Source organism: Glycomyces xiaoerkulensis, assembly GCF_002798405.1.
Classification (GTDB): Bacteria; Actinomycetota; Actinomycetes; order Mycobacteriales; family Micromonosporaceae; genus Glycomyces; species Glycomyces xiaoerkulensis.
On record NZ_PGGV01000029.1, the window covers coordinates 283,067 to 397,496 of the forward strand.

At 69.8% G+C, this 114,430-nt stretch carries 101 protein-coding genes and 3 pseudogenes (1 of these 104 only partly in view); 49 read left to right on the forward strand and 55 right to left on the reverse strand.

Annotated elements, in window-relative coordinates; genetic code table 11:
* Positions 1-2,596, forward strand: the 3' portion of a protein-coding gene (locus CUT39_RS11925) for a vitamin B12-dependent ribonucleotide reductase (RefSeq protein ID WP_100446798.1). The gene continues 1,448 nt to the left of window position 1, outside the view; the window shows 2,596 of its 4,044 coding nt (coding positions 1,449-4,044); its start codon lies off the left edge, out of view; it ends in the stop codon at positions 2,594-2,596.
* A gap of 44 nt (positions 2,597-2,640) precedes the next feature.
* Here CUT39_RS11925 and CUT39_RS11930 read toward each other — a convergent pair whose 3' ends face one another.
* Entirely contained in the window at positions 2,641-3,306 is a 666-nt protein-coding gene (locus CUT39_RS11930; protein ID WP_100446800.1) for a VOC family protein, read from the reverse strand.
* Positions 3,307-3,406: 100 nt separating this feature from the next.
* Between CUT39_RS11930 and CUT39_RS11935 the strand changes: the two genes are divergently transcribed.
* From CUT39_RS11935 to CUT39_RS20320, 3 genes are all read left to right on the forward strand, one after another.
* On the forward strand, positions 3,407-4,075 hold the full coding sequence (locus tag CUT39_RS11935) for a phosphotransferase (protein ID WP_157930635.1): 669 nt from the start codon (positions 3,407-3,409) through the stop codon (positions 4,073-4,075).
* A 140-nt stretch (positions 4,076-4,215) separates the two neighbouring features.
* Positions 4,216-5,457 carry an Hsp70 family protein gene (locus CUT39_RS11940; RefSeq protein ID WP_100446804.1) on the forward strand — a complete coding sequence of 414 codons (1,242 nt, stop codon included), beginning with the start codon at positions 4,216-4,218 and terminating at the stop codon, positions 5,455-5,457.
* Positions 5,458-5,511: 54 nt separating this feature from the next.
* Complete coding sequence (locus CUT39_RS20320) at positions 5,512-7,038, forward strand: alpha/beta fold hydrolase (RefSeq protein WP_100446806.1); 1,527 nt, start codon at positions 5,512-5,514, stop codon at positions 7,036-7,038.
* 44 nt (positions 7,039-7,082) lie between these two features.
* Here the strand turns inward: CUT39_RS20320 and CUT39_RS21490 are convergent, their stop codons facing one another.
* The 5 genes from CUT39_RS21490 to CUT39_RS11970 are packed head-to-tail and all read right to left on the reverse strand — an operon-like array spanning position 7,083 to position 13,963.
* Positions 7,083-8,222 (reverse strand): FHA domain-containing protein, encoded by a 1,140-nt coding sequence (locus CUT39_RS21490; RefSeq protein WP_100446808.1) that lies wholly within the window; start codon positions 8,220-8,222, stop codon positions 7,083-7,085.
* Complete coding sequence (locus CUT39_RS11955) at positions 8,219-9,289, reverse strand: PP2C family protein-serine/threonine phosphatase (RefSeq protein ID WP_100446810.1); 1,071 nt, start codon at positions 9,287-9,289, stop codon at positions 8,219-8,221. Before CUT39_RS11955 ends, CUT39_RS21490 begins: the two co-directional genes overlap by 4 nt.
* Before the next feature lie 14 nt (positions 9,290-9,303).
* Positions 9,304-11,646 carry a serine/threonine-protein kinase gene (locus CUT39_RS11960; protein WP_100446812.1) on the reverse strand — a complete coding sequence of 781 codons (2,343 nt, stop codon included), beginning with the start codon at positions 11,644-11,646 and terminating at the stop codon, positions 9,304-9,306.
* A gap of 5 nt (positions 11,647-11,651) precedes the next feature.
* Positions 11,652-12,611 (reverse strand): glutamate ABC transporter substrate-binding protein, encoded by a 960-nt coding sequence (locus tag CUT39_RS11965; RefSeq protein WP_100446814.1) that lies wholly within the window; start codon positions 12,609-12,611, stop codon positions 11,652-11,654.
* Positions 12,608-13,963, reverse strand: a complete 1,356-nt coding sequence (locus tag CUT39_RS11970; protein WP_100446816.1) for an MCP four helix bundle domain-containing protein — start codon at positions 13,961-13,963, stop codon at positions 12,608-12,610. The genes CUT39_RS11965 and CUT39_RS11970 overlap by 4 nt, the downstream gene beginning before the upstream one ends.
* Positions 13,964-14,054: 91 nt before the next feature.
* On the opposite strand from CUT39_RS11970, the gene CUT39_RS11975 reads away from it, so the two are divergent.
* From CUT39_RS11975 to CUT39_RS20325, 3 genes are read left to right on the forward strand one after another with little or no spacing between them, the layout of a single operon-like run.
* On the forward strand, positions 14,055-14,495 hold the full coding sequence (locus CUT39_RS11975; protein ID WP_198587074.1) for a deaminase: 441 nt from the start codon (positions 14,055-14,057) through the stop codon (positions 14,493-14,495).
* Positions 14,496-14,505: 10 nt separating this feature from the next.
* Complete coding sequence (locus CUT39_RS11980) at positions 14,506-15,315, forward strand: sulfurtransferase (protein WP_198587075.1); 810 nt, start codon at positions 14,506-14,508, stop codon at positions 15,313-15,315.
* On the forward strand, positions 15,312-15,947 hold the full coding sequence (locus CUT39_RS20325; protein WP_157930636.1) for a hypothetical protein: 636 nt from the start codon (positions 15,312-15,314) through the stop codon (positions 15,945-15,947). The genes CUT39_RS11980 and CUT39_RS20325 overlap by 4 nt, the downstream gene beginning before the upstream one ends.
* A 5-nt stretch (positions 15,948-15,952) precedes the next feature.
* Here the strand turns inward: CUT39_RS20325 and CUT39_RS11990 are convergent, their stop codons facing one another.
* The 4 genes from CUT39_RS11990 to CUT39_RS12005 form a co-directional block, all read right to left on the reverse strand.
* The gene (locus CUT39_RS11990; RefSeq protein ID WP_100446820.1) at positions 15,953-16,639 is read right to left on the reverse strand and encodes a metal-dependent transcriptional regulator; all 687 of its coding nucleotides are present in this window, start codon (positions 16,637-16,639) and stop codon (positions 15,953-15,955) included.
* Between the two features lie 89 nt (positions 16,640-16,728).
* Complete coding sequence (locus CUT39_RS11995; RefSeq protein WP_100446822.1) at positions 16,729-17,685, reverse strand: sigma-70 family RNA polymerase sigma factor; 957 nt, start codon at positions 17,683-17,685, stop codon at positions 16,729-16,731.
* Between the two features lie 409 nt (positions 17,686-18,094).
* A complete protein-coding gene (locus CUT39_RS12000; RefSeq protein WP_100446824.1) occupies positions 18,095-18,349 on the reverse strand; it encodes a DUF3039 domain-containing protein in 255 nt (84 codons plus the stop codon).
* Between the two features lie 58 nt (positions 18,350-18,407).
* Complete coding sequence (locus CUT39_RS12005; protein WP_157930637.1) at positions 18,408-18,734, reverse strand: DUF3099 domain-containing protein; 327 nt, start codon at positions 18,732-18,734, stop codon at positions 18,408-18,410.
* 41 nt (positions 18,735-18,775) lie between these two features.
* On the opposite strand from CUT39_RS12005, the gene dtd reads away from it, so the two are divergent.
* A complete protein-coding gene (gene dtd / locus CUT39_RS12010) occupies positions 18,776-19,198 on the forward strand; it encodes a D-aminoacyl-tRNA deacylase (protein ID WP_100447112.1) in 423 nt (140 codons plus the stop codon).
* A 64-nt stretch (positions 19,199-19,262) separates the two neighbouring features.
* On the forward strand, positions 19,263-20,975 hold the full coding sequence (locus CUT39_RS12015) for a DEAD/DEAH box helicase (protein ID WP_100446828.1): 1,713 nt from the start codon (positions 19,263-19,265) through the stop codon (positions 20,973-20,975).
* 127 nt (positions 20,976-21,102) lie between these two features.
* Here CUT39_RS12015 and CUT39_RS12020 read toward each other — a convergent pair whose 3' ends face one another.
* The 3 genes from CUT39_RS12020 to CUT39_RS12030 form a co-directional block, all read right to left on the reverse strand.
* Positions 21,103-21,342, reverse strand: coding sequence for a DUF7455 domain-containing protein (locus CUT39_RS12020; RefSeq protein ID WP_100446830.1), 240 nt, complete (start codon positions 21,340-21,342; stop codon positions 21,103-21,105).
* Positions 21,343-21,591: 249 nt separating this feature from the next.
* Positions 21,592-23,214: an RNA polymerase sigma factor gene (locus tag CUT39_RS12025; RefSeq protein ID WP_100446832.1), complete on the reverse strand. Its 1,623-nt coding sequence runs from the start codon at positions 23,212-23,214 to the stop codon at positions 21,592-21,594.
* Between the two features lie 212 nt (positions 23,215-23,426).
* Complete coding sequence (locus CUT39_RS12030; protein WP_100446834.1) at positions 23,427-23,939, reverse strand: LytR C-terminal domain-containing protein; 513 nt, start codon at positions 23,937-23,939, stop codon at positions 23,427-23,429.
* Positions 23,940-24,258: 319 nt separating this feature from the next.
* On the opposite strand from CUT39_RS12030, the gene CUT39_RS12035 reads away from it, so the two are divergent.
* Positions 24,259-24,555, forward strand: a complete 297-nt coding sequence (locus CUT39_RS12035; RefSeq protein WP_100446836.1) for a DUF4193 domain-containing protein — start codon at positions 24,259-24,261, stop codon at positions 24,553-24,555.
* A gap of 78 nt (positions 24,556-24,633) precedes the next feature.
* On the opposite strand, the gene CUT39_RS12040 is transcribed toward CUT39_RS12035, so the two are convergent.
* The gene (locus CUT39_RS12040) at positions 24,634-25,113 is read right to left on the reverse strand and encodes a DUF3093 domain-containing protein (RefSeq protein WP_198587076.1); all 480 of its coding nucleotides are present in this window, start codon (positions 25,111-25,113) and stop codon (positions 24,634-24,636) included.
* A 75-nt stretch (positions 25,114-25,188) separates the two neighbouring features.
* On the opposite strand from CUT39_RS12040, the gene dut reads away from it, so the two are divergent.
* The 4 genes from dut to CUT39_RS12060 are packed head-to-tail and all read left to right on the forward strand — an operon-like array spanning position 25,189 to position 27,500.
* Positions 25,189-25,665 carry a dUTP diphosphatase gene (gene dut / locus CUT39_RS12045; RefSeq protein WP_100446840.1) on the forward strand — a complete coding sequence of 159 codons (477 nt, stop codon included), beginning with the start codon at positions 25,189-25,191 and terminating at the stop codon, positions 25,663-25,665.
* Positions 25,658-26,404, forward strand: a complete 747-nt coding sequence (locus CUT39_RS12050) for a DUF3710 domain-containing protein (protein ID WP_100446842.1) — start codon at positions 25,658-25,660, stop codon at positions 26,402-26,404. The genes dut and CUT39_RS12050 overlap by 8 nt, the downstream gene beginning before the upstream one ends.
* 8 nt (positions 26,405-26,412) lie before the next feature.
* Positions 26,413-26,799 (forward strand): OB-fold nucleic acid binding domain-containing protein, encoded by a 387-nt coding sequence (locus CUT39_RS12055; protein ID WP_100446844.1) that lies wholly within the window; start codon positions 26,413-26,415, stop codon positions 26,797-26,799.
* An 11-nt stretch (positions 26,800-26,810) separates the two neighbouring features.
* Positions 26,811-27,500: a DUF3159 domain-containing protein gene (locus tag CUT39_RS12060; RefSeq protein ID WP_157930638.1), complete on the forward strand. Its 690-nt coding sequence runs from the start codon at positions 26,811-26,813 to the stop codon at positions 27,498-27,500.
* A 16-nt stretch (positions 27,501-27,516) separates the two neighbouring features.
* Here the strand turns inward: CUT39_RS12060 and CUT39_RS12065 are convergent, their stop codons facing one another.
* The 5 genes from CUT39_RS12065 to CUT39_RS12085 all read right to left on the reverse strand — a co-directional run bounded on the left by CUT39_RS12065 (position 27,517) and on the right by CUT39_RS12085 (position 31,595).
* Complete coding sequence (locus CUT39_RS12065) at positions 27,517-28,593, reverse strand: lytic polysaccharide monooxygenase auxiliary activity family 9 protein (protein ID WP_100446848.1); 1,077 nt, start codon at positions 28,591-28,593, stop codon at positions 27,517-27,519.
* A 94-nt stretch (positions 28,594-28,687) separates the two neighbouring features.
* Entirely contained in the window at positions 28,688-29,353 is a 666-nt protein-coding gene (locus CUT39_RS12070; protein WP_100446850.1) for a potassium channel family protein, read from the reverse strand.
* Positions 29,353-30,018 carry a potassium channel family protein gene (locus CUT39_RS12075; RefSeq protein ID WP_100446852.1) on the reverse strand — a complete coding sequence of 222 codons (666 nt, stop codon included), beginning with the start codon at positions 30,016-30,018 and terminating at the stop codon, positions 29,353-29,355. The genes CUT39_RS12070 and CUT39_RS12075 overlap by 1 nt, the downstream gene beginning before the upstream one ends.
* 222 nt (positions 30,019-30,240) lie before the next feature.
* A complete protein-coding gene (locus tag CUT39_RS12080) occupies positions 30,241-30,741 on the reverse strand; it encodes a DUF397 domain-containing protein (protein WP_100446854.1) in 501 nt (166 codons plus the stop codon).
* Entirely contained in the window at positions 30,738-31,595 is an 858-nt protein-coding gene (locus CUT39_RS12085) for a helix-turn-helix domain-containing protein (protein WP_100446856.1), read from the reverse strand. Before CUT39_RS12085 ends, CUT39_RS12080 begins: the two co-directional genes overlap by 4 nt.
* Before the next feature lie 459 nt (positions 31,596-32,054).
* Between CUT39_RS12085 and CUT39_RS20330 the strand changes: the two genes are divergently transcribed.
* The 10 genes from CUT39_RS20330 to CUT39_RS12130 all read left to right on the forward strand — a co-directional run bounded on the left by CUT39_RS20330 (position 32,055) and on the right by CUT39_RS12130 (position 41,321).
* Positions 32,055-32,426 (forward strand): hypothetical protein, encoded by a 372-nt coding sequence (locus CUT39_RS20330; protein WP_157930639.1) that lies wholly within the window; start codon positions 32,055-32,057, stop codon positions 32,424-32,426.
* Positions 32,423-32,698: a hypothetical protein gene (locus CUT39_RS12090; protein ID WP_100446858.1), complete on the forward strand. Its 276-nt coding sequence runs from the start codon at positions 32,423-32,425 to the stop codon at positions 32,696-32,698. Before CUT39_RS20330 ends, CUT39_RS12090 begins: the two co-directional genes overlap by 4 nt.
* On the forward strand, positions 32,695-33,252 hold the full coding sequence (locus CUT39_RS12095) for a hypothetical protein (protein WP_157930640.1): 558 nt from the start codon (positions 32,695-32,697) through the stop codon (positions 33,250-33,252). Before CUT39_RS12090 ends, CUT39_RS12095 begins: the two co-directional genes overlap by 4 nt.
* Complete coding sequence (locus CUT39_RS12100) at positions 33,246-33,539, forward strand: hypothetical protein (RefSeq protein WP_100446862.1); 294 nt, start codon at positions 33,246-33,248, stop codon at positions 33,537-33,539. The genes CUT39_RS12095 and CUT39_RS12100 overlap by 7 nt, the downstream gene beginning before the upstream one ends.
* A 154-nt stretch (positions 33,540-33,693) precedes the next feature.
* A complete protein-coding gene (locus CUT39_RS12105) occupies positions 33,694-34,662 on the forward strand; it encodes a hypothetical protein (protein ID WP_269799161.1) in 969 nt (322 codons plus the stop codon).
* Positions 34,662-35,237 (forward strand): O-methyltransferase, encoded by a 576-nt coding sequence (locus CUT39_RS12110; RefSeq protein WP_100446866.1) that lies wholly within the window; start codon positions 34,662-34,664, stop codon positions 35,235-35,237. Before CUT39_RS12105 ends, CUT39_RS12110 begins: the two co-directional genes overlap by 1 nt.
* Positions 35,238-35,241: 4 nt before the next feature.
* The gene (hemC, locus tag CUT39_RS12115) at positions 35,242-36,189 is read left to right on the forward strand and encodes a hydroxymethylbilane synthase (RefSeq protein WP_100446868.1); all 948 of its coding nucleotides are present in this window, start codon (positions 35,242-35,244) and stop codon (positions 36,187-36,189) included.
* A 117-nt stretch (positions 36,190-36,306) separates the two neighbouring features.
* Positions 36,307-38,298 (forward strand): APC family permease, encoded by a 1,992-nt coding sequence (locus CUT39_RS12120; protein ID WP_100446870.1) that lies wholly within the window; start codon positions 36,307-36,309, stop codon positions 38,296-38,298.
* 154 nt (positions 38,299-38,452) lie between these two features.
* The gene (locus CUT39_RS12125) at positions 38,453-40,039 is read left to right on the forward strand and encodes a BCCT family transporter (RefSeq protein WP_157930641.1); all 1,587 of its coding nucleotides are present in this window, start codon (positions 38,453-38,455) and stop codon (positions 40,037-40,039) included.
* 100 nt (positions 40,040-40,139) lie between these two features.
* Positions 40,140-41,321 (forward strand): class I SAM-dependent RNA methyltransferase, encoded by a 1,182-nt coding sequence (locus CUT39_RS12130; protein WP_100446874.1) that lies wholly within the window; start codon positions 40,140-40,142, stop codon positions 41,319-41,321.
* On the opposite strand, the gene CUT39_RS12135 is transcribed toward CUT39_RS12130, so the two are convergent.
* From CUT39_RS12135 to CUT39_RS12160, 6 genes are all read right to left on the reverse strand, one after another.
* Positions 41,312-42,676, reverse strand: coding sequence for a permease prefix domain 1-containing protein (locus tag CUT39_RS12135; RefSeq protein WP_100446876.1), 1,365 nt, complete (start codon positions 42,674-42,676; stop codon positions 41,312-41,314). The two genes, CUT39_RS12130 and CUT39_RS12135, sit on opposite strands and share 10 nt — an antisense overlap.
* Positions 42,677-42,679: 3 nt before the next feature.
* The gene (locus CUT39_RS12140; RefSeq protein ID WP_100446878.1) at positions 42,680-43,048 is read right to left on the reverse strand and encodes a PadR family transcriptional regulator; all 369 of its coding nucleotides are present in this window, start codon (positions 43,046-43,048) and stop codon (positions 42,680-42,682) included.
* A gap of 130 nt (positions 43,049-43,178) precedes the next feature.
* Positions 43,179-44,117, reverse strand: a complete 939-nt coding sequence (locus tag CUT39_RS12145; RefSeq protein WP_100446880.1) for a glycine betaine ABC transporter substrate-binding protein — start codon at positions 44,115-44,117, stop codon at positions 43,179-43,181.
* A gap of 41 nt (positions 44,118-44,158) precedes the next feature.
* A complete protein-coding gene (locus tag CUT39_RS12150; RefSeq protein WP_100446882.1) occupies positions 44,159-45,058 on the reverse strand; it encodes an ABC transporter permease in 900 nt (299 codons plus the stop codon).
* Positions 45,055-46,098 carry a quaternary amine ABC transporter ATP-binding protein gene (locus CUT39_RS12155; protein ID WP_100446884.1) on the reverse strand — a complete coding sequence of 348 codons (1,044 nt, stop codon included), beginning with the start codon at positions 46,096-46,098 and terminating at the stop codon, positions 45,055-45,057. The genes CUT39_RS12150 and CUT39_RS12155 overlap by 4 nt, the downstream gene beginning before the upstream one ends.
* Positions 46,099-46,323: 225 nt before the next feature.
* Positions 46,324-47,226: an amidohydrolase family protein gene (locus CUT39_RS12160; protein ID WP_100446886.1), complete on the reverse strand. Its 903-nt coding sequence runs from the start codon at positions 47,224-47,226 to the stop codon at positions 46,324-46,326.
* Positions 47,227-47,388: 162 nt separating this feature from the next.
* Here CUT39_RS12160 and dxs point away from each other — a divergent pair, with 162 nt between their 5' ends.
* Positions 47,389-49,293 (forward strand): 1-deoxy-D-xylulose-5-phosphate synthase, encoded by a 1,905-nt coding sequence (gene dxs, locus CUT39_RS12165; RefSeq protein WP_100446888.1) that lies wholly within the window; start codon positions 47,389-47,391, stop codon positions 49,291-49,293.
* A gap of 212 nt (positions 49,294-49,505) precedes the next feature.
* On the opposite strand, the gene CUT39_RS12170 is transcribed toward dxs, so the two are convergent.
* The 7 genes from CUT39_RS12170 to CUT39_RS12200 all read right to left on the reverse strand — a co-directional run bounded on the left by CUT39_RS12170 (position 49,506) and on the right by CUT39_RS12200 (position 59,374).
* On the reverse strand, positions 49,506-49,775 hold the full coding sequence (locus CUT39_RS12170) for a hypothetical protein (protein ID WP_198587077.1): 270 nt from the start codon (positions 49,773-49,775) through the stop codon (positions 49,506-49,508).
* A gap of 56 nt (positions 49,776-49,831) precedes the next feature.
* On the reverse strand, positions 49,832-52,363 hold the full coding sequence (locus tag CUT39_RS12175) for an SCO7613 C-terminal domain-containing membrane protein (protein ID WP_157930642.1): 2,532 nt from the start codon (positions 52,361-52,363) through the stop codon (positions 49,832-49,834).
* Positions 52,364-52,491: 128 nt separating this feature from the next.
* On the reverse strand, positions 52,492-53,391 hold the full coding sequence (locus CUT39_RS12180; RefSeq protein ID WP_100446894.1) for a hypothetical protein: 900 nt from the start codon (positions 53,389-53,391) through the stop codon (positions 52,492-52,494).
* 338 nt (positions 53,392-53,729) lie between these two features.
* Positions 53,730-54,485: a hypothetical protein gene (locus tag CUT39_RS21495; protein WP_100446896.1), complete on the reverse strand. Its 756-nt coding sequence runs from the start codon at positions 54,483-54,485 to the stop codon at positions 53,730-53,732.
* Positions 54,486-54,755: 270 nt separating this feature from the next.
* Positions 54,756-56,849 carry a 3-hydroxyacyl-CoA dehydrogenase NAD-binding domain-containing protein gene (locus CUT39_RS12190; protein ID WP_100446898.1) on the reverse strand — a complete coding sequence of 698 codons (2,094 nt, stop codon included), beginning with the start codon at positions 56,847-56,849 and terminating at the stop codon, positions 54,756-54,758.
* Positions 56,849-58,039, reverse strand: a complete 1,191-nt coding sequence (locus CUT39_RS12195) for a thiolase family protein (protein WP_100446900.1) — start codon at positions 58,037-58,039, stop codon at positions 56,849-56,851. Before CUT39_RS12195 ends, CUT39_RS12190 begins: the two co-directional genes overlap by 1 nt.
* A gap of 117 nt (positions 58,040-58,156) precedes the next feature.
* Positions 58,157-59,374 carry an HRDC domain-containing protein gene (locus tag CUT39_RS12200; RefSeq protein WP_232805723.1) on the reverse strand — a complete coding sequence of 406 codons (1,218 nt, stop codon included), beginning with the start codon at positions 59,372-59,374 and terminating at the stop codon, positions 58,157-58,159.
* A 160-nt stretch (positions 59,375-59,534) separates the two neighbouring features.
* Between CUT39_RS12200 and hemE the strand changes: the two genes are divergently transcribed.
* The 10 genes from hemE (at position 59,535) to ilvC (ending at position 71,900) form a co-directional block, all read left to right on the forward strand.
* A complete protein-coding gene (hemE, locus tag CUT39_RS12205) occupies positions 59,535-60,614 on the forward strand; it encodes a uroporphyrinogen decarboxylase (protein WP_100446904.1) in 1,080 nt (359 codons plus the stop codon).
* Positions 60,611-61,969: a protoporphyrinogen oxidase gene (gene hemG / locus CUT39_RS12210; protein WP_198587078.1), complete on the forward strand. Its 1,359-nt coding sequence runs from the start codon at positions 60,611-60,613 to the stop codon at positions 61,967-61,969. The genes hemE and hemG overlap by 4 nt, the downstream gene beginning before the upstream one ends.
* Positions 61,970-61,982: 13 nt before the next feature.
* Entirely contained in the window at positions 61,983-62,696 is a 714-nt protein-coding gene (gene hemQ / locus CUT39_RS12215) for a hydrogen peroxide-dependent heme synthase (RefSeq protein ID WP_100446906.1), read from the forward strand.
* The gene (locus CUT39_RS20335; RefSeq protein ID WP_157930643.1) at positions 62,696-62,854 is read left to right on the forward strand and encodes a hypothetical protein; all 159 of its coding nucleotides are present in this window, start codon (positions 62,696-62,698) and stop codon (positions 62,852-62,854) included. The genes hemQ and CUT39_RS20335 overlap by 1 nt, the downstream gene beginning before the upstream one ends.
* On the forward strand, positions 62,841-63,293 hold the full coding sequence (locus CUT39_RS12220) for a S24/S26 family peptidase (protein WP_100446908.1): 453 nt from the start codon (positions 62,841-62,843) through the stop codon (positions 63,291-63,293). Before CUT39_RS20335 ends, CUT39_RS12220 begins: the two co-directional genes overlap by 14 nt.
* A gap of 98 nt (positions 63,294-63,391) precedes the next feature.
* Positions 63,392-65,236, forward strand: a complete 1,845-nt coding sequence (gene ilvD, locus CUT39_RS12225) for a dihydroxy-acid dehydratase (protein WP_100446910.1) — start codon at positions 63,392-63,394, stop codon at positions 65,234-65,236.
* A gap of 328 nt (positions 65,237-65,564) precedes the next feature.
* Positions 65,565-68,216 carry a putative bifunctional diguanylate cyclase/phosphodiesterase gene (locus tag CUT39_RS12230; RefSeq protein ID WP_100446912.1) on the forward strand — a complete coding sequence of 884 codons (2,652 nt, stop codon included), beginning with the start codon at positions 65,565-65,567 and terminating at the stop codon, positions 68,214-68,216.
* A gap of 265 nt (positions 68,217-68,481) precedes the next feature.
* Positions 68,482-70,344, forward strand: a complete 1,863-nt coding sequence (locus CUT39_RS12235) for an acetolactate synthase large subunit (protein WP_100446914.1) — start codon at positions 68,482-68,484, stop codon at positions 70,342-70,344.
* Complete coding sequence (gene ilvN, locus CUT39_RS12240) at positions 70,344-70,871, forward strand: acetolactate synthase small subunit (RefSeq protein WP_100446916.1); 528 nt, start codon at positions 70,344-70,346, stop codon at positions 70,869-70,871. The genes CUT39_RS12235 and ilvN overlap by 1 nt, the downstream gene beginning before the upstream one ends.
* Positions 70,872-70,886: 15 nt before the next feature.
* Positions 70,887-71,900 (forward strand): ketol-acid reductoisomerase, encoded by a 1,014-nt coding sequence (gene ilvC, locus CUT39_RS12245; RefSeq protein WP_100446918.1) that lies wholly within the window; start codon positions 70,887-70,889, stop codon positions 71,898-71,900.
* A 93-nt stretch (positions 71,901-71,993) separates the two neighbouring features.
* Here ilvC and CUT39_RS12250 read toward each other — a convergent pair whose 3' ends face one another.
* Genes CUT39_RS12250 through CUT39_RS12275 form a run of 6 tightly spaced genes read right to left on the reverse strand, consistent with a single transcriptional unit; the run spans position 71,994 to position 79,416 of the window.
* Entirely contained in the window at positions 71,994-72,398 is a 405-nt protein-coding gene (locus CUT39_RS12250; protein ID WP_100446920.1) for a roadblock/LC7 domain-containing protein, read from the reverse strand.
* A gap of 10 nt (positions 72,399-72,408) precedes the next feature.
* A complete protein-coding gene (locus CUT39_RS12255) occupies positions 72,409-74,919 on the reverse strand; it encodes a sensor histidine kinase (RefSeq protein WP_157930644.1) in 2,511 nt (836 codons plus the stop codon).
* Positions 74,919-75,629 (reverse strand): ABC transporter ATP-binding protein, encoded by a 711-nt coding sequence (locus tag CUT39_RS12260; protein ID WP_100446924.1) that lies wholly within the window; start codon positions 75,627-75,629, stop codon positions 74,919-74,921. The genes CUT39_RS12255 and CUT39_RS12260 overlap by 1 nt, the downstream gene beginning before the upstream one ends.
* Positions 75,622-77,313: a branched-chain amino acid ABC transporter ATP-binding protein/permease gene (locus CUT39_RS12265; RefSeq protein ID WP_100446926.1), complete on the reverse strand. Its 1,692-nt coding sequence runs from the start codon at positions 77,311-77,313 to the stop codon at positions 75,622-75,624. Before CUT39_RS12265 ends, CUT39_RS12260 begins: the two co-directional genes overlap by 8 nt.
* Positions 77,313-78,191, reverse strand: a complete 879-nt coding sequence (locus CUT39_RS12270) for a branched-chain amino acid ABC transporter permease (RefSeq protein WP_198587079.1) — start codon at positions 78,189-78,191, stop codon at positions 77,313-77,315. The genes CUT39_RS12265 and CUT39_RS12270 overlap by 1 nt, the downstream gene beginning before the upstream one ends.
* Positions 78,192-78,234: 43 nt before the next feature.
* Complete coding sequence (locus CUT39_RS12275) at positions 78,235-79,416, reverse strand: ABC transporter substrate-binding protein (protein WP_100446928.1); 1,182 nt, start codon at positions 79,414-79,416, stop codon at positions 78,235-78,237.
* Positions 79,417-79,801: 385 nt separating this feature from the next.
* On the opposite strand from CUT39_RS12275, the gene miaB reads away from it, so the two are divergent.
* Entirely contained in the window at positions 79,802-81,307 is a 1,506-nt protein-coding gene (gene miaB / locus CUT39_RS12280) for a tRNA (N6-isopentenyl adenosine(37)-C2)-methylthiotransferase MiaB (RefSeq protein ID WP_408611140.1), read from the forward strand.
* A 152-nt stretch (positions 81,308-81,459) separates the two neighbouring features.
* Here miaB and CUT39_RS21810 read toward each other — a convergent pair.
* The 7 genes and pseudogenes from CUT39_RS21810 to CUT39_RS12315 form a co-directional block, all read right to left on the reverse strand.
* Positions 81,460-81,816: pseudogene (locus CUT39_RS21810) on the reverse strand (PIN domain-containing protein); the annotation flags it as partial.
* Positions 81,813-82,016, reverse strand: a complete 204-nt coding sequence (locus CUT39_RS12290) for a type II toxin-antitoxin system VapB family antitoxin (protein ID WP_100446932.1) — start codon at positions 82,014-82,016, stop codon at positions 81,813-81,815. The gene CUT39_RS12290 and the pseudogene CUT39_RS21810, both read right to left, overlap by 4 nt.
* A gap of 137 nt (positions 82,017-82,153) precedes the next feature.
* Positions 82,154-82,678: a DUF1707 and DUF4190 domain-containing protein gene (locus CUT39_RS12295; RefSeq protein WP_100446934.1), complete on the reverse strand. Its 525-nt coding sequence runs from the start codon at positions 82,676-82,678 to the stop codon at positions 82,154-82,156.
* Between the two features lie 90 nt (positions 82,679-82,768).
* Positions 82,769-84,619, reverse strand: coding sequence for an ABC transporter ATP-binding protein (locus CUT39_RS12300; RefSeq protein WP_100446936.1), 1,851 nt, complete (start codon positions 84,617-84,619; stop codon positions 82,769-82,771).
* A complete protein-coding gene (locus CUT39_RS12305; protein WP_100446938.1) occupies positions 84,616-86,280 on the reverse strand; it encodes an ABC transporter ATP-binding protein in 1,665 nt (554 codons plus the stop codon). Before CUT39_RS12305 ends, CUT39_RS12300 begins: the two co-directional genes overlap by 4 nt.
* A 238-nt stretch (positions 86,281-86,518) precedes the next feature.
* A complete protein-coding gene (locus CUT39_RS12310) occupies positions 86,519-87,262 on the reverse strand; it encodes a tyrosine-protein phosphatase (protein ID WP_100446940.1) in 744 nt (247 codons plus the stop codon).
* Between the two features lie 203 nt (positions 87,263-87,465).
* The gene (locus CUT39_RS12315) at positions 87,466-88,683 is read right to left on the reverse strand and encodes a DUF349 domain-containing protein (RefSeq protein ID WP_100446942.1); all 1,218 of its coding nucleotides are present in this window, start codon (positions 88,681-88,683) and stop codon (positions 87,466-87,468) included.
* On the opposite strand from CUT39_RS12315, the gene miaA reads away from it, so the two are divergent.
* Entirely contained in the window at positions 88,636-89,703 is a 1,068-nt protein-coding gene (gene miaA, locus CUT39_RS12320; RefSeq protein WP_408611141.1) for a tRNA (adenosine(37)-N6)-dimethylallyltransferase MiaA, read from the forward strand. The genes CUT39_RS12315 and miaA overlap by 48 nt on opposite strands.
* On the opposite strand, the gene CUT39_RS12325 is transcribed toward miaA, so the two are convergent.
* The 5 genes from CUT39_RS12325 to nadA form a co-directional block, all read right to left on the reverse strand.
* Positions 89,675-90,670 carry an aldo/keto reductase family protein gene (locus CUT39_RS12325; RefSeq protein ID WP_100446944.1) on the reverse strand — a complete coding sequence of 332 codons (996 nt, stop codon included), beginning with the start codon at positions 90,668-90,670 and terminating at the stop codon, positions 89,675-89,677. The two genes, miaA and CUT39_RS12325, sit on opposite strands and share 29 nt — an antisense overlap.
* Before the next feature lie 72 nt (positions 90,671-90,742).
* Positions 90,743-91,840, reverse strand: coding sequence for a WG repeat-containing protein (locus CUT39_RS12330; RefSeq protein ID WP_100446946.1), 1,098 nt, complete (start codon positions 91,838-91,840; stop codon positions 90,743-90,745).
* A gap of 82 nt (positions 91,841-91,922) precedes the next feature.
* Positions 91,923-92,588 carry a DUF3043 domain-containing protein gene (locus CUT39_RS12335; protein ID WP_157930645.1) on the reverse strand — a complete coding sequence of 222 codons (666 nt, stop codon included), beginning with the start codon at positions 92,586-92,588 and terminating at the stop codon, positions 91,923-91,925.
* A 59-nt stretch (positions 92,589-92,647) separates the two neighbouring features.
* On the reverse strand, positions 92,648-94,003 hold the full coding sequence (murA, locus tag CUT39_RS12340; RefSeq protein WP_100447120.1) for a UDP-N-acetylglucosamine 1-carboxyvinyltransferase: 1,356 nt from the start codon (positions 94,001-94,003) through the stop codon (positions 92,648-92,650).
* Between the two features lie 304 nt (positions 94,004-94,307).
* A complete protein-coding gene (gene nadA, locus CUT39_RS12345; RefSeq protein WP_100446950.1) occupies positions 94,308-95,474 on the reverse strand; it encodes a quinolinate synthase NadA in 1,167 nt (388 codons plus the stop codon).
* 91 nt (positions 95,475-95,565) lie between these two features.
* Here nadA and CUT39_RS12350 point away from each other — a divergent pair, with 91 nt between their 5' ends.
* The 8 genes from CUT39_RS12350 (at position 95,566) to CUT39_RS12385 (ending at position 103,864) form a co-directional block, all read left to right on the forward strand.
* On the forward strand, positions 95,566-96,666 hold the full coding sequence (locus CUT39_RS12350) for a glycerate kinase family protein (RefSeq protein ID WP_100446952.1): 1,101 nt from the start codon (positions 95,566-95,568) through the stop codon (positions 96,664-96,666).
* Positions 96,667-96,763: 97 nt separating this feature from the next.
* On the forward strand, positions 96,764-97,132 hold the full coding sequence (gene erpA / locus CUT39_RS12355) for an iron-sulfur cluster insertion protein ErpA (RefSeq protein ID WP_100446954.1): 369 nt from the start codon (positions 96,764-96,766) through the stop codon (positions 97,130-97,132).
* 126 nt (positions 97,133-97,258) lie between these two features.
* Positions 97,259-97,942 carry a carbohydrate kinase family protein gene (locus tag CUT39_RS12360; RefSeq protein WP_100446956.1) on the forward strand — a complete coding sequence of 228 codons (684 nt, stop codon included), beginning with the start codon at positions 97,259-97,261 and terminating at the stop codon, positions 97,940-97,942.
* A 205-nt stretch (positions 97,943-98,147) separates the two neighbouring features.
* Positions 98,148-99,815, forward strand: a complete 1,668-nt coding sequence (locus CUT39_RS12365) for a peptide ABC transporter substrate-binding protein (RefSeq protein ID WP_157930646.1) — start codon at positions 98,148-98,150, stop codon at positions 99,813-99,815.
* A 64-nt stretch (positions 99,816-99,879) separates the two neighbouring features.
* On the forward strand, positions 99,880-100,890 hold the full coding sequence (locus tag CUT39_RS12370; protein WP_100446960.1) for an ABC transporter permease: 1,011 nt from the start codon (positions 99,880-99,882) through the stop codon (positions 100,888-100,890).
* Positions 100,883-101,794, forward strand: coding sequence for an ABC transporter permease (locus CUT39_RS12375; RefSeq protein WP_100446962.1), 912 nt, complete (start codon positions 100,883-100,885; stop codon positions 101,792-101,794). The genes CUT39_RS12370 and CUT39_RS12375 overlap by 8 nt, the downstream gene beginning before the upstream one ends.
* 5 nt (positions 101,795-101,799) lie before the next feature.
* Complete coding sequence (locus tag CUT39_RS12380) at positions 101,800-102,837, forward strand: ABC transporter ATP-binding protein (RefSeq protein ID WP_232805728.1); 1,038 nt, start codon at positions 101,800-101,802, stop codon at positions 102,835-102,837.
* Positions 102,827-103,864, forward strand: a complete 1,038-nt coding sequence (locus CUT39_RS12385) for an ABC transporter ATP-binding protein (protein WP_100446964.1) — start codon at positions 102,827-102,829, stop codon at positions 103,862-103,864. Before CUT39_RS12380 ends, CUT39_RS12385 begins: the two co-directional genes overlap by 11 nt.
* 151 nt (positions 103,865-104,015) lie before the next feature.
* On the opposite strand, the gene CUT39_RS20340 is transcribed toward CUT39_RS12385, so the two are convergent.
* On the reverse strand, positions 104,016-105,290 hold the full coding sequence (locus tag CUT39_RS20340; RefSeq protein WP_157930647.1) for a hypothetical protein: 1,275 nt from the start codon (positions 105,288-105,290) through the stop codon (positions 104,016-104,018).
* A gap of 31 nt (positions 105,291-105,321) precedes the next feature.
* Positions 105,322-105,678 (reverse strand): hypothetical protein, encoded by a 357-nt coding sequence (locus CUT39_RS20345; RefSeq protein WP_157930648.1) that lies wholly within the window; start codon positions 105,676-105,678, stop codon positions 105,322-105,324.
* Positions 105,679-106,070: 392 nt separating this feature from the next.
* On the opposite strand from CUT39_RS20345, the gene CUT39_RS12390 reads away from it, so the two are divergent.
* Complete coding sequence (locus tag CUT39_RS12390; protein ID WP_100446966.1) at positions 106,071-106,292, forward strand: PI-PLC domain-containing protein; 222 nt, start codon at positions 106,071-106,073, stop codon at positions 106,290-106,292.
* Positions 106,293-106,423: 131 nt separating this feature from the next.
* On the opposite strand, the pseudogene CUT39_RS21225 reads toward CUT39_RS12390, so the two are convergent.
* Together CUT39_RS21225 and CUT39_RS12405 are read right to left on the reverse strand one after the other, a co-directional pair.
* Positions 106,424-107,063: pseudogene (locus CUT39_RS21225) on the reverse strand (IS256 family transposase); the annotation flags it as partial.
* Positions 107,064-107,145: 82 nt separating this feature from the next.
* Positions 107,146-110,097: an AfsR/SARP family transcriptional regulator gene (locus CUT39_RS12405; protein WP_100446972.1), complete on the reverse strand. Its 2,952-nt coding sequence runs from the start codon at positions 110,095-110,097 to the stop codon at positions 107,146-107,148.
* 302 nt (positions 110,098-110,399) lie between these two features.
* Between CUT39_RS12405 and CUT39_RS20800 the strand changes: the two genes are divergently transcribed.
* The 3 genes and pseudogenes from CUT39_RS20800 to CUT39_RS12420 all read left to right on the forward strand — a co-directional run.
* A complete protein-coding gene (locus tag CUT39_RS20800; protein WP_100446974.1) occupies positions 110,400-111,386 on the forward strand; it encodes a hypothetical protein in 987 nt (328 codons plus the stop codon).
* Positions 111,387-111,662: 276 nt separating this feature from the next.
* Entirely contained in the window at positions 111,663-112,871 is a 1,209-nt protein-coding gene (locus tag CUT39_RS12415) for a chymotrypsin family serine protease (RefSeq protein ID WP_100446976.1), read from the forward strand.
* A 94-nt stretch (positions 112,872-112,965) separates the two neighbouring features.
* A pseudogene (locus CUT39_RS12420) lies at positions 112,966-113,754 on the forward strand (inositol monophosphatase family protein); the annotation flags it as partial.
* Positions 113,755-113,825: 71 nt separating this feature from the next.
* On the opposite strand, the gene CUT39_RS12425 reads toward CUT39_RS12420, so the two are convergent.
* Complete coding sequence (locus CUT39_RS12425; RefSeq protein WP_100447124.1) at positions 113,826-114,428, reverse strand: CGNR zinc finger domain-containing protein; 603 nt, start codon at positions 114,426-114,428, stop codon at positions 113,826-113,828.
* Between the last annotated feature and the right edge of the window lie 2 nt (positions 114,429-114,430).

The following is a 114,430-nucleotide window of genomic DNA, read 5'->3' on the forward strand; positions in this document are numbered from 1 at the left end:
CCCGCGGGGGGCGATCGAGGCCGCGCATCGGGTGGCGGAAGCCGGCAACTCCGCGGTTCTCCTGCCTGAGAAGTGGGATGAGGATCCCGATCTCGCGCACTTCCTGGGCTGGGTCATCGGTGACGGTTGCGTGAAGCGGGACGGAGTCGTCACCGTCTACGGCACCGAAGAGGAGCAGCAAGAGGTCCTGCCGCGTCACCAGCGACTCCTCCAGCGGATCACCGGCCGGCTCAGCAAGCCGAGCCTGCAGTCCAACGGCACCGTTCAGCTTCGCTCGATGCGTTCGAGTCTCGCGGCCTTCTTCGGCGAGCTCGGATTCTCAACCGGTCGGGCCGGTGAGAAGACGTTGCCCGAAGCGCTCTTCGAAGCGGACGAGGACACCCTCGTCGACTTCCTCCAGGGCCTGTTCGACGCCGACGGCTGTGTGGTCGAGCAGAACAACGGAACCCGCTACATCGGCCTCAGCAGCAAGTCCGAAGAGCTGCTCCTCGGCGTGCAGGAGACGCTGGCGTCGCTGGGCGTCAGTGCCCGCATTCACCGCACCGACGAGAAGAAGGCAACGTTCAAGTACACGAGGAAGGACGGCTCTGAGGTCGAGTACGCCCCCGAGGGCCCCTTCTTCGATCTGCGGATCAGCGGGCCCTCGATGGTCGAGTTCGCCTCGTTGATCGGCTTCGGAATCCAGAGCAAGACGGACAGGCTCGCCTCGGTGCTCGATTACAAGGTCCGGTACAACACCGATCGGACCGTGCGCCTGGTCAGCCGCGAGAACGTCGGCTTCGAGACGACTTACAACCTGACAGAGCCGCGCAACCACTCCTACATCGTCGGCGGTGTCGTCGTCGCGAACTGCAGCGAGTACATGTCGCTCGACAACTCCTCGTGCAACCTCGCCAGCCTGAATCTGATGAAGTTCCTGGGCGAGGACGGCTCGTTCGACGTCGAGCGGTTCGTGAAGGCGGTCGAGTTCGTCATCACCGCCATGGAGATCTCGATCTCCTTCGCCGACTTCCCGACCGAGAAGATCGGCCGGACCACCCGCGATTACCGGCAATTGGGCATCGGGTACTCCAATCTCGGTGCGCTGCTGATGAACTCCGGCCAGGCCTACGACTCCGAGGAGGGCCGCGCCACGGCCGCGGCGATCACCGCGCTCATGACCGGCGCCTCCTACCGCCGCTCGGCCGAGATCGCCGGAGCGGTCGGGCCGTACGCCGGCTACGAGGTCAACGCCGAACCGCACCGGCGGGTCATGCGGAAGCACGCCGAGGCCTGCGAGGAGGTCCGCACCTTCGGGGACGTGGACGCCACGATCCTCCAGGCGGCCAAGGACGAGTGGGCCCGCGGCAACGAGATCGGCCGGACCAACGGCTGGCGCAACGCCCAGGCGAGTGTGATCGCTCCCACGGGCACTATCTCCTTCATGCTCGACTGCGACACCACGGGAATCGAGCCCGATCTCGCGTTGGTCAAGCACAAGAAGCTGGTCGGCGGCGGGTCGATGGAGATCGTCAACCAGTCGGTGCCCGGCGCCCTGTCCCGGCTCGGCTACGACGAGGAGGACGTCAAGGCGATCGTCGACCACATCGCCGAGCACGGCCACGTGATCGACGCCCCGGCCCTGGCCGAGGAGCACTACTCCGTGTTCGACTGCGCCATGGGCGAACGCGCCATCTCGCCGATGGGGCACGTCAACATGATGGCCGCGGTGCAGCCATTCCTAAGCGGATCCGTGAGCAAGACCGTCAACCTGCCGGAGTCGGCCACCGTCGAGGACATCGAGCAGGTCTACTTCGAGAGCTGGAAGCTCGGCCTGAAGGCCCTGGCGGTCTACCGCGACAACTGCAAGGTCGGCCAGCCGCTGTCGGCCAAGAAGAAGGAGATCGACACCGAGGTCGAAGAGGTCGTGGAGAAAGTCGTCGAGGAGATGTCGGTGCACTCGCCGGTGCGGCGCAAGCTGCCGAAGCGCCGCCCGTCGCACACGACCTCCTTCAGCGTCGGCGGCGCCGAAGGCTACATGACCGTCTCGACCTATCCGGACAACGGGCCCGGCGAGGTCTTCCTGAAGATGTCGAAGCAGGGCTCGACCCTCGCGGGGGTCATGGACGCGCTGTCGGTGGCGATCTCGATCGCGATGCAGTACGGCGTGCCGCTCGAGAAGTACGTCGAGAAGTTCACCAACATGCGGTTCGAGCCGGCGGGGATGACCGACGACCCGGACATCCGGATGGCGTCCTCGGTGGTCGACTACATCTTCCGCCGCCTGGCGCTCGACCACCTGCCGTACGAGGACCGGGCCGCACTGGGCATCCTGACCACGGCCGAGCGCACCGCCGAGATCAACGGCGAGGACCCGTCCAAGGTGGCGTCGGAGTCCCAGGTGGACCTCGACGAGCTCCGGTCCTCCGCCCCGGTCGCGGAGGCCGTCAAGGAGGAGCTGAAGCTCGAGCCCAAGCGCTCGCGGGCCGACGTCCTGCACTCGGCGCAGACCCGGAGCGCCGACGCGCCGCTGTGCGTCAACTGCGGCACGAAGATGCGCCCGGCCGGATCGTGCTACACCTGCGAGGGCTGCGGCGCCACCAGCGGCTGCAGCTAAGACCGACGGCGGGGGCCGGGCGCCGCCCGGCCCCCGCTCGCCTCTCAGCCTCGCCCGAGCGCGGTGCAGACGCATGCCTCGTTCCCCTCGGGGTCGGCCAGGACCCACCAGGAGGGCGCGAATTCGCGCGAGAGCATGCGGCCGCCGGCGGCCAGCGCCGCCTCGATGCGCGCCTCGGCCCGGTCGTGAGGCACCCACACGTCGACGTGGATCCGGTTGCGCTGCGGGCGCGGCCGGTCCATCTGCTGGAACCAGAAGAAGGCGCCCCGGCCCCGGGGATCGATGAGGTCCTCGTCGGGGCTGTCGGCTCTGGGCTCGTATCCGAGCACCGCGCGCCAGAACGGCATCACCTCGGCTCGGTCCAGGGCGTCGATGCTGACCTGGATCGTCTGGATGCCCTCCGGTTCGGCCTCCAGCCCCTGATCCCGGGCCACCGCCGAGATCGCCTCGGCCAGCGCGAGGTCGGTCTCGCCGGGGCCGTAGTGGTCCTCGGTGATGGTGACCAGGCGGACGGTGGCGCCGTCGGCGCGGAGGTCGATGGCCGGCGGGTGCCGGTCGGCGCCGTCGAGTCGGGCGACCGCCTCGGCGAACCGTATTCCGGCCGCGAGGGAACCGGTGCGGTAGTGGGCGCAGGCGCCTTCGCCGACCAGTCGCCAGTCTTGGAGGCCGTCGGCCTCGAGGAACGCTGTGATGGTGTTCTCTACTCCCATGCCGCGAGGCTATCGGCCGCCTCCGACGTTGGGGCTCGGTTTCCTCCTGCGCCGGTGTTCGTCGTCCGCGGGGGTCGGCCCGCCGCGTTAGGGTTCCGGTGTGGAATTGATCGGTGTCGGCCGCGCCTCGCGGGTGTTCGCCCTGGATGAGCGCAGGGTGCTGCGGCGCTGTGCGTTCGATGTGGGCGCGGAGGCGCGGGTGATGCGCCTGGTGCGCGAGGCGGGCTGTCCGGTGCCGGAGGTCCTGGAGGCGTCCGGCGGCGACCTGGTGCTGGAGCGGCTGCGCGGGCCCACGCTCGCGGCCGAGCTGCTGGCCGGCGCCGTCCGGGTGGAGGCGGCCGCGGAGATGCTGCTGGGGCTGCATGAGCGGCTGCACGGTGTCGAGGCGCCCGCATGGGTGCCGCGTTCGACGCGGGGGATCGATATGGGCGGCGGGGCGGCGGGGGCCCGGATGCTGCATCTGGACCTGCATCCGGAGAACGTCGTCCTCACCGATCGGGGCCCGTATCTGATCGACTGGACCAATGCCGCCGCCGGGGCTCCGGCGTTCGATTTCGCCGTCACGTGGGCGATTCTCGCCGGGGCGGACTTCGCCGGTTTCGGTTTGGGGCCGGAACTGGTCGAGGCGGTCCGGACGGGGCTGGTGGAGCGGTTCCGCCAGGCGGCGCCGGCGGCCGCCAGGGCGGTCGCGGTCGAGTACCGGGCGGCCGATGCCGCGCTGGAGGAGGCCGAGATCGAGCGGATCCGGGGCGAGCTCGGCCGGGGGTGACGGTCCGGATGGGAGCCTTGAGCGAGCTCAATGGATCCGGGTGTTCACATTCCGTGGTGAATCGGGGTCCTTTCCGCCCGAGCGGCGCAAAACCGCAATAGGGATCGAAGCGGCCCGATACGAGGTCATAGACTCTCTTCATGCAATCCGTCTCGCCATCCCCCGGCGCCGGAATCGACCCCGAAGCCGCCGCGGCCCGGTTCGCCGAGGTCGGCGGGCGCCCGCTGGATCCGGGAGCGGCGCTCGTGGTCTACCGGCTCGGCGAGGGTTGGTGCGAGGTCGCGGTGGTCCGCGAGGCCGGGGACCGGCACCTGGTGGCCGCCGGGCGGTCGGCGCCGATCGGGGGCCGGGATTTCGACGAGCTCCTGCTCGCCTACCTCTCCGGTCGCCACCACGACGCCTCGCCGAGGTTCTGGGACCGCCTCGGCGGTCCGTCCGGCGCCGCCGACGACGATCTGCGGGCGATGCTGCTGGGCGAGATCAGGCGGGCCCGCGAGCGTCTGTCGGAGGCCGAGGAGGCGATCGTGTCGGTCCCCCGGGTCGACCTCGAGCTGGGGCTGGGCCGGGTCGAGCTCGAGACTCGGCTGCGCGATCTGGTCGGGCAGACCGTCGACCTGGTGGAGGCGGTTCTGGGCGACACCGGTCTGGCGGCGAGCGAGCTGTCCGGGCTGCTGCTGGCCGGGGGCGCCGCCCGGACGCCGCTGGTGCGCGCCGAGCTGCATCGGCGGCTCGACCTCGAGCCGGTGTTCACCGCGGGGACGGTCGGTGCCGTCGGCGAGACCGCCTCGCCGTCGGCCGAGCCCGATGGTTCCGAGGGCGGGGTTCCGGACGGCCCGCCGCGGCGGCGGACGCCGCTGCGCGTGGGCGTGTTCGCCTCGGTGCTGCTGATGCTCCTCGTGGCCGGGGCGGCGTTCGGCACCAAGCTGGGCGACCACCCGCCGCCGGGGGCCGCCGACGTGAGCGATGGGGCGCCGGAGGGCCGGGATCCGAGCGGTACGCCCTCGGCCTCGCCCGGCGCCGGCGAGGCCGGCCAGGGCGGTGAGGAGTCCGAATCGCCGGGTTCCGGTGCCGGTGAGCCGGCCGACCCGCCCGCTTCGCCCGATGCCGACGCCGGTGAGGAGCCGACCACCGAGGCGGCCACGGCCGCGCCGGTCCCCGACGTGGTGGGCGGGTCGGCCGGACAGGCCCGCGACGACCTGGACGAGGCCGGATTCACCGAGGTGGAGTTCGAGGGGCGGTGGAGCTCGATCTTCGATTTCTCCCGCGCGGACTGCGAGGTCATCGAGCAGGACCCCGCCGCCGGCGCCGAGCACGGGTTCTCGGACCGGGTCACGGTCACCTTCGCCTACCACGGGAGCGATTCCTCCGACTGCTTCGATTGAGTCGTCCGCGGCACTGGGATTGAGAGTGCAGCACGGTCGTGCTATTTTTACGGGGTGCGCAAGGGCGAACTCACCAGGCAGGCGATCCTCGACGTCGCCGTCCGCATGGCCCGCTACAACGGGCTGTCCGGGCTGACGATCGGGTCGCTGGCCGCCGCCTGTGACATGTCGAAGTCGGGCGTCTACGCCCACTTCAAGTCCAAAGAGGCCCTGCAAATGGCCTGCATGGACCGCAACGCCGAGCAGTTCTCCGACGAGGTCGTCCGCCCCGCGCTCGCCAAGCCGCGGGGGCTCTCCCGGCTCCGGGCCCTGGTGGAGAACTGGATGTACTGGTACTCGCGGCCCGGCGGCTGCCTCTACATGGCCGCCGCCGCCGAATTCGACGACCTGGCGGGTCCCTTGCACGACAAGATGGTCGCCGACCAGCGCGACCTCATCGACGCCCTCGCCCGCATCGCCGACACCGCCGTCGCCGAAGGCGAGCTGCCCGAGACCACCGACGTCGCCCAGATGGCGCAGGAGGTCTTCGGCACCCTGTTGTCCTATAGCTGGATGCACCGCATCCTGGACGAACCCGACGCCGCCGATCGAGCCTGGCGGGCGTTCAACCGCGTGGTCGAGAGTCGTGCGGAATTACGTCTCCGCGGCCGGCCGCGCGACCCGCTACTGAACCAGAAAGGCGCACCCATGGCGCAAACCGCACCGGGCAACGGCTCCAAACAAAAAAGCACGACCGTTCGCGCCCCTTGGCACCTGCGGGCCGCGTTCACCGCCGCCGAGCGCTTCGCACCCGCACCCGCGGCCAAGATCCTCAGCCGCATGTGGTTCAAGGTGCCCGGCGGCCCGCAGCGCCGACTGCGCGGGCAGGCCCCCGCCGGCGCCGAGGTCTTCGGCGTCGACTGCCTCGGCGAGGAGATCTGGGGATACGACTGGGGCGAGGGCCCCCTGGTCTATCTCGTCCACGGCTGGGGCGGTTCCACCGGCGACTTCCGGTACCTCGCCGCCTCCCTGGCGGCCGCGGGCATGAGGGTGGTCGCCTTCGACTCGCCCAGCCACGGCAACTCCGGGCCGAGCCCGTACGGCGAGCGCCACACCGACGCCTTGCACATGGCCGAGGCCATGCGGGTCGTGATCGACAAGTTCGGCCCGCCCGAGGCGGTCGTCGCGCACTCGCTGGGCTGCCTGACGGCCGTGCTCGGCATGCGCGAGGCCGGCATCGACCTGTCCGCGCCGCGCCTGGCGCTCATCGCCCCGTTCATCGGCGGCGTCACCGGCTTCGCCGACACGCTCGGCTCGATCGTCCCGGTCGGCCCTCGCATACTCGGGCGGTTCGTCCCGCTGGTCGAGGCGCGCGCCGGAGTGGCCCTGGGCGACGTCACGCTCATGGACCCGGTGGTCGAGGCGCCCACGCTGATCGTCCACGACACCTGGGACCGGCCCAATCCCTTCCGGCACGGCAAGGCCCTGTCCGAGGCGTGGCCGAACGCCCGGCTGATGGCCACCGAGGGCCTGGGGCACCGCAAGGTCCTGGTCGGGCCCGAGGTCCACCGGCGGGTGACCGGCTTCGCCATGGGGGATTGAGCGAAAAGGCCCGGGCCGAGCCCGGGCCTTCTCCGTCTCGCGGTTCAGCCTTCGAAGTGGATGGTCAACCGCGTCCAGGCCCCGATGTTGAGGTAGAGGCCGTCGCCGATCTGGATCTCCACGTTCGGCGCCAGCGGCTCGTCGGATCCGTTGAGGAACGTCCCGTTCGAGGAGCCGACGTCCATGATCGTCCAGGAGCCGTCGGGCTTGGCGAACAGCTTCGCGTGCTGCGCGCTCACGCCCGGGTCGGCCACGTCGCCGGACAGGTCGATGTCGGGACTGACGCCGCGCTTGGAGCTGTAGCGGCCGATCGTCAGCTCGCCCCGGTCGAGCGGGATGCGGCGCGGCTTGGCGAACGAAGGGAACTGGAGCTGCGAGGCCCCGTCGGAGGCGGCCACCTTGTTGAAATAGCCCTGGTCGGCCGTTACCGCCACCACCCAGCGCGAGGTCGTCGCCGGCTGCCCGGGCGGGGCGTAGTTCGAGGCCAGGTCGCTCGGCTGCGCGTCCGGCATGCTGAACCCGCCGGTCTGGGGCGTCGCGGGCGGCGCGGAGGTCGGGGCGCCGAACGGCGCGGACGGCACCCCCGGGGGCGGTCCCCCGGAAGTCGGCGCCGGCGGCGCCGAGGCGGGCGCGCCGTACTGTTGCGCGTACGGGTCCTGTGGCTGGGGTTGCCCGTAGGGGTCCTGCCCGTATCCGGGCTGCTGTTGCGCGTACGGGTCCTGCTGTGGCGGTTGGCCGTAGGGGTCTTGTCCGTAGCCGGGTTGCTGGGCGTACGGGTCCTGGCCGTATCCGGGCTGCTGCTGGGCGTACGGGTCCTGCTGCGGCGGTTGGCCGTAGGGGTCCTGCCCGTAGCCCGGTTGCTGTTGCGCGTACGGGTCCTGTTGCGGCGGTTGGCCGTAGGGGTCTTGTCCGTAGCCGGGTTGCTGGGCGTACGGGTCCTGGCCGTATCCGGGCTGCTGCTGGGCGTACGGGTCCTGCTGCGGCTGCTGCCCGTACGGGTCGTTCGGCGCGTAGCCCTGGCCGAAGGCGGCCGGAGACTGCGGCGGCTGTCCCTGCTGCTGCCAGGCCGGATTCGGCGTCCCGCACTGCTCGCAGACCTGTCCCTGGGGGAACGCCCCGCAGGCACACTGGTAGCCGCCCGGCTGTGGGGCCCCGCCGCCGGGATAGGCTGGCTGGTAGGTCAAGGTCTTCCCCCTCCAAGCAGTTCCGTGTACTCGGCCTCTCTGGCGACACCGAGCAGCGAACTGGAGTCGTCCTCCTGCCGGGAATCCGGGTCGGCTTGCGCCTGCTCGGGCTTTTCGACCTGGTCCGAACCGGGGGATTCGAGCTCCAGCACCGCGACACTGATGTTGTCGTGCCCGCCGTGCGCGAGCGCTTGTCGTGTCAACGCTACAGCCTTGTCGCCAACGGTACCGTCCGGCAACGGCAGCAAGTCCGAGTCGTTCTCAAAGTAGCGTGACAGTCCGTCACTGCACACTACGACATGGCCGCCGCCCGGACGCACCCGGAGCAGGTTCGGATTCAGCGTCGGCGCGTCGGCCCCCAGCCACGCGAGCAGCGCTTTCGCATACGGATTCCTGTAGCGGTCGTCGGACGGATCGACCCCCTGGTACTCCAGGCGGGCCAGGATCGTGTCGTCGACTGTGAGGCACTTCGCCTCCTGGTCACCGGCCCAGTACACCCGCGAGTCGCCCACCCAGCACAGGACGGCCTCGTCGCCCTCGGCGATCACCGAGACGTAGGTGGACGACGGCGGCGACTGCGGGTACCGCTTGCCGACCGCGGCCACGGCCTGGTGCGCGGCCCCCACGCCCCGCCGGGCGGCCTCCTCGGCCGAAACGCCCTCGCCGAGCGCTTGTCGGATTTCGGTCACGGCGGCCTCGACCCCCGCCAGCGACGCCCGCTCCGAGTCGCTGGCGCCGGAGACGCCGTCGCAGACCACGGCGATCCTGCGGCCGTCTTCGGCCAGACCGATCGCCAGCGAGTCCTGGTTGTAGTGGTGGCGCCTGCCGACGTCGGTGGCGGCGCCGATCCCCGGCAGCGCGAACGCGGCGTGGTCGTCCGAGCCGCCCGGGTGGCTGGGGTTGTCCTCGGTCGCGGCCGAGGACTGCCAGGCGGGCGTCTCGGGCCGGCGCCGGTCCTCCTCGAGTTCGCCCCCGCAGGCCTCGCAGTAGCGCCCGACGTCGGCCGGGAGCCCGCAGGCGGTGCAGTGCTTGGCGGGGCCTTGCATGGCGGTCGGTGAAGGCGGCATTCGTGGCTCCTTCGCTACAGCATCGTGCGGGGGCGGTGCCGGTTGGCCTGGTCGAAGTAGTAGACCTGATCCTCGCGCCGGGTGCAGGTGTGGGCGAGCCTACGGTAGGCGGCCTCGAGCGCGAGACGAAGCTCCCGCTCCTCGGGCGCGGACCCGAACACGCGCGGCTCGGGTACCGGTCCGCCCCGCTCGACCAGGTCGAGCGCGGCGTGCAGGATCCGGGTCGACACCAGGTGGCGGCGCCGCGGCTCCAGCTTGAGTTCGTCCAGGCGGTCGGCCATGTGGTGCAGGTCCATCAGCGTCGGCGGGGCGGTGCGGCTGTGCAGCGAGGTCTGGATGGCCGCGGTCTGCGCGGTGCCGTACTGCGCGGCGGTCTTCGGCACCTGGTGCAGGGTGGTGATCGCCTCGGTCGAGTGCCCTTGGAGGTCGAGCAGCCGGGCCCGGCCGTACGCGGCCGAGACGAACCGGCGGTCGCACGCCCAGATGCGGGTGTAGTGCGGCAGCGCCAGGTCCCGGCGGTCGGCCAGCTCGGCGCACGCGGCCAGCGCCAGCCGCGGGGCGAGCTCGCCGGGCAGGTGCGAGTAGACCGCGTCGAAGTGCGCCGCGGCGGTGGGGAAGTCCGCCGCCAGGAGCGAGATGATGCCGCGCAGCCACGTCACCTGCCAGGTGTTGCCCTCCTGGGCGGCGAACGCCTCGAGCGTCGCGTGCGCCTGGTGCAGGTCGCCGGCGCTGACGAGGGTGCGCACGCGCCGCATCTGAACCTCCGGGCTCTGGACCGGCGCGGCGGCCAGCTCGGTGAGGATGCCGACCGCGTCGGTCGCCTGGAGCGTGGCCAGGAACGCCGCGGACGGGTCGGCGACGTCCACCATCGGCATCGGCAGGGCGTGGGCGACGTCGAAGTGGCCGCCGATCCAGGAGCGGTCGTACTCCACGTCCGGCTCGCCGAACACGGCCTGTTCGCCGGAGAACAGGGTCGAGGGCTCGAACCGCGGCTCGCCCTGCCGGATCGACTGCACCTCGTGGAGGACGCCGTGCACCTGGTTGCGCATCTCGTCGGCGTCCTGGAACCGCGAGCGCGGATCGGGGTGGCACGAGCGCAGCAGGAGCCGGTGGAACGAGCCGAACTCGGCGAACAGCGGCGTCTCGTCCGCCGGCGGGAAGGAGTCCTTGAACTCGCCGGTGAAGCCCTTGAAGTCCAGCGCCAGCACGGCCATCGACCGGCCGATGGTGTACAGGTCCGAGGTGACCGACGGGCCGACCGACAGGAGCTCGTCGTTGGGCACCGAGAAGCCGGGGGTGCCGTAGATCGCCGATTCCTCGTCGTCGAGGCGGCGCACCGCCCCCAGGTCGATGAGCTTGAGCCAGGTCTCCACGTGGATGACGTTGTCGGGCTTGAAGTCGCAGAACAGCAGGCCCCGGTCGTGCAGGTAGGAGAACGCCGGCAGCAGCTCGGCGGTGTAGGTCAGCACCTGGTCGAGCGGCAGCGGCCGGCGTTCGCCGTCTTCGCCGGCGGCGTCGCGGATGTCGCGCAGCGACTTCCCGGCGATGTACTCCATGACGATGTAGGACTGGAGGCGGCCCGAGCGCGGGTCGGCGGCGGTGATGAAGTCGTGGATGTTGACCACGTTCGGGTGGTCGATGCCCACCAGGAAGCGCCGCTCGTTGATCGCCGCCTCGATCGCGTCCTCGTCGGTGGTGTTGATGAGCCCCTTGATGACCACCCACCGCTGGGTCAGGTCGTCGGCGAAGTTCTTGTCGTTGGCCAGGTAGATCCAGCCCAGGCCGCCGTGCGCGATCGCGCCGAGGATCTCGTAGCGCTCGGAGAGCATGTCGCCCGGCTGCAGCGAAGGGGTGAACCAGTAGCGGCTCCGGCAGTAGGGGCAGTACCCGTCGACGCGTCCGGCGCGCCCGGCCTGCGGGCGCCCGACCGGCTTGCCGCAGGAGCCGCAGAACCGCTTGTGCTCGGGCACCTGCGGGTGCTCCATGATCGCCCCGGCCGGGTCGCGCGGCGGCACCGGCGGCATGTCCGACAGGCCGCCGCGCCGGCGGGCGCTGGAGGTCGCCGACCGGGTCACCGGGCCGGTGATCGGCTGCGGCTGCGGCGCGGCCGGCGCTCGGTGCGGGGCCGGCGGCGGCGAGGCCACCTGGGGGAGGGAGGCCGCCTGCGGGGACGCCGTGGCCGGGAGGGCCATGGTGCCGTCCTGACGCTCCGGAGCGAACCCCGGTGGGGGCGATGGCGGCGACGAGAGCTTCTTGCGCACCCGGAGCGTGTCCGAACCGTCCTCATCGGGCGGCGGCCGGTCCCGGTGGGCGCTCGGGTCGTACCGCAGGGTGTGGTCGGGCTGCTGATCGCTCATCGCGCTCACTCATCCTGGTACTTGGTCTGCAGGTCCGGGGGCTCCGCACCGAGGTGGGGGGCGAGCCAGCGGTCGTAGATCTCCTGCCAGGTGCCGTCGTCGATCATGTCCTCGAGCGCGCCGTTGACGAACCGGGCCAGGTCGGTGTCGCCCTTGGCGAAGGCCACCCCGTAGGGCTCCTCGGAGAACGCCTCGCCGACGACCTCGAGCGTCGGGTCCTGGATCGCCATCCCCGCCAGGATGGTGTCGTCGGTGGTGATCGCGTCGACCACTCCCTGCTGGAGCAGCACCAGGCAGTCGTTGAAGTCGGGCACGGTCACCGGCTGGGCCTCGGAGTCGTCGGCGATGTTGCGCGGGGAGGTCGAGCCCGCCCCGGTGCACACCAGGTGGTCGCCGGTCAGGTCCTGCAGGCCCTCGATGCCGGAGTCCGAGGCGACCAGCAGGCGCTGGCCGGCGTGGTAGTACTCGGTGGAGAACTCCACCTCCTCCCAGCGGCTGCAGTTCATCGTCATGGTGCGCACCACCATGTCGACCCGGCCGGAGTTGACCGCCTCCTCCCGCTCGCCGGAGGTCATCGGCACCCACTGGACGTCGTCGGCGCTGCCGACGAGCCGCTCGACCAGCTCCTTGGCGATGTCGACGTCGAAGCCGGAGAGGTCGCCCGAGACCGGGTCGCGGTAGCCCATGAGGTTGGTCGACTGGCTGATGCCCACGACCACGCGGTCGGGGTCGTCGAGCTGCTCGCGGGCCTCCGCGGCGCCGATCGAATCGGGCTCGTACGACGCCAGCGGGTCGCAGCCGGTGTCGGCCGGGTCGGAGCCGATGTCCGGATCGAAGTCGATCCCGTCGGGCAGGGGCACCGGCACCTCGACCTCCGGCGACGGGGGCGGCTCGGGGTTGGCGCAGGCGGTCAGGGCCAGGCAGCCGGTCAGCGCGGCGGCCCACAGGGTTCTGAATCGGATCATGCGTGGTACTCCGCCACTCGCATCTGGATGCCGATCGCGGAACTCACCAGCGCCAGCAGGCACAGGGCCGAGAGCCCGACCGCGGCTCCCGACAGGGACCGCTGCGCGTCGCCGGTGGCGCTGACGAACCGGTCGGCGCTGATCCGGGTCGCCTCGGTGAGCTTCCGGTCGAGCATGTCGAAGGAGGCGGCCAGGCTCTGGTCGTCGTCGCCGACGGCCAGGTCGACCGCCTCGGTGTAGGAGCCGTCCTTGGCGAGCTTGATGACCTCGTCGTGGCCCTGGCTCCAGGTGGCCGCCGATTCCCGGGCCTCGGCCAGCGGTTCCGACAGCGCCGGGTCGTCGCCGTAGGCCTCGCCGAGTCGGTCGAGCAGGCCGCCGTCGTCGATGAGCAGGGCCGTCTGCTCGGCGTAGCGTTCGGCGGCGGCGGCGTCCTCGCCGCGGGCGATGAGCAGCAGCGACTCCTCGGCGCGCGCCTGCTGGGCGGTGATGTGGGCCTCGGCCAGCAGCTCGAGCGGCTCCGCGCCGTCCTCATGGGACCGATCGGTGTGGCTCGCCGAGGCCAGCGCCACCAGCGTCAGCCACCCGGCGAAGCCGATGAGCGCCACCGTCGCACCCAGCAGTCCGAGGTTGAACACGCGGTTGGTCCTGCCGGTCAGCCAGAGCTGCGCCCAGATCAGCACGCCCAGGGCCAGGGCGGTGAGCACCACGGCGGGCCACGGGAACGCCGCCGCGGCGCTGCGGGCCTCGCTCAACTGGTTGATCGCGTTGTGCTGCAGCGTGTTCGCGGCCGGCAGCATCTCGCTCCGCATCACCGTGGAGGCCTGCCGCTGATAGGTGGCGCCGACCGGCTCGCCGAGCCGGTTGAACGTGCGCGCGGACTCGACCAGTCCGGTGTAGACCGGCAACCGGGCGTTGAGCTCGGCGATCAGTTGCGCGTCCTCGGCGGTCTCGACCTCGCCGGCGGCGGTGGTGAGCGCCACGGTGGCGTCCCGCAGCGCCTCCTGGTGGGCCGCGCGGGCCTCCTCGGAGGCCGTCCCGGCGGTCAGATACGAACTGGCCGCCGTCGAGTCGGCCTGCGACAGCGCCTGGTACAGCTCGAGGGCCGCCACCGACAGGCGACCCGACTGGGTGGTGGTCTCCTCGATCACGGCCGACTTGCCGAGGATCGCGGTCATGCCGGTGACGCCGGCGCCCAGGATCAGGACGACCAGGACCGCCAGCAGGCCCCGGAGCCGCCCGGGCGTGTACCGCAGGGCCGCCAGCGCGCGCGAGAAGCGCCGCCCGCCCGGGTCGGCGGCGGGCGCGGTCGGCGCCTGCGGCGGGGCGGGAGGGGACTGGACAGTCAACTTCACCTCACAGTTTCGGGGCCTGCATCATGGTATCGACACCGCACCACGCGCGGTGGCGGACGTCATCGGGCCGGACCCGATGTAGGTTGAGGCGGTGCTGATCTCCGAAGAAGACGCGCGCTGGATGGAGCGGGCCCTCGAGCAGGCCGAACGGTGCCCGCCCTCCGCGACCGCGTTCAGCGTGGGGGCGGTGATCGTGGTCGGGGGCCGGGCGGTCGCCGAGGGCCGCTCGCGCGCCGAACAGCCGGCCGACCACGCCGAGGAGGTCGCGCTGCGGCGCGCCGCCGCCCCGGTCGCGGGCGCCACCGTCTACTCGACGATGGAGCCGTGCGGCCGTCGCGCCTCCCGCCCCGAGCCTTGCGCCCGGCTGCTGATCGAGGCGCGGGTCGCCCGCGTCGTCTACGCCCTGGCCGAACCGGACCGCTTCGTCGGCGACCCCGGCGGCGCCCGCATGCTCCGCGAAGCGGGGATCGAGGTCGAGGCCATGACGGAGTTCGCAGCAGCGGCCGAACGGCCCAATGTGCACCTCCGATAGTCTGTTGCCCATGAGGCCACTAATCGGTGCCGGACAGGTCGCCGGACTCGCCCGGCCGGTCCTGCTGGACGTCCGCTGGACGCTCGGCGGCCCCTCCCGGGAGGCCGACTACCGCCGGGGCCACCTGCCGGACGCGGTCTGGATCGACTTCGAGCACCAGGTGTGCGGGCCGGTCGGCGAGACCGGCGGCCGGCACCCGCTGCCGGACCCCGCCGCGTTCCAGGAAGCCATGCGCGAGGCGGGCGTCGACCAGGACTCGAGCGTGGTCGTCTACGACGACGGCGACGGCATGGCCGCCGCCCGCACCTGGTGGACCCTCCGCTGGGCCGGCCACGACGACGTCCGCGTCCTCGACGGCGGCCTGCGCGCCTGGACCGAGGCCGGCCACCCCCTGGACCGCACCGAGCCCGCGCCCGAACGCGGCGACTTCACCGTCCGTCCCGGGCGGCTGGAGGTCCTCGACGCCGAATCGGCCGCCCGCTGGGCCGCCGAGCGCGAACTGGTCGATGTGCGAGCGCCCGAGCGATACCGGGGTGAGAATGAACCGGTGGACCCCGTCGCCGGACACATCCCCGGAGCGGTGAACCTGCCGATCAGCGGCGACGGCGCCCCCGAGGGCGGCTTCGCCGACGCCGACTCGCTCCGGGCACGATACGAGCCGCACCGCGAGGCGGCCTTCTACTGCGGTTCGGGGGTCGGCGCGGCGCGCGCGGCGCTGGCGGCCACGGCCGCCGGCCTGCCGACGCCGCCGGTCTACGTCGGGTCGTGGAGCGACTGGATCTCACGGGACCGCGCGATCGCCACTGGGGAGGAACATTGAGAAGACTCGTGATCGCCTCGGCGGCGCTGCTGGCGCTGGCCGGGTGCGGCGGCGACGACGAGAACGGCGAGCCCGAGCCCGAGGACCCGGTCGACACCGCCGTCAACGACGAATCGCCCACCGAACCGGCGAGCGAGCCGGTCGAACTTGACCTGACCGAGGCAGGCGGGGCCTGCACGCTGATCGACGGCCCGCGGCTCAACGAGCTGACCGGGTACGACTTCAGTTTCGCCTCGGGCGGGCCGAACCAGAACGGCGAAGACGGCGAGGAAGCGGAGGACGCTCCCGACCAGTCCACGTGCGCGGTCCAGACCGCCGAGGCCGCCTACCCCGACCTGACCCTGTTCGTCATCGGCACCGACGCCTCCGCCGAGGTCTACGAGGAAGAGCTGCCCGAGGACGCCGAGACCCTCGACGACCTGGGCGAGGCCGCCTACTGGATCGTGCACTCCGAGGACACCGGGGCGGGCCCGGCCCTGGAGATGGGCTGGTACGACGGCGGCGACATCTTCGAGCTGCGCTACACGACCCCCGAGGGCACCGAGAGCGACGCGGTCGGGGACCTGGTCGGCGGTTTCGCCGATCTGGCCGCGAGCATCAACGACGCGCACGACCGGGAGTCGGAGGACTGAGCGCTCTACTGCATCGGGGTGGCGAAGACCCTCGCGGCGTCGTCGACGACCAGCCGCAGCGTGTCGCCGCCGGTCGTGAGCACGATCTCGCCGTCGGAGCGGTCGACCATGACCTCGGCGCCGGGGTCGACCCCGGCCCCGTGCAGGTCCGACAGCAGGTCCGGGTGGGTCTGCACCGACTCGCACAGGCGCGTCACGCGGACCTTCGCGCCCGGCGAGACCACGCTCAGCGGCCGCTCGTCGGCCTCCGAGCCGGCGACCAGCGCTTTGGCGTCGAGCTCGGTGAGCCCGGGGATGGTGTTGCCGTAAGGCGAATGCGTGGGGTGCTGGAGCAGCTCGTAGACGCGCTTCTCGACCGAGTCGCTCATGACGTGCTCCCACTTGCACGCCTCCTCGTGGGCCTCGACGTAGGACATGCCGATCACGTCGACCAGGAGCCGCTCGGCCAGGCGGTGCTTGCGCATGACGGCCACCGCCTGCTTCCGGCCCTCCTCGGTCAACTCGAGATGTCGGTCGCTCTTGACGTTCAGCAGCCCGTGGCGCTGCATGCGCCCGACCGTCTGGGAGACCGTCGGGCCGCTCTGCTCGAGGCGTTCGGCGATCCGGGCCCTGAGTGCCGGGACGCCCTCCTCCTCCAGCTCGAGGATGGTGCGCAGGTACATCTCGGTGGTGTCGACGAGGTCTGTGGTCACAGCTTCGTTCCTTCTTTAGGTCCGCCCGCGGGGCGGGGGTGGGTCAGGTAGCCGCCAGACCCCCTGTCAACCCCAATGATATACGCCGGTCAGGCCACATAGTCAGCGAGCCGCCCCGCATAGTCGGGTTGGCGCAGGCGGTGGAGGGCGTTCTTCTCGATCTGGCGGACCCGCTCCCGGGAGAGCCCGAAGTCGGCCGAGACCTCCTCGAGGGTGCGCTGGCGGCCGTCGTCGATGCCGAACCGCAGCCGCAGGACCTTCTGCTCGCGCTCGGGCAGGCTCGCCAGCACCGACGCGATGTGGCGCCGCAGCAGTGCGTAGGTGACCGACTCCTCGGTGGCGGCCGCGCGGGGCATGTGCGCGATCAGGTCGCCCAGGGCGGTCGAGTCGTCCTCGCCGACGGTCTGGTCGAGGCTCACCGGTTCGCGGTCGTAGCTCATCAGCTCGAGGACCTTGCCCGGGGTCGTCTCCATCGACTCGGCGACCTCCTCGTACCGCGGCTCGCGGCCCAGCTCGGCCAGCAGCTCCTGCCGCACGCGGTTCATGCGCTTGATCTGGTCGACGGTGTGGGCCGGGACCCGGATGGTGCGGGACTGGTCGGTCACGGCCCGGTTGATGGCCTGCCGGATCCACCAGGTCGCGTAGGTGGAGAACTTGTAGCCCTTCTGGTAGTCGAACTTCTCCACCGCCCGGATCAGCCCCAGGTTGCCCTCCTGGATCAGGTCGAGCAGGCCCATCCCGTGCCCGGTGTAGCGCTTGGCGACGCTGACGACCAGGCGCAGGTTCGACTCCAGCATCCGCTGCTTGGCGGCCCGGCCCTCGGCGGCGATCTTGGCCAGTTCGCCGCGCAGGTCCGGATCGGTGGTTTCGCTGATGCGCCGGCCGGCCATCAGGCCCGCCTCGATCGCTTTGGCGCAGTCGACCTCTTCGGAGGCGGTGAGGAGGCGGTGCTTGCCGATGCCGTTGAGGTAGGCGCGGACCGGGTCCCCGGAGTATTCGGCCGCGGGCTGGGCCGGCCGCTGACGGATGCTGTCGACGGGTGCCATCGTTGTCGCCTTTCGCTGCAGTCGGACACTGGTGGGTGTTCCTCCCTGTCCGGCGATCGCCGGTGGGGTGGGATACCAGCTTGCAGCGGAAATCGGCTGATGAGATCCCTCAGCCGGAAGGGTGGCACGAACCCGGGATACAGCCTCGGAGGTTCCGATCGCGGTCATGCCGGCGACACCCGAAGGCCACCGGCCGTACGGCGAAGCACACCACGGCGGGGCGCGGGCGCCCGGCCGGAAGCCACCGCCCGCACCGGAGCGTACTCCGGCGGTGCAAGCGGCCGAGGCCGCGCGGCACCGCGGCGACGGCCGGTTCGGCCACCGGAGTGAGAACGAAGAGCTCCGCCCCAGGGGGTGCGGCGGGCGGAGCCGGGTCGGCTCGCCCCTCGGCCGGGAGGGGCGAGGCGGCCTACTTCTTCATGTGCTTGAAGATCTCTTTGCAGCTCGGGCAGATCGGGAAGCGGTCGGGGTCGCGCGAGGGCACCCACATCTTTCCGCAGAGGGCCTTGACCGGAACGCCGTCGACCATGGCGGCCATGAGCTTGTCCTTCGGCACGTAGTGCGAGAAGCGCTCCTCATCGCCGTCCTCGTAGGTGTAATCCGGCTGGATCTCGGTCTGCTCTTCGAGCGCTGTGGAACCACCAGTGGTAGGAAGCTCGCTCACGTCAACTCACTCCTCGTTCACGCTAAAGACCCGTCAAGTCTGCCACGTCCGGCGCGCTTTAGTCGGATTCGATCATGCGGTGTTCAGGGGCCGATAGCGTCCGGGCACGCCGCCGATGGGGTCGGAACAGGCTGCGGCCCCGCTTGGGCAGGCGATCGTTGGCCAGCAGCACCGCCAGCCAGGGCAGCGCCACCATGCCGACCAGCGTCGCCGGCAGCCACAGCCACAGCAGAGGGGCCCGGACCATGAGCAGGACACCGCACAGAACCACCAGGAAGGCGCGGATAGACATCATCCAGACATACCTGACGGTCCGGATGCGCCGCTCCTCGGCGGGGGACATGCCGGCATCGGTGATGAGCTGCGTCTGCTCTCGACGTCCCACCCTTCGAGCCTACTCCGGTCGGCTGCGGCATGATCGAGCACATGAAGGCAGTTGTGCAGACCGTGAGCGAAGCCGAAGTCACCGTCGAGGGGACCGCCGTGGGCGCCGTCCGCGACGGCTTGCTGGTGCTGCTCGGCGTCACCCATTCGGACGGTCCTGAACAGGCGCGCTGGATCGCCGACAAGATCTGGAGACTCAGGATCATCGGCGAGGAGCAGTCGGCATCCGATCTGGACGCCCCGATCCTCCTGGTCAGCCAGTTCACCCTCTACGCCGACACCCGCAAGGGCCGCCGCCCGTCCTGGAAGGACGCCGCTCCGGGGCCGGTGGCCGAGCCGCTGGTCGACGCCGTCGCCCAGGCCCTGCGCGACCTCGGCGCCCACGTCGAGACCGGCAAGTTCGGCGCCATGATGGACGTCCGCAGCACCAACGTCGGCCCCAACACCATCCTCCTGGAGCGCTGAACTCGGGCGGATCGGCACCCTAGAATCGAGCGGTCCGTCCGTCTCGAGACAGTGAGGAGTCCCGATGATCCCGGCCGCCCCGCCCGAGTCGCTTCCGTCGCTTCGGGTCTGGCAGCGCAAGGCGATGGTCGACTACCACCGGGGGCAGAGCCGGGACTTCCTGGCGGTGGCGACGCCGGGCGCGGGCAAGACCACCTTCGCCCTGCGCATCGCCTACGACCTGCTGGCCGACGGCACGGTCGACACCGTCACCGTCGTCTGCCCCACCGAGCACCTCAAGACCCAGTGGTCGATCGCCGCGGCCGGCTTCGGCATCCAACTCGACCCGGCCTTCCGCAACAGCGACGTCCACAGCGCCGCCGACTACCACGGCGTGGCCCTCACCTATGCGCAGGTCGGGGCCGACCCGGCGGTCCACCGCCGCCGGACCCTGGCCCGGCGCACCCTGGTGATCCTCGACGAGATCCACCACGCCGGCGACTCGCGCTCCTGGGGCGAGGGCGTCCAGACCGCCTTCGAAGAGGCCGAGCGCCGGCTGGCGCTGACCGGCACGCCCTTCCGCAGCGACGACAACCCGATCCCGTTCGTGGAGTACGAGGAGTATCCCGACGGCTCCAAACGCTCGAAGTCCGAGGCGCTCTACGGCTACCGGGACGCGCTGGCCGACGGCGTGGTCCGGCCGGTCATCTTCATGGCCTACTCCGGCGAGGCCAAGTGGCGCTCCAGCGCCGGCGACGAACTGGCGGTGCGGCTGGGCCAGCCGCTGACCAAGGACCTCACCAGCCAGGCCTGGCGCACCGCGCTGGACCCGGCGGGGGAGTGGATCAGGCAGGTCATCGCCGGGGCCGACCGGCGGCTGGAGTCGCTGCGGGCGGCCGGGATGCCCGACGCCGCCGGGCTCGTCATCGCCTCCGACCAGAACAGCGCCCGCGCCTACGCCGGCATCCTCAAGCGCGTCACCGGGAAGACCGCCACGGTGGTCCTCTCGGACGACGCCGGCTCCTCGGATCGGATCGCCAAGTTCGCCGAGTCCGACGACGAGTGGCTCGTCGCCGTCCGCATGGTCTCCGAGGGCGTCGACATCCCGCGCCTGGCCGTCGGGGTGTACGCCACCAACGCGCACACCCCGCTGTACTTCGCCCAGGTCATCGGGCGGTTCGTGCGCTCGCGCCGCCAGGGCGAGACCGCCTCGGTGTTCCTGCCGAGCGTGGTGCCGCTCCTGGAGCTCGCCGAGGGCCTCGAGGCCGACCGCGACCACGTGATCAAGGCGCGGAGCGAGGACGCCGATCCCGAGGCGCTCCTGGAGCGGGCGCAGCGGCAACTGAACGAGGGCACCGAGCTCGACGGTGCGCGCGAGACGCTCGAGAGCAGCGCCGAGCTCGATCAGGTGATCTTCGAGGGCGGCTCGTTCGGCATGCCGGTGCAGGCCGGCAGCGCCGAGGAGCAGGAGTACCTGGGCCTGCCGGGGCTGCTGACCTCCGAGCAGGTCCACCTGCTGCTGCAGAAGCGGCAGCGGGAGCAGTTGGCCAAGCAGCGCGGGAAATCCGCCGGCGAGGGCGCCGAGCGACCGCGGGCCGAGCCGCCGATGACGAACGCGCAGCGGCGGTTGAAACTGCGCAAGCAGTTGAACCAGCTCGTCGGCGCCCAGGCGTTCGCCACCGGCGAGCCCCACGGGAAGATCCACGCCAGGCTCCGCTCGAGCTGCGGCGGGCCGCCGAGCGCTCAGGCGACGATCGAGCAGTTGGAGGAGCGGATCGCGACCATCCGGTCGTGGTAGCGGAGCCGGACCCGAACACACGGGCACCGGCGGCGTTCGCCGGGAGCGAACAGCGCTCGCCCGAGACGAGTCGAGCCCGGACGGTTCCCCGTCCGGGCTCGCTCTCAAGCTGTCTCGGTCGTGCTCGTCAGTTCTCCGATGCCATAAGGTCCATGCCGCGCCACTCGAACTCGGGGGCGACATTGAAATCGATGGCGATCGGTACGAGCTTCTCGGCGTACTGGTTCGCGTGGTGTCCGCAGAAGACGAGATCGCTGCCTTCCGCGAGCGTCACGCGCAGCTTGGCCGCGGCGCTACACCGATCGCAGCGCTCGCCCGAGATCGGACGTTCCTCCGTCTGGGGCGGGGGCGTCAGGGTGGATGTCATACCAGGTCCTCCGCTGCGTTCGGTCGGTGGTTGTCTTTCGCCGTTGACCGGCTCATCCCGTTCAACGCCTGCACTGTACTACCTCTTCCCTAGTCGGGCTTGGTGAGACCGGGCTCACTGACCCCCTGGGGACGCGATAGTTGTTCCACACCGTAGCCGACGAACCGGCCGATCGGCAACCTGGCGCCTGGTGCGATCTCTCGCCCGTTCGGGTGATACGGGATCGGCCGAGGCGCGGTCTCCGGCGGCTCAGTCCAGATAGTCCCGCAGCACCTGCGAGCGCGACGGGTGGCGCAGTTTCGACATCGTCTTGGACTCGATCTGGCGGATCCGCTCGCGGGTGACGCCGTAGACCTGGCCGATCTCGTCGAGCGTGCGAGGCTGGCCGTCGGTGAGGCCGAACCGCAGCCGCACCACGCCGGCCTCGCGCTCGGAGAGGGTCTGGAGCACCTGCTGGAGCTGCCCCTGCAGGAGCGAGAACGAGACCGCGTCGACGGCGACGATCGCCTCGGAGTCCTCGATGAAGTCGCCGAGCTGGCTGTCGCCCTCGTCGCCGATCGTCTGGTCGAGGCTGATCGGCTCGCGCGCGTACTGCTGTATCTCCAGGACCTTCTCCGGGGAGATGTCCATCTCCTTGGCCAGCTCCTCGGGCGTGGGCTCGCGGCCCAGATCCTGCAGCAGCTCACGCTGTATGCGGCCGAGCTTGTTGATGACCTCGACCATGTGGACCGGTATACGGATGGTCCGGGCCTGGTCGGCCATGGCGCGGGTGATGGCCTGCCGGATCCACCAGGTGGCGTAGGTGGAGAACTTGTAGCCCTTGGTGTAGTCGAACTTCTCGACCGCGCGGATGAGGCCGAGGTTGCCCTCCTGGATCAGGTCGAGGAAGGCCATGCCGCGGCCGGTGTAGCGCTTGGCGAGGCTGACCACCAGCCGCAGGTTCGCCTCCAGGAGGTGGTCCTTGGCGCGGTCGCCGTCGCGGATGATCCACTCCAGGTCGCGCCGGAGCTGGGTGGGGATCTCCTCGCCGGAGGCCCGGAGCTGCTTGAGCCGCTCCACGGCGTACAGGCCGGCCTCTATGCGCTTGGCGAGCTCGACCTCCTGGGCCGCGTTCAGCAGCGGCACCTTGCCGATCTGCTTGAGGTAGGCGCGGACCGAGTCGGCCGAGGCGGTCATCTCGGCGTCCTTGCGGGCCTGCTTGAGGGCCTCGGAGTCCTCTTCGTCCCACTCGAAGTCGTTCTCGACGGGCTCGTCGGGGTCGAGCGGGTCCTGTTTGGACTTCTTCGCGGCCTTCTTGGCGGCCTTCTTGCGGGTGGTCTTCTTGGCGGGCTTGGGGGCCTTCTCCTCGTCGGCCGCGGCGGCCTCCTCGGCGGCCAGGGCCGCGAGCGCCTCGTCGTCGAGGTCCTCGACCGGCTTCTTCTTGGCGGCGGCCTTCTTGGTGCTCTTGCGGGCGGCCTTCTTGGCGGTCTTCTTGGCCGCGGCCTTCTTCGCCTTCTTCGGCGCCGGGGCCTCTTCGGACTCCTCCTCGGCGCCCTCGGCGGCGTCGGGCTTCTTCGCTGCGGTCTTCTTGGCCGCGGTCTTCTTGGTCGCCTTCTTGGCGGCCTTGGCGGTGGCGGCGGTGCGCGAAGATGTGGCGGTGCGGGCGGCGGGGACGCGCTTCCTGCCGGCGCTCGAGCCGTCGACCACAACGGTGACCTCGGCCTCGGCGAGCGCCTTGAGCACCAGTTTGCCGTCGGCGGGGGAGGCCTGAGCCGTCTCCAAGACCTGGGCGACCTTCGCGGACGTCAGCTGTCCGTCGCTCTCACGGGCCAGTTCGAGCAATGAGTCGGTCAGGGAGTTGACGTCAGTGCCGTTGGGACGTGCGTCAGTCACGAGCAACCTTCCGAGGCAATGGCGGGCACGGCGAAGCCGGGCTCCATGGCGGGTGAGCTGAATATTGGGTCGGCAGCCACGGCCGGAACACGACCGGGCAGGCGTGAATTGTAGCGCTGAAATGCGCGATCGGCCCGTCCGTGTAGCCGTTTCGAGCTGTGTTTCCGCATTATTGGTGGCGATGTCTTCGGTTCGAGGGGCGTGACGGCGGTCTATTCTACCGTGCAGGTGCCTTCGGGTGCGGTGATGCCGCCGCCGAGCGAGAACGACAGGCGTGCATCGGAGGTCGACCGGACCTCGACGAAGTCCTCGCCGATGACCACCGTGACCGGATCCTCCCACTCCAGGTCGAATTCATCGCGACCCTGGTAGAAGTAGGCATGGGTGTGGAGGCCGGCGGGGTAGTCGTCGGGCCCGTACCTGATGAGCGCCGAGCCCTCGTACTCCTCGTCGGTCTCGTCGACCTCGAGGACGTTGAAGCCGCGGTCCTCCAACTGCCGGCCGGCCTGCTCGGCCAGCCCGGAGTTGTCGGTGCCGTTGAGAACCACCACCTCGATCTCCTCCGGGGCCGGAATGGGAGCGGTTTTGATCTCCACCGCCCCGGGCTCGCAGTCGCTGCCGGCGGCGAGCTGCGAGTCGTTCTGGATCGCCCACAGGGTCACCACGCCCGCCACCAGCGCCAATACGCACAACACGATCAGAGCGCGAATACGAGCGATACGCACTGAGGCCTCCCCGAGTCTCGAAGTTGACCAAAGGCTATCGTGCGCTCCGCGTCCGCGTGGGGCAGAGGCGCTACACTCGCTGCACGTGCCACACGAGTGATTCTCGCCACATTAGGGATGAAAATGTGGGTCCCATGATGTATACGAATGGACTGCACGCGGTAAGGTACCCCGCCTGCAGGGACGGACAGAACCCGCCAGGAAACCGAAGTCGAAACCGAGCGTCACCGACAATGCCTCCAGCGGCACCGCCGCAGCCATCGGAGTCGCGCCGCTTCGACGCGCCTGTGCCAGAAGAAATCAATTGGAGTGGAAGACGATGGCAACCGACTATGACGCCCCGCGCCGGGACAAGGAAGAGGCCCCCGGCGCCGACAGCATCGAGGCGCTCGCCAAGAGCCGCAGCGATCAGTCGGGGTCGGTGGACGTCGACGAGGCCGAGGTGGCCGAGAACTTCGAGCTGCCCGGCGCCGATCTCGGCGACGAGGAGCTCTCGGTCAAGGTCCTGCCGATGCAGAACGACGAGTTCCGCTGCTCGAGCTGCTTCCTGGTCCACCACCGGAGCCAGTACGCCAAGGAGAAGAACGGGCAGCCGGTCTGCAAGGACTGCGTCTAGCCCGGCGAGGAGCGCACCCGGAACCAGGGGGACCACTTGCCCGTAGATCCCCCGGGAACGCCCCTCGGAGCGCCCGGCCTACGCCGCCTCGGCGGGCCGAGCGACCGCAAGCGCCTCCCGCAGCCTCTCGGGGTTGCGGGAGGAGACCACCCAGTACGGCGTCGGATCGTCCGGATCGTCCAGGACGACACGGATCCCGCGCCGGATCCACGGCCGCTGCACCACGAACGCGAGCGGATGCAGGGCCACCCCCAGCGAATCCGAGTAGGCCGTCGGCTCGAGCACCTCGACCCGGTCGATCGCCGAGACCGGCAGTCTCGCGTCGTCGACGTGGAGCCACCGCCCCTCGCCGTGCTCGACCACCCGCACCGGGAGCCGACCCAGCCACCACGCCCCGATCAGCGGCACGAGGAAGACGGCGACGCTGAGCGTCAGCCGCCACCAGCGCAGATCCCCGAAGTTCGACAGCCCCGCGGCCACGGCCGCGGCCGCGACGGTGCCGATCCACCCGGCCCACGGCATTCGCATCCGCTCGGCGTAGCGCACTCCGCTCTCCATGTCTGAGACCATAGCTCAGTCACGGCTGCGCCTTCGGAGCCGCGAGCGAGTGCCGTCGAGAGGAAGTTTGAGACTGTGAACGCCGATGTGCCGGTCGCCATCAGGCGGCTCGATCCCGACCTGCCGATCCCGGCCTACGCCAACCCCGGCGACGCCGGGGCCGACCTGTACGCCGCCGAGGGCGTCGAACTGGGCCCCGGGCGCCGCACCCTGGTGCCCACCGGCGTCGCGGTGGCCATCCCCGACGGCTACGTCGGGTTCATAACCCCGCGCTCGGGCCTGGCGCACCGGCTCGGCGTCACCGGCGTCAACGCCCCCGGCACGATCGACTCCGGCTACCGGGGCGAGATCAAGTGCAACCTCATCAATCTCGATCCGGAGCGGACCGCCGTCATCGAGCGCGGGGACCGTATCGCACAATTGGTTGTCCAACCGGTAGTACGAGCCCGATTCACCGAGGTCGACGACCTGGCCCCCACCCAGCGGGGCGAGAACGGCCACGGATCGACCGGCGGACACCGCCGACTCGCAGAGGAGAACGAACGTGTTTAGACGGCGACGGTCGTCGAAGAAGCAGCGCCCGGCCGAGGGCGCGGTCCTCGACTCGCTGGCCGAGTCCGGCGAGGAGCCCACCTGGGAGGCCACCGAGGGCCCCTTTGACATCGCCGACGCCCCCGAGGACGAGCTCCGGCGCCTGGACCTCGGTTCGATCCGGCTGCCGGTGCCCAAGGGGGTGGGCTTCCAGGCCCAGACCGACGCCAAGGGCAACATCAGCCAGGTCGTGCTCACCACCGGCTCCTCCGCGCTCCAGTTGCTGGCGCGCGCCGCGCCCCGCAGCGAGGGCATCTGGGAGGAGATGCAGGAGGAGCTCACCGGCCAGGTCACCGACCAGGGCGGCAAGGTGGAGCCGGTCGAGGGCCGGTGGGGCACCGAACTCATCGCCAAGGTCGCCGCCAAGAAGGGCACCAACTCGGTGCGCTTCGTCGGCATCGACGGGCCGCGCTGGTTCATCCAGGCCACCTTCCAGGGCGACCGCGCCCTCGACGAGGAGGCCGCGCCCGAACTGGACGAGGCGCTGCGCAACGTGGTCATCGACCGCGGCAACCTCGCCATGCCCGCGCGCGAGCCGCTGCCGCTCAAGCTCCCGCCGAAGATGGCCGAGGAGGCCGCCTCGCGCATCGCCCAGCGGAAGGCCGAGGGCGGCGACGGCTCCCGCGCGATCGTCGCGGCCGGCGACACCCCGAAGCCGAACGTACGGCGCAAGCCGTCCCCGCGTCCGCGCAAACGATAGGCCGCGCCGTGGCACGGCGCCGGGAGAACGGACGGACCGTCGGCCGACGGCTCCGCCGGCTGGCCGCGCCCTCGCAGGAGCTGTTCGCCGAGGACGTCCGGCGGGAGGCCGAGGTCGACTACACCCCGGTCGAGGAGCTGCGGGCCCGGCAGCGGGCCACGGTGGCCGGCCGCCTGCGCACGGTCGTGCTGCGCACCGAGGGCCGCTCGCCGTCGGTCGAGGCCGAACTGTTCGACGGCACCGGCCAGGTGGGCCTGGTCTGGATGGGCCGGCGGCGTATCGTGGGACTCGAGGCCGGGACCAGGCTCGTCGCCGAGGGCCGGGTGGCCCGGGGCGATGACGGCCGCCTCGTCATCTACAACCCGACCTACGAGCTCCGCCCCTCCGGGCAGTGAAAGGCCACGTTTTGAGCACCGAGACGCCGCCGCAGACCGACCCCGACCAACTGCCCCCCTTCACCGAGCAGCTCTCCCAGCAGCTCGGCGGCGTCCGAGGCGTGGTCGAGGCCGCCGTCCCGATCACGCTGTTCGTCATCCTGAACCCGATCCTCGGCGATCGCGTCCTCGGGCCGCTCAACGGTCTCCAATGGGCGATCGTGATATCGGCCTCCAGCGCGGTGGCCATCGCGATCTGGCGCGCGGTCCGCAAGGAGCCGATCCGCTACGCGCTCAACGGCCTGTTCGGCATCGCACTCGGCGCGTTCCTGGCCTGGCGCAGCGACGACGCCCGCGACTTCTATCTGCCCGGGATCATCCAGGGCGGGATCTACGGGTTCCTCCTGATCGGCTCGGCGCTCATCCGGCACCCCATCATCGGCTGGATCTACGCCGTGGTCGCCCAGGGCGGCAAGAAGGAGTGGCGCGACAACGAGCCGCTGGTGGACGTGCTCAGCAAGATCACCATCCTGTGGGGGGCGGTGTTCCTGGTCAAGAACGCCGGGCGGCTGTGGCTCTACTTCGCCGACATGGACCACGCACTGGGCTATGTGACCCTCTTCGGGGGCTGGCCGGTGACGATCGCGCTGACGGCCTTCACGATTTGGGCGGTGAGGCGCAAAATGAAGGCGGTCCAGGCCGCTGGGGCCGGGACCGCCTGACAACCTGAGTCGTCGGTCAGCCGATGCTGCAGGTCAGTTCGGGTACGTCGTTGGAACCGCTGTAATTGCCGTTGAACCCGAACGAGGTCGACCCTCCGTTGGAGAGGGTGCTGTTGTAGGACTCGCCGGTGGCGGTGACCGAGGAGCCGGACTGGTCGAGCGTGCCGGACCAGGAGTTGGTGATCTGCTGGTCGCCGTTCCAGTTCCAGCTCACCTCCCAGGTGCCGGAGCCGCCGGTGCTGGTGACCTCGACGTTGGCGGTGAAGCCCGAGCCCCAGTCGTTGGCGATCTGGTAGTCGGCCTCGCAGTCGCCCGATGCGGGCGGATCGGTCGGCTCGGTCGGCTCGGGGTCCGTCGGCTCGGGGTCCGTCGGTTCCGGCTCGGTCGGCTCGGGGTCGGTCGGTTCCGGGTCCGGAGGTGCGCCGTCGCCGAACCACACGTCCGAGCAGGAGTAGAAGCTCTGGTCGATGTGGCTGGCCTGCCAGACCACGTAGACCACGTGGTGGCCGGTGCGTCCGGGGGCGCTGACCGGGATGTCGACCGCCTCGCCGGGCTCGTAGACGCCGGTCTCCACGACCCGTTCCAGGTCGCCCCAGCCCAGGGGCTGGGTCTCGGCGTCGTAGCCCTGCCGGGTGACGTACACCCAGTAATAGTCGCCGCCGTGGGTGGCGGTGTCCTCGTAGTGGAGGGTGAAGTTGTTGTTCACCTGCGTGGTGTGCCACGGGCCCGGCTCGTCGAGCGAGGCGTAGCGGCCGCCCTCGGCGTTGCCGCCGGAGCAGAGCTGACCGTCGGGGATCCGCTGCTCGTGCTGCCCCTGCATGCCTTCGCGCAGGAGGCCGTTCCAGTTCCACATGGTGTTGGGGTTCTCCTGCCAGGCCTGCCAGCACATGGGGTCCTCGTCCGCCATGTCGGGGTTCTGGTGGTCGTCGCCCCACCGGTCCCAGCAGGAGTAGTGGCGGGCGGGCGGCGAGGTGGCGGTGCCGTGAGCCGACGCCGACTGCGTGGTGATGAAGAACGCGGACGTCCCGGCGATCACCACGGCGGCCGCCGCCATGATGAGGCCTCTGAGTCGGCCTCTTCTCGATTTGAGCATGGTATCGCTCCCAAGTAAAATGGAAACATTGACAAACATAAATTTATCCTACCCATGCCCGTTATGTCAAAGAACCCGCGTTGACCAGCGGTTTCTACCGGGATTTCCCGAGGATGACCGCTCGCGTCGCGTCCTCGGCATCCTCGTTGCAGACGAAAATGAGCTCGTCACCCGCCTCCAGGCTGTCCTCACCACTGGGAGCGATTACCCGCCGACCCCGGATGATCGCCACCAGCGCCACGTCGTGCGGCAGCGGCACCTCCGAGACGATCGCGCCCACGTGCGGGGCGTCCTGCGGCAGGGTGATCTCGACCAGGTTCGCCTGGGACTGCCGGAAACTCATCAAGCGCACCAGGTCGCCGACGCTCACGGCCTCCTCCACCAGCGCGGCCAGCAGCCGGGGCTTGGACACCGAGACGTCCACGCCCCAGTCCTCGTTGAACAGCCACTCGTTCTCGGCCCGGTTGACCCGCGCGACCACCCTCGGCACCGCGAACTCGGTCTTCGCCAGCAGGCTCACCACCAGGTTCACCTTGTCGTCCCCGGTGGCGGCGACGGCCACGTCGCAGGTCTCCATGTGGGCCTGCCGCAGGTTCTCCAGCTCGCAGGCGTCGGCCAGGAGCCACTCGGCCTCCTCCACCCGCTCGGGCCGCATCGCCTCGGGCTCGCGCTCGATCAGGAGCACTTGGTGGCCGTTGCCGACCAGCTCCGAGGCGATCGATCGGCCCACGTTGCCGGCCCCGGCTATCGCCACGCGCATCAGACACCTTCCTGCGGGGGACGCCCCGCGATCGCGGCGACCATGTCGGCCCCGTCGTCTGCCACCAGCATGTACACCTGGTCACCGTCCTGCAGCACCGTCGAATCCGTGGGGAGGGAGGCCCGCCCGAACCTGGTGATGTAGGCGGCCCGGTGGCCGGTCGCCGCCTCCAGCGAACCCAGCGGCATGCCGACCCAGCCCTCGTCGAACAGGACCTCGACCATCGACAGCGTCGCGGTCGGGTCGCGCCACAGCGGCGCCTGCTCCTCCGGCAGGAGGTGGCGCAGCAGCCGGTCGGCGGTCCACCGGACCGTCGCCACGGTAGGGATGCCCAGGCGTTCGTAGACGGTGGCCCGCTGAGGATCGTAGATGCGGGCGATGACGTTCTGGACCCCGTAGTGCTCGCGCGCCACCCGCGCGGCGATGATGTTCGAGTTGTCGCCCGAGGAGACCGACACGAACGCGTCGGCCCGCCGGATGCCGGCCTTGGACAGCACCTCGCGGTCGAAGCCGATGCCCTTGACGGTGGTCTCGTCGAAGTCCGGGCCGAGCCGGCGGAAGGCCTTGGGGTTCTGGTCGATCACCCCGACCGTGTGCTCCAGTTCCACCAGGCCGCGCGCCAGCGTCGCGCCGACGCGGCCGCAGCCCATGATCACCACGTGCACCCGGCTCACTCCCTTCCCGACGTCGAAGCGACCATACCGCGGCGCCCGCCCACCGCTACGGTCACGCTACCGGCTTTCCTGGAGAGCGCTCCGGCATTCGGGTCGGAAACGGGGACCTCGGGGTCGAGGGAGAATGCACCCGCCTGAGCACGTGAACGGTCTCGTCGTTGAACTCGACCGGCTCGGACTCTGGACGACCCGCTGGATGCTTGGGGATTGAGGTCAGGCGGCGGCGAACTCCCGCAGGGAAGCGATCGAGAACTCGCCGTCGATGGACGATTCTCTGAACGCCTTCCACTCGGCAGGGGTGTAGACGAGGACGTCGCCGCGGGGTTCGTCCGCTGTGCGGACGGCCACCAGGCCGGTGTCGGCGTAACCGATCTCCAGCGCCGCTCCGCCGCCGGTTCCCACCCACAGCGCCGCGGAGCCGTCGAACGAGCCCTTCAGCGGGTGGACCAGCGACGGTCCGTCGTGAGCGGGTTCCGTCCGCAGAGCCGGGACGCCTTCCCCCACGACTGTCTCCACGAACGCCTCGAAGCTCTGGAGCGAAGCGCTGAGGATCGGGCTCTCTTCTCCGAGCTTGCTGTCGCGAAGCTCGACCAAACCGGCGTGAAGTCGGACCTCGACACAGTTGCTGCTGCCATTGCCCGAGCTGCGGCTCGGCTTCCGCCAAGCCAAGCTGGTCGTGGGGGTCTCGCTGCCCAGCGGCGAACGAATCGTCATTTCTTCACGTCCTTCAATATCTCGCGGATGCACTCGACCGTCCTGGCCTTGTCAAGGGCTTCCTCGTTCCAGAGCGCATCAAAAGTCGCTGTAAATGAGTCTACGTCAGGGGCTTCGAGGAACTTTGTTACCGCCGATGAGTCGATGCAGACGACCTCGGGAAGCGGCTCTGGAAGTTGGAAGTGGGTGAACTCCACCGTGATGCCCGCAGCGATGTGCTTCCAGCACTCCTTCGGAAGGATGCGCAGCTCGACGTGCGGCCACTCGATCATATCCAGGAGGTGACTGAACTGGTCACGCATGAGCTGATCCTCCTCGAACCGCTGGAAGAGAACCGGCTCGTGGACCAGGAAACGGAGGGTCTTGGGCTCCTTGCCGGTGAACACCTGGTGGCGCATGAGTCGGGCTTCGACGGTCCGCTGGACCTGAAGATCGTCGCCGCTCTCGGGGCCGTGCGAGATGAGTGCTGTCATGTACTCCCTGGTCTGCGTCAATCCGGGGAGGGCCGTCAACGCGAGGACGTTGACAGTATGAGCGTTGTCCTCCAGCCACAGGTAGTCCGTGAAGTTTCGATTGATGTACGGCTCGTAGTTGTCCCACCAGCCTCGCTGCGTCACGTCCTTGGCGAGCCTGAGCATGTCCGCGCGTTGGGTCATGTCTGATACCCCGTAGAGGTCCAGCAATTTCAGAAGATCGTCACCAGGAATCGGGTTTTGACCGGATTCAAACTTGCTTACGACGCTCTTCACCCGCCGGAGGTACTCGCCCACCTCCTGGACGGACAAGCCGCTCTCATCCCTCAGCTCCTTGACGGTCTTGCCCAACCATCGAGCGCGCCATGTTGGCTCGGCCACGTTCGCTCCTACCTCTCTGGTCGCACACGAGCCATCCTACGGATCGGCTGCGGTCGACGACGGCAGCAACCCCTCGGCTTCAGCCAGAGTATCAATCAGCGGAATAGTTTCTCTAGTGAGAAACTTGACTCAATACTGAAACTAAGACATACTCCTCCTGTGCCGCGGATCATGCAGGGGTTTGCCGACAGGGACCTTCACTGTCCGAATCACGGCGCGTTAGAGGTCCGGGCGCTGCTCATGGGCGGCAGCCGGAAACTGGGGCTCGGCCATCGCCGCCCGGATCGCCCACTCTCCGGGTTCGAGGGGATCAGCGGAGTGCGGGCGCCCTCACAACTCAACAGGCCATTGACCAGCCGCCATGAGATAGACGGCGGCCCGCCGGGAGACCTGATGTTTGGCGACATGATCTCGGCGGGCCGCACTACCTCCGGCGCAGCATGAAAGGACCTGTCTCTCATGCATTACCTGGCTCATCCATTCTATGCGCCCGCAGTAGCGCGGGCCAAGACGATTCTCGCGCTCCACCGGCCCCGGCGTTCGGGCCTGTTCCGGCTCTGGCGATGCGACTGGTGCAACGAACGCTGCGGCCGCGACGGCTGCTCGGCCCGTCGTGCCGCGCTCGCCGTCTACGACGAACACGCCGGTGAAAACGAGCGAACCTGGGACCTTGCCTGCGGCCACCTGTTCACGCCCTCAGAGGCGCTGCACGTCACTCCGACAGAAGTGCTCCCGGCCCTGCCCTCCGAGGCATTCCAACCCCGATCGGCGGAGCCGGTCGGCCGATGGGGGCCGTCGTACCCGGCGGATGCGGAGGCGGTGATCGCTTGAGCCGCCGCACGATCACCATCGACATGACCGAGGTCGCCGGCACCGGACTGCGAGAGGTCCTGGCGCGGCAGACCGCTCCAAGCGAGCTGTACTGCATCGGCATCACCGCGCACGGATCGGTCGAACTCGGCCCGGCGTTGATCGGCCTCGACGGCGCGGTCTCAGCCCTCTTCGACGACGGCGAGACCGACCGCTGGCTCGACGACGCGAGTTTGGCCGACCTGCTTGCCAACCTGAGCGTGTTCGTATGCCCGGCAGGGGAGCGGCCGTGAGCGCACCGACCAACGATACGTGCCCGACCACGTCGCTGACAGTCGACACCGGCCCCGAACGGGGACTGCGCCTGGCGCTGACTGCCCACCTCGGTGACGGCGCAGTCAGCCTCCACACAGTCGCCGCCTGCCGACGAATGGTCGGCATGGTCACCGGCATCGGTGCTACCGCGCACCGCGCGCCGCGCATCACGTTCGAGGACCCCTTCGCGGTCCGCCTCGGCGACTACGGCGAAGCGCTGACGCGGGCCGCCGAAGCGTTCTACCTCGGTGTGGCCGCCATATCGGTCACACGGCACATGATCGGCGAGTTCGAGCTGCCCGGCGGTAGCCGGTACCGCCTCTATGCCGACGACCGGGTCCGTGCGGTGAGCATCTGCCGAATCGCACCGACCATGGAGACGCGAAAACGGTTCCTCGCCTCCGGCCTGCACTACCGGCGACCGAGGTTCTTCTTTCCGGCCAACTGGACCCGCGAGGACCGGCACCGTGCCCGGACCGCGGTCCGGGTCTCGCGTCGCGCGGCCCTCACACAGAGGACGCCCGGATGCTGACCGAGCGGGAATTCCTCGATGACTTCTTCATTAAGCACATCGAGGTCGTCTTCAGCGTCTTCGTTCTGCCGCAGCCGATCCGTGGGGGCGAGGGTCGGTTTCGAGTCACAGCCTACGAGGGCGCGACTCGAACCGCGTGCCACCGGGTGTGCGATTTCCGCATCGGCGACCCGAAAGCGGACTGGGCGGAAGGACTGCCCCGTCAGTGGGACCGGGACCTGATCCTCGAACCGGCCCAACGGATCGCGACCGAGCTGCGGAGCGGGACCCGCATCCCTGACGCCTGAGCCGGGCCGCCGCTGTATTGGCCCGCTGGCCTGCTGGAGCCGATCCGGCGGCGGCCGCTTCTGCAACTTGTCGGTTCTCCGATACCGATACCCAAGAAGACCTGTTGTGATCGATTGATAACACCGAGGAGGGCATCGTATGTCCGATAGATCGATGCAGACCATTCCCAACCGACGTTCCCCTGAAGGGGTCAACCCTGGTCGAGCGCGCCGGGCCGTCCGCCATCTCTACGACCATGACCATCTCGAACCTGGCCGGATGTCCATGCCGCTGCTCGTCCGCTCGAACGGCGAGGTCTCCGGTGAGCTGCCCGGTGAGATCGACCTCGGCGGACTCGCCGGAGAAGCGAGGCGCCTGGCCCGCCTCGGCCTCGGAGGGGTGAAGGTGTTCGTCACCGGACACGACCGCGACGCCATCGCCACCGGCGCCACAGCGGCGGACAACCGCATGGCGAGGGCCATCGGCGAAATCAAGGCGGCCGCACCCGACCTGGCCGTCACCACCGAGGTCTGCGGGTGCTCGTGGACGACCAGCCGCGAATGCGTCCTGCGCAAGGACGGGGGCCTGATCGACCTGGAGGCGACCTATGCCCTCATGGGTGAGATGGCCCTACTCCACGCCGAAGCGGGCGCCGACGCGGTCTCACCTACCGCCATGCTGGACGGCTCGATCCGGCAAGTGCGGGACGCGCTCGATGCCGAAGGGTGGCGTGATGTGTCGGTGTGCCCCAACATCGCGGTCGACGGCGAACTGTACGAGCCGTTCAAGACGATCATGGACACCGACCCCGGCACCGGCCGCCGCGCGGGCCTCCAGCTCAGCTCGGGACGATTGGTCTCCGGTGTCCTCCAGTGCGCCGAGGAATGGATCGTCGAAGGCGCGGACAGCCTCACCCTCCAACCGGTCCTGACCAATATCGATGGGCTGACCGCGTTGGCGGGGTATACCTTCAATCCGATCGTCGCCTACTCGACTTCGGGCGAGTGGGCCGCGCTCCGGCATCTCCCGTCCTCGGCGGTCCTGGATTATCACCGCATGTTCCTGCGTCTGGGCGCCGACCACGTCTTGACCTATGCGGCCGACGTCCTTGCCGACGCCCTCCGTGAAAGGGAAGGCCACTGATGCGCGCCGAGCCGTTCACCCAACCGGCCGTTCTGGAGCAGATCGGCTATCTCAGCGAGACTCTTGGGTTCGCGATGAGCTGCGACCGGCGAGTCGGGTCGCTCCTAGCGGTCCTGGCCGCTTCAAAGCCCGGCGGCAACCTCGTCGAGATCGGCACCGGGTTCGGTGCCGGAGCCGCATGGCTGCTCTCGGGCATGGACGACGAAGCCCGGCTGACCACGGTCGAGATCGACCGCTCCAACGTTGCTATCGCCCGGAGTCAGCTCGGCGGAGACGAACGAGTGCAGATCGTCGAGGCCGACGCACACGCCTGGCTGGAGCGCTACGACGGCATACCGATCGATCTGGCCTTCGTCGACTGGCGGGCGGGCAAATTCGCCCAACTCGACCGCGTCGTCGAGTTGCTCGCGCCCGGCGGCCTCTACGTGGTAGACGACCTCCTGCCGCAACCGACCTGGCCCGACGGCCACGAGAGGCGCATCGGCGAGTTCTTCGGCTCCTGGCCCCGCACCGACATGGCGGCCGTCCCGATCGAGTGGGCCTCCGGGCTCCTGATCGCCGCGAAGCTACCGTAGGACGATGACGTCGAACGTGCTGCGGATCGTGACCCGCTCGTCCCCGATGGCGCTCGCCCAGGTCGAGCGGGTCCGCACCCTCCTGGCCGATTCCGATTCCGATTCCGATTCCGATTCCGGCCTCGGCGTCGAGGTCGTGCCGATCACCACCACGGCGGACAAATGGACCGGGAGCCTGACCGACCTCGGCGGCAAAGCGCACTTCGTCAAGGAAGTCGACGCGGTCCTGGCGGCCGGGGCCGCCGACGTGGCGGTCCACTGCCTCAAGGACATGCCCGGTGAACGGCCGCTCCCCGAAGGCATGACCATCGCTGCCTACCTCGAACGAGACGACGTCCGCGACTGCCTCATCCACCCCGAAGGGCTGACGCTCACCGAACTGCCCGCCGGGGCCAGGATCGGGACCTCGTCGGTGCGACGCCGAGCCCAACTCGCCGCGATCCGGCCCGACCTCGAATTCAGGCTGTTCCGTGGCAACGCCAACCGCCGCCTGGAGAAGCTCTACGCCGGGGAGGTCGACGCGGCGATCCTCGCCGTCTCCGGGCTCGAACGCATAGGCCGGACCGATGTCGCCGCAGAGATCTTCGAGCCCGAGGTGCTCCTCCCGCCGGTCGGCGCCGGCATCCTCGCCCTCCAATGCCGCGAGGACGACCCGGCCACGCTGGAGGCGCTGGCGCCCCTGGGCGACCCGCAGACCTGGCGCGAGGCGGCCGCCGAACGCATGTTCCTCCACGTCCTCCAAGGCCATTGCAACTCACCGATAGCCGGATACGCCGCGCACGTCGACGGAGAGCTGACCCTGCGAGGTGAGGTCTACTCGCTCGACGGCAAGCAGGTCCTCACCGCCTCCGAGACGGCCGGAGCGCTCGACCCGACCGACCTCGGCATCGCCGTAGGACTGGCGATCGCCAGGCAGGGCGGGCGAGAGATCATTCAGGAGGCCGAGCAGTAGACAATCGGTCCCCGAGGGGCCGGTAGGACCCGGTCAAGTCCGGGCACAGCCCGTCGGCCGGGTCGGTGATGGCCGGACCCGGCCGCCCGGCGCGGGTTGGAGCGCTACGCTACGGCCGTGACCCGCTCCTTGTCCGTCTTCAAACGGCTGCTCGTCGGTGAGCCGTTCACCAGCGAGCGGCAGCGCGCCCTCGAGCTGTCCAAGCGCTACGCCATCCCCCTGCTCGCGGTCAACCCCATCTCCTCGCTGGCCTACGCGCCCGAACAGGTCTTCCTCATCATGGCCGCCGCGGGCACCGCCGCCTACGCCTACTCGGTGTGGACCGGTCTGGCCGTCGCGGTCGTGATGCTGACCGTCATCGCCTCCTACCGGTACACCGTCCAGGCCTACCCGGGCGGGGGCGGCGACTACCGGGTGGTGACGGCGAACTTCGGGCAGCGCGCGGGCATGCTGGCCGCCGCGGCGCTGCTGCTGGACTACATCCTCACCGTGGCGGTGTCGGTGGCCGCGGCGGTGACGAACCTGGCGGTGGTGCTGCCGGGCCTGCGCGAATGGCGCGAGTGGGTGTGCGTGCTGGTCATCGTGCTGCTGACGGCTTTCAACCTGCGCGGCGGACGCATCCCCGGCCGCATCGCGGCCGGGGTCGCGCTCCTGTTCGTCCTGTGCATGACCGCGGTGGTGCTGGTGGGCCTGTTCCGGATCGCCGCCGGCGACGAGCTGCACCCGCTCTCGGCCGACTTCAGCTCGGTCGGCGAGGCCGCCGAGTGGACCGGGGCCGCCCTGTTCCTGCTGTGCGCCCGCGCCTTCGCCGCCGGGTCGGTGGCGGTGACCGGGGTCGAGACGTTCACGACCCGGGTGCGGTTCTTCCGCCCGCCGCGCGGCCGCAACGCCGCGGCGGCGATCACCGTGGTCGGCGCCGTGACCGTGGCGCTCTTCGTCGGCATCATCATGCTGGCCTACCTGGTCGGCGCCCAGGCCAGCTCCGACCCGAGCCGGCAGTTGGCCGGGATTCCCGAGGACTACGTGCAGATCCCGCTGGTCGGGCAGTTGGCCGGGGCCGTGTTCGACTCGGTGGCGGTGCTGATGTGGCCGATCATGCTCGCCACCGCCGGCGTGCTCACCCTGGCGGCGAACACCGCGTTCGTGGGCTTTCCGCAGCTCGCCACCGTCTTCGCGCAGGACTCGCTGCTGCCGCGCCAGTTGCACAAGCGCGGCGACCGCCTGGTCTACTCCAACGGGATCATCATCCTGGCCGTCTCCGCGGCCGTGCTGGTGGTGGCCTTCGGCGGGGTGACCTTCCGGCTCATCGGCCTGTACATCGTGGGCGTGTTCCTGTCGATGGTCCTGGGGCACGCGGCGATGATGCGGCACTGGGGGCGCGTGCTCGCAGTCGAGCGCGATCCCTCCCGGCGCGGCCGGGCACGCCGCGCCAGGCGCACGGCGTCGGCGGCCGCGCTGATGTGCGCGGCCGTGCTCGGAATCGTCGCGGTCACCGACTACCGGCGCGGCGGCTGGATCGCGGTGGTCATCATCGGCCTGGGCTACGCGCTCATGTGGTACGTCTCGCGGCACTACACGGCCGTGGCCTCCGAGACCGAACTGCCACCGGGCAAGCCGCGTCTGCCCTCGCGCAACCACGCGATCGTGCTGGCATCGAGCGTGAACCGGCCGCTGATGCGGATGCTGGCCTACGCCAAGGCCACGCGCCCCGACAGCGTCACGGCGCTGACGGTCAACGTGGACGCGGCGGCATCGCGGGCACTGCTGGCCGAATGGGAGCGGCGCAAGATCGGCGTCCCGCTGACGGTGGTGGACTCGCCCTACCGGGAGATCACCGGCCCGATCGTCGACTACGTCAAGGCGCTGCGGCGGGACGCGCCGCGCGACGTGGTGACCGTATACCTGCCCGAGTTCGTCGTCGGCCACTGGTGGCAGCGGCGGCGATTCTCGCGCAACTACTTCCCCTGGTCGACGAATCTGCTGCACAATCAGACTACGAAGGCGATCCGTCGCCAACTCAGGTACGAGCCCGGCGTGATGATCTGCATCGTGCCGTGGATCCTGGGCGAGAACATGGAACCGCCGCCGCTGCGGCGAGTGCGCCGGTGAGCGCCCTCAAGGCGACGACCTGGCATTCCGATGGGCCTCACCGGCCGAGTCGGAAGCATATAGCATGAGGCTCACCCATGTGCCCAGCAACAACCCATTGGGGACACGAATGAGCTCGACCGATACTGAACATAGACCTTCGATAATCGCCCGCGTGCGCGAGTCGATCGCCCCCCGGGTCTTCTACCCGGCCTCCGCGATCATCCTTGCCTTCGTGCTCGTAGGCACCATCTGGCAGACGCCGGACCCCGCCGAGGGTGAGGAGAAGCAGACCGACTTCTCGGTCATCCTCAACAACGTCAACGAATGGATCACCCAGAACCTCGGGTGGTACTACATCTTCGTCGTGTTCGCGTTCGTACTGTTCGCCGCCGGCATCGGCGTCTCCCGGCTCGGGAGGATCCGGCTCGGACCCGACGACTCCAAACCCGAATTCTCCCGCACCTCGTGGTTCGCGATGCTCTTCAGCGCCGGCATGGGCATCGGCCTCGTCTTCTGGGGCGCGGCCGAACCCCTGGCGCACTACGCGACGCCCCCCTACGCCTCCCCGGAGACCGAAGCGGCCGCCCGCGACGCCATGCACGCCTCGTTCATGCACTGGGGCGTCCACGCCTGGGCCATCTACATCGTGGTCGGCCTCGCCCTCGCCTTTGCGGTGCACCGCAGGGGCCGCCCGCTGTCGCTGCGCTGGACCCTCGAGCCCCTGCTGGGGGAGCGGGTCCGCGGCGTCCTCGGCGACGTCATCGACGTCACCGCCGTAGTCGCCACCCTGTTCGGCGTCGCGACCTCGCTGGGCCTGGGCGCCCAGCAGATCAACGCGGGCCTCGAGGCGCTCAACATCGTCGGCGCCCCCGCCGACGCCACCCAGACGAACGCGGCCCAGATCATCACCATCCTGGTGATCACCGGCATCGCGATCTGGTCGGTCATCACCGGTGTCAAGAAGGGCATCAAGTGGCTGTCGAACATCAACATGGTGCTGGCCGCCGTGCTCCTGGTGTTCGTGTTCGTCTTCGGCCCGACCCTGTTCCAGCTCCGCGAGCTGTTCACCTCGATCGGCTACTACTTCCAGAACATCCTCCAGACCTCGCTCGACGCCGGCGCCTACCCGGCCGCCGAGAGCGGCTACCCGAACGCGGGCGGCTTCCAGGCGGCCTGGACCGCCTTCTACTGGGGCTGGTGGATCAGCTGGGCGCCCTTCGTGGGCGTGTTCATCGCCCGCATCTCGCGCGGCCGGACCGTGCGCGAGTTCTGCCTCGGCGTCCTGCTGGTGCCGACGGCCATCTCGTTCGTGTGGTTCGCCGTCATGGGCGGCACCGCGCTGCACCAGGCGATGGGCGGCGCCGACATCCTCGGCCTGAGCGAGGCCGCGGCCCTGTTCAGCATGCTCGAGGGCCTGCCGGTCACCCCGCTGCTGGCGGGACTGGCGACGCTGCTGGTCGTGACCTTCTTCGTCACCTCCTCGGACTCCGGTTCGCTGGTGATCGACACGCTGTCCTCGGGCGGCAACCTCGAGCCGCCCAAGCCGACCCGCGTGTTCTGGGCGAGCGCCGAGGGCGCCGTGGCCATCACCCTGCTGATCGTCGGCGGCATCGGCGCACTCCAGACGGTCTCGATCGTCACGGCGCTGCCGTTCTCGATCATCATGATCGCCATCTGCGTGGCGACCGTGAAGGCCCTGAGCGCCGACCCCACGGTGCGACTTCGCCGCACCCCCAAGAAGGCCGAAGCGAAGCAGTAGCACGACCCGCCGGGCACCGCCGAGGCGGTGCCCGGCCACCCCACCGCCACCCGACCGCGGGTAGCCTCTCCGAGATGGGAAAGGTGGGGGAAGCGAACTCATGATCGTCACGATCGACGACGTCGCCGCGGGCGGCCACTGCGTGGCCCGGGCCGACGGCGAGGTGTACTTCGTGCGCCACGCACTGCCCGGCGAGCGAGTGCGCATCGAGGTCACCCAGCGCAAGAAGCGCTTCGCCTTCGCCGACGCGGTGGAGATCCTCGAACCCTCGCCCGACCGCGTCGAGGCGCCCTGCCCGTGGGCCGGACCCGGCAAGTGCGGCGGCTGCGACTTCCAGCACGCCGCCCCCGAGGCCCAGCGCCGCCTCAAGACCCGCGTCCTGGCCGACCAGCTCACCCGCATCGGCGGCCTCGAGCCTTCCGCTCTCGAAGGCGTCGAGGTCGAAGAACTGCCCTGGAAGGAAGGCGCCCTCGGCTGGCGCACCCGGATGCAGTACGCGGTCGACCGCGACGGCCGGGCCGGGCTCCGCGAGCACAAATCCCACCGCGTCATCCACATCGATGAGTGCGCGATCGCCTCCGAACCCATCCGCGAGGCGCGCATCCTCGCACGGAACTGGAAGGGCCTGGGCGCGGTGGGCGTGGTCGACTCCGACGAGGACCGCCTCACCGTCTACACCCAGTTGCGCCGCACCTCCCGGCCCCATCACAAGAGCGGCCCCGCCACGATCCACCAGCGGGTCGGCCGGTTCGAGTTCGAGCTCGGCTTCGACGGCTTCTGGCAGGTCCACCCGCTCGCCGCCGAGACCTTCCTCGACTGCGTGCTGGAGTTCCTGGCCCCGCGCGAGGGCGAGGCCGCCTGGGACCTGTACGCCGGCGCCGGCCTGTTCGCCGCCGGACTGTCCGAAGCGGTCGGCCCGAACGGCCGCGTCGTCGCCGTCGAGAACGCGGCGGCCCCGCGCACGGCCGCCAACCTCGCGGACCTCCCGAACGCCGGTGCCCTCGGCGGCGAGGTGGCCGAGACGCTCCCCGCCCTGGGCCGGACCGACATCGTCGTGCTCGACCCGCCGCGGCACGGCGCCGGGCCCGAGGTGGTGGCCGCGATGACCGCGGCCGGTCCACGGGCGATCTGCTACGTCTCCTGCGACGCCGGCGCGCTGGCCCGCGACGTGAAGGCCTTCGCCGAGCACGGCTGGTCCCCGGCCCGCATGCGCGCGTTCGACGCGTTCCCGATGACGCAGCATTTCGAGACGATCGCGCTGTTCGAGCCGGTTCAGGCGTAGGCGAACAGCGGTGGGAACACCAGGACCACCGCCCACACCCAGGCCGCGTAGACGCCGACGTATCCGGTCTGCCAGCGCTCCAGGCGCGAGAAGGGCGACCGGTTCCGGACGAAGGAGAGCAGCAGCCACGCCGTCCCGGCGAGATTGGCGAAGAGGACGATGTTCTCGCCGAGGGCGGCGGTCTTGTTCGGGCTGAAGCCCCACTCGCCGATGCGGCCGGCGACGGCCAGCAGCACCAGCAGGTCGATGAGCAGCGCGCTCACGACCAGCCCGAGCTGGAGCCGGTCGAAACCGCCGGGCCGCGCTTCGGGGTCGCGGGCCGAGACCGAGTACAGCAGCAGGCCGAGGACGACCACCAGCAGCAGGTTGAACAGGATCAGCGCGTCGCGTTCGACGTCGATGAGGCTGCCGGTCAGGGCGATGGCGGCCAGGACCGCCAGGAGCGCGGCCGTGAACAGCGGGGTGAACACGCGGGTGAGCACCGGCGCCATGTTCTCGACGACGCTCTGTTTGGCCTCGACCAGCCAGGCGGCGACCACGACGGCGGCCGCGGCCCCGCACGGCAGCAGCCAGGATTCGACGAACGGCTCGGCGTCGAGGCCGATGGCGCCGAAGGTGCCCACGGTGAACAGGGTGAGCACGCCGCCTCCGAGCCCGATCAGGACCAGGTAGATGAACCACTCCCCGGTGAAGCGGATGAAGTCCATCCGGCGGCGCCCGGACCGCCACTCGCCGCCGACGTAGGCCGCACCGACGACGAACCAGAGCGCGATCGGCAGGTGGATGGAGGTCAGCACGATGCTCTGGGAGTCCGCGGCCAGCGGGTAGGCGTTGGCACCGACGGCCGCGAGGGCGACCAGCGCCGCCATGACCGCGAGGGTGCGCGGACCGGTGCGGCGGCGCCAGGCGAAGTAGGCCGCCAGGGGCGTCAGGGTCAGCGGGCCGAGGTTGCGCGCGTAGAAGCCCGCCTCGCCGCCGAGGCCGAGCCCGAACGCCGCGGGGGCCTTGACCGCGATCGCCGCGAGGGCGGCGAAGACGAGCATGGCCGCCAGGTCGTGCCGTCGGCCGGCGGCCGCGCCGTCCGGTTCGGGGGCCAGCACCAGTTGCTTCCACAGCCGGTCGGAGTGTTCGCGGGCGAACTCGCGGGAGATCTCGTCGAGGCGGCCCATGCGTTTGACGGCGATGAGGAAGGCTTCGTCGGAGCGCAGGCCGGCCTCGGTCAGGTCGGTGATCCGGCCGCGCAGGTGGTCCTCGAGCTCGTCGGCGTCGGAGTCGCGCATGGCCCGGCGGCGCAGCGTGTAGGAGCGCCACCGGGCGATCTGGGATTCCAGATCGGTGTCGGCGTCGGTGGTCACGGATCAGCCCTCCAGCGCCGGGCGGACGGTGGGGTCGAGCGACCGCGAGGCGGTCCAGACGCCCTGGAGGGCTTCGACGACCGCGTCCCATTGGCGGCGCTGTTCGACCAGTTCGGCGCGGCCCCGGTCGGTGATGCGGTAGTACTTGCGCCGCCGGCCGCCGCCGGGGCTGCGCCAGTGGGACTCGATGTGGCCGAGCCGTTCGAGGCGGTGCAGCAGGGGGTAGAGCAGGCCTTCGGTCCACTCCAGGCGTCCGCCGGACCGCTCGCCGACCTGCTTGAGGATGGCGTACCCGTAGCTTTCCTCCTCGGCGAGGATGCCGAGCACCAGCGGTGCGGCCGAGGCGGCGACCAGATCCTTGGCGATGTGCATGCGCACGCTCCTAACCCTAGAACTGCGATGCATAGTAGCTCTAGGGTTAAGAGCGCGTCAAGCCGCGGTGCGCCCGCACGACGAAGGGAGGGGCCGGGCGAAGCCCGGCCCCTCCCTTGGAGCGTCTCCTTTAGGAGATCAGGTCCGAGAAGGGGTTCTCCTCGAGCCATGCGCTGACACCGGCCTCGACGTCGCCGTCGTGCTCGGTGAAGACCGTGTTCTCCAGCCCGGCGAGCTGCTCGTCGCTCAGCGCGAACGAGCCCATCGCGTCGGCGATGTCGGAGTGCTCCTCCGAGAAGCCCGGGCGCGCCACGGTGTTGATCGTCTCGACGTCGCCCAGCGTGCCCTCGGGGTCCTCGAGGTTCTTCAGGTCGTACTCGGCGTAGGCCCAGTGCGGCTGCCACAGGGTGACGACGATCGGCTCCTCGGCGGCGATCGCCGAGTCCAGCTCGGCGAGCATGGTCGCGGTCGAGGAGGTCTGCAGTTCCAGGTCGTCCATGCCGTAGGTGGGCATGGAGTTGTCCTGCACGGCCTCGGTCAGGCCCGCGCTCGGCTCGATGCCGACGATCTGGCCGCCGAACAGGTCGGCGTTGTCGTTCAGCTCGGTGAGCGAGTCGACCTCGTCGACGTAGGACGGGACGGCCACCGTCAGCGCGGCGTTCTCGTTCCAGGTGCCGATCTGCTCGAGCTGGTCGCCGTACTCGTCCATGTAGGTGGCGTGCGTGACCGGCAGCCAGGCGTCGAGGAAGAGGTCGACGTCGCCGGAGGCGACGCCCTCGTAGAGCACGCCCGCCTCGCCGATCTCCTCGACGGTGACGTCGTAGCCGGACGCGGTGAGCGCCTGGTTCCACAGCTCGGTGGCGACCACGCCCTCGTCCCAGCCCGGGATCAGGCCGATCGTGATGTCGCCTTCGCCTTCAGGAAGGCCGAAGTCGGTGCCGGTGTCGCCGTTGCCCCCGTTGTCGCCGCTGTCGCCGTCCTCGCTCTCGACGCTGCAGGCGGACAGCCCGATACCGAGCGCGGCGGCCGCGCTCGCGGCGACGGCACCCTTGATGAATGTTCGACGCATGTGTCGTGGTTCCTTTCCCTTGGGTGTGCGGTTGTTCCGTGTTACTTGGTAATTGCGGCCGCGCGTGCGACCGGGGTCCGGTCGGCCAGCCCGTGCATGATGCGGTCGAGGAAGACCGCCAGGAAGACCACCGAGATGCCGGCGTTGACGCCCATGGCGATGTCGACCCGTCCGAGTGAGGAGACGATGACGCCGCCGAGCCCGCCGCCGCCGACCATTCCGGCGATGACGACCATCGACAGCGCCAGCATGATGACCTGGTTGAGCCCGGCCACGATCGTGGGCAGGGCCAGCGGCAGTTTGATGCGGGCCAGGATCCGCGTCGGCGAGGCGCCGAAGGCCTGCCCGGCCTCGACGACCTCGTGGTCGACCTGGCGGAGGCCGAGTTCGGTGAGCCGCACGCCGGGCGGCATGGAGAAGACGATGGTGGCGATCATGCCGGGAACGGGGCCGATGCCGTAGAACATGACCACCGGCAGCAGGTAAACGAACGCCGGAAGCGTCTGCATGAAGTCGAGGATCGGCCGGACCACGGTGGAGGCGGCGCGGAACTCCGAGGCGATGATGCCGATCGGGATGGCCAGCAGCGTGGCCAGGGACGCGGCGACGACCACCATGGCGAGGGTCTCCATGGTCTCCTCCCAGTACGGGGACCAGCCGGCGATGAACATCCCGCCGCCGATCACCAGGGCGAGCTTCCAGCCCCGCGCCAGGAACGCGATGGCCGCGAACAGCACGATCATGACGCCCGAGGGCATCCACAGCAGTGCCTCGAGGAGGCCGTCGTTCATGGACCCGAGGAACGCCTCGGTCCCGTCGAACAGGGCCGTCCACTCGGACCGGAGCCACCGGACGCCCTCGTCGACCCATTCGCCGAGGGGCATGTCGGGCAGGGGGTTCCAGACATAGGTCCAGAACCAGTCGCGCAGGTATTGAATCATGCTCGCTGGGGCTCCTGGGCATCTGAGGCGGTCTCGGGGGCGAGGGACTTGATGATGGCGCGGGGCGTGACCACGCCGAGCGGCTCGTTCCACTCGTTGACGACCAGCAGCGGCTGGTCGGAGGCGACGACCGTGCCGTACAGGTCGTTGACGGTCACGCCGGACTCGACGGTCTCGAGCCCGCGGGTCTCGGTGTCGGAGCCGACCGGCTCCATGACCGCCTCGGCGGTGAGCACCCGGGACCGGTCGACGTCGGCGATGAAGTCGGCGACGTAGTCGTCGGCCGGGTGCTTGAGGATCTCCTCGGCGGTGCCCAACTGCTTCACCACGCCGTCGCAGATCGCGATCCGGTCGCCGATCTTCATGGCCTCGTTGAGGTCGTGGGTGATGAACACGATGGTCTTGGCGAGCTTCGCCTGGAGCTCGAGGAGCTGATCCTGCATCTCTTGGCGGATGAGCGGGTCGAGGGCGCTGAAGGCCTCGTCCATGAGCAGGAACTCGGTATCGGCGGCCAAGGCGCGGGCCAGGCCGACGCGCTGCCGCATGCCGCCGGAGAGCTGCGCGGGCAGTTTGTCCTGCTCGTCGCCAAGCCCGACCATCTCGACCGCCTCCCTGGCACGGTCCATGCGCTCGTCGCCGGGGAGCTTCCTGATCTCCAGCCCGAATGCGACGTTCTCGAGCACGTTGCGGTGCGGGAGGAGGGCGAAGTGCTGGAACACCATGCTCACCTTGTCGCGGCGCAGCTCGCGGACGCCCTTCTTCGACAGGGACCGGAGATCGACGCCGTCGATCCAGATCGAGCCGGCGGTGGGCTCGATGAGGCCGTTGAGCATCCGGATGAGGGTCGATTTGCCCGAGCCGGACAGACCCATGACCACGAACGTCTCACCGGTGGCGATCTCCCAGTTGTGGTCGATGACCGCGGCGGTCACTCGATTGGGGAGCTCTTCGCGGGGGACGCCGGCCTTCAGATCGTCGACGGCCTGGTGCGCTCCTTTTCCGAAGACCTTATAGAGAGATTCCACTGAGAGGGCAGACATCGTTTCCTTCCGGTTGACGGTCGGCAACCACTGCCAACCCTAGTCGTACTGCAGGACGATCAGCACGTGCGCGGGCCGTGAGAAACAAGACACGGCCCGTGTCGCCCGATTGTTCCGGCTGGGCAGAGCACGGTTGGTGAATCTCTACCGGTCATTCATCTGATTGTCTGCAATCCTACTTTGTCGAGACTGTTGCGAAACGGCAATCAATTCCCGGCGTCGTGATCAGATCAACCGCGCCGCCAGAGCCCGTTCGGACAGTGACGCCAAGTCGCGCTCGCCGAGTCCGAGCGAAGCGGCTTTGTCGTATTCGGCGGCGATGTCGGTTCCCATTCGCAGCGGCGAGTCGGTGCCGAGCACCACCTCGATCCCCGCCTCCAGGAACCGCGGCAGCGGGTGCTCCTCGAGGGAGCCGACCATGCCCAGCACCACCGCGGAGGTGAGGCACACCTCGACGGTCACGCCCCGGTCGGCCAGCAGGCGCATCACGCCGGGGTCGCTCGCGGCCCCGACGGCGTGGCCGATGCGGTCGACCTGCTCGATGTGGGCCAGTGCGGCCAGGTTGGAGGTGTTGAAGGCCCCGGCGGGCACGGTCACGCCCAGGCCCGCCGCGGCGGCGGCCTCGGCGACCATGCGGCCGCGGGTCCAGTCGGCCTCGGCCGCATAGGGGACGTAGACCAGTTCGACCCCGGCCAGGCCCGCCGCGGCGGTGTCGCCGAAGGCGTCGCAGATCTCCCGCACGGTCGGCTCCCACAGGTTCAGGCTCAGGACCGCGCCGGCGTCGAAGCCGGGGTGGGCCTCGGCGACGCGGTCGAGGGCGGCGTCGAAATGCGCCATGAAGCCGGGGTAGATGATCGATTCCTGCGGCAGCCGCAGCTCGGCGTAGGCCGCGCCGCCGGAGGCGGCCGCCTCGAGCGCGTTCTCCAGGATGCCCTCGTAGACCTCGCCGGCGACCGCGTCCAGGTCGAACCGGGGCACCGCCGACAGCCGCTGGAGCCGGGCCAGCCCCGGTGAGGCGCGGCTTTGCACCTCGGCTCTGCGCTCGGCCCAGTCGACCGGCGAGGAGCTCAACACCTGATCGAGGCGCGCGGGCCATTCGGTGTTCTGGTGCAGGTCAATCAGATCCATGTTGTGATGATCACACTGAGCATGCAGGTGCGGTGGACTTTCGTCCGGCGTGTCCCTTTCGTGGAGTGACGGGTATCCGACAGTCATTGAGTGTTACGTGTCACGTTTCGACGTGGGAGCGGCACGCCCACCGAGCCGACGCCACGGCTAGACTTCGGCCCTATGACCGCCACCGACGAACCCGAGATGGGCCCGATCCTCGCCTCCATCGGCAGGCTGGCCGATTTCAAGTCGCTCGACGAGGCCGAACTGCCGCTCCTGGCGTCCGAACTCAGAGAGTTCCTCATCGGAGCGGTGGCCCGCACCGGCGGGCACATCGGGCCCAACCTCGGTGTGGTGGAACTGACCATGGCGATCCACCGCGTCTTCGACTCCCCGCACGACCAGGTCGTCTTCGACACCGGGCACCAGTCGTACGTCCACAAGATCCTCACCGGACGGGCCGGCCGGTTCAGCGGCCTGCGCCGCCGCGGCGGCCTCACCGGCTACCCCAACCGCGCCGAATCCCCCCACGACCTGGTGGAGAACTCCCACGCCTCCACCGCGCTGTCCTACGCCGACGGCCTCGCCAAGGCCAACGCGCTCTCCGGCTCCGACCGGCACGTCGTGGCCGTGGTCGGCGACGGCGCCCTCACCGGCGGCATGTGCTGGGAGGCGCTCAACAACATCGCCGCCCGCGACGACCTCCGGCTCGTCATCGTCGTCAACGACAACGGCCGCTCCTACGCCCCGACCGTCGGCGGCATCGCCAAGCGGCTCGCCGGGCTGCGGCTGAGCCCCGGCTACGAGCCGGCCCTGGAGAAGATCAAGCACACCGTCGAGGGCATCCCGGTCGTCGGCCACGCCGCCTACTCGGCGCTGCACGCGGCCAAGACCGGCGTGAAGGACGCCCTGGCCCCGCAGGGCATGTTCTCCGACCTCGGCATCAAGTACGTCGGCCCCATCGACGGCCACGACTACGACGAGGTCGCCGAGGCCCTCGACCAGGCCAAGCGGTTCGGCGGGCCCGTGATCATCCACGCCCTCACCGAGAAGGGCCGCGGCTGGGCCCCCGCCCGCGAGGACGAGGCCGAGCAGATGCACTCCCCCTCGTCGGCGTTCGACCCGATCACCGGGCAGCCGGTCGCCGCCAAGAAGCGGCGCTGGACCGCCGTGTTCTCCGAGGAACTGATCACCCATGCGGAGACCCGGCCCGACCTGGTGGCGATCACCGCCGCCATGCCCGGCCCCACCGGCGTCGACAAGCTGATGAAGCGCCACCCCGACCGCGTGTTCGACGTCGGCATCGCCGAGCAGCACGCCGTCACCTCCGCGGCCGGGCTCGCGATGAACGGCCTCCACCCGGTCGTGGCCGTCTACTCCACGTTCATGAACCGCGCCTTCGACCAGACCGTGCTGGACGTGTCCATGCACCGCCTGCCGGTCACGTTCGTACTCGACCGCGCCGGCATCACCGGACCGGACGGGCCCAGCCACTTCGGCATCTGGGACACCTCGATCTTCCGCGTGGTGCCGGGCATGCGGATCGCCGCCCCGCGCGACGAGGCGACTCTGCGCGAGGAGTTCGCCGAGGCGCTCGCGATCGACGACGGCCCGACGATGCTGCGCTTCCCCACCGGGGCGATCCCGGCCGGGAACCTGGAGCCGGTCGACACCCGCGAGGGCCTGGACCTCCTGGTCGAGCCCGAGGGCGACGAGCTGCTCATCGTCGCCTGCGGCGCGCTCGCCGCCACCGCGGTCCAGGCCGCCGCCCGGCTGGCCGACGAGGGCGTCGCCGCGACGGTGGTCGACCCCAGGTGGATCTGTCCGGTCCCGGACGCGCTGGTGAAGCTCGCCGGGCAGTACCGGCTGGTAGCCACGGTCGAGGACGGCGTCCGCGCCGGAGGCTTCGGCGACGCGCTCGCCCAGGCCCTGCGCGACGCGGGCACCGAGGTGCCGCTGGTCGATTTCGCCGTCGCCCGCGACTGGCACCCGCACGGCGCCCGTCCCGAACTGCTGGCCGACCTCGGCCTCACCCCCGAGGCCATCGCCGAGCGCCTCGGGGCCGAGGCCGAGCGCCGCCGCTGACCCGAACGCGAAGAAGCGCGGCCGGCCCGATCGGGCCGGCCGCGCTTCTGGTGCTTGGAGTTAGGACGCCGCGAGGGCTCGAAAGGTTGCCTCCCGGCCGGAGGAATTCCGCTCAGGATGCGAGGCCGAGATACCGGATGACGGCATGCTCGACCTGTTCCATATCCTCCGGGCTGAGGAAGTCGATGAGTTCGCCGGTGACGTAACGCGTGTCAACGGGTGTCTTCCTTCCTGGCGGCGACGGTGATGTCCGCTCCGAGCACGCGGATATCGCCCGACTCGTCGTACTCCCAGTCGTCCGGCTCGTCGGACGGGTCCTCCAGCGCCAGGCGGGCCATGTCGGCGCGGGCTCGCTCCTCCCAGGCCGTGCGTTCGAGGCTGCGCAGGCCGCGACGAAGCACGTCGGAGGCGCTCTCCCCTTCGCGCTTGAAGCTCTGGATGATCTGCTCGTCCTCGTCGGTCGGACGGAATCCTATGGTCATGGTTCCAGCGTGCAGCATTTGTCTAACTCTGGGCTCGAGTGCCCGAGGCCGGCCGGTCAGCGCATCGAGCGGATCGAGCGCGACAGGCGGCGCAGGTCGCGGCGGCGCTGCTCCAGCGTGGCGCCGGCGAGGATCAGGATCGCGCCGCCCACCGCGGGCGGGATCCACTGCGGAATCAGGTGCCAGAGCAGGGCCAGCTCGTTGATCGTCAGTGCCGCCAGCGCGGCCGAGCCGAGGATCAGCGGCGCCTGCCAGCGCCGGGCCAGCCCGGCGATGACCACCGCGAGGGCGGCGGCACCGACCCCGACGCGCCGGGCGGCCTCGCCGTCCTCTCCGAGGGCCGCCAGCAGGCTGGGGGCGAGCCCGACCGCGACCGGCGCCGCCAGCGCCGTCCACGAACCGGATTCGGGCCTGCGCAGCAGGTGCCGCACCCCGATGCCGAACAGCAGCGCCGCCGGCGGCCCCGTGAAGGACTCCAGCGTGGTCACCGAGTAGGACGCCAGCAGCGTCCACCATGCGAGCGTGCCGGTGCACAGGGCCGCGATCGCGTAGGCCCGCCGCTTGGCCGGCGCCATCACCGACACCCCGGCCAGCGCGAGGGTGTACGCGCCGATCGCGGCTGGCAGCAGCCGCACCGAGCCGGAGGAGGCGATGAGCTCGGCGATCCACTCCGCACCGAGCATGACCGCGACCGTTGTCCCGGCCAGAACGTGGGCCAGGATCGCCCCCAGCACCCGGTCGGCGCGCGTGCGCCGCCGAGCTCCGGCCGCGATCATGAGCATCGCCGCCGCCGCGCCCGTCAGGGCGAACCCCAGTTGGAGCGCGTCCGCCCCGAGGTGCGGGCTGGAGCCGATCGCGGCGGCGGTCACCGGCAGCCAGACCGCCAGCATCACCCAGGAGGTGCACCGGCCGGTCATGGTCGCCGAGGCCAGTGCGGTCGCGAGGGCCACCGCCGCCGCGAACGTGAAGCCCAGCACCGGGACGGCCGCCTGCGGGGCCGAGACCTCGTGCCACAGCAGCCCGGCCGCGCCGACGGCCGCGAACGTGGCGGCGAAGGCGACCACGTCGATCCGCCAGACGCGCGGCACCAGTGCCGCGGCGAACGCGGTCAGGGCGAGCACGATCGGGACCTCCCAGGTGTAGGGCCCGAACGGATCCACGTCCCACCAGACGACCGGCAGCGCCTCGAGCGCGATGGCCGCGCCGGCGGCCGCGACGGCCACCAGGCCGATCCGGGCGGCCCGGCGCAGCGGCTCGTGCAGCGGTCCGCGCACGGCGAGCGCGATCGCCGCGGCCGCCGCGGACGCGCCGAGGTACGAGGTCAGGTCGGGCGCGTCGACGGCGACGATCGCGAGCGAGGCCAGTCCGGCGATCGCGGCGACGGCCCCGCCGAGCAGGCCCGGTTCGGATTCGGAGCGGTCGAGCTCGCCGACCAGGGCCGCGATGAGCGCGCCGAGCAGCGCGAGGGAGGGGACGGTCAGCTCGGCCTCGCCGGCGCGGATCGACAGCACCCAGGCGGCGACGGCCAGCGAGCCGGTGGCGGCCCAGGCGATGAGTGTGGTCAGGGTCGTCGCCCCGGCCCGGCGCGCGTAGACGGTCGCCAGCAGGTTCCCGGCGGCCAGCAGGGCCACCGCGGCCGCGACGACCGGCACGAGCGGGTCGCTGAGGCCGAAGGCCACGCGCAGGCCGGCCAGGAACGCCAGCACCACCGCCGCGCACAGCAGCAGCCGCGAGGCAACCGGTTCGGAGCGCCGGTAGTGGCTCGGGCGGTGCGCGGCGACCCATGCGGCCGAGGCCAGCACGGTGGCGGTGCCGAGCATGAGCAGCGCGGCGTTGATCGTCTCGCCGACGGCGGCGAAGGAGGCCCCGATCGCCGCCAGCGGGAGCATGGCCCAGCCGGTGGCGGCGACCGGCACGGCCGCCCGGTAGGCGGCGAGCGCGGCCAGTACGAGCATCGTCCAGGTGCCGACCGCTTCGGCGGTGAGCGAGGCCCCGCCGGGCAGGAGCAGGTAGTACCCGGCCAGGGCCGAGCACCAGAGCGCCAGTGAGGCGAGCGCGCCGAAGGTCTCGGCGGTGGCGCGCAGGCCGAACCGCAGCAGCGCGACGGGCGTGCCCAGCAGGAGTGCGGTGAATCCGGTCAGGATCGCCAGGCGCCCGGCGTCGCCGAGGTGGCGCCAGGCCACGGCGGTGAAGATGACTATCGCCGCGGCCACCAGCAGACCGCCGAGGCCCAGCAGCAGTGTCTGCACGGCCTTGGCGCCCATTTCGGGCCGGGCGCGCGGCGGAGGCGGCGGTGGGGGAGTGGCGGGACCGGGCGGGGCGGGCGTCGGCCCGGTGGTCGGAGCCGGTGCGCTCGGGGATGCCGCGGTCCGGTTCCGGTAGGACTCGGCCAGGCGGCCCAGAGCCTCGAGCACTTCGAGCCGCTCGGCCTCGACCGCGGCGCGGCTGCGGTTGTGGTGCGAGATCACGCGAAGGGCCGTGTCCAGCTCGTCGAGCCGCGCCAGGAGCGGCTCGGGTCCCCTGCCGCAGCTCGGACACTGGGCGGGTGTGCTGCGCTGTCCGCAGCGGGGGCAGGTGTACGTGTTCACCCCGTCAGTGTGCTGGGCATGTCAACACGGAGTTCGGACTGTCGGAACGTGTTTTGTGCGGCCCCGACAACTACCGGCCGGTATCGGCCCTTCCGAGGGGGATATCTTGGCGGATTCCTCCAAGCGGACTAGTTGACCCGCTCGTACTCCTCGATGATCTCCCAGGCGAGGTCCTCCCACTGCGCGTAGCGGCCGGGGTGGGCCGAGCGCTGGACGGTCTGTGCCGCCGCGGTGAGGGGCATGTTCCGCCAGCCGGGGACCTCCTCGAGACCGCCGTAGAACTTGTGGGCCGCGGTGGACACGTCCATGAGCTCGGCGACCGTTCCCCAGCCGGTCGAGGGCCGCTGCTGGAAGATCCCGACCGAGTCGTGGTCGGAGCCCTCGAGCTGCCAGTCGTGGTCGTAGGACTCGGGCACGCCGGTGTTGGCGGCGTTGTAGAGCTTGGCCTCCTGCATCGCGGTCGCCAGCGCCACCGCCCAGGCGCGCCGCTCCAGGCCCCGTTCCACGCCGACCTCGATGATGGTCACGGCGTTGTCCATCTGGGCCCGGTCGAGGCCGCCGACCGGTTCCGGGGGGCCGTCCGGCTCCGGGTCGGGCTCCTCGTCCTCGGCCGATTCGGTCTGGTCGGGCGTCTCCTCGGCCTCGTCGTCGGCTTCCTCGGCCGCCGCCGCGGGGTCGTCCTCGGCCAGTTCGGGCCGGGAGGCCGTGCCCGGGCTCGACCGGAGTTCCCGGCTCGGCCGGCGCTCGGTCGCTTGGCGTTCGTGGCCGATCCGGGTCTGCTCGGCGACGAAGCTCCCGGTCCGCAGGTCCTCGCCGGAGGCCAGGATGGCGCTCGCCGAACCGACGCAGATGATCGCGGCGACCGCGGCGGCCGCGATGTGGGCCAGCGCGGGGGCGGCGCGATGCCGTCCGCGCCCGCGCCGATGCCGGCCCGGACCGGCGCGATGGCGGCCGGGGGCGACACGGTGGCGGTCGCCGCGGTCTTCGGCGCTGGTCGCAGGATCTGGGGGGAGTGCCCGCTCTCGCACAGAGGAAAGGCTAGGGGCGTGTAGCGGCAGCTCAGGGCCGCTGCCGGCACCCTCGGCGGTAATTGAAGACCGTCGATTCCCTCTCGGTGCGCCTGAGGTTTTCGAGCGGAAGAGGCTCTATCGCGGCACCTGCGCGCGATCGGGGCGGTTCGGGCGGGTTCGTCTCCGCCGGACGGGCGGGGCCGCGTCGGGCGAACGGCGGTCCGGAATGCCGGAACCTCTGGTGTGACTTAAGTCATGTGCGCGGAGTCTCAGCTCGGTCACCAGGCGTTTTGAACGGGACCGGGCCCCGCGGCAGCGCCGCGGGGCCCGGTCGTGCGGGGAGGCACGGAGGAAAGCTAGTTGACCCGCTCGTACTCCTCGATGATCTCCCAGGCGAGGTCCTCCCACTGCGCGTAGGCGTCGGGGTAGGCCGAGATCTGCACGGCCTGCGCGGCGGCGGTGATGGACTTCTCCTCCCAGTCGGAGACCTTCTTGAGCGTGCCGTAGAACTTGCCGGCCGAGGTCTTCGGATCCATCAGCTCGCCGACGCTGCCCCAGCCGGTCGAGGGCCGCTGCTGGAACAGCCCCACCGAGTCGTGGTCGGAGCCTTCGGCCTGGTAGTCGTGGTCGTACGACTCGGGCACGTTGACGTTGGCGTAGTTGCGGAGTTTGGACTCCTGCATGGCGCAGGCCAGGGCCACGGCCCAGCCGTCGCGGTCGAGGTCGTTCTCGATGCCGGCCTCGATGATGTCGACGGCGTTGGCCATCTGGTCCTCGTCCAGGCCGCCGACCGGCTGGGGCTCCTCAGGATCCTCGGCCTCGGCGGTGGCGGCGGCGTCGTCGGAGACGATGCCGAGCATCTGAGCGGTGGTCCCGGCGAACCCGCCGTCCGGGTTCGAGCCGGTCTCGTCCGGGTCGTCCATGCCGGTGATCGTCCAGGCGGCGCCCGTGGTAGAGCCGATGAAGATCGCGGTGGCGGCCCCTGCGACGGTCAGGCGCGGCCCGAAGCGGTCGACCACGCGGGTCGCCGCCGACTTGATGCGGTCGGAAGTGATGAGTGTGGCGCTCCGAAGCGACTCGGTCGCGCGCTCGACATTCTCGCGAATCTGCACCGCGCAAACATAGAGGGAGAAACGCGCTGGTCAAAGAGGGTTACTTCACCGTAGGTCACTGGATGGGAGCGATTCCGTACACGCCTGGGACGGCCATCCGGATTTTCCGATAGCTCCGCTATTGCCGGACGTGGGAGGGTCCTGCTGGAACTGCTCCCATCCGCCCCCGGAATGAGACGAGCCCGGGTTCACCCTTTCGGGTAAACCCGGGCTCGGTTGAAAAACAAAGTGACCTTCACCACTTACGGGTTCGCAACGCGCGCGCGGCTCCTAATCCGAGGCCCGCATGGCGTCGAACACCTTGCCGACCGCTTCGGTCGAGATCCCGGCCCGGTCCAGATACGGGGTGAGTCCGCCCAGCCAGAACGGGAATCCCGCACCCAGGATCATCGCCAGGTCGATCTGCTGCGGCCCGGGCACCACGCCCTCGTCGAGCATGAGCCCCACCTCCTCGGCCAGGCCCCGCAGCGTCCGCTGCCTGACCTCCTCGGCCGTCGACGGCCGGTCCCCGAGCTCGACCAGCGCCTCGGCCTGCTCGGTGAGCCTGCCCTCGCCGGCCGCGTCGGGGTCGAACACCTGGAAGTCCGCCTCGGCCAGGCGCCGCAGGTTCTCCGACTTCGGGAACCGCGGCCCCAGGTCCTCGTTCAGGTGGCTGGTCAGGTGCCAGGCGACCTGAAGACCCACCAGCTCCAGCAGCGCGAACGGCCGCATCGGCAGGCCCAGCTCGTCGAGCGCCACGTCGGCCACCCCGGCCGGAGTGCCCTCGTCGACCGCGCCGGTCACCTCCGCGAGCATCCGGCCCAGCAACCGGTTCACGATGAACGCCGGACGGTCGGCCGAGCCGACCGCGGTCTTCTTCAGCTTCTTGGCCACCTCGTACGCCGTCGCCAGCGTCTCGGTGTCGGTCGAGTCGGTCCCGATGACCTCCACCAGCGGCATGACCGCCACCGGGTTGAAGAAGTGCATGCCCACCAGGCGCTCGGGCCGGGACAGCTTCGAGGCCATCGCCGTCACCGACAGGCCGGAGGTGTTGGTGACCAGCAGGCACTCGTCCGAGACGACCTGCTCGACCTCGGCGAAGACCGCCTGCTTGACCTTGAGCTCCTCGAACACGGCCTCGATCACCAGGTCGCAGTCGGCGTAGACGGCCTTGTCGGCGCTGGCCGAGATCAGCCCGCGCAGCCGCGCCGCCGCCAGCTTCGACACCCGGCCCTTGGACTCGAGTTTGTCGATCTCGCCGCGCACCTGCGCCAGGCCGCGGTCGGCCCGCTCCTGGTCGAGGTCGGTCATGACCACCGGGACCCCCAGGCGCCGGGCGAACATGAGCGCGATCTGCCCGGCCATGAGCCCGGCGCCGACCACGCCGACCTTGCCGATCTCCTTGGCCAGGCCCGAACTCGGCGCCCCCGCCGGCTTCTTGCCGAGCTGCCGCACCAGGTTGAACGCGTACAGGCTGGTCTTGAACTCCGGGGCCGTCTCCAGGTCGGCCAGGGCCTCGTCCTCGGCGAGCGAGCCCTCCTCGAACGAGGCGGTGCGCGCCAGGTCCAGCAGGTCCAGGGCCTTCATCGCCGCCGGCGAGGCGTTGTGGGTCTTCCGGTCGACCGTCTTCCGGACCTCGGCCATGACCGCCGGCCACGACTGCCGGTCGATCTCGGGCCGCTCCACGGCGATCTCGCCGCGCACGACCCCGACCGCCCAGGCGAGCGACTCCTCGAGGAAGTCGGCCGGCTCGAACGCGGCGTCGGCGATGCCCATGCCGGCCAGTTCGGGGCCGCGCAGCATCTTGTTCTGGTTGAGCGGATTGCCGATGATGACCTTCGCGGCCGCCTCCGGGCCGATCAGGTTCGGCAGGATCTGCGAGCCGCCCCAGCCGGGGATCAGGCCGATCGAGACCTCCGGCAGGCCCAGCCCCATCGCGCCGGTCGAGACGGTCCGGTAGTGGCAGTGCAGCGCCAGCTCCATGCCGCCGCCCAAGGCGGTGCCGTTGACGAACGCGAAGGTCGGTACCTCGGAGTCCTTGAGCCGCTTGTAGACCGCGTGCCCGGCGCGGGCCATCGCCAGACCCTGCTCGCGGGTCTCCAGCAGCGGCATCATCTTGATGTCCGCGCCGGCCAGGAAGATGAACGGCTTGCCGGTGACGGCGATGAGCCCCAGGTCATCGGCGGCCTCGACCTCGTCGAGCGCGTTCCACAGGCTCTTGAGCCCGCCGGGGCCGAACGAGTTCGGCTTGTTGTGGTCGAAGCCGTTGTCGAGCGTGATCAGCGCGGCCCTGCCGTCCAAACCGGGCACGTCGATATAGCGGACCAGCGACTCGGTGACCGCCTCGTCGGGGAAATCGGGGAATTCAACGGGGAACGTGCTCATTACTTGTCTCCCTCGAAGTGCGGGTTCTCCCAGATGACCGTGCCGCCCTGGCCGAGGCCGACGCACATGGTGGTGATGCCGTAGCGCACCTCGGGGTGCTCGGCGAACTCGCGGGAAAGCTGGGTCATCAGCCGGACCCCCGAGGAGGCCAGCGGGTGGCCCACGGCGATCGCCCCGCCCCACGGGTTGACCCGCGGGTCGTCGTCGGCGATCTTGAAGTGGTCGAGGAAGGCCAGCACCTGGACGGCGAAGGCCTCGTTGATCTCGATGATCCCGATGTCGTCGATCGACAGCCCGGCCCGGTCGAGGGCCTTCTCGGTGGCCGGGATCGGCCCGACCCCCATGGTCTCGGGGTCGACGCCGGCGAAGGCGAAACCGACCATCGTCATCGACACCGGCAGCTCCAGGGCCTCGGCGGTCCCGCGGTCGGCGACGAGGCAGGCGGTCGCGCCGTCGGTCAGCGGCGCCGAGGTCCCGGCGGTGACCTTGCCGTGCGGGCGGAACGGGGTGCGCAGGTCGGCCAGGCCCTCCACGGTCGTCTCCGGGCGCGGCAACTGGTCGGCCGTCGCCACGGTCCAGCCCTCGTCGGTCGATCGGGCGGCCATCGAGGTCATGTCGGCCTGGAGCTCGTCGAGCGCCGCGGCGTACCGCTGCTGGGTCGCGGCGGCGTACTCGTCGGCGCGCTCCTTGGTGATGGCCGGGAACAGGTCGTGGAGGTTCTCAGCGGTGTTGCCCATGACCAGTGCGTCGGTGTCGACCAGTTTCTCGGCGACGATGCGCGGGTTGGGGTCGGCGCCCTCGCCCATCGGGTGGTTGCTCATCGACTCCACGCCGCCGGCGATGGCGATCTCGTAGTTGCGCGAGGCGATCGCGGAGGCCACGGTCGTCACCGCGGTCATGGCCCCGGCGCACATGCGGTCGATGGAGAAGCCCGGCACCGAGCGGGGCAGGCCCGACAGCAGCGCCGCCGAGCGTCCCAGCGTGAGCCCCTGGTCGCCGATCTGGGTGGTGGCCGCCAGCGCCACCTCGTCGATCCTTTCAGGAGGCAGGGCCGGATTGCGGCGCAGCAGCGTCCTGATGCAGCGGATGATCATGTCGTCGGCGCGGGTCTCCTCGAAGAGTTTCCCCGCCTTGCCGAACGGAGTTCTCACTCCGTCGACGAAGACGACATCGCGGATGGTGTCGTTCACGCTTGCCCTCCCTTGGGTATGCGACGTCACAGCCGATGTTACTCGCTAGTAAGATCGGTGTCACGGCCCCCCGGCCGTGGTCTCAGGCTAGTACCGACGGCCCGTCCACGAGGACTTCTAGGAGTTGCTCAGCGCCTCCGACAGACTCGAAGCGAGCAGGTCGACCTGCCAGCGGCGGGCCCCGGCCTCCAGCAGCGCCGAGCGGACGTGCCGCTCGCTCGGCCGCTTCGGCGGATCCCAGGCCAGGCCGCGCACGATGGCCGGCGTCATGAGGTTCTCCGGCGGCAGATTGTGCTTCCCGGCCACTTCGGAGACCACTTCGCGGGCGGCGGTCAGGCGCACGGCGGCCTCCGGGTCGCGGTCGGCCCAGCGGTGCGTCGCCGGCGGGCCGTCCTGCGGGGGCGTGGTCGACGGCAGCTTCTCGCCCGGCAGCCGCCGGGCCTCGGCCAGGGCCGACAGCCACAGCCTGGCGTTGGCGCGCCCGCCCCGGCGGCGGAACCCCGGCAGGCTCATCAGCTCGGCGAAGTCGGTCGGGTCGCTCGTGGCCGCCTCGACGATCGCGGCGTCGGGCAGGACCTTGCCGGGGGCGCGGTCGAGCTTGCGGGCGAGGCCGTCGCGGGCCTCCCAGACCGCGCGCACCCGCCCCAGTGCCTTGGCGCCGCGGACCTTGTGGATGCCGCTGGTGCGCCGCCACGGCTCCTTGCGCGGCTTCGGCGGACCGGCGGTGCGCACGTGTTCGAACTCGGCCGCCGCCCAGCCCGTCTTGCCCTGGGCGGTCAGTTCGGCGGCGAGGCGCTCGCGCAGTTCGAGCAGCAGCTCGACGTCGAGGGCGGCGTAGGCGAGCCAATCGTGCGGCAGGGGCCGCTGCGACCAGTCGGCCGCCGAGTGCTGCTTCTCCAGCCGGAAGCCCAGCAACTGCTCGGTCAGCGAGGCCAGGCCCACCTTCTCGAAGTTGCACAGCCGGGCGGCCAGCTCGGTGTCGAACAGCGTCGCCGGGCGCAGTTCCAGCTCCTCCAGACACGGCAGGTCCTGGCTGGCGGCGTGCAGGATCCAGTCGAGGTCGGCCAGGGCGCGGCGCAGCGGGGTGAGGTCGTCGATGGGGATGGGGTCGACCAGCACCGTGCCCGCACCGGCGCGCCGAAGCTGGATAAGGTAAGCGCGACCCGAGTAGCGGAAACCGGAGGCGCGCTCGGTGTCGATCGCGACCGGGCCGGAGCCGGCCCGGAGGCACTCGGCGGCCTCGGCGAGTGCGTTCGGACCCTCGATGAGCGGGGGCATGCCTTCACGAGGCTCGGTCAACAGTTGTGGCTCTGGTTCGGGCTGGGGATCGGTCACCTGTTCAAGGTACGGCGGAGTAGCTTGCCGCCGCTACTGCCTCGCCGCCGCCGGGACCGATATACACCCGAACGTGGCCTTATAGCACTGTTTTCGGTCACCCGCAAGAGGCAGCCGCCTCCCGATCCGCGGGACGATGCGCGCCACATCGCGCCCGCTGATGCGGGCGGGCCCCCGTCCCGCATGCCAAGATGAACGGGTGCGAACCGATCCGGCCCCCAAGACGACCTCACCGTTCCTAGCGGCCTGCCGCGGGGCGGAGCCCGAACGAGTGCCGGTCTGGTTCATGCGCCAGGCCGGACGCAGCCTCCCCGAATACCGCAAGGCACGCGAGGGGACCACCATGCTGGAGGCCTGCCGCACGCCCGAACTGGTCTGCGAGATCACCCTGCAGCCGGTGCGGCGCTACGGGGTCGACGCGGCGGTCTTCTTCTCCGACATCGTCGTCCCGCTGGCGGCGATCGGAGTAGACATCGAGATCGTGCCCGGCGTCGGCCCGGTCGTGGCCGAGCCGTTCCGCACCGAGTCCGACGCCGACCGGCTCCGCAACCTCGACCCGTGCGACGTCGGCTACGTGACCGAGGCGACCGGCCTGCTGACCAAGGAACTCGGCGACACCCCGCTGATCGGCTTCGCCGGCGCCCCGTTCACCCTCGCCTCCTACCTCATCGAGGGCGGCCCCTCCCGCGACCACGCCAAGACCAAGGCGCTCATGCGCTCCCGCCCCGACCTGTGGCACGCCATCGCCTCCCGGCTGGCCGCGATCTGCGGCGAATTCCTCCGAGTCCAGGTCGAGGCCGGCGCGAGCGCCGTCCAATTGTTCGACTCCTGGGCCGGGGCGCTCTCGGAGGCCGACTACCGCCGCTACGCCCTGCCGCACTCGACCGCCGCGCTCATGAGCGTGGCCGACGCGGTCCCCCGCATCCACTTCGGCGTCGGCACCGGGCACCTGCTCGAGGCGATGGCCGAGACCGGAGCCGAAGTCAGCGGCGTCGACTTCCGCATCCCGCTCGACCAGGCCGCCGCCCGCCTGCCCGGCAAACCCCTCCAGGGCAACCTCGACCCGACCGCGATCCTGGCCGACCCGGCCGCGCTCCTGGCCGAGACCGACGAGGTCCTGCGCGCCGGCCGCGCCGCGGGCACCCACATCTTCAACCTCGGCCACGGCGTCCTGCCCGACTCCGACCCCGACCAGTTGGCGCGCGTCGTCGACCACGTGCACGAGGTGACCGGCCCGTGAGGATCCTGATCGTCGGTGGCGGCATCACCGGGCTCGCCGCCGCCCACCGCCTGCGCACACGGCTGGGGGAGGACGCCCGGATCATCATCACCGAGCGCTCCGGCCGACTCGGCGGCAAGATCCACACCGTCGGCTTCGTCGGCAGGCCGGTCGAGGCCGGCGCCGAATCGCTCCTGGCCGCCCGCCCCGAGGCGATGGAACTGGCCCGGGACGTCGGCCTCGGCGACGACCTGGTCCACCCGGTCGGCCTCAAACCCGCCCTCAGCCTCGAGGGCCGACTGCGGGACCTGCCCGCCGGCACCATGATGGGCCTGCCCGCCGACCCGGCCGACGTCGCCGCGGTCGCCGAGGTCAAAGAGGCCGGCGGCTCCCAGCGCCCCCTCCTGGCACCCGGCGCCGACATGTCGGTGGGGGAACTCGTGCGCGCCCAGCTCGGCTCCGAAGTGCTCGACCGGCTCGTCGCGCCCATGCTCTCGGGGGTGTACGCCGGCGACGTCGACCGGCTCTCGGTCAGAGCCGTCATGCCGCAGCTCGCCGCCGCCCTCGAACGCCACTCCCGCCTCACCGAAGCCGTCGCCGAAGTCAAGCGGCCCTCGACCGGCGCGCCCGTGTTCGCCTCGATCGAAGGGGGCCTCACCCGCCTGGTCACCGCCACCTCCGCGTGCGCGCGCGCCGACGTGCGCCTGGGCATGACCGTCCGCGAACTGCGCCAGACCCCCTACGGCTGGGAGGTCGTCGTCGGCCCGGTGCCCGACCCGATCCGGCTGCACGCCGACGCGGTCATCCTCGCCGTCCCGGCCGGACCGGCCGCCCGGCTCCTGCGCGGAGTCGAACCCGAGGCCGCCGCCGCGCTCAGCGGCGTCGGCTACGCCTCGGTCGCCCTGGCCACCTTCGCGTTCGACCACATCGACCTGCCCGAGACCTCGGGCTTCCTGACCCCCGCCGGCGGCGGCAAGACCGTCAAGGCCGCCACCTTCTCCAGCCGGAAGTGGCCGCACCTGGGGAAGCGCCGCTCCATCCTGCGCGTCTCGATGGGACGCCTCGGCGAGGAGGCCCTGCTCCAGCACGACGACGAGACCCTCGCCAGGACCGCGCTGCGAGAACTCGGCGAGCACCTGGGGCGGCGGACCCCCGAACCGGTCGCGCACCGCATCGACCGGTGGGGCGGCGCGCTCCCGCAGTACGCGCCAGGCCACCCCTCGCGCATGGCCGAGGCGAGGGAAGGGCTCCGCACCCACCACGGCATCGCGATCGCCGGCGCCGCCGTCGACGGAGTCGGCATCGCCGCCTGCATCGGCTCGGGCCGGGACGCCGCCGACCAGATAGCCGACCAACTGGCCTCCGGATCAGCATAGGAAGGGCCGCACCGTGACCGACCAGTCCAACAACCCGAACGCCCAGCGCATCAAGGAACTCAACGCGAGCATCCGCTACACCCTGTGGTCGGTGTTCCGCGCCGAGGCCCCGCTCCCGTCGATCCGCCAGGACCTCGCCTCCGACACCGAGGGGTTCTTCGAGAAGCACTGCGCCGACCTGGGCGTGACCGTGCGCGGCACCTACGACCTGACCGGTATGCGCGCCGACGCCGACCTGATGGTCTGGTGGCACGCAGAGAGCGCCGAAGCCCTCCAGAAGTCCTACGCCGACTTCCGGCGCAGCCCCTTCGGACGGCACCTGGCGCCGGTGTGGTCGAACATGGCCCTGCACCGCCCGGCCGAGTTCAACCGCAGCCACATCCCGGCGTTCCTGGCCGGCGAGCCCCCGCGCGAGTTCGTGTGCGTCTACCCGTTCGTCCGCTCCTACGACTGGTACCTCCTCCCCGACGAGGAGCGCCGCGACCTGCTGCGCGAACACGGCCAGATGGCGCGGGACTACCCCGACGTGCGCGCCAACACGGTCGCGTCCTTCGCGCTGGGCGACTACGAGTGGATCCTGGCCTTCGAGGCCGACGAGCTGCACCGGATCGTGGACCTGATGCGCGAACTGCGCGCCTCCAGGGCCAGGCTCTACGTGCGCGAGGAGATCCCGTTCTTCACCGGCAAGCGCCGCAGCATCACCGACATCATCAACGACCTGCCCTGATGCTCGGCGGCCTGATCTACGGCGGGACGCTCTGCCTCCTGCTGGGAGCCGGGTGCCTCATCGCGGTGCTGGTGGTCCTGGTCCTGGCGATCGTCTACCGCAGGACCCCGGGCCGCCCGACCGACGGCGACGAGGACGGCGGCGATGGGCGGATCTAGCTGGTGGCTGAGCGCGCTGGCGGTCATCGCGGCGGTGGCGCTCATGGTGGAGGCGGTCCTGTGGCTGCGGCGGCAGTGGCTGCTGGTGAACGTCGAGGGCCCCAGCATGGAGCCGACGCTGCGCGACGGGCAGGAGGTCCTCGCCAGGCGCACCCGCCGGATCGGGACCGGCCAGATCGTCGTGGTGCGCGCCCCCGACCCGGTCCTGGGCTGGGCCGAGGCGCCGCCGCGCCGCCGCCGGGGCCGCGGCGGACCGACGGGTCCGTGGTGGGTCAAGCGCGTGGCCGCCGGCCCCGGGGAGCCGATCCCCGACTCGTCCGAGGCGGTCCCGCCGGGCCACTACTTCCTGCTCAGCGACAATCCCGCAGGCGACGACTCCCGCCGCCACGGCCTCTGCCCGGCCGAATCGATCGCCGGCGTGATGATCCGCAAATTCTGATCCGGGCCGTGGAACCCTTCGGGGTCGGGACGACGAATAAGGGCTTCCTAAGTACCGGGCCCCTTTTCCCAGGATCCAGGACGTGGCAGACTTGCACCATGCCTGCGCTTCGTTCACGCACTTCCACCCACGGCCGGCAGATGGCCGGGGCCCGCGCGCTGTGGCGCGCGACCGGCATGACCGAGTCCGACTTCGGCAAGCCGATCGTGGCCGTAGCCAACTCCTACACCCAGTTCGTACCCGGCCACGTCCACCTGAAGGAACTCGGCGGCGTCGTCGCCGAAGGGGTCGAGGCCAACGGCGGGATCGCCCGCGAGTTCCACACCATCGCCGTCGACGACGGCATCGCCATGGGCCACGGCGGCATGCTCTACTCGCTGCCCAGCCGCGAGATCATCGCCGACTCGGTCGAGTACATGGCCAACGCCCACTGCGCCGACGCGCTGGTGTGCATCTCCAACTGTGACAAGATCACCCCCGGCATGTTCATGGCCGCTCTGCGCCTCAACATCCCGGTGGTGTTCGTATCCGGCGGTCCCATGGAGGCCGGCAAGACCGTCGACAAGGACGGCGTGGTGCAGCGCAAGCTGGACCTGATCGACCCGATGGTCGCCGCCGCCAACGACGACGTCTCCGACGCCGAGCTCGGTCGCATGGAGGCCGATGCCTGCCCCACCTGCGGCTCGTGTTCGGGCATGTTCACCGCCAACTCGATGAACTGCCTGACCGAGGCCATCGGCCTGTCGCTGCCCGGCAACGGCTCGACCCTCGCCACCCACGCCGCCCGGAGGGACCTGTTCAGCGGGGCCGGGAGCGTGGTCATGGACCTCTGCCGCCGCTATTACGGGGAGGACGACGAATCGGTCCTGCCCCGCAACATCGCCACTCACGACGCCTTCGAGAACGCCATGGCCCTCGACGTCGCCATGGGCGGTTCCACCAACACCGTCCTCCACCTGCTGGCCGCCGCGCGCGAGGCCGGCCTGAACTTCTCGGTGTCCGACATCGACGCCGTCTCCCGGCGCGTCGGCTGCATCTGCAAGGTCGCTCCGAACTCGCCGGACTTCCACATGGAGGACGTCCACCGGGCCGGCGGCATCCCCGCCATCCTCGGCGAGCTGTACCGCGCCGGCCTGCTCCACGACGACGTGCGCGCGGTCCACTCCGACTCGCTCGACCAGTGGCTCGGCAAGTGGGACATCCGCTCCGAGAGCCCCGACCCCGAGGCGATCGAGCTGTTCCACGCGGCGCCGGGCAACGTCCGCACCACCGAGGCGTTCTCCACCCGGAACCGCTGGGCCAGCCTGGACACCGACGCCGAGGACGGCTGCATCCGCTCGATCGAGCACGCCTACACCGCCGACGGCGGCCTCGCGGTCCTGTTCGGCAACCTCGCCGAGGACGGCTGCGTGGTCAAGACCGCCGGTGTCCCCGAGGAGAACCTGACCCACTCCGGTCCCGCCCGCGTCTTCGAGTCGCAGGAGGATGCCGTCCAGGGCATCCTCGACAAGTCGGTGCGGGAAGGCGAGGTCATCGTCATCCGCTACGAGGGCCCCAAGGGCGGCCCCGGGATGCAGGAGATGCTCTACCCGACCTCCTTCCTCAAGGGCCGCGGCATGGGGCGCAAGTGCGCGCTCATCACCGACGGCCGCTTCTCCGGAGGCACCTCCGGGCTCTCGATCGGCCACATCAGCCCCGAGGCGGCCGGCGGCGGCCTGATCGCCCTGGTCGAAGACGGCGACATCATCGAGATCGACATCCCGGCCCGCCGCATGGAGCTCAAGGTCGACGACGACACGCTCACCAAGCGCCGTGTCACCCAAGAGAAGCGCGAGCGCCCCTATACGCCTGCCGGACGCGAGCGGAGCGTGACGACCGCGCTGCGCGCCTACGCCTCGATGGCCACCCCGGCCAGCGACGGCGCCGTCCGCAAAGTGGACTGAAGAGGTCACCCGGACGCGGTCGGCCCTCCACGAGGAGGGCCGGCCGCGTCCGGTTCGGAAGATTGGCACATCGATTTTTCGAGGCGGGCGTCGTCATCGGGGGCTACCGCGCGACTACGCGCCGCGGTCCTTCGTGCGCTTCCGCAGGTGAAATGCCGTATTTGCGGATTGTGAAGTGACGCACCGTGGTTCGATGGCGACGGCGATCCGCGTCCGCGTTCACAAAGGATGCATGTGCAGACGGCATGTGCCTCGGGGCGCGGTTTTCATTCGACCCCGGATACGGCATCCTGTATGGCACGAGGGTTTCTAGGATTGGGCTCTGTGCATGTCGCCATCACCTCGCCGCGCGCGTAGATTCGTCTCGTGGATCGCGGCCACGGCCGTATGGGGCTCTGTATTCGCAGCGGCCATCGTTACCGGACTGCGATCGTCCCCCGACGGACTCCACGACGCCACCGCCCCGAGCCTCGGCAGCCTCGGCGCCGCCTGCGCCGGCCTGCTGCTGTGGCGCGTCGCGGGCGACTTCCCGCGCGCCCGCCGCCCCACCTACCGGCTGCTGGCCGCCGGCGTCCAGGCCACCGCCGCCAGCGTGGCCGCCGCGAGCTGGCTCCCCGCCGGCGCCGCCTCCCTGACCGCCGGGATAGGCTTCACCGCCGCGATCTGCCTGTTCGGCCTCGCGCTGCTGCGCCTTCCCGACGAAGGCTGGGACGCCCCGGCCGTCCAGCGCCGGCTCATCGACGGCGCCATCGTCGGCCTGAGCCTCCTGTTCGCCTTCTGGCTCTCGGTCGGCCGCCCCTGGATGGCCGACTTCCACGGCCACCTGGTCGGCACCGACCTGGCGATAGTCCTCCCCGGCATGCTCGGGCTCGTCCTGTTCGGCGTCGGACTGACCACCACCTTCCGCGTCAACCGCTGGCGCCGCTGCCTCGCCGCCGCCTACGTCCCGGTGCTCGGGGTCCACACCAGCTCGATGGCCATGTTCGCCGGCTGGCAGTGGGGACGACCGGACGTGGCGGTCCTGTGGTGGTCGTTCGGCTGGGTCGCTGCCTGCACCCTCCTGCTTGGCGTCAGCTACATGTCGCGCCGGCAGCAGGCCTCCGCCGACAAGCGCAACTACCCGACCGTCCACTACGCCGTCATGGCCGGAGCCGCCGCCCTCGCCACCGTCGTGTTCCTCCGCAACGGCGCCGTTGCGGGAGCGCTGCCGCTCGACGCGGCCCTGCTCGGCCTCGCCGCCGTCGCCGCGCTCGGCACCCGCCTCGTGCTCACCCACTTCGACGTCCGCCGCGTCACCGACGAGGCCGCCGACCGGCACCGCCGCCTCACCGCCATCGTCGGGGTCGCCTCCGACACCGTCCTGGTCCTCGACGCCGACCTCAAGGTCACCTGGCACCCCGAGGACGCCGCCTGGCGGCCGGCCACCGGCGCCGGCCAGTGCGTCGGCGCGGCCTTCCTCGACCTGGTCCACGCCGACGACCGGCGCAAAGCCGCCGAGAGCCTGGAGCAGCTCGTCGAAGGGGCCAACGCCACCGGCAAGGCCGAACTCAAGGTCCGCGTGCGCGACTCCCTGCGGCGCTGGCGGCACACCGAGACGATCGTGACCGACCTCCGCGGCCAGCCGCAGGTGCGCGGCCTGGTCGCCCGCGTCGAGGACGTCGGCGCCCGCCGGACCCTGGAGGCGGAGCTGGCGCGCATGGCCTACAGCGACCCGCTCACCGGCATGGCCAACCGCCGCGCGCTGCTGCAGAACCTGGAGGACGGCGTCGCCGCCGAGGAGAACGAGACGGCGCTGCTCCTGCTCGACCTCGACGGATTCAAGAACGTCAACGACACCCGCGGCCACGACTTCGGCGACGAGCTGCTGGTCGAGGTCTCCCGCCGCGTCAGGGACCTGCTGCGGCCCACCGACCTCGGAGCGCGCCTGGGCGGCGACGAGTTCGCGATCCTGCTGCGCGCCGACCGCGCCGAGGCCGTCTCGGTGGCGCGCGACCTGGTCCGCACGCTCTCGGAACCGTACGAGTTCCACGACGAGTCGACCGTCTACACCACCGGATCGGTCGGCATCGCGACCGCCTCGGGCGGGGTCGAGGACCCCGAGCTGCTGCTGCGCAACGCCGACCTGGCGCTGCGGGCGGCCAAGCAGGCCGGCCGGAACCGCTACGAGACCTACGACGCCGAGTTCGACCGCAGGGTCCGCCGCCGCAACGAGCTGATCCAGGAGCTGCGCGGCGCGATCGCCCGCAACGAACTCCACCTGGTGTACCAGCCGATCTTCAGGCTGGCCGACCGCTCGATCGTCGGCGCCGAGGCGCTGCTGCGCTGGAACAACCCGCGCCTGGGCCGGGTCAGCCCCGGCGAGTTCATCCCCGCGGCCACCGAGGCCGGGCTGACCCAGGAGCTGGCGGTCTGGGCGGTCAACCGCGCCGCCGAGCAGCTCGCGCAGTGGCAGTCGTCCGGCATCAAGGCCTGGATCTCGGTCAACGTCTCGGTCAAGGAGCTGCACACCCACAAGTTCGCCACCGAGGTCAACACCGCCCTGTTCGCCGTCGGCGTCCCGGCCTCGCGCCTGGTCCTGGAGGTCACCGAGCACGACTTCTCCCACCAGCTCAACACCCTGGTGGCCCAGCTCCAGGCCCTGCGCGGGGCGGGCGTGCGCACCGCCCTGGACGACTTCGGCTCCGGCTACTCCTCGCTCGGCCAGCTCGACCGGCTCCCGATCGACATCATCAAGATCGACCGCGACCTGATCGCCAAGGCCGACGGCGGGGTCGGCCCGCTCGCGCAGGTCGCCGTCGAACTCGGGCGCCGCCTGGGCATGGACGTCATCGCCGAGGGCGTCGAGACCGACACCCAGCTCGAGGCCATGGTCGAAGCGAAGGCCCCGCTCGTCCAGGGCTACCTGCTGGCCGAGCCGATGCCGGCCGAGCAGATCACCCGCTGGCTCTCGGAGAACCGGCCCGCCATCTCGGCCGCCTGAGACCACGACACGACTTCTCGGAGTGTGAGAAAAGTTGACTCACGGGCCGGAATGGTGCATGCTGGCATCGTGCCGAAGCAGGACTACATCAAGCCAGCCGCCGCGAACCCGCAGCGGCCGCTTGCCGTAGTACTTATTTAGCGCACCGTCGTCTCCTCGACGGTGCGCTCGCCCCGTGCGTCTTTGCACGCGGGCGATTTTTTCTGCCCGGGGAACGACGTCCCAGTGTCGACAGTCAGCAAATACTCCCTATTGGACGAAGGACATGAGCACACCAGTGAAGGCACCGAAGCCAGGGCCGCGCGCCGCCGGGGCGCAGCCGCCCCGGCCGAAGGCCCCCAAGCCCGGCCCGCCGCAGAACTCCCCCGCCGCCGCCCCGGTCCTCACCGGCGCGCAGGCCATCGTGCGAGCCCTCGAGCAGCTTGAGGTCGAAGCGGTCTTCGGCATCCCCGGCGGGGCCATCCTCCCCGCCTACGACCCGCTCCTCGACTCCACCAAGGTGCGCCACGTCCTCGTCAGGCACGAGCAGGGCGCCGGGCACGCCGCCGAAGGCTACGCGCTGGCCACCGGCAACGTCGGCGTCTGCATGGCCACCTCCGGACCCGGCGCGACCAACCTCGTCACGCCCCTGGCCGACGCCCACATGGACTCGGTCCCGGTCGTGGCCATCACCGGCCAGGTCGCCTCGGCGGCCATCGGCACCGACGCGTTCCAGGAGGCCGACATCCAGGGCATCACGATGCCCATCACCAAGCACTCGTACCTGGTGACCGACGCCGCCGACATCCCGCGCATCCTGGCCGAGGCCTTCCACGTCGCCTCCACCGGACGCCCCGGCCCGGTCCTGGTCGACATCCCCAAGGACATCCTCAACGCCAAGTCGCCGTTCGTGTGGCCGCCCAAGCAGGACCTGCCGGGCTACCGGCCCACGATCCAGCCCCACGGCAAGCAGATCCGCGAGGCCGCCTCGCTCATCGCCGACGCCAAGCGGCCGGTGCTGTACGTCGGCGGCGGCGTGGTCAAGTCCGGCGCCCACGCCGAGCTGCGCCGGCTCGCCGAGCTGACCGGCGCGCCGGTGGTCACGACGCTGATGGCGCGCGGGGCGTTCCCCGACACCCACGACCAGCACCTGGGCATGCCCGGCATGCACGGCACCGTGCCTGCCGTCCACGCGCTCCAGAAGTCCGACCTCCTGGTCGCCCTCGGCGCCCGCTTCGACGACCGGGTCACCGGCAAGCTGTCGACCTTCGCGCCCGGGGCCAAGATCGTCCACGTCGACATCGACCCGGCCGAGATCGGCAAGAACCGCGAGGCCGACGTGCCGATCGTCGGCGACTGCCAGGCCGCCATCGCCGCGATGGTCGAGGCCTACGAGGACCCGGGCCCGGAGCGCCTCAAGGGCTGGTGGGAGACCCTCAACGATCTGCGCGAGCGCTACCCGCTCGGCTACGAGGCCCACGACGCGGACGAGTCGCTGGCCCCGCAGCACGTGATCGAGCGGCTCGGCCGGCTCGCGCCCGACGACACCATCTGGACCGCCGGCGTCGGCCAGCACCAGATGTGGGCCAGCCAGTTCATCACCTACGAGACGCCGGGGACCTTCCTCAACTCCGGCGGCCTGGGCACCATGGGCTTCGCCGTTCCGGCCGCGATGGGCGCCAAGCTGGGCGAGCCCGACCGGACCGTGTGGGCCATCGACGGCGACGGCTGCTTCCAGATGACCAATCAGGAACTGGCCACCTGCGCGGTGGAGGGCATCCCGATCAAGGTCGCCGTCATCAACAACGGCAACCTCGGCATGGTCCGCCAGTGGCAGACCCTGTTCTACGACAAGCGCTACTCCAACACCAACCTGTCGACGCACCACAGCGACGAGTCGCCGCGGGTGCCCGACTTCGTCAAGCTCGCCGAGTCCCTCGGCTGCGTGGGCCTGCGATGCGAGCGCGCCGACCAGGTCGACGAGGTCATCGAGGAGGCCGGCGCCATCAACGACCGGCCCGTGGTCGTCGACTTCACCGTCGGCCGCGACGCCATGGTGTGGCCGATGGTCCCGGCGGGCGTGTCCAACGACGAGATCCTCTACGCCCGCGACGTGCGGCCCACCTTCGACGACGAGGAGGCGGTGTGATGACCAAGCACACCCTCTCGGTCCTCGTCGAGAACAAGCCGGGCGTCCTGGCCCGCGTGGCCGCCCTGTTCTCCCGGCGCGGCTTCAACATCGACTCGCTGGCCGTCGGGGAGACCGAGCACCCCGGCGTCAGCCGCATCACCATCGTGGTCGGCGTCGAGGTGGGCTCGCTCGAGCAGGTCACCAAGCAGCTCAACAAGCTCATCCACGTGCTCAAGATCGTGGAGCTGGAGCCGGACGCCTCCGTGCAGCGGGAACTGCTGCTGGTGAAGGTCCGCGCCGACGCCGCCACCCGCGGTCAGGTGATCGACGCCGCGAACCTGTTCAAGGCCCGCTCGGTCGACGTCACACCCGACACGGTCACCTTCGAGGTCACCGGGAACTCCGACAAGATCGAATCGTTCCTGGAAGTCCTCGAACCGTACGGGATCAAGGAGCTCGTCCAGTCGGGGACCGTCGCGCTCGGGCGCGGGGCCAAATCGATGGCCTCGCTGTCCCGGTACGTCTCACCGAGCCAAGTCAAGTAAGGAAGATTGGATTCAATGTCCGCTGAAGTGTTCTACGACGACGACGCCGACCTCGCCCTCATCCAGGGCAAGAAGGTCGCCGTCCTCGGCTACGGCTCCCAGGGCCACGCCCACTCGCTGAGCCTCCGCGACTCCGGCGTCGAGGTCGCCATCGGGCTCCAGGAAGGTTCGAAGTCCCGGCCGAAGGCCGAGGAGGCGGGCCTGAAGGTCCTGACTCCGGCCGAGGCGACCGAGTGGGCCGACATCGTCATGATCCTGGTCCCCGACACCGTCCAGGCCAAGCTGTACGCCTCCGAGATCGCGCCGAACCTGAGCTCCGGCATGAGCCTGTTCTTCGGCCACGGCTTCAACATCCGCTACGAGCTGATCCAGGCGCCCTCCGACGTCAACATCGCGATGGTCGCGCCCAAGGGACCGGGCCACATGGTCCGGCGCCAGTTCATCGACGGCAAGGGCGTTCCCGCTCTGGTCGCGGTCGAGCAGGACCCGAGCGGCGACACCCAGTCGGTGGCCCTGGCCTACGCCAAGGCCATCGGCGGCACCCGCGCCGGCGTCCTCAAGACCACCTTCAAGGAGGAGACCGAGACCGACCTGTTCGGCGAGCAGGTCGTGCTCTGCGGCGGGACCGCCGAGCTCATCCGCGCCGGCTTCGAGACCCTGGTGGAGGCCGGCTACGCGCCGGAGGCCGCCTACTTCGAGTGCCTGCACGAGCTCAAGCTCATCGTGGACATGGTCTACGAGGGCGGCCTGACCAACATGTGGTACTCGGTCTCGGACACCGCCGAGTACGGCGGCATCACCCGCGGCCCGCGGATCATCAACGACCAGGTCCGGGCCGAGATGAAGCGGGTCCTCACCGAGATCCAGGACGGCTCCTTCGCCAAGGAGTGGGTCGCCGAGTCCGAGAAGCGCGAGAACTTCAACAAGCTGCAGGCCGAGCAGACCGAGAGCCAGATCGAAGAGGTCGGCTCGAACATGCGGAGCCTGATGCCGTGGGTGCGCCACAAGTACGAGGCCGGCGCGTCTTAGTCCGGCCACCGCCGGGACGGCCCCTGCCCCTTGCGGGCGGGGGCGTTTTTCGTCGCCGGGCCCGTCCGGTCGGCCGCCGCGAGTCCGGCCGGGCTATTGCTGGCGGGCTGCGGCGACTTCGCGGGCGGCCGGGGACAGCGCCGGACCCACCTGGTTGATGAGGTTCGCCAACTCGTGGCCGACCTGCCCGATGTCGCAGTGGAGCCCGGCCAGCGCCAGCAGGCTGGCACCGCTGGAGACGGACATCGAGAACATGTATCCGCCGTTCATCTCGGTGAGGTTGCTGATGACCGGGTCTGCCTGCAAGGACCTCGCCGCTCCCGCCAGCAGGCTCGTCAGGCCCGAGGCGATGGCCGACAGCCGCTCGGCCTCGTCGCGGGGCAGTGAATCGTTGGAGGCGATCAGCAGTCCGTCGGCCGCCACCGCGATCACGTGCGTCACGTGGGGGACGCGGCCTACGAAATCGTTGAGCAGGAAATCCAATTGTGAGCTGGTCATAAGGTGTCCTTCAGTTCCTGGGGTTCGTTTGCGATCTGCTGCCCGAGAGGCCGCGGGCGTAGGCCGAGTACGTGGCACCGATGGTGCGGGGATCGCGGTGGATGGGCCCGTCGGAGCGCTCGTTGGTGGGGGCGACGGCTCCGGGGGCCAGGTTGGACATCGGCTGCCGCATCGGGAGGCCGTTCTCGGTGAGTGCGGGGGACTCCTGCCCGTTCGGCGGGAGTGGCGCGCCGGCCAGCAGCGACGGCTCGGCGTATCCGGCGTCCCCGACGTCGAACTTGACCTGCGGAAGCTGTGCCAGGGCCTCGGTCGGCTCGTCGAGCACCGACGCCGTCGGCCGGGAGCCGCCGACGGCCGCCACGCCCCGGGCGGGGGAGGGGGACGGCGGGGCCGACTGCGGCGTGGCGGACTTGTCGAACAAGGGGGCGTTGCGCCGCTGGTTGATCGGGTCCGGCGGCGGCGGTGCGGAGGCGCCGGCGGCGATCGCGGCGGTCCTGGTGGGGGGCTCCTCCGGCGGGGTGAACGACAGGATGCGGCCGGGGATGGCGACCTCGGCGATGGTGCCGCCGCCTATGGAGGGCCGCAGCTCCACCTCGATGCCGTAGCGGACCGCGAGGTGGCCGACCACGGTCAGCCCCATCGCCTGCATGGCCTCGAGGTCGACCGGGACGCGGCGGCGTATGCGGTCGTTGAGTTGGGCCATGCGTTCGGCGTCGATGCCGATGCCGTGGTCGCGGATTTGCACGAGGGCTCGTCCGGTCAGGACCCTCGCCGAGACCTCGGCGCTGGACTCGGAGTAGCGGGTGGCGTTGTCCATCAGTTCGGCCAGGAGTTGGACGAGGTCGTCGACGGCCTCGGCCTTGACCCAGGCGCCGTCCTCGGCGGCCAGGTCGATGCGGGTGTAGTACTCGATGCGGCTCTGGGCGGCGGTGAGGACGTCGCCCAGTTTCGCTTCGGTGGTGCGGACCTTCGCGGCCGAGGATCCGCCGAGGACCAGCAGGCTGTCGTTGGTGCGGCCGATCAGCGAGATGAGGTGGTCGAGCCGGAAGAGCCGCTGGAGGCGCTCGGGGTCCTGCTCGTTGCGTTCGGCGTCGTCGAGTTCGGAGGTGAGGCGGCCGGTGAGGGAGTGGCCGCGCCGCGCCAGGCGGACGAAGATCGCGCCGACGTGGTACCGCAGCAGCGCCTGCTGGGCGGAGATGCGGATGGCCTCGCGGTGGATGATGTTGAACGCCTCGCCGACCTCGGCGAGTTCGTCGGTGCCGCGCGTGCGCAGCGGGGGAGTGGTGCGGGCGGCGAATTCGAACGGCGTGAGCCCGTTGAGGCCCTCCTGCTCGTCGACGTGCTTGACCGCGCGCGGCAGGTCGACCATGGCGATCTGGCGGGCCGATCCGGACAGGTCCCGCAGCCCGCGGGTGACCGAGCGCCCGAGACCGAAGGCGATCAGGACCGCGATGGCCAGTGCCGCGACCGCGATCGCGCCCTCGATCATGAGCCGCTGGACCACCGATTCGCGGATGGCGGCGGCGAGGGCGTCGGTGTCCTCGAGTGAGTCGACGACCAGAGCCGCGGTGGCCGCGTGCCGGGAGTCGTAGGCGGTCATCAGGGACTCGTGGTCGATCTCCTGCACGTCGTCGGACCGGGACCCGGCGATCGCGCTTTCGAGCCGGTTGGCCGGGCGGGCGTCGCCCGCGCCGAGGCCGCCGACCTTGAACACCGCCGCGTCGGGGTCGACCTGGGCGGTGATGCGGCGGTATTCGCCGAGCGTCTCCTCGCGGGCGCCGGTGAGGCGCACGAACGGCCGGTACTTGTTCGCCAGCGCTTTGCCGTCCTCGAGGCTGAGCACGAGCAGGCGGAGCTGCTCGGACTGCTCGTCGATGTCGAGCAGGAGGCTGGCGGTGCGCAGTTCGCGGCTGAGGTCGGCGGTGCCGGCGACGTCGACCGCCCGCTCGAGCACCGCCGACATGCGGGCGATGGCCGAGTTGTACACCGTCAGGTGCACTTCGGCCACGGTGCCGTTGTGGACCGCGCGCCGCGCCAGGTCGAGTCGGCCGAGCGGCTTGTCGGCCAGGTCGAGCAGCTCGAAGACCTCGGCGTCGAGGTCCTGGTCGAGTTCGGTGCGGGTGGCGTCGAGGACTTCGAGTTCGGTGTCGGCGGCCGATTCGGCCGCTTCGAATCCGGCGGTGAGGTCGTCGTCCTCGCCGAGTCCGGCCCGGTCCTGGAAGATCAGTTTCGCCGCGGCGAGGCGCTCGGCCTGCATCGCCTGGATGACGCCGTTGACGTCGCCGACGAGGCTGACGACCTCGGCCGTGTCGCCGACGGCGGCGGCCTCGGCGGCCGACTCGGCCAGGCGCACCCCGACCATGCCGGTGAGGGTGAGCGCCGGGATCAGCAGCATGATCGCGAGCTTGGTGCGGATCCTGATCGACGACCACCACGGTCCCCGGTCGGGGACGGGGTCGGAGGGGGCGGCGGCGTCCTCCACCATGGCGGTGGCTCCTTCGGTTTCTCGGGGTGAAGTCATCAGTCGACTCCCAAGTAGGCCTTGACGACTCGGGGATCGGACAGCAGCTCCTCGGCCGGTCCGCTGTGGGCCGTCCCGCCGGTCTCCATGACGTGGGCCGTGTCGGCGGTGCGCAGCGCCCGGCGGGCGTTCTGCTCGACCAGCACGACGGTGACGCCGGCCCGGCGGATCTGCTCGATCGCCGCGAACACCTCGTCGACGACCTTGGGGGCCAGGCCCATCGACGGTTCGTCCAGGAGCATCACCCGGGGCCGGGCGATCATGGCGCGGGCGATGGCGAGCATCTGCTGCTCGCCGCCGGACAGGGACCCGGCCGGCAGGGAGCGGCGCTCGGCGAGCACGGGGAACAGGTCGTACATCTCCGCTTCGGGCGCCGCCTGCCTGCGGCGGCGGTAGGCGCCGAGGCGGAGGTTCTCGGCGACGGTGAGGGAGCCGAGGATCTGGCGCCCTTCGGGAACGAGCACCAGGCCGGCGGCGACGCGGCGGTGCGCCGGCCAGCGGGTGATGTCCCGTCCGTCGAGCCGGACGGCCCCGGACTTGGGGCGCACCAGCCCGGCGGCCGCGGCGAGCACCGAGCTCTTTCCGGCGCCGTTGGCGCCGATGAGGGCGACCAGGCCCCCCTCGGGGACCTCGATGGACACGTCGCGGACGGCCTGGACGCGCCCGTAGGAGACGTGGACGGATTCGATGGCGAGCAGCGGTTCAGACATATTCGTTCTCCCCGGTCTCGCCGGTGCCGAGGTAGGCATCGACGACCTTGGGGTCGGCGGCGACCTCGCGCGGTTCTCCGGCGGCGATGACCTCGCCGAAGTTCATGACCACCAGTCGCGTGCAGGTCTCCAGGACCATGCGGACGTTGTGCTCGATGAGCAGGACGGTGATCCCGTCGTCGGCGAGGGAGCGGATCAGTTCGGCCAGGTCGGCGGCCTCGACGTGGTTCATGCCGGCGGCCGGTTCGTCGAGGATCAGCAGCGCCGGGTGGGCGGCCAGCGCCCGGGCGATCTCGAGGCGCCGCTGGTCGCCGTAGGACAGCGCACCGGGCCGCAGCCCGGCCCGGTCGTCCAGGCCGACGCGGCGGAGCTGGGCCCAGGCCAGGGCGTGCGCGCGGCGCTCGTCGCGGCGGGCCGAGGGCAGCCACAGCAGCCGCCGCAGGAAGGTGGGGCGGGTGACCGGATGGGCGCCGACCAGGACGTTGTCGAGGGCGCTGAGCCGGTCGAACAGTTTGGAGTGCTGGAAGGTGCGGCTGAGGCCGGCCTGGGCGAACCGGTGGGCGCCGCCGGCCGGGCCGAGCGCGACGCCGAGGACGTCGCCGCCGCCGGTGGTCGGCGGTTCCAGGCCGCTGATCATGTTGATCAGGGTGGTCTTGCCGGCGCCGTTGGGGCCGATGACGCCGAGGATGTCGCCGGAGGCGATCTCGAGGTCGACCCCGTGGACGGCGCGGACGGCCCCGTAGTCCTTGCCGAGGTCGCGGAGCCGGACGAGCGCGGTGCCGGTTTCAGGCGGCGGCGGCAGGGCCGCGAGCGCGTCCAGGTCGGGTTCGGGCGGGCGCGGGCGGCGGCGCGCGCGGGTGACCAGGCTGGAGAGCCCGCCGGGCAGGAAGACGATGACCGCCAGCAGCAGCAGCCCGGTGACCAGCGGGTGGATCCATCCGGCCTCGAGTCCGAGGGACTCCTGGATTTCGGGGACGGCGGTGAGGAAGCCGCTGCCGAGGATGGGGCCGAAGTACACCAGGTAGCCGCCGACGACGGCGGTGACCAGCCCGTCGAGCATGAGTCCGAAGTCGAATGCGGCCGGGATGATGCGGCCGAAGAAGTAGGCGAACAGGACCCCGTAGACCCCGGCGATCGCGCCGGAGGCGACGAAGGAGGTCATGCGGGTGCGGACGACGTTGACGCCCATGGATCCGGCGGCGAGCTCGTCTTCGCGGACGGCGGCGAAGGCGCGTCCGGTGCGGGAGGGGCCGAGCCGCCAGAACAGGTAGGCCAGGACCGCCACGACCGCCCAGGCCAGGTCGACGGTCACCCATTTCTCGACCCGGATGCCGAGGGCGCCGTTGGTCCATTCGGCGTTGGTGATGACCACCCGCACCATCTCGCCGAACGCGATGGTGGCTATCGCCAGGAACACGCCTCGCAGCCGCAGCACCGGCAGCCCGAGCCCGAATGCCGCCAGGGCGCCGACGGCGGCGCCGACCGGGATCCCGACCAGGACCGGCGACAGCGAGCCGAACAGCGGCTCGGTCGGGACGATCAGGGTCGAGACGTAGGCGCCGAGAGCGGCGAATCCGGCCTGCCCGAGGCTGAGCTGTCCGGCCATGAGCACGACGTGGAAGGAGTAGGCGAGGATCGCGCCGAGCGCGATGGTGGTGATGAGTGTGTCGTAGCCGGCGAGCATCAGACCTCCCTGACCTTGACGTGCCCGAACAGGCCGCGGGGTCGCAGCACCAGGACGGCGAAGAGGACGGCGAAGGCGACCATGCCCTTCCAGGTGGAGTCGAGCCAGTGGACGGTGAGGGCCTCTGCGAGTCCGAGGACCAGCCCGGCGGCCATCGCGCCCCACAGGGACCCGAGTCCGCCGAGGATGATGACCGCGAATCCGATCAGTTCGATCGAGGCGCCCAGTCCGCGGCCGGCCTGGCCGAGGTTGAGCGCCAGGAGCGCGCCGGCGACCGCGCCGAGACCGGACGACAGCGCGTAGGTCCCGGCGGTCACGAGCCCGACGTTGACGCCGAGCACGCGCGCGGCGCCCGGGTTCTCGGCCACGGCCCGCATGGCCCGTCCCATCGGGGAGGAGGAGACGAGCCATGCGAGGCCGAGCATGAGCGCGAGCGCGAGGGCCAGCGTCACGATCTGCGTCAGGGTCACGCGCACTCCGGCGATCTCGTAGAGCCGGTTGGGAAAGTACTCCTGCGGGAAGCTCTTCGGCTCGGTGCCGTACCGGGCGTGGAGGACCGCGATGAGCACCCCGCCGAAGGCGATCGAGGAGATCAGCCCGGCGAAGTGCTCGTCGTCGCGGCCCGACAGCGGCCGGAACGCGGTGCGTTCGAGCACCACGCCGAGGACCGCGCCGATCGCGGCCACGGCCGGGAACATCGCCCACACCGGGAGGTCGAACCGCACGGCGAGTTCGATGCCGGCGAAGGCGCCGGCGGTGAAGATCGCGGCGTGGGCGAGGTTCAGGTGCCGGAGGATCCCGAACACCAGCGTGAATCCGATCGCGAAGAGCGCGTAGATCGAACCGGCGAAGACGCCGTTGGCCAGTTGCTGCACCATCGATGGTTCCCTGACGGAGGTTGAGAGGTGTGGACGGCCGCGATCAGCCCTCGAGGAGGGTGAACTCGCCGGAGCGGATGATCTGGACGAACGGCTCCTGGGTGACCTCGCCGTCCTCGGCGAGGGAGATGGGGCCGAGGATGGAGTCGAACTCCAGGATCTGGCCGAGGTTGTCCTTGATCGCCTCGCGGTTGGCGTCGCAGTCGGCGCGGACGGCCTCGTCGATCAGGTAGGCCGCGGTGTAGGCCTGGGCGGCGAACTGGTCGGGGGCCCGGTCGTACTGCTCGGTGTAGTCGGCGATGAAGTCGGCGTTGCCGGTGGTGTCGGCCGCGGCGCTCCAGGCGCCGCCGACGATGAGGCCCTCGGAGGCGTCCTCGAGGGCGCCGACCAGGACCGGCGAGTTGAAGGCGTTGCCGCCGACGATCGGCGACTCGATGCCGAGGTCGCGGGCCTGCTTGACCAGCGGGACGGTCTCGCCGGGCAGGGCCGAGAGGATCAGCGCGTCGACCTCGTTCTGCTGGACCTTGCTGAGCTGGGCGCTGAAGTCGGTGTCGCCGGTCTCGAAGCTCTCTTCGACGACCACCTCGACGCCTTCGTCGGCGAGGACGTCGGTCATGGTGTTGAACGCCGAGTCGGTGAACTCGTCGGCGCTGTCGTAGAGGACGGCGACGTTCTCGATGCCGAGGGTCTCCTTGGCCGCGGGGATGCTGGCCGCGAGCGCGACCTCTTCGGGCAGGGAGGCTCGGAAGATGTAGTCGCCGATCTCGGGGATGCCTTCGGCGGTGGTGGAGATGCCGACGGTGGGGACGCCGGCGCTCTGGGAGTCGGTGTAGGTGGTGAACGCCATGTTGGAGAGCGTCGGGCCGATGATGGCGCTGACCTCGTCGCGGTCGATGACCTTCTCGAAGGCGGCGACGGAGTCCTCGAGGCTGGTCTTGTCGTCCTCGTAGGTCACCTCGTACTCGACGCCGCCGGCGGCGTTGATCTCCTCGAAGGCCATTTCGATGCCTTCGCGCTGGTACTCCCCGGCGAACGCGGCCGCTTCGGTGAGGCTGAGGACGGCGCCGATCGGGACGGTCTCCTCGATCGTGCAGTCGGCGCCGGTTCCGGAGCCGACGAGGGTGTCGTCGGACTGTTCCGCCGCTCCCTCCTCGGAAACGCAGGCGGCCGAGGCGAGCAGTGCGGCGGCAGCCGCGAGGGCGCCGGAAGTTCTGTAGAAACGCATGTTCTTCCTTGAGAGTCACTGACGGGTGGGGGCGACAGCGGGGACCGTCCGCTTCGCGGAGTGTGGGGTCCCGCTGGCGGCACGACGCACACGATATCCGGACGGAACGTCAGACACAAGAGCGAACAGGCAGATCATTCAAAAAGGAGCTTGAACGGTATATCTCACCGGTGGAGCCCCAGCAAGGGTTTTATACCATCGGCACCAGTCGGCACGTGCGGGAACACCCGGACCAGGGATGCGGCGGATATTCGGGCTCCTATATAACAGACCGCCGAATCCTTTATGAATTCGGGTTATACCAGTTCGAATGCGGACGGGTCGTGGGCGGTTCCACCCGGGGGCCGCACCCGTTCGACACCGCGGACGAGGCCGTTATGCTGGTCTGGTGGTTGACGTCGACAGTGCGCGGACCTACCGGGTCCAGACGTTCGGGTGCCAGATGAACGTGCACGACTCCGAGCGGATCGGCGGTCTGCTCGAAGACGCCGGGTACGTGCCCGCCGACGACTCGCAGACCCCCGACCTGATGGTGTTCAACACCTGCGCCGTGCGCGAGAACGCCGACAACAAGCTCTACGGCAACCTCGGCCACCTGCGCCCGGTCAAGCGGAAGCACCCGGGCATGCAGATCGCGGTCGGCGGCTGCCTGGCCCAGAAGGACCGCGGCGAGATCGTCGAGCGCGCCCCCTGGGTCGACGCCGTCTTCGGCACCCACAACATCGGCGCGCTCCCGACCCTGCTGGAGCGCGCCCGGCACAACGAGGCCGCCGAGGTCGAGATCCTGGAGGCGCTCGAGACCTTCCCCTCGACGCTGCCCACCAAGCGCGAGTCGACCTACTCCGGCTGGGTCTCGATCTCCGTGGGCTGCAACAACACTTGCACGTTCTGCATCGTCCCGTCCCTGCGCGGCAAGGAGAAGGACCGCCGCCCCGGGGAGATCCTCTCCGAGGTCCGCGCGCTGGTCGACGAGGGCGTCTCGGAGGTGACCCTCCTGGGCCAGAACGTCAACACCTACGGCGTCGAGTTCGGCGACAAGTACGCCTTCGGCAAGCTGCTGCGCGCCTGCGGCGAGATCGACGGACTGGAGCGGGTCCGTTTCACCAGCCCGCACCCGCGCAACTTCACCGACGACGTGATCGCGGCGATGGCCGAGACACCGAACGTGTGCCATCAGCTCCACATGCCGCTGCAGTCGGGTTCGGACCGCGTCCTCAAGGAGATGCGCCGCTCCTACCGCTCGGCGAAGTTCCTCGGCATCATCGACAAGGTGCGCGAGGCCATGCCGGATGCGGCGATCACCACCGACATCATCGTGGGTTTCCCCGGCGAGACCGAGGAGGACTTCCAGGCCACGCTCGACGTGGTCGAGGCCGCGCGGTTCTCCAGCGCCTTCACCTTCCAGTACTCGATCCGGCCCGGCACCCCCGCCGCCGAGATGGCCGACCAGATCCCCAAGGCCGTGGTCCAGGAGCGCTACGAGCGGCTCGTCGAGCTCCAGGAGCGCATCTCCTGGGAGGAGAACCGGAAGCTCGAGGGCGCCGAGGTCGAGCTGCTGGTGACCGCCGGCGAGGGCCGCAAGGACGAGGCCACCGGGCGCCTGTCGGGCCGGGCCCGCGACGGCCGCCTGGTCCACTTCTCGGTCACCCCGCGCGAGGCCGACGCCTACGACAACGCCGAGGGCGTGCGCCCCGGCGACGTCATCACCACCACCGTCACCTACGGCGCCCCGCACCACCTGGTGGCCGACGCCGAGATCCGGAGCCACCGGCGCACCAGGGCCGGCGACGCCTGGGAGTCGGGCCGCAGCCCGAAGCTCCCCGGCGTGAGCCTCGGCATGCCGACCATCGGCCGAAAGAGCGAGGCCGAGACCCCCGGTTGCGCCTGCTGACCAGCCGCGTCGGCCATGGGCGGAGTCACTTCGCGTCCTGCCTGCCGAATGTCGACGCACTCCCTCAGCGCCCGGTTCGCAATGTTGGGTAAGTCGGCCTCGCCCGGTGGCACTACCCACTCCGTGCGCTGACCTGTCACCTTGGCGATCCGGTCGAAATCGCGGTCGTAGTGAAGGACTTTGACCGAATGCCGCTCGGCCGTTGCCGCGATGACGATGTCCGGCATCCGGACCGTTCGGTGTTCGGACTGCTTCACCAGGATCGCTTGGATCTCGACGGCGCGGTCCCAGACTTGATCGGGTATGAACAGCCGTTCGAAGCCTCTGCACCACTCGTGAATATTGTCGCAGTCCGCGGTGTTCCGGGCACCGTAGACCAGCTCCATCTCAATCGGGGGGCAGATGGCGACCAGCCCGCTTTGGATGAGCGGTGCGACGCGCTCCGCCACGGCCGGTTTTCTCTGACGAATGAGAACGCTGGTGTCGAGGAGATGGGTAGCCGTCGTCACCAGGCCCGGTCCCTCAGCTCGCGGTGGTCTTCGAATTCCATACCGCCGTCAGCGAGCCACTCCATGAGTCGCTCCCGCCTCCGCCGGTCGACCGCGTCCTTGAGGGCCGCGTTGACGGTACCGACCTTCGTGTTGGTTCCGTAGATCTCGGCCGCCAGGGTGATCAGTTCGTCGTCGAGGTTCATCACTGTTCTCGGCATTGTCTTCACCCCCCTCACCGTAGACTGCCGCAGAGCCCAAGCATACCGTCAGCGCACGCGTGTCGCGATCACTTCTGTCGCCTTCTTGACAGCGTCGATCGATTCAGGTGGATACCGCGACGACGCCAACCGGGATATCAGAAGATGAACCCCAGCGGGAATCGGATCACAATCAAGGCCACACCCACTATGCCCAGGACCAGGCCCGCCATGGCCATGCCGCGGTTGTCGGCCTCGCCCCGGTTGGCCTTGCCGAGACCGAGGGCGCCGAAGATGATCCCCAGGATCGCGCACGGCAGGCAGCACACCCCGATGATCCCGAGCACCAGGCCCGCGACCCCGAAGCCGTTCTCCGGCGGCCGGCCCGGCGGGTACGCCCCGTAGGGCGCCGGCACCGGCATCGGCGGAGGCGCCGTCGGATACTGCATGCCGTACGGGTCGTACCGGTACGGCCCCGGCGACCGCGCCGGGGACGAGCCGGGCAGATCGTCCAGCACCCGGTTGAGATCGCCGTACGACGCGGCCGCGTACGCCTCGCCCGAGCGCCGCTCGAACTCGGCCAGGGACAGCCGCCCCGCCTCCAGCGCCTCCCGGAGCTGGCCGATCACGTGCTCCCGCTCATCGTCGGACACGTTCATGCCGTAGGGGTCGGGGGCGTCCATGATGCTCCTCTGGGTCGGGCGGGGGCCGTGCCGCCGTCGAGCCGGCCGGGGGTCCCCAAAAGCGTACGCAATGGACGCCCCCGGCGCGGATCAGACGAGGCTGTCCTCCCACCGGCGGTGGAGCTCGGCGTAGTTCCCGCCGGACTCGACCAGGGCCGCCGGCGGGCCGTCCTCGGTGACGAGCCCCTCGCTCAGCACCACCACGCGATCGGCGATCTCGACCGTCGACAGGCGGTGCGCGATGATGATCGCCGTCCGGTCGGCCAGGATCGTGCGCAGCGCCCGCTGCACCAGCCGCTCCGAAGGGATGTCGAGCGAGGAGGTCGCCTCGTCGAGGATCAGCACCCGCGGGTCGGCCAGGAAGGCCCGGGCGAACACCACCAACTGGCGCTGGCCGGCCGACAGGCGCCCGCCGCGCTTGCGGACGTGCGTCCCGTAGCCCTCGGGGAGCGCCTCGATGAACTCGTGGGCGCCCACGACCTCGGCCGCCCGGACGATCTCCTCTCGGGAGGCCCCCGGCTTGCCCAGCTCGATGTTCTCGGCGATCGTGCCGTTGAACAGGAAGTTCTCCTGGGTGATCATCACGACGTTGTCGCGCAGGTCCGCCTCGGTCAGCTCGCGCAGGTCGACCCCGTCGAGCCTGATCGACCCGCCGCGCGGGTCGTAGAACCGGCTGACGAGCTTGGCCATCGTGGTCTTGCCCGCCCCGGTGGCGCCCACCAGCGCGATCGTCTGTCCCCCGGGGATGCGGAGGTCCAGGTTCGGCAGCACCACCTCGTCCTCGCGGTAGTAGAAGGTGACCTCGTCGAACCGCAGCTCGCCGCGCGGCCGCTCGATCCGCTCGGGTTCGCCGGGCTCGGGCACCTCGATCCGCTCGTCCAGGACGCCGGAGAGCTTCTCGAGCGCCGCGGTGGCCGACTGGAGCACGTTGTAGAACTGCACCAGCTCGTTGAGCGGGTCGAAGAAGCGCTTCATGTACAGCAGGAACGCAGTGAGCACGCCGATCTCGGTGTTCCCCTGCATGGCCTGCCAGCCGCCGAAGAGGAGCACCACGACCGTCGCCAGGTGGCCGATGCCGCGCACGCCCCCGGACATGATCGCGTTCTGCTGGTGGCCCTTGGCCTGCGCCAGGCGGTTGTCCTCGTTGAGCCGCCCGAAGATCTCGCGGTCTCGGCCCTCGCGCCGGTAGGCCTGGACGGCGCGGATGCCGCCCATGGACTCCACGAAGTAGACGATCAGGACCGCCACGGTCTCGCGGGCCTTGCGGTAGGCGATCGCCGAGACCCGGCTGAACCACTTGGCCAGCATGAGCATCAGCGGGAACGTCAGCAGCGAGACCGCCGCCAGCAGCGGATCGATCACCAGCATGACGACGGTGATGGTCACGACGTTCATCGCCGCCAGGACCAGGTCGTCCACGCCGTTCTCGGTCATCTCGCGGATCGACTCCATGTCGGAGCTCTGGCGGGCGGTGACCCGGCCGGAGGTGAACCGTTCGTGGAAGGCGATCGAGAGGCGCTGGAACTTCCAGAACACCCGGTTTCTGAGCGCGTACAGCATCGCGTTGCCGACCCGGGCCGACTGGGCGATGTAGAACCGCACGCACAGGTACTCGAGCGCGGCGGTGACCGAGAAGGCGACGGCGATGCCGACGATGATCGAGTAGTCGCCGCGTTCGCTGATGGCCGGGATGCCGTGGTCGATGCCGTACATGACCAGGATCGGGGCGGCCATGGTCGCGAAGTTCTGGACGACGAGGATCCCGACCAGGAGCGCGATGGACCGCCGATGCGGGCGCATCATCGATCCCAGCAGCCTGCGGCTGCGCGAGCGCAGCTCCCGGATCGCCTCGGCGTCGTCGAGTTCGGCGCTGGTGCGCTCGGCGTCGGCCTGTTCGGCGCGCCCGCGCCAGGCCGCGTGCCGGTGCTGATGGGCGCTCATGCGGCGACCTCCTCGGCTTCGGCGGCGAGCACGTCCCCGTAGGCGCGGCTGGACTCCAGCAGTTCGGAGTGACCGCCGACGGCCTCGATCCGTCCCCCGTGGAGCAGCGCCACCCGGTCGGCCAGCGCGACCGTGGAGGGCCGGTGGACCACCACCAGCGCCGTCGTGTCCCGCAGCACCTGCCCCAGGGCGTGCTCGACCAGTTCCTCGGTGTGGACGTCGAGCGCCGACAGCGGGTCGTCGAGCACCAGGACGGCCGGTTTGACGACCACGGCCCGGGCCAGTGCGAGCCGCTGCCGCTGCCCGCCCGAGAGCGACAGGCCCTGCTCGCCGATGCGGGTGTCGAGCCCGTAGGGCAGGTCGTGGACGAAGTCGGCCTGGGCGATGCGCACGGCCTCTTCGACGTCGCGCTCGTCGGCGTCGGGGCGGCCGAGCGCCAGGTTCTCCCGGACGCTCATGGAGAACAGCGTGGCCTCTTCGAACGCGGTGGTGACCACGCTTCGGAGGCCGTCGAGCCGGAGGTCGCGGACGTCGGTGCCGTCGAGGGTGATCCGCCCGCCGGTGGGGTCGTTGAGCCGCGAGGGGAGGGAGACCAGGGTGGTCTTGCCCGAGCCGGTCTTGCCGGCGATCGCGACCGTCTCGCCGGGTTTCACGGTCAGGTCGACTCCGCGCAGGACCTCGGTGCCGTCGTCGTAGGCGTATCTGACGCCTTCGAACGCCAGCTCGCCGCGGACGGTGGACCGGTCGACCGTGCGGGCCCCGGGCCGGTCGCGGATGTCCGGTTCGGTGTCGAAGACCTCGTAGACGCGGTCGGCTGCGGTCATCGCCTCGTTCCCGTGGGCCATGACCCAGCCGGCGGCCTCGATCGGCCACAGCAGACCCAACTGGAGCAGGATGAACGCGGTCAACTGCCCGAGTGAGAGCTGGCCGTTCGCGACCAGGATCGCGCCGACGACGAGCGTGGCGCCGAGCCCGGCCGAGGCGATGGCGCCGAACGCCGACCACGAGCGGGAGGCGATGAGGCTTTTGCGGACGCCGCGGTGCCGCAGCTCGTCGGCCTCCCGGTCGAACCTCCCGGCCATGAGCGGTCCGCGCCCGAGCGCCTTGATCGCGCGGATGCCGAGCGCCGATTCCTCGGCGGCGCTGGAGACTTCGCCGGACTGGTCCTGCTCGGACCTGGCCGCGGGGAGGAACTCCTTGAAGAAGCCCCGGCCGATCAGGAACAGGGGGACGGCGGTGGCGGCGACCAGCAGCGCCAGCCGCCATTCGATCCAGAACAGTTGGGCGAGGATGACCGTCGACATGCCGACGGCGCTGATGGCGAAGATCAGGCCGCCTGCGAAGAAGCGGCGGATCATGCCCAGGTCGACGGTGACCCGGGCGAGGAGCTGCCCGGTCTGCCAGCGGTCGTGGAAGCCGGTGTGGAGCCGCTGGAGGTGCTCGTACAGGGCGGCACGGATGTCGGCCTCGATGGACATCGCCGTGGAGGTCTGGAAGTAGCGCCGGGTGAGCGCCAGGAGGGCGTCCGCGGCGCCGAGGGCGGCGATGAGTCCGGCGAACGCCCAGAGCCGGTCGAGGTCCCGGTCGGCGATGGGGCCGTCGATGGCGGCGCCGACCACGGGAGGGATGGAGAGCGCGGCGGCGATGTTGAGGAGCACCATGGTCCACAGTGCTCCGAGTCGGAAACGGTAAGGGTATAGGTACTGCTTGAGCCTCCACAGGTTGGCCAGGGGCGACTTCCGCAATCGCGGATCGTCTGTTTCGGACACGCTTGATGATCTCGACCGCTCTGAACCCACCCGGCCACCGTAGGCAGGCCGGGTGGGAGGCGGCAAGCGATTTTCTAGCCGGGCGGCTAGTGACGCTGGGAACAGTTCGAGTACGTACGTCGGCCGGGCACTACTCCAGGAGCAGCTCCCGGAGCCGCTCGGCGTCGCGGAAGCCGGCCGAGCGCGCGTAGGAGGACATCGAGCCGAACCGCTCCTCGATCGCCGCGATGGTCCGCCGCATCGCCTCGGCCGGGGTGCCCAGGCCGCGGTCGCGCTGCGGCGCGCCGAGAGTGGCGTCGCGCCACGCCCGCCACCGCATCAAGCCCACATTGGACAACTCGTAGTCGGCGGCGATGTCCTCGGCGTCGACGCCCAGCAGCGACAGCAGCACCGCCGCGATGATGCCGGTGCGGTCCTTGCCGGCCATGCAGTGAAAGATCACCGGCTCGCCGCCCGCGATCACCTGGAGCGAGTCGCGGACGGACTTGTAGCCCGACTCCATCATGCCGGTGTACCGCTGCGACAGGAAGCGGACGATCTCCTCGTCGGGGGAGTCGTTGAAGACCTCGATCTCCACCGACTCCCAGGCGATGTGGAGCATCTCGAAGTGGTGGAAGGCGACCCCGTCGCGCTCGGGGAACCGGCCGGTCTTCGCCAGCTCGTTCGGGCGCCGCAGGTCGATCACGTGCCGCACCCCGAGCTCCTCGACGATGTAGTCGAGGTCGGCCTCGGTGGCCTGCCCGAAGTTGTCGGAGCGGAAGACCTGTCCGGTCTTGACCTTCTTGCCGTCGGCGGCGTCGAGGCCCCCGACGTCGCGCAGGTTGAAGACCTGCTCGGTGGGGAGGAACTGATGGGGGAGGACGTCCGGGGTCATGCCAAGCCTTCCTGTCGGCGGGGTGTCACGTTCGGTATTGTCCCGCACTGCAACGACGGCGCGAACCGCTGCGGTCCACGCCGTTGTGAGGCTCAATTATGGCCGCCCGTGCCGCTTCCCCGCCAGTCCGGGGCGCGCTATTCGGGTTGCCTTCGGCGGCCACCGGCGGGCACCGGAGCGCCTTCCGCAAGCTCCAGGCTGCGCTACTTGGCGCCTTCCGCGAGCTCCAGGAACTGCTTCTTCCCCGCCAGGTCCTCTTCGGCCTTCTTGACCCGCTTCGGGTCGCCTTCGGCCTTGGCCCGCTCGAGCTTCTCCTCGGCCTCGGCCACCTGCTGCTTCATCTGCAGCAGCAGCGGATTCTCCTCGACCGGGACCTTCCGCCAGGCCGTGTCCATCGCCTCGCGGAGCTTGTCCTCGACGTTGCGCAGCCGCCGCTGCAACTTGGCCTGGTGCTTCCGCGGCACCGGCCCGATCTCGTGCCACGAGCCCTGGATCCTCCGGAACGCCGCCTGCGCGGCCTTCGGGTCGGCGCTGATGTCGAGCGCCTCGGCCTCCCGGAGCAGCTCCTCCTTGGCGGCCTGGTGGGCCTCCAGCTCCGCGTCGCGGGCGCTGAACGCCTCGGAGCGGGCGTTGAAGAAGACGTCCTGGGCGGCCCTGAACCGCTTCCAGGCCTTCTGCTCGGCATCGGGAGCGAGCCGGCCCGCCTCCTTCCACTCCGCCATGAGGGCCTTGAGCCTGTCGGCGGTCGGCCCCCAGTCGGTCGAGGTCGACAGCTCCTCGGCGGCGGCGATGAGCTCTTCCTTCTTGGCGGCGATGACCTTGCGCTCGGCGTCGAGCTGCGAGAAGTAGGCGCCGCGGCGCCGCGTGAAGGCGTCCCGCGCGGCGGCGAACTTCCGCCACAGCTTCTGGTCGGTCTTCCGGTCGACCCCGTGGATCGACTTCCACTCCTCGACCATCTCGCGGAACCGCTGCCCCGAAGCCTTCCAGTGGCTGTCGCGCTGCGAGATCTCCTCGGCCTCGGCCACCAGGGCCTCCTTGGCGGCGATCGCGTCGGCGCGCTCGGCCTCCTTGACGGCCTTGAACTCCTCCACCCGCTCGTCGGCGTGCTTGGACAGTTCGTCCAGCCGCGTCGCCAGCGCGTCCACGTCGCCGACGACGGCCGCCGAGTCCAGCCCCTCCCGGAGCTTGCGAAGCTGCTGGGCCGCCTGCTCCACGTCCGCCGAGTCCGAATTCAATCGGGAGGCGATGAGATCGACTTCGACCACCAGGTCGGCGTACTTCCGCGCGAAGTGCGCGAGCCCCTCGTCGGTGGTGCCGGCCTGCCAGGAACCGACCGCGCGCTCACCGGAGGAGGTTTTCACGTAGACCGTGCCATCGGCGTCGATCCGGCCGAATCGGGTCCAGTCTCCGAGGTCACTCATCGCGGTAATCTCATATCCTTCACGAACTTTGGGGAGTACTCCCCGTACCTTACAGGCCGTACGAACCGGAGAGGTTTTCTGTTGGTCCGAGGAAGCAGCACCCCCACCCTACAGCCGCCGGTCGTCGCCGTGGTAGGCCCCACCGCGGCCGGAAAGACGGCGCTGTCGGTGGCACTGGCCGAGCGGCTCGGCGGAGAGATCGTCAACGCCGATTCGATGCAGCTCTACCGCGGCATGGACATCGGCACCGCCAAGATCACCGCCGCCGAGCGCCGCGGGGTGCCCCACCACGTGTTCGACGTCCTCGAGGTCACCGAGACCGCCGACGTGGTCGCCTACCGCGACCGGGCTCGCGCCGCCGTCGCCGGCATCCGCGAGCGCGGCAACCGCCCGATCCTGGTGGGCGGCTCGGGCCTGTACGTCCAGGCCGCGCTGGACGAGATGGACTTCCCGGGCACCGACCCGGCGGTGCGGGGCCGCCTGGAGGCCGAGCTCGAACGCGTCGGGTCGGCGGCGCTGTGGGAGCGGCTGCGCGAGACCGACCCGGATGCGGCCCGGGCGATCCTGCCGTCCAACGGCCGCCGCATCGTCCGCGCCCTGGAGGTGGTGGAGCTGACCGGTTCGTTCACCGCGAGCCTCCCGGAGGCGCCCCGGCCCCACTTCGAGGCGGTCCGCATCGGCGTCGACCTCGACACCGCCGCCCTGGACGAGCGCATCGAGCACCGCGTGCGGTCGATGTGGGAGGGCGGACTGGTCGAGGAGGTCCGCGCCCTGGAGGCCGAGGGCCTGCGGGAGGGCCGAACCGCCTCCCGCGCCCTGGGCTACCAGCAGGTGCTGGCCCACCTCGCCGGCGAGTACGACGAGCGGGAGGCCTTCCGCCGCACCGTCCAGGGCACCCGCCGGTTCGTGCGCCGCCAGCGCTCCTGGTTCAAAAGGGACGGCCGCATCGAATGGTTCGATGCGGCCGACCCGGATCTGGTCGAGCGGGCGGTCAGACTCGCGGCTTCGGGCTCTTGGTGAGGGTCGGGTCGGTCAGCGCGACCGGCTCGAACAGCTCGTCGATCTTGGCCATGACGTCGGCGTCGAGCTTGACGCCGATGGCCTTGACGTTCTCCTTGAGCTGCTCGGGGCGGGAGGCGCCGATGATCGCGGCCGACACGTTCGAGTGCTGGAGCACCCAGGCCAGGCTGAGCTGCGCGGTGGTCAGGCCGACCTCCTCGGCGATGGGACCGAGGCGCTGGACGCGCTCGAGGACGTCGTCGTTCATCCAGTTCTCGACGAAGCGGCCGTACTTGGGGTCGGCGGCGCGCGAGCCCTCGGGGGCGGGCTGCCCGGGCCGGTACTTGCCGGTGAGGGTGCCGCCGGCGAGCGGCGACCACACGATCTGGCCGATGCCGAGCTCCTCGCAGGCGGGGACGACCTCCTCCTCGATGACCCGCCACAGGATCGAGTACTGCGGCTGGCTGGAGACCAGTTGGATCTTCAGGTCCTGGGCGAGGGCGTGGGCGCGGCGGATCTGGTCGGCGGTCCACTCGCTGACGCCGATGTAGTGGGCCTTGCCGGCGTGGACGATGTCCGCGAACGCCTGCATGGTCTCCTCGAGCGGCGTCTCGTGGTCGTAGCGGTGGGCCTGCAGGAGCTCGACGCGGTCGGTCTGGAGCCGCCGCAGCGAGTTGTCGATGGCCTCCTTGACGTGCTTGGCCGACAGGCCGCGATCGTTCTTGCCCCCGCCCATGGGCCAGTAGGTCTTGGTGAAGATCTCGATGCCGTCGCGGCGCTCGCCCTTGAGCGCGCGTCCGAGGACCTCCTCGGCGGCGCCGCGGGCGTAGGTGTCGGCGGTGTCGAAGGTGGTGATGCCCTCGTCGAGCGCGGCGCGGACGCAGGCGATCGCGGCGTCCTCCTCCACCTGCCCGCCGTGGGTGATCCAGTTGCCGTAGACGAGTTCGGAAATGACGAGGCCGGAGCGGCCGAGGTGACGAAACTCCATGGCGACGAGCCTACCGGCCGCGCGGCAAGTGTCAACGACGGAAACCTCACAAGCCCACAGGCGCCCGTCCGCTCACAGCGGTCCGTCGTCGATCGATACGGCCGCGTCCAGCGACCGGACCGCCTCGGCCCGGTCGGCGCGGGGCGGTAGCAGCTCGTGGCCGTCGAGCCCGAACGTGCCCCAGGTGAAGCCGTCCAAGGTGACCAGGAACCCGGCCGGGTGCACCAGGACCTGCTGGAACTGGGGGGCGACGATGACGCGTCCGGAGCGGTGGACGACGCCGGCGCGGCCCTGCTGGGCGGCCACGGCCACGCCGCCGACGAACCCGGTGACGGTCCGGCCGTCGGCGGTGGTGGTGTCGAGCGAGCTGTAGACCAGCGGGACCACGACGGTGCCGCTGCGGTCGATCGCGCCCCAGTCGGCCTGGCAGACGGCCGCCACGCCGCCGCGGAAATCGCCGGCCTGGCTGAAGGCGGCCTTGATGACGGGCCGTTCGTCCGGCCCGAGGTAGCCCCACCGGCCGGTCTGCGGGTCCTGGAACCGTTCGGGCGCGGGGTGCCCGGCGCGTTCGCCCCAGGACCGGGGCGGGGGTCCGAACCCGGCGCCGGCGGCCCAGTCCTCGGCCAGGCCCAGGCCGGTCTCGACGATCTGCATCACGAAGCCGTGCGAGTTGTACTCGCTGGCGCGCTGCAGGTGGATGAGGGCCTCGGTGACCCGCCCCTGGGCCAGGCACGACAGGGCGGCGTAGGCGCGGACGGCGCCGGTCAGGGTCTTGGGCACCTCGCCGGCCTCGGCCAGCGCGAACAGTTGGTCGGCCTCCTCGAAGCGGCCCTGGACGCGCAGTACCTGCCCGTGGCGGGCGCGGGCGGGGGCCAGCAGCAGGTCGGCGCCGACCGCTTCGGCGTATTTGACCGCGGCGGCGGCGTCGACTTCGGCGCTTTCGAAGTCGCCGAGCACGCGCATCACGACCGCGCGGATGCCCAGCAGCCGCGACTGGTCGGCCTCGGCCGGGTGGCGGCCGATGCGCTGGGTGGCCTCTTCGCGGATCTGCTGGAGGGCGACGGTGTCGGCGATGCCGTGGCGCATGGTGGCGCGGTCGAGCGGTCCGAGGGCGCGCACCAGCCCGGCTCGCAGGTCCGCCGCGACATCCACCACGTTGACTACTTTCACGAGGTCACTGAGGGTTACGACAATCAGATTAAGCCATCGCCGACCCTGAAGCGAGGTCGGCGACGGCTTGGCGCGGTCCGGGCTACTTGACTACTCGGCCGAGGTCTTCCTCGGTGGCCTTGTAGCTCATCCGTATGCGCGGGTTGCGCATGGAGCGGAACATGATCGACCGCTGGACGGCGTACCAGTACAGGCCGCCGAACTTCCGGCCCGTCTGCGGGAACCGCTTGTTGACCAGGCGTTTGACCTTGCGGCAGAGGAAGTACGAGTCGACGGCCAGGCCGACCATCATCGCCACCCACGCCACCATGAGGATGCCGGCGGCGTAGGGGACGACGTTCGTGGCCAGCAGCAGCACCATGGTGATCGCGAAGAAGTACTGGGCGACCGTGCGCCGGGAGTCGACGATGTCGCGCACCAGCAGCCGCTCGGGTCCGCGGTCGCGCGCCAGGTGGTACTTGTCGAAGAGGGGGTCGCCCTTCCACTGGCCCTCGGCGATGCGGGCGCGTTCGCGCCGCATGTCGGCCTTGGCCTGGCGTTTCTGGTCCTTGGAGAGTTTGGTGCCCGACTGCTTCGCCTGCCGGCGTTTCTCCTTGTAGGACATCGGAGGGTTGGCCGGCGGGCGCGGTTTGGCCTGCTTGGGCCGTTTCGGGGTGGGCTTCCCCTTTTTCTCGGTGGCGGCGGCCGGGGCGTCCGCCTTCGGCGGCGCTTGCGGGCCGTCAATCTGACCGGCGGACTTCTTCCCCACGGGGCGCTCGACCTTCCTTTGCTCGCGACGGGTGCTGCCAACCAGCATACCGACCCCGTTTAGGCGTCGGCAGGCGTCGGCTCACGGGTGCGCTCGAGGGCCGGGCGCTCGATCTTGGCGCCCAGGCCGCGCAGTTTGTCCTCGAAGTTCTCGTAGCCGCGGGTGATGTACCGGTCGACGCCGTAGACCCGGGAGGTCCCCTCGGCGGCGAGCGCGGCGATCAGGTGGCTGAAGCCGGCGCGGAGGTCGGGGATGCGCAGTTCGGCGGCGTGGAGCTTGGTGGGTCCGGCGATGACGGCCGAGTGCAGGAAGTTGCGGCGGCCCCACCGGCAGGGGGCGCCGCCGAGGCAGTCGGAGTACAGCTCGATGCCGGCGCCCATCTGCCGCAGCTCGGAGGTGTATCCGAGCCGGTTCTCATAGACCGTCTCGTGCATGATCGACAGGCCGTCGGCCTGCGTGAGAGCGACGACGATCGGCTGCTGCCAGTCGGTCATCAGGCCGGGGTGGACGTCGGTTTCGAGGGCGACGGGTTTGAGCGGGCCGCCGGGGTGCCAGAAGCGGATCCCGCCTTCGAGCGGGTCGTCGTCGACGTCGTAGGCGCCGCCGATGGAGCGGAATACGTTGAGGAAGGTCATCATGTCGGCCTGGTTGGAGCCGCGGACGAAGACGTTGCCGCCGGTGGCCAGGGCCGCCGAGGCCCAGGAGGCGGCCTCGATGCGGTCGGGCAGGGGGCGGTGGCTGTAGCCGCCGAGGGCGCCGACGCCGACGACCTCGATGACCCGGTTGGTGTGGACCTTGATGATGGCGCCCATCTTCTGGAGCACGCAGATGAGGTCCATGATCTCGGGTTCGATGGCGGCGTTGCGCAGCTCGGTGGTGCCTTCGGCGGTGACGGCGGTGAGCAGGACCTGCTCGGTGGCGCCGACGGAGGGGAAGTCGAGTTCGTAGCGGATCCCGTGGAGACCGTCGGGGGCCGACAGGTGGGTGCCTTCGGGGGTCTTGTCGACGACGGCGCCGAACTGGCGGAGGGCCTCGAGGTGGAAGTCGATGGGGCGGCCGCCGATGTTGCAGCCGCCGAGGTCGGGGATGAAGGCGTGGCCGAGGCGGTGGAGGAGGGGGCCGCAGAACAGGATCGGGATGCGGCTGGTGCCGGCGTGCACGTTGATCTCGTCGACGCCGGCCTGGCCGACCGAGGTCGGATCCATGTAGAGGGTGTCGCCGTCGAGGTCGACGTCGACGCCGTGGACGCGCAGGAGCCCGGTGACGACCTCGACGTCGCGGATGGCGGGGACCCCGCGCAGCACCGAGGGGGAGTTTCCGAGGAGTGCGGCCACCATTGCCTTGGAGACGAGATTCTTGGCGCCTCTGACGGTGACTTCGCCTTCGAGGGGTGTCCCGCCGTGGATCATCAGCATGTCTTCGGGGGTGGACGCGGTGCCGCTCAACAGCTCTCCTCAGTGGGTGGATCAACCGGGATCGTCGCCCAACAATAACGGCCGTGTTAAGGGAAAAACTCCCAGGTAGCGGCGTAACACACGGTGATTGTGCTAACCACGCGCGGGTGTGACGCCGCGGCTCCGATACGTGCCGGGAGGAGCAGGCTTGCACCCGGGACTCTACGCGATCCGGTGCCGCGAGGGGCCGGGGAGGTCGCCGACGCAACCGGGCGATCCTATAGGAAATAGGATATATCCTATAGGAACGAGCCCGCCTCGCCCGCTACGGGAGCTCGAGCATCCGGTCGAGGGCCGCCCGGGCGTGCTTCGAGGTCGCCGGGTCCACAGTGATCTGATTCGGCACCCGGCCGGCCACGAGCTCCTCCAAGGCCCACACCAGGTGCGGCAGGTCGATCCGGTTCATCGTGGAGCAGAAGCAGACCGTCCGGTCCAGGAACGAGATGTCCTTGTCCGGGTAGCGGTTCGCCAAGCGCCGCACCAGGTTCAGCTCGGTGCCGATCGCCCACGAGGTCCCGGGCTCGGCCGCGTCGAGGGTCCTGATGATGTACTCGGTCGAGCCGACGTAGTCGGCGGCCTCCACCACCTCGTGGACGCATTCGGGGTGGACCAGGATGTTCACCTCGGGGTCGAGGCGGCGCATCTCCTCGACCGAGTCGAGGGTGAACCGCCCGTGCACCGAGCAGTGGCCCTTCCACAGGATGATCCTGGCATCGCGCAGCTCGGCGTCGGTCAGGCCGCCGCCGGGCTTGTGCGGGTTGTACACCGCGCAGTCGTCGAGGCCGAAGCCCATGTCCCGGACCACGGTGTTGCGGCCCAGGTGCTGGTCGGGCAGGAACAGGACCTTCCGGCCGCGCTCGTAGGCCCACCGCAGCGCCCGCTCGGCGTTCGAGGAGGTGCACACCACCCCGCCCTCGCGGCCGACGAAGCCCTTGATGGCGGCCGAGGAGTTCATGTACGTCATCGGGACCGTCGTCTCGGCGATCCCGGCCCGCGCGAGGTCCTCCCAGCACTGCTCGACCTGCGCGCCGGTGGCCATGTCGGCCATCGAGCACCCGGCGGCCAGGTCGGGCAGGATCACCTTCTGGTGGTCGCCGGTGAGGATGTCGGCGCTCTCGGCCATGAAGTGGACGCCGCAGAACACGATGTACTCGGCTCCGGGCCGGGCCGCGGCCTGCTGGGCGAGTTTGAACGAGTCGCCGGTGACGTCGGCGAACTGGATGACCTCGTCGCGCTGGTAGTGGTGGCCCAGGACGAACAGGTCCTCGCCGAGGGCCTCCTTGGCGGCCCGGGCGCGCTCGACCAGCTCCGGGTCGCTGGGCTCGGGCAGCTCCCCGGGACAGTCGACGCCGCGCTCGGATTCGGGGTCGCTTCCCCTGCCGAGCAGCAGGAGCGCGGTCTGGGTGGGAGCAGGTTCGTTGAAGCCCGTCATGCGATCGATTCTTGCACGTTTCGATCACGTTCTGCGACTTCACGCGGCAAGCGGTTACCTCCTGGTTCCGGGCATCGTCTAGGCTTTCGGTGTGCGCATCCTCATAGCTCCCGACAAGTTCGCCGGCACCCTGACCGCCGCCGAGGCCGCCGCGGCGATCGCCGACGGGTGGCGACGCGCCCGGCCCGAGGCCGAAACCGTCGCCCTGCCCCTCGCCGACGGCGGGCCCGGCTTCATCGACGTGCTGGAGGCGGCCGTCCCCGGCGCGGAGCGCCGCACCGCCCTGAGCTGCGGCCCGCTCGGACGCACCGTCCACGCCGACTACCTCCGCGTCGGCGGCACCGCCTACATCGAGTCGGCCGCCGCCTGCGGACTCCACCTGCTGGCCCCCGCCGAGCGCGACCCGTCCCGCACCACCACCTACGGCCTGGGCCTGATCATCGCCCACGCCGTCGAGACCGGCGCCCGGCGCGTGGTGGTGGGCCTGGGCGGCTCGGCCACCAACGACGCCGGCGCCGGCATGCTCACCGCCCTCGGCTACACCTGCCGCGACCTGGCCGGCGAGGCCCTGCCCTACGGCGGCGCGGCCCTGGCCTCCTGCACCTCGATCGACGGCGACCCCCGCACCCGCGGGGTCGAGTTCGTCGCCGCCTCCGACGTCGACTCGCCCCTGCTCGGCCCCCACGGGGCGACCTACATGTTCGGGCCCCAGAAGGGCGCCGGCGAGGCCGACCTGCCGGTCCTGGAGGCGGCGCTCGGCAACTTCGCCGAGGTCGCCGAGCGCGACCTGGGCCCGGCCGGGGCCTCGTCCTGGCCGGGCGCCGGTGCCGCCGGCGGCCTGGGCCTGGCGCTCTTCCTGCTCGGCGGCCGCCGCGAATCCGGCGCGAGGCTCACCTGCGAGGCCGTCGGCCTCGACGAGGCCATCGCCGCGGCCGACCTGGTCGTCACCGGGGAGGGATCCTTCGACGGCCAGAGCCTGCGCGGCAAGCTCGCCGCCGAGGTCGCCGATGGTGCGCGGGCTCACGGCAAGCCCTGCCTGGTGCTCGCCGGCAGGTCGGACCTCGGCGAGCACCCGCGGCTGGCGGGCGTCCACTCGGTCGCCGACCTGGTCGGGGGCGTCGAGGCCGCCATGCGGGCCCCGCGCGAGGGCCTGGCGGCTCTGGCCGAGTCGGTCGCCGGTGAGTGGAAGTAGGCTCGGGAATACTGACGAGCTCGGAGCTGTTGGGTACTGTTGACAACTCGAATACCGATCGACGCAGTTGATCCCAACTCAGCAGGAGGACCCACCAGTGAGCGCCACTCAGCAGGCCGAGGAAGCCAAGGACACCGCCGCCACAGGCGTTGTGCTCACGGACGCGGCCGCCGAAAAAGTCAAGGCCCTGATCGAGCAGGAGGGCGAGGAGGGCCTGGCCCTGCGCGTGGAGGTCAGCCCCGGCGGTTGCTCGGGTCTGCGCTACGGCCTGTACTTCGACACCGACCGGCGCGAGGGCGACGTCGTCCAGCCTTACGGGGGCTTCGAGGTCATCGTCGACCGGATGAGCGTGCCCTACCTGATGGGCGCCAGCATCGATTTCGCCGACCGCATCGACGCCCAGGGGTTCACCATCGACAACCCCAACGCACAGGGCTCCTGCGCCTGCGGCGACTCCTTCCACTAAAGTTTCCGGCGAAACTCCGGCAGCCCGGCCGAAAACACCCATAGCGTGTGTTCTCGGCCGGGCTTCATTTTCGTGCGCGCAAGCCGCGTGCTGTCTGCTTGGCTCTTCTCCTGCGAGGTCCCGTTCATGAAGACCGCCGTCACCGGCTCCACCGCGCCCGAGATCGCTTACGGCATCCGCCGACTGGGCGGGGAGCCGATCACGCTCGAGTCGGGCGAGACCGACCTCATCGACGTCATGGAGCGCACCGGCCCGCTGGGTCTGGTCCACATCGGCGCCGACGAGCCCAAGGCGATGCTCTCGCTCGCCGAGCAGTGCCGCGAACTCGACCTCGAGTTCAGCGCCGACCCGACCGGCCTGGAGGGCGGCGAGGCGGTCGAATTCATCGGGGGCGCGAAGTTCCTGGTGACCAGCACCGAGGGCTACCAGTTCCTGCAGGCCACCACCGGCCTGGACGACGACGGGATCCTGTCCGAGGTCCGCGTCCGGGTCACCGACGAGGACGCCGAGGGCGTCGAGATCGCCGGACACGACATGGACGGCTCCCGCGTGCCCGTCGCCAGGGCGCGCGAGCCGATCGACCCGGCCGGCGTCCACGAGGCGTTCACCGCCGGCCTGCTGGCCTGCCTCGGCTGGGGCATGTCGCTGCGCCGCGCCGCCGAGGTCGGCGGCCAACTGGGCGTGATCGCCTCGGAATCGGTCGGAACCCGCTACTACAGCGTGAATCCCGTCGAATTCGTGCAACGCCTGGAGGAATCGTACGGAGCGGCGGCGGCCGCCGAAGCGTCCGCCTACGTGGTGCCGGATTGAACTCCTGAGTCGTCCCTTTTCTCCCGGACATCATTTGCATCTTGGCCGCGATTCCTTTCAGTGATTTCGCGAAGCTTCCCGCGCCGTTAGGTCTCTTACGGCCGTCCACTGGGTAACGATTTCACAACGGACCCTTACAATCGGCCGCGTTGTGAGACATGGTGTGAGTCATCCCATGACTCAACTCACATCCATGGAGCGACCAGTGAGACGAACTCGTTACGCGGTAGCGACGGGCGCGGCCGCCGCGCTCGCCCTGACCGCCTGCGCCGGCGACGAAAGCGACGTCGACAGCGGCGACGGCGACGGAGGCGGCACCGTCAACATGCAGATCGGTGAAGTCCGCAGCCTGATCCCCGGCGGATCGGGCGAATCCGAGGGCTTCCGGATCATGAAGAACGTCTACGACGGTCTGGTCTACTACGACGCCGAGACCGGCGAACCGGACAACCTGGTCGCCGAGGAGATCACCTCCGAGGACAACCAGACCTGGACGATCCGGATCCAGGAGGGACTGGAGTTCCACAACGGCGAGCCGGTCGACGCCGAGGCGTTCGTCCGAGGTTGGAACCGCGTCGCCTACGGCCCGAACGCGCTGCCGCTGAACTACTTCATGGCGTCGATCGAGGGCTACGACGAGATGAACCCCGACCCGCTCCCCGAGGAGGAGTGGTCCGACCCCGACACGCCCGAGTTCCCCGACGTCGACACCACCGAGCTGTCGGGCCTGACCGTCGTCGACGACCTGACGCTCGAAGTCGAGCTGTCGGCGCCGTTCATCGGCTTTCCCACCATGCTCGGCTACGAGGCGTTCTTCCCGGTCGCGCAGGAGTGCCTCGACGACACCGACGCCTGCGAAGAGCAGCCGATCGGCAACGGCCCGTTCATGTTCGAAGAGCCCTACAACATCCAGAGCGGCGGCACCGCCGTCGCCTGGGACGACTACCAGGGCGACAAGCCGGCCAACATCGACGCCGTCGACTGGACGGTCTACCTCGAAGGATCGGACTGCTGGTCGGACTTCATGACCGGCTCCATCGACGTGTGCCGCCCCACCGCGGCCGACTACGAGCAGGCCCAGAACGACCCGGAGCTGGCCGAACGCCACATCCAGCAGGACGGCACCAGCATCCTGATGCTCGCCTACACGCTCTACGACCCGAAGTTCGAAGACGTCAACCTCCGCCGGGCCCTCTCGGCGGCCATCGACCGCGAAGGCGTCATCACCGTCATCGGCGAGGACCGGGCCAACCCGCTCGACACCTGGGTGCCCGAATCGATCCTCGGCGGCGGCCAGGGCGCCTGCGGCGAGTACTGCGAGTACAACCCCGACCTCGCCAACGACCTCCTCGACGAGGCCGGCGGCTGGCCCGAGGACGAACCGCTCCGCATCTGGGTCAACGACGCCGCCGACAACCTCGACGTCTTCCGCGCCGTCGGCGACTCGATCTCCCAGACGCTCGACATCGAGTACGAGATCGTCCCCATGGAGTGGACCGACTTCCTGGCCGAGCGCGAGGCGCAGTCCCTCGACGGCCCGTTCCGCTCGGGCTGGGGACCGGACTACAACCTGAACGAGAACTACCTCGACCCGATCTACGGCGGCGGTGCCCGCGTCAACCACCAGGGATACGAGAGCGAGGAGTACCAGGCCAAGATGGACGAGGCCGCCGCGGCCGACACCCTCGACGAGGCCGTCGGCCTCTACCAGGAGGCCGAGCAGATCCTCGCCGAGGACATGCCGAGCGCCCCGATCTGGGTCGACCAGGTCAACTACTACTACAGCGAGCGCGTGGACAACGTCATCGTCCACCCGATCTACTCCGGCCCCGGCGGTGACGCGGAACTCCGCGACATCGAGGTAGTCGAGTAGCCGGAACCTACGACGGGCAGCGGGCGGGCCACGGGCCCGCCCGCAGCTCTGGAACTGGAAGACAATGGGACGCTACGTAATACGGCGCCTGCTCCAGGGACTGCTGACGCTGTTCATCACGCTGTTCCTGCTGCACTACCTCATGGCGCTCTCGGTGCAGATCCGCGGCAACCCCGCCCTGCTGTTCTTCGGCGGCGAACGCACGCCCGACCCCGCCATGCTCGCCCAGGTCGAACGCCTCTACGGCCTCGACGACGCCTGCTACGACCGGACCGGCGACCCCTGCCTGGCCCCCTTCGTCGAACGCATGCAGAACTACGCCCGCGGCGACTTCGGCACCACGCTCACCGGCAACCAAGACGTCGGCGAACTGCTCGCCATCTGGATCCCCAACACCCTGCGCCTGTTCATCTTCGCCACCATCACCCTGGTGACGCTGTCGATGATCCTGGGCACCTGGGCCGCCCGCCACCACGGCAGGTTCGTCGACCACTCGGTGCGCGGCACCACCATCCTGATCGACTCCGTACCGGTCTTCCTGGTCCTGCTGGCCTACGTCTACATCATCGCCGTACCCCTCACCAACTGGGCACGCGGCATATGGGGCGACGAATCGTTCATGGGCCAACTGTTCAGACCCAGCTACAGCGCCGACTACCCCTGGGTCACGATCATTATCCCCGGCATCATCGTCGGCACCGTGGGACTGGCGACCCTCACCCGCCTAGTGAGGGCCAGCCAGCTCGAGAACCTCGGCTCGGACTACGTCCGCACCGCCAAAGCCAAGGGACTCAAGAGAATGCGCATCACCGTCGTACACGTGGTGCGCAACTCCATGATCCCCATCGTCACCGGAGTCGGCTACACCTTCGCCTACATGCTCTCGGGCGCGGTGCTCACCGAAGGCGTCATGGGCATCCCGGGCATGGGCCGCATGATCTTCCAAGCCGTGCAGCGCCAGGAGACGAACCTCGTCATCGTCGGCCTGACCGCCAGCGCCGTAGTCGTCATCACCGTGACCATGATCGTCGACCTCCTGTACGCCGCACTCGACCCGAGGATCCGCTATGAGTGAGTCGCTCAGCTCCGAGGCACCGCAGGCCTCGCTGTGGAAGGACGCCTTCCGCACCATGCGCCGGCGTCCCGACGTCATCCTCGCCGCGCTGATCCTGCTGTTCGTCGCCACCATGGCGGTCTTCCCGACCCTGTTCACCGACAAGGACCCCACCCGGTGCATCGGCCGCGACGCCCGCCAGCGGCCCGACACCTGGTTCCGCGGCGAACACCCGCTCGGCACCGACGGCTTCGGCTGCGACTTCGCCGCCACCATCGTCCACGGCACCCGCCCGACGATCGCGCTGGCGGTGACCGTCATCGTCTTCTCGATCCTGATCGGCCTCACCCTCGGCATCCTGTCGGGCTACTACGGCGGCTGGGTCGACGCGATCATCTCCCGCGCACTCGACGTCTTCATCGTCATCCCCCTGATGATGGGCGCGATCCTCCTGCTGAGCCTGTTCCGCGGCCGCGGCTCCTCCGGCGGTCTGCTGGAGACGGTCGGCCCGCCGGCACTCGCGCTCACCCTGTTCGGATGGATGGAGTTCTGCCGCTACACGCGCGCGGTCTCGATCGAGACCAAGAACCTCGACTACGTCACCGCCGCCCGCTGCCTGGGCGCCAAGGACCGCCGGATCATGTTCCGCCACGTCCTGCCGAACGCGGTCGTCCCGGTGACCGCGGTCGTGCCGACCACCCTCGGCTCCATCATCGTCGCCGAATCCGCGCTCGCCGTCCTCGGCGTGGGCGTGCAGCCCCCGGCCACCAGTTGGGGCGTGCTGCTGGCCAAGGGCACCGAATGGGCCGGCGGCGGCTACATCTACCTGTTCGGCCTGCCTCTGGTGCTGCTGATCCTGACCGTGTTCGCGTTCGCGACCATCGGCGACGCCCTGCGCGACGCCCTCGACCCGAAGCTGAGGTGACCCGAGTGGCACAGACACTCCGCGTCGTCGGCGACACCCTGCCGGGCGCCGACATGAACGCCCCGCTGCTCGAGGTCGAAGACCTCCAGGTCGAGTTCGCCGTCCGCGGCTCCCGGATCCCGGCCGTCAGAGGCGCGACCTTCGCGGTCGAACAGGGCCAGACCCTCGCGATCGTCGGCGAGTCCGGCTCGGGCAAGTCGGTGACCTCCCAGGCGGTCATGGGCATCCTCGACTCGCCCCCGGGCCACATCACCGGCGGCGAGGTGCGCCTCCACGGCGTCGACCTGCTCCAGCAGGACGCCGAGACCCGCCGCACGGTCCGGGCCAACCACATCGGCATGGTCTTCCAGGACGCCCTGTCGGCGCTGAACCCGCTGTGGTCGGTCGGATTCCAGATCGGGGAGCTGTTCCGGATGCACCGCGGCACCAGCCGCAAGGACGCCAAACTGAAGGCGATCGAACTGCTCGACCTGGTCGGCATCCCCGACGCGAAGAACCGGGTGGGCCAGTACCCGCACCAGTTCTCCGGCGGGATGCGCCAACGGGTCATGATCGCCATGGCCCTCGCGCTCGACCCCGAGGTCCTCATCGCCGACGAACCGACCACCGCCCTGGACGTGACCGTGCAGGCGCAGATCATGAGGCTGCTGAGACAGATCCAGGAAGACCGCGACATGGGCCTGATCCTCATCACCCACGACCTGGGCGTGGTCGCCGACGTGGCCGACGAGGTGGCGGTCATGTACGCCGGCCGGATCATGGAGCAGGCGGGGATCCACCAGATCTTCGAGCGGCCGGCCAACCCGTATACCAAGGCGCTGCTGAAGGCCATCCCACGGGTCGACACGCTCGGCCAGGAGCTGGAGGTCATCTCCGGGCTCCCGCCCAACCCCGGGGCGCTGCCGGGCGGGTGCTCGTTCCACCCCCGCTGCTGGGCCGCCGAGGACAAGTGCTCGATCGAGGACCCGCCCTACGAAACGGTGGCCACCGGCCACCGCAGCCGCTGCCACTTCGCCGAGGAGGTCTACCGCGATGAACGCTGAACTGGGCCAGGAGCACGCCGCCGAACCCGTGCTCGAGGCGACCGACGTGGTCAAGCACTACCCGATCCAGCGCGGCATCGTCATCAAGCGGACCATCGGGCACGTGCAGGCGGTCGACGGGGTCGACCTGAAGCTCTACCCGGGCAAGACCATCGGCGTGGTGGGCGAGTCCGGTTCGGGCAAGTCCACCCTCGCCAAGGTCCTGGTGGGCCTGGAGCGGCCGACCTCGGGCTCGGTGAAGGTGCTGGGCAAGGAGATCGGCAACCTCAAGGACCGCCACATCCGACCGGTCAGGCGCGACATCCAGTTGGTGTTCCAGGACCCGTACACCTCCCTGAACCCGCGCATGACCGTCGGCGACATCGTCGCCGAACCGTTCGCGATCCACCAGGACGTGGTACCGAAGAACCAGGTGGGATCCGAAGTGAAGGAGCTGCTGGACCTGGTGGGGTTGAGCCCCGACCACGTCAACCGCTACCCGCACCAGTTCTCGGGCGGGCAGCGGCAGCGCATCGGCATCGCCCGCGCTCTGGCGCTGCGGCCGAAGGTGCTGGTGTGCGACGAGCCGGTGAGCGCGCTGGACGTGTCGATCCAGGGGCAGGTGATCAACCTGCTGGAGCGGCTGCAGGACGAGCTGGGGCTGGCGTACGTGTTCATCGCCCACGACCTGTCAGTGGTGCGCCACATCGCCGACGAGGTGGCGGTGATGTACCTGGGCAAGGTCGTCGAGCACGGGACCGGCGCCGAGATCTACGACCACCCGCGGCACCCTTACACGCAGGCGCTGCTGTCGGCGGTGCCGGTGCCGGACCCCTCACTGCGGGGGCACCGCGAGGAGATCATCCTGCAGGGCGACGTGCCCTCGCCGATCGACCCTCCGTCGGGCTGCCGCTTCCGCACCAGGTGCTGGAAGGCGACCGAGCGGTGCGCCGAGGAGGTGCCGAGCCTTGACGTGGGGAACCACGGCACCCACCCGACCGCCTGCTTCTACGCCGAGGAACGCGACGTGACCCACGCGGTCAAGTAACCGCGGAAGAAAGCCACAGCCGAGGCCGGTCGCGCAGTGACCGGCCCTGAGGTCATCCCACAACGGCGAGGACAAATTAGCACAAGCCAGACTGCTAATCGAACCATAAGGGACGCTGAATAATCGAGGTGAATTGAGACAGAAGAGCCATTCAGTCGATATAGCCAGGAACGATCTCGTCGACATTACCCGGCCAATAATTGTCTACCTGTTCCGCCTTATCCCAAAGAGCCGGTCCTTCTTGACCGTGCGTATAAATTTCCCTCGCCTCTTCCAATTTTCTGGTGCAGTCATTCGCTCCGTCGATAAGTTTTTCAGCAACTTCATCGCATGCCTCGCCATCTGGTACCTCTTTGCTACCCGCAAACTCGATTATTAGTTTGCCGACGGTCCCGGTGATCGGTGACTTCACGTCTCCATCTGTCGTTACCGTGATTGTCGTGTCAACTGCGTTGATTCCTCTGCTGAGGCCTGGAATCGGAATTTCTCCCAGAATCGTCGATCCGGTATACCGCGCCGCAGACTCTGCTCCAGCCGACGGTTCCGGATGGAGCTTAGCCTGCATTTCATTCCAGGCTGTTGCGATATGATTGTACCCCGCGATCATAACCGTGGCCTGCGCAGTTCCCTCGGCCGCTGCCGCTCCCCAGAGATGTGACGTAATTAGTTTGATCTCCGACACTGCATCCTCGATGCGAAACCCGAACTTCTCAAGTGCAACATCAGCGTCGTCTCCATCCCATTCGTCGAATAGATTCCGGATCTTTCGGCACTCGCTTTCGTAATGATCGTCATGGATCGCGACGGCAGCATCGTTCACACTCTCCAATTGTGAGATGAGTTCCTGCATCGCAGGAAGATCACACTGGTCCATGAATTCGTTGTACGCTTCTACGATTCCACCGAATTTATCGTCCATTTTAGTATTGACGGCTTCGTCAATGTCATCATCATCCGACCCATCCGTCCCTTGCCAACTTTGCTGAAAGCTCTCGCCATTGTGGTATTCTTCCGCAACGCTGTTTGGTACCTCTTTCGGCATGAAGAGTTCCAATTTATCGGACCATCGATAGAATCCACTAAGACTGATCTCTTCGTCGATATGGTGAGATTCTTTAACATACCCGCCCCCCATCTCTATGAGCTTCCGGGCTGACCACCATGATCGTAGCTCCTCGTTGTGGGTTCTGAAAACATAATCGCGATAGCGTTGGTACGCTTCTTCTCGGCGATAGCCTTCCAACATTATGGGCTCAAGTTTCTCGAGATTTTCGAGTATGTCATCCTTCTTTGGAGCTGAGTCCAGTTCTCCATCATTGAGTTCACGCTCATCAATTGATTCGTAGCGATCGTCGTCATTCAACCAATCAGTAAAGTCGTCCCACTTATCTGAAGTCCATTCTGTGATGTCATCCCAGAGTCCCATGGTTCCTCCCTCTCAATAGAACGAATTGGATTCAGCCGTTGAGTTCATTCAGATAATGGTTCTCCAGATCTTGATCGAAGACGCTATCTAGGTCGAGGATGTTGTCCTCTTCATCAGCATCATACGAATCGGCTATAGTGGCGAACGTCTCACCCATTGCATTGAGCGTTTCGGGACTCTCCTCAGTGACAGTTACAAACCGATCCCACAGAGTAGTAAAGGCTTCAGAAGCCGGGTTGGGTATAATGCTTTTATTTCTGAATGTTTCGTCGACCAGTGAGTCTGCTTCCGCAGTCCTATTTTTCAAGGTTTCGTAGCTGGCCGCTACCGCCGGGATGGTATCTGTTCCTATTTCACGAATATCTTCTGGGGTATATTGGCGTCCCATTAGGTAAATCAACCTCCATTATTCTAAGGATTGATCTCGAGTTCCGATAACTGTATCGAAACGGTTATTTCTCTTACAGTACGATGCAAGGTCACCAGAATTGCATCAAGAACGCACCAGTGCCCAGCATTGCGCGAGGAGACCGCGATACCAGGGCTTCTCCAAGATACATAGGAGTGTTAACGTGGCGCTTGATGAGGGACGTAACTGAAGCAACGGGATCTTCGTTGACAGGGGTGTTCAAGCGCCCGCCAGTTGAAGCATCCCGTTGCGATACAAGCGTCTCACGCACCATGTATCAATGTCGGTCTTCGCCTCGTGTGACGCCAAGCTTCCCTACTCGCGTTCGCCACACGGGCGTCGGCACTCGCTTTTTAGAGTGGTCGCGACCCTTGCCGGACGCCAGGCGCCGGACGATCTCGGCAATCCACCAGCGGGCGACCGACGCCCCGCACCTCACGTTGGAGGCGCTGGGGCGCGGAAAGATCGGCGTGGTTTACTTCCCGTCCTCGCACGATACGCTGTGCCGGGCGATCGGTGCGGTCTCTCCGCTGAGCCTGGCCGAGTTGGCCGCGAAATACGACAACGGCTGCGATGAGCCCGCCGACCTTTAGCACTGGGCGCTGGACGGCAAGCGGCTGCGCGGCTCGCGCCCCGGCCATCAGAAGATCCTGCTGGTTGCAGTTGGCGCCGGGCGTCAGGTCATCGGCCGGGTGCGGGCCGACGACGGCGAGGGAGATCAGGGCCGGGCGCCCTCTGAGCCGTCGCCGACCCACAGGCCCAGCACGTCCCGCTCGCCGTCCAGGCTGATACCCACCGCGACATAGACCGGCCGGGAGGCCACCGCGCCGTCGCGGGTCCCCCGTAGATGCAGTCGATCATCACCACCGCGTACACCCGGTCCAGCGGACGGCTACGCCACTGGTCGAGCTCGGCGGCGACCGAGTCGGTGACCTTGCTGACCGTCTCCCGTGAGACCTCAGCGCCGTGGATCTCGGCCAGGTGGGCCCGGATATCACCGGTCGTCAGCCCCCCGCGTACAGGCTGAGCACGGCCTCGTCGAACCCGCCGACCCGGCGGTCGTGCCCCGGGACGATCGCCGGATCGAACCGGCCGGCCCAGTCCCGGGGGATGTCCGGCTCGACCGGCCCCACGCCGGTCTGCACGGTCTCCTTCGAGGTGCCGTTGCGGTGGTTGCCCTCCCCGGCCTCAGCCGCACCGGCGCGGTCGCCCTTGACGTAGCCGAGGTGCTCGGTCATCTCGGCCTCAAGTGCGGTCTGGATGACGTTCTTGGTCACCGCCGCCAGCAGCCCGTCCGGACCGGTCAGCTCCAAGCCCTCGGTCCAGGCCCGCTCGACCAGTTCGTCAGCGATCCGCACCTCCAGGCCACCGGCGCTGTTGGAGGTCTCGTTCTCGATCGTGTTGTCGTTCAAAGCAATCCATTCCCGGCTGAAGCAGCAGACTACTTCAACCTTCCTGGACCACCTTGACACCCAAAATATCTGCCAGACCCCCGGATCTCCGGGCAGCGGTGAGGGCCGATTCGGATCGGTGGCGCCATAGGCGATCGGGCATCGACTCGTAGAGGGTCACGGCCTTCTGACCTTCCTCGATCGCTTCGGCTTGGTGGCCAGCTTGGGTGTGGATCTTGCAGAGCACCAGTGCGCGCCGAGCCTCCTCGGTCGGACGGAGGCGCCCCTCGTCGTTCTGGAATGTCTTCCGAAGATGGGTCATCGCCTCGTCGGACCTGCCGCTTTCGGCCAAGGTCTCGGCGAGGAAGATTCGGACTCGTCGCGCCATACCCGTGCGCTGTGTGGCTTCGGCATCGGCGAGCGCCTGCTCCAACAGGGTCAGGGACTGAGAGTATCGGCCGCGCATCCGGAGCATTTCTCCGCGCATCCTCGCCGCCAGGATTTTGAAACGGACGGCGTTCTCCTCGTTTGCGAATCGCTCCACTTCGTCCAATGTCGCTTCGACCGCCTCCCAGTGGCAAAGGTCGAGGTCCAGGAGCGCCGCCGTGAGGCGGCAGTCCATGACGTCCACGCGGTTGCCAGCGGCTTCGGCGATTTCGATCGCTTCATTGACCAGTGCTTCGGCGCGTCCGTGGTTGCCCATGGCGCGTGCCAGGTGCGCCACGCATCCCAGGTCGCCGCCCAGCCGAGCCGCGTTGACCGTGCGGCCGATCGCCACCGCCTTCTCGCCGAACTCCATCGCTTCCCGGTACCGGCCGAATCCGTACAGCGCCACGGCCATGTCGCCGTATGCGGCAGCGGCTTCGGTGTCCGAGACCTTCTCGGCCGCCGCGGCTGCGAGCCGCGCATGGTGCAACGCGTCGGTGTACTCTCCGGCCGACCACAGGACCTGGAATCGAGTCGAGTGCAGCTCGTAACGCATCGATGCGGCTTCGACTTCGGCTTCGGCCGGCAGAGCCGCCTCGACCTCGTTTCGGACGCATTTGGTGCTGAACGCCAAGGGCGCGAACATCGACAGCGGCCTGGCCAGCCGCACCGCCCGGCGGTGCCCGGCCCACCGGCGCACCGCCGCGAGCACGTTGTCGAACTCGAGTGCCTTCATCGTCCCGGTCCTCGAGTAGTACCAGTCGGTGTACCGGTCGTGGACCGACTCCTGCACCTCCTGCTTCAGCTCGCCCCGCGCAAGTTCATCCACGTAGGTCTTCACCAGATCGTGGAAGCGGCTTCGCCCTGCGCCGTCCGGCTCCAGCAGCGAGGCGTTCTCGACGCGTCGGATGGTGCTCACCGCACCGCGCAGGTCGGTGTCGGCGATTTCCGCGGCGAGTTCGTGCGGGAAGCCGCTGCCCGGCAGGAGACCGAGCTTCATCAGGAAGTTCAATGTCATCGCGTCGAGCCGCCGCAGCGAGCCGTCGAACGCCGACCGCACCGCCGCCAAGGGATCGTCCTCGATCTCCAGCGCCGACAAACGGTCGGCCCCCAGCTCTTCGCACAGGTCCGCGATGCCGACTCCCTCAGCGTCGAGCAGCCGCGAGGTGGCTATCCGCAGTGCCAGCGGGAGATGTCCGCACTGCTCGCACATCTGCTCGGCCGCTTCCGGCTCGGCCGCGACGCACTCGGTTCCGAGCATCGCGCCCAGCAAGTCCAAAGACTCGGTCGTCGTCAACGGTTCGAGTCGGAGCAGGGCCGCGTCCTCGCGGACGGTGAGACCGGAAAGTCGGTTCCTGCTCGTCACCAGGGTCGCGCTCCCGCCGGCGCCGGGTAGCAGCGGCCGCACCTGTGCCGCGTCCGCGGCGTTGTCGAGGACCACGAGCAGTCGCCGGTCAGCGGTCATCGACCGGTACATCGCCACCGCCTCGTCGATCGAGTCCGGAACGGCCGTAACCGACAGCGACCGCAGCACGTGCGTCAGCGCACGCCCCGGCGGCATTGGGGCCGACGCGTCGGCCCCGCGGAGGTCGACGTACAGGTGCCCGTCGGGGAAGCGTTCTCGCTCCCGATGCGCCCACTCCAGGGCCAGAGCGGTCTTGCCCGAACCGGCCAGTCCGGTGATCGCGACCAGGTGCCGTGAAGCGGGTTCGGACATGATTTCGGTCAATCGTCGAAGTTCACCGTCGCGGCCGGTGAACGTCCGCGGGGCGCTCGGCAGTTGGGCCGGTCGAGGGGCCGTATCCCGATGCGGCGCTTCAGGTCTCTGCGGCGCCTCCTGGAGCCGCACCTCGTCGCGCAGGATCGCTGTGTGGAGTTCGCGGATCTCGTGGGGCGGGTCGATGCCGAGGTCGTCGGCGAGCCGCTCCTGGAACCGCTGGTAGGCGTCCAGCGCATCGGGGGTCCGGCCGAGGCGGTAGAGCGCGGTCATGAGCTGCCCGACGATCCTGGACCGGTGCGGGTGGTCGGCGCACAGCCGCTGCAGTTCGTTGACGACCCGTTCGTAGTCGCGCTCTACCCGTGTCTCCAGGTCGATGAGGTCCTCGATGGCGACGAGCCTGGCTTCATCGAGGGAGTGGGCCGCAGATTCGAAGTACTGGCCGGTCAGGTCGGCCAGCGCCTGCCCGCGCCAGAGGGCGAGCCCGTCGCGGAGGTATGCGAGCGCAGTCGCGAGTTCGCCGTTGGCGCGGGCGTCTTTGGCTAGCGCGACCGACTCCTTGAACCGTTCGGCGTCGCATTGGTCGGTGTCGACGTTGATCGTGTAGCTGCCGGCGGTGTGCGTCAGCAGGTTCCCGCAGTCGAGTCGCCTTCGGATCAGGGCGGCGGTGTTCTGGATCTGCCTGCGGGCCGTCTGCGGCGGGTCGTCGGGCCACAGTGCGTCGACCAGGGTGGAGGTGCTGACGGCCCATCCGGGTTGCAAGAGCAGTGCGGCCAGCATCCGGGTCGGCGCCTGTCGCGGAAAACGTACGGGCTCGCCGTCGCGGAGGATCTCCACGGGGCCGAGGAGGCGGAATTCGAGCATGGCCGTCCCCTTTGGGTCGGTGCCGACACCGTGGTCGAAGTGCTGTTCGGCCCGGTACCGGCGGGTCGATTGCCACCGCTCGTAGGCGGTTCGCGTGCTGTCGTCCTCTATAGGCGCGTTTGCGGACCTTGCACGTTGCGATTAGTGGTGAAGACCACATGATGGCGATCCCAGTCAAACGTATCCGTGCTGGACCGTTGCCGCAATTCCAGGCGGAGCCGCATTGGCGGCCACGCCCTACCGTGGAAGACCATCCCTGATGGAGCACTTGTCCCGATTGGTCCCCTGCCTTGGAGCCCTCTATGTCGACGCCGTTGCTGATCGCCCACTACGTCGTCTCCGCCGCGGTCCCGGTGCTGGTTCTGGTGCTGATCCTCTGCTCCAGGCGGTTCCCGAGTGCGGAGGCCGCGGAGGAGGCGATCCGTGCGACCGGGGAGCTCGGACTCCGGCACTTTGCGGCGATCTCCGGTGGTCCGATTCGGGCGATCGACGCGCGCATCGTCGCGCTGCTCGAGAAGGGACTGCTCACCTTCGCCGAACAGCGCCGGTTCGGCCGCGAGCCCAAGCTCGTCCTCGTGATCGCCGAGGGCGTCGATCTCGACTCGCCGGACTTCGACGAATCCGATCGCAGGATCTTGCGCCTCCTCGCCGAGCACCCGGGCGACCTGCGGGACGCCAGGAAGCGGATCGGGACCGAAGGGCACCTGCCCGAGGCGACCTGGCTCCTGCGACACCGGCTGGTGTCGACACGGGCCGGCCAGCGCGCCTTGATCATGCTCGGCACGCCGGTGCCCTCGGCGTTGACCGCATACCTGGCCTACAACATTTCGAAGGCCCGGCTGGACCCGTCGGAGCACTGGAGGTTCTCCGTCGATTGGGGAGCGCAGATGTTCCACCTTCCCGCGCTCTCGATCGTCGCGGCGTTCATCCTGATGAAGATCCTCTCCATGATGGTCCTCCATAACGGCCGGACCTCGAAGGGAACGGCCGTATACAAGCTGCTGATGCCGCGTTTCGCGGGCTACCGGTCGCAGAACGCGCGGGTCGCCTGGTGGGGCCTGTCGGCGATGAGCGACCACGAACTGCTCCGCAGACTGAAGGCCGACGGGATCAGAGACTCGAAATGGGTCAAGCTACATCGGACCCGAGGCGGACCGGTCGCCGGTGCCTCGGGTGCTGGCGGCTTCAGCGTCTCGATCGACGTCGGAATGGACGGCGGCGGAGGCGGCGGTGGCTTCTCCGGCGGAGGCGACGGCGGCGGTGGTGGCGGCGGTGGGGGAGGCCCGTAGTCGGGCCAGCGGGCCGATCGCGCGCCTCCGGCGGCCGTGGCACCGTGTGTCGCATATCCGACCAATGTCGACCCATCCAGGTGCCGTGTTGTCCGCCTTGCCTCGGTAAACGCCGATGAGACCCGGGCTAGCCTCTCGGACTGATGACACAAAGGACTTGAGTTGATCTTCATGTAGCTATAGCGTTACTCATTGTTCAGGTCACCATGCCTGCAGTCGGGCCCGACTCTCGTAGAACCACCTCTCTTCAACGCACGAGCAGATCGGACGCAATACATGAAGAGTCCCATCGCGAAGCGCGTGTTCATCGCGCTCGTGGCCCCCGGACTGCTGCTGGCTTCGCCGGCCGCGGTCAATGCCCAAGAAGAAGATCCGCCCCCGGAAGACGGCTACCAGAGCCCCGAGGAGAGCCTCGAAGACGACCTCCGCATCACCGCCGAAGCCCGCGGCTGGAGCTTCGAGGAGGCCGAAGCCCAGTACCGCGTCGCCGAGGCGATCGGCGAGATCGCCGACGAGATCGCCCCGGAACGCCTCGACGTGTTCGTCGGCACCGCCCTGTCCGAGAAGTCCGGCGGCCCGCCGACGCTCTACATCAAAGGCGAGGCCGACGACTACATCTGGCGCGTGATCGAGGAAAGCGGCCTCGACGTGATCGTCGCCGAGCACCAGCCGTTCTCGTTCCTCGAACTCGAAGAGCGCAACCAGCGGCTCAACCAAGAGCTGATCGAACTCGGCTACGAGGACCTGTCCAGCGGCTTCGACATCACCGACGGCCGGATCGCCACCGAACTCGCCGCCCAGCCCGACCTGCCCACCGACCCCGACGAGATCCGCGAGCGGCTCTCCGAGGAGTTCCACAAGGGCGTCGACCTCGAGGTCGTCGACCGGCTCGGCAACCGTACCGAGCACGCCTACGGCGGCTCCGCGGTCTACGACGACGGGAACTTCGAATGCACCAGCGGCTGGACCGTCATCAGCCCCGAGGGCGTCACCGGCGTGACCACCGCCGGGCACTGCACCGGCATCAACCAGCTCTACCAGCCCAACTGGGGCTTCAACGATCTGCGCTTCCAGCGCCAGCACCGCGGCTACTGGGGCGACGTCGAGTGGCACATCGCCCCGTACCACGTCGAACCGGCGGAGTTCTACGCTCACCCCAACTACCGGCGCGACACCCTGTCGGTGGAACCGTGGTGGGGATTCTCCGTCGGCGAGTCGATCTGCATCTTCGGCCGCTCCACCGGCTCCCGCCAGTGCTCGCTCGACGTGCAGAACCCCTGGTGGTCGTGCACGCTCGGCGGCTACTACACCCAGAGCCTGGTCCGAATGGACGGTGACGTCACCATCGGCGGCGACTCCGGTGGCGGCTGGTCGTGGAACAACCGCGCCTACGGATCGCACGTAGGCGACTGCAGTTGGCAGAACGTCTTCTCCAGAGCCGACGACTTCGACGAGGCGATCGGCGTGACCGTACGCACCAAGTAGCCCCATCGCATGTGGCTGCGGCCCTGCGGGAGCGCAGGGCCGCAGCCCTTTCGCCGCGCGAGTCTCCTACTCGCGGCCCGCGTAGCCTCGTCATGTGGATCCGAAGAGCCTCAGCGACGCCGCGCTGGCGGTCGCTGCAGTGAACGCGGGAGCCGAGGTAGTGGGCGAGATGTTCGCCGGCCCGCTGGAGCGCTTCGAGAAGTCGCCCGGGGATTTCGCCACCGACGCCGACCTCAAGGCCGAGCAGGCGATCCTCGATATCCTCCGCGCCGCCCGCCCGGACGATGCGGTGACGGGGGAGGAGAGCGGTCGGACCGGAGCGGGCGGCACCGACCGGAGGTGGCTGGTCGACCCGTTGTGCGGGACGGTCAACTACGCGGCCGGGCACCTGCTGGCCGCTGTGAATGTGGCCCTGCGGGACGGGGCGGGCATCGCCGCGGCGGCCTCGGCCGACCCGGCGACCGGCGAGGTGTTCTGGACCGATGGCGAACGGGCCTTCGCGCGGCGTGACTCCGGCGACGAGACGCTGCGTCCCGCGTCTTGGACCGGCCTGGTGGACGTCAACCTCGATGTCCGGTACACCACCGTGCCCGGATTCACCGGTACCGGACTCCTCGCCGATCCGGCGTTCGCCGAGCGGTTCGGACCCCGCGTGGTCTCCTCCACGCTGGCGGTCGCGTGGGTGGCGGCCGGGCGTCGGGCGGCCTATGTGACCGACGGGCCGATGCGGGACAACGTGCATTTCTCCAGCGGCATCGCCCTCTGCCGGGCGGCCGGATGCGTCGTGACCGACCTGCGTGGTGAACCGGTCGGCTCGGGCGAGACCGGACTGATAGCCGCCGCCGACCGCGAGACCCACGAAGCGCTGATGGCGATCGTCCGGCGCACGGAGCGTTCGTTACATGTTGCACCCGAACTCGGCGTCCGCCGTACCCGTTCACCGCCGAGGCACTGTCACCGGTCGGCGGCCCGCCGAGCCCTGTGTGCTCGGACCTTGTGCCGGTTGCCGCACCGTTCCATCGAGCACCATCGTCGTGCGCCGGGACGGGAGGAGTCGACGAATACCAGCGGGCAGTTTTCGCCCGCGCATTCGCGGATGCGCTCGGCGAGCGGCCCCGAGAGCAGTTCGATCATTTCCCGCGCCAGCGTCGACAGCGCCTGCGCCGCCTGCACCGGCGGTGCCCACTTAGCGGTGGTGCCAGCGGCGGCGAGCTCTGGGGCAAGCGGCGCGGCGGCGGCGACCCGGTTGATGCACATGACCGCCGCCTCGGGGAGGGCGCGGCCCGCGGCGCGTGCGTGTGCGGTGTCCCAGATCGCCTGGCGGAGCGTCTTGGCGGTAGCCAGCTCGTCGAACGTGACGGGGACTGTCGTCACCACCGACAGTGGGGGCTGCGCCAGCCATTCGCCCAGGTCGACCGGCTCGTGGAGGGTCTCGAACACCGCGTACCGGCCTTCACCTCCGGTGTGGGCGAAGTCCAGGCACGCCGCACCGGCATCGAACCAGAACGATCCTCCTTTGGGATCGTGCAGCCGCTGTCCGGTCGCATTCCGTCGCATGA

Excerpts from the sequence above, each read along its gene's own strand:
- murA (WP_100447120.1), bottom strand. The coding sequence starts at position 94,003 with ATGCTGATGATCCACGGCGGGACACCCCTCGAAGGCGAAGTCACCGTC.
- nadA (WP_100446950.1), bottom strand. The coding sequence starts at position 95,474 with ATGACGGGCTTCAACGAACCTGCTCCCACCCAGACCGCGCTCCTGCTG.
- CUT39_RS12295 (WP_100446934.1), bottom strand. The coding sequence starts at position 82,678 with ATGGACGCCCCCGACCCCTACGGCATGAACGTGTCCGACGATGAGCGG.
- CUT39_RS11980 (WP_198587075.1), top strand. The coding sequence starts at position 14,506 with ATGAGGCCACTAATCGGTGCCGGACAGGTCGCCGGACTCGCCCGGCCG.
- CUT39_RS12080 (WP_100446854.1), bottom strand. The coding sequence starts at position 30,741 with ATGACGATTCGTTCGCCGCTGGGCAGCGAGACCCCCACGACCAGCTTG.
- ilvC (WP_100446918.1), top strand. The coding sequence starts at position 70,887 with ATGTCCGCTGAAGTGTTCTACGACGACGACGCCGACCTCGCCCTCATC.
- CUT39_RS12020 (WP_100446830.1), bottom strand. The coding sequence starts at position 21,342 with ATGACATCCACCCTGACGCCCCCGCCCCAGACGGAGGAACGTCCGATC.
- CUT39_RS12100 (WP_100446862.1), top strand. The coding sequence starts at position 33,246 with ATGCTGACCGAGCGGGAATTCCTCGATGACTTCTTCATTAAGCACATC.
- CUT39_RS20800 (WP_100446974.1), top strand. The coding sequence starts at position 110,400 with ATGTCGACGCCGTTGCTGATCGCCCACTACGTCGTCTCCGCCGCGGTC.
- CUT39_RS12130 (WP_100446874.1), top strand. The coding sequence starts at position 40,140 with ATGATCGTCACGATCGACGACGTCGCCGCGGGCGGCCACTGCGTGGCC.
- CUT39_RS12170 (WP_198587077.1), bottom strand. The coding sequence starts at position 49,775 with ATGACCATAGGATTCCGTCCGACCGACGAGGACGAGCAGATCATCCAG.
- dxs (WP_100446888.1), top strand. The coding sequence starts at position 47,389 with ATGACCGCCACCGACGAACCCGAGATGGGCCCGATCCTCGCCTCCATC.
- CUT39_RS12070 (WP_100446850.1), bottom strand. The coding sequence starts at position 29,353 with ATGCGCGTGGCGATAGCCGGGGCCGGCAACGTGGGCCGATCGATCGCC.
- CUT39_RS12260 (WP_100446924.1), bottom strand. The coding sequence starts at position 75,629 with ATGTCTGAACCGCTGCTCGCCATCGAATCCGTCCACGTCTCCTACGGG.
- CUT39_RS11995 (WP_100446822.1), bottom strand. The coding sequence starts at position 17,685 with ATGGCACCCGTCGACAGCATCCGTCAGCGGCCGGCCCAGCCCGCGGCC.
- ilvD (WP_100446910.1), top strand. The coding sequence starts at position 63,392 with ATGCCTGCGCTTCGTTCACGCACTTCCACCCACGGCCGGCAGATGGCC.
- CUT39_RS12425 (WP_100447124.1), bottom strand. The coding sequence starts at position 114,428 with ATGCGACGGAATGCGACCGGACAGCGGCTGCACGATCCCAAAGGAGGA.
- hemE (WP_100446904.1), top strand. The coding sequence starts at position 59,535 with ATGCGGGCGGGCCCCCGTCCCGCATGCCAAGATGAACGGGTGCGAACC.
- CUT39_RS11955 (WP_100446810.1), bottom strand. The coding sequence starts at position 9,289 with ATGCCGCCTTCACCGACCGCCATGCAAGGCCCCGCCAAGCACTGCACC.
- CUT39_RS11930 (WP_100446800.1), bottom strand. The coding sequence starts at position 3,306 with ATGGGAGTAGAGAACACCATCACAGCGTTCCTCGAGGCCGACGGCCTC.
- CUT39_RS12040 (WP_198587076.1), bottom strand. The coding sequence starts at position 25,113 with ATGGAGAGCGGAGTGCGCTACGCCGAGCGGATGCGAATGCCGTGGGCC.
- CUT39_RS12370 (WP_100446960.1), top strand. The coding sequence starts at position 99,880 with ATGGGACGCTACGTAATACGGCGCCTGCTCCAGGGACTGCTGACGCTG.
- CUT39_RS12220 (WP_100446908.1), top strand. The coding sequence starts at position 62,841 with ATGGGCGGATCTAGCTGGTGGCTGAGCGCGCTGGCGGTCATCGCGGCG.
- CUT39_RS11940 (WP_100446804.1), top strand. The coding sequence starts at position 4,216 with ATGCAATCCGTCTCGCCATCCCCCGGCGCCGGAATCGACCCCGAAGCC.
- CUT39_RS12270 (WP_198587079.1), bottom strand. The coding sequence starts at position 78,191 with ATGGTGCAGCAACTGGCCAACGGCGTCTTCGCCGGTTCGATCTACGCG.
- CUT39_RS12230 (WP_100446912.1), top strand. The coding sequence starts at position 65,565 with ATGTCGCCATCACCTCGCCGCGCGCGTAGATTCGTCTCGTGGATCGCG.
- CUT39_RS12290 (WP_100446932.1), bottom strand. The coding sequence starts at position 82,016 with ATGCCGAGAACAGTGATGAACCTCGACGACGAACTGATCACCCTGGCG.
- CUT39_RS12190 (WP_100446898.1), bottom strand. The coding sequence starts at position 56,849 with ATGAGCACGTTCCCCGTTGAATTCCCCGATTTCCCCGACGAGGCGGTC.
- dtd (WP_100447112.1), top strand. The coding sequence starts at position 18,776 with ATGAAGGCAGTTGTGCAGACCGTGAGCGAAGCCGAAGTCACCGTCGAG.
- ilvN (WP_100446916.1), top strand. The coding sequence starts at position 70,344 with ATGACCAAGCACACCCTCTCGGTCCTCGTCGAGAACAAGCCGGGCGTC.
- CUT39_RS12275 (WP_100446928.1), bottom strand. The coding sequence starts at position 79,416 with ATGCGTTTCTACAGAACTTCCGGCGCCCTCGCGGCTGCCGCCGCACTG.
- CUT39_RS12015 (WP_100446828.1), top strand. The coding sequence starts at position 19,263 with ATGATCCCGGCCGCCCCGCCCGAGTCGCTTCCGTCGCTTCGGGTCTGG.
- CUT39_RS12405 (WP_100446972.1), bottom strand. The coding sequence starts at position 110,097 with ATGCTCGAATTCCGCCTCCTCGGCCCCGTGGAGATCCTCCGCGACGGC.
- CUT39_RS12305 (WP_100446938.1), bottom strand. The coding sequence starts at position 86,280 with ATGGTGCTCCTCAACATCGCCGCCGCGCTCTCCATCCCTCCCGTGGTC.
- CUT39_RS12325 (WP_100446944.1), bottom strand. The coding sequence starts at position 90,670 with ATGGAGTTTCGTCACCTCGGCCGCTCCGGCCTCGTCATTTCCGAACTC.
- CUT39_RS20335 (WP_157930643.1), top strand. The coding sequence starts at position 62,696 with ATGCTCGGCGGCCTGATCTACGGCGGGACGCTCTGCCTCCTGCTGGGA.
- CUT39_RS12035 (WP_100446836.1), top strand. The coding sequence starts at position 24,259 with ATGGCAACCGACTATGACGCCCCGCGCCGGGACAAGGAAGAGGCCCCC.
- CUT39_RS12360 (WP_100446956.1), top strand. The coding sequence starts at position 97,259 with ATGAAGACCGCCGTCACCGGCTCCACCGCGCCCGAGATCGCTTACGGC.
- CUT39_RS12105 (WP_269799161.1), top strand. The coding sequence starts at position 33,694 with ATGCAGACCATTCCCAACCGACGTTCCCCTGAAGGGGTCAACCCTGGT.
- CUT39_RS12235 (WP_100446914.1), top strand. The coding sequence starts at position 68,482 with ATGAGCACACCAGTGAAGGCACCGAAGCCAGGGCCGCGCGCCGCCGGG.
- CUT39_RS12155 (WP_100446884.1), bottom strand. The coding sequence starts at position 46,098 with ATGTCTGCCCTCTCAGTGGAATCTCTCTATAAGGTCTTCGGAAAAGGA.
- CUT39_RS12255 (WP_157930644.1), bottom strand. The coding sequence starts at position 74,919 with ATGACTTCACCCCGAGAAACCGAAGGAGCCACCGCCATGGTGGAGGAC.
- CUT39_RS12110 (WP_100446866.1), top strand. The coding sequence starts at position 34,662 with ATGCGCGCCGAGCCGTTCACCCAACCGGCCGTTCTGGAGCAGATCGGC.
- CUT39_RS12250 (WP_100446920.1), bottom strand. The coding sequence starts at position 72,398 with ATGACCAGCTCACAATTGGATTTCCTGCTCAACGATTTCGTAGGCCGC.
- CUT39_RS12065 (WP_100446848.1), bottom strand. The coding sequence starts at position 28,593 with ATGCTCAAATCGAGAAGAGGCCGACTCAGAGGCCTCATCATGGCGGCG.
- CUT39_RS20330 (WP_157930639.1), top strand. The coding sequence starts at position 32,055 with ATGCATTACCTGGCTCATCCATTCTATGCGCCCGCAGTAGCGCGGGCC.
- CUT39_RS12375 (WP_100446962.1), top strand. The coding sequence starts at position 100,883 with ATGAGTGAGTCGCTCAGCTCCGAGGCACCGCAGGCCTCGCTGTGGAAG.
- CUT39_RS12310 (WP_100446940.1), bottom strand. The coding sequence starts at position 87,262 with ATGACCCCGGACGTCCTCCCCCATCAGTTCCTCCCCACCGAGCAGGTC.
- CUT39_RS12415 (WP_100446976.1), top strand. The coding sequence starts at position 111,663 with ATGAAGAGTCCCATCGCGAAGCGCGTGTTCATCGCGCTCGTGGCCCCC.
- CUT39_RS12300 (WP_100446936.1), bottom strand. The coding sequence starts at position 84,619 with ATGAGCGCCCATCAGCACCGGCACGCGGCCTGGCGCGGGCGCGCCGAA.
- CUT39_RS12145 (WP_100446880.1), bottom strand. The coding sequence starts at position 44,117 with ATGCGTCGAACATTCATCAAGGGTGCCGTCGCCGCGAGCGCGGCCGCC.
- CUT39_RS12160 (WP_100446886.1), bottom strand. The coding sequence starts at position 47,226 with ATGGATCTGATTGACCTGCACCAGAACACCGAATGGCCCGCGCGCCTC.
- CUT39_RS12150 (WP_100446882.1), bottom strand. The coding sequence starts at position 45,058 with ATGATTCAATACCTGCGCGACTGGTTCTGGACCTATGTCTGGAACCCC.
- CUT39_RS12385 (WP_100446964.1), top strand. The coding sequence starts at position 102,827 with ATGAACGCTGAACTGGGCCAGGAGCACGCCGCCGAACCCGTGCTCGAG.
- CUT39_RS20345 (WP_157930648.1), bottom strand. The coding sequence starts at position 105,678 with ATGGGACGCCAATATACCCCAGAAGATATTCGTGAAATAGGAACAGAT.
- CUT39_RS12315 (WP_100446942.1), bottom strand. The coding sequence starts at position 88,683 with ATGAGTGACCTCGGAGACTGGACCCGATTCGGCCGGATCGACGCCGAT.
- CUT39_RS20340 (WP_157930647.1), bottom strand. The coding sequence starts at position 105,290 with ATGGGACTCTGGGATGACATCACAGAATGGACTTCAGATAAGTGGGAC.
- CUT39_RS11960 (WP_100446812.1), bottom strand. The coding sequence starts at position 11,646 with ATGAGCGATCAGCAGCCCGACCACACCCTGCGGTACGACCCGAGCGCC.
- CUT39_RS11965 (WP_100446814.1), bottom strand. The coding sequence starts at position 12,611 with ATGATCCGATTCAGAACCCTGTGGGCCGCCGCGCTGACCGGCTGCCTG.
- CUT39_RS12140 (WP_100446878.1), bottom strand. The coding sequence starts at position 43,048 with ATGCACATCGCCAAGGATCTGGTCGCCGCCTCGGCCGCACCGCTGGTG.
- CUT39_RS12265 (WP_100446926.1), bottom strand. The coding sequence starts at position 77,313 with ATGCTCGCCGGCTACGACACACTCATCACCACCATCGCGCTCGGCGCG.
- hemC (WP_100446868.1), top strand. The coding sequence starts at position 35,242 with ATGACGTCGAACGTGCTGCGGATCGTGACCCGCTCGTCCCCGATGGCG.